78 protein-coding genes and 1 riboswitch (1 of these 79 only partly in view) are annotated in these 93,131 nt (G+C 65.6%); of the genes, 32 read left to right on the top strand and 46 right to left on the bottom strand.

Features of this window, described 5'->3' with window-relative positions; all coding sequences use genetic code 11:
- From DOM45_RS12840 to DOM45_RS12820, 5 genes are all read left to right on the top strand, one after another.
- The coding region (locus tag DOM45_RS12840) for a choline dehydrogenase (protein WP_110601098.1) at positions 1 to 1,405 on the top strand (1,405 nt) is incomplete at its 5' end.
- A gap of 302 nt (positions 1,406 to 1,707) precedes the next feature.
- Positions 1,708 to 2,964 carry an efflux RND transporter periplasmic adaptor subunit gene (locus DOM45_RS12835; protein ID WP_110601097.1) on the top strand — a complete coding sequence of 419 codons (1,257 nt, stop codon included), beginning with the start codon at positions 1,708 to 1,710 and terminating at the stop codon, positions 2,962 to 2,964.
- A complete protein-coding gene (locus tag DOM45_RS12830; protein ID WP_110601095.1) occupies positions 2,961 to 6,116 on the top strand; it encodes a multidrug efflux RND transporter permease subunit in 3,156 nt (1,051 codons plus the stop codon). Before DOM45_RS12835 ends, DOM45_RS12830 begins: the two co-directional genes overlap by 4 nt.
- Positions 6,113 to 9,217, top strand: coding sequence for an efflux RND transporter permease subunit (locus DOM45_RS12825; RefSeq protein ID WP_110601094.1), 3,105 nt, complete (start codon positions 6,113 to 6,115; stop codon positions 9,215 to 9,217). Before DOM45_RS12830 ends, DOM45_RS12825 begins: the two co-directional genes overlap by 4 nt.
- Positions 9,218 to 9,435: 218 nt before the next feature.
- The gene (locus DOM45_RS12820; RefSeq protein ID WP_110601093.1) at positions 9,436 to 11,904 is read left to right on the top strand and encodes an acyl-CoA dehydrogenase; all 2,469 of its coding nucleotides are present in this window, start codon (positions 9,436 to 9,438) and stop codon (positions 11,902 to 11,904) included.
- 82 nt (positions 11,905 to 11,986) lie between these two features.
- On the opposite strand, the gene DOM45_RS12815 is transcribed toward DOM45_RS12820, so the two are convergent.
- The 10 genes from DOM45_RS12815 to DOM45_RS12770 form a co-directional block, all read right to left on the bottom strand.
- Entirely contained in the window at positions 11,987 to 12,562 is a 576-nt protein-coding gene (locus tag DOM45_RS12815) for a septal ring lytic transglycosylase RlpA family protein (protein WP_240612388.1), read from the bottom strand.
- A 66-nt stretch (positions 12,563 to 12,628) separates the two neighbouring features.
- Complete coding sequence (locus DOM45_RS12810) at positions 12,629 to 14,425, bottom strand: SLC13 family permease (protein WP_110601089.1); 1,797 nt, start codon at positions 14,423 to 14,425, stop codon at positions 12,629 to 12,631.
- A 101-nt stretch (positions 14,426 to 14,526) separates the two neighbouring features.
- Complete coding sequence (locus DOM45_RS12805) at positions 14,527 to 15,504, bottom strand: NADPH:quinone reductase (RefSeq protein WP_110601087.1); 978 nt, start codon at positions 15,502 to 15,504, stop codon at positions 14,527 to 14,529.
- Positions 15,505 to 15,605: 101 nt separating this feature from the next.
- On the bottom strand, positions 15,606 to 16,181 hold the full coding sequence (locus DOM45_RS12800; RefSeq protein WP_240612387.1) for a hypothetical protein: 576 nt from the start codon (positions 16,179 to 16,181) through the stop codon (positions 15,606 to 15,608).
- A 139-nt stretch (positions 16,182 to 16,320) separates the two neighbouring features.
- The gene (locus DOM45_RS12795; protein ID WP_110601084.1) at positions 16,321 to 17,091 is read right to left on the bottom strand and encodes an IucA/IucC family C-terminal-domain containing protein; all 771 of its coding nucleotides are present in this window, start codon (positions 17,089 to 17,091) and stop codon (positions 16,321 to 16,323) included.
- The gene (locus tag DOM45_RS12790; RefSeq protein WP_110601083.1) at positions 17,088 to 17,876 is read right to left on the bottom strand and encodes an ABC transporter ATP-binding protein; all 789 of its coding nucleotides are present in this window, start codon (positions 17,874 to 17,876) and stop codon (positions 17,088 to 17,090) included. The genes DOM45_RS12795 and DOM45_RS12790 overlap by 4 nt, the downstream gene beginning before the upstream one ends.
- 3 nt (positions 17,877 to 17,879) lie before the next feature.
- Entirely contained in the window at positions 17,880 to 18,908 is a 1,029-nt protein-coding gene (locus tag DOM45_RS12785; protein WP_110601082.1) for a FecCD family ABC transporter permease, read from the bottom strand.
- The gene (locus DOM45_RS12780) at positions 18,901 to 19,926 is read right to left on the bottom strand and encodes a FecCD family ABC transporter permease (protein WP_110601080.1); all 1,026 of its coding nucleotides are present in this window, start codon (positions 19,924 to 19,926) and stop codon (positions 18,901 to 18,903) included. The genes DOM45_RS12785 and DOM45_RS12780 overlap by 8 nt, the downstream gene beginning before the upstream one ends.
- Complete coding sequence (locus DOM45_RS12775; protein WP_205909452.1) at positions 19,923 to 20,810, bottom strand: ABC transporter substrate-binding protein; 888 nt, start codon at positions 20,808 to 20,810, stop codon at positions 19,923 to 19,925. Before DOM45_RS12775 ends, DOM45_RS12780 begins: the two co-directional genes overlap by 4 nt.
- Before the next feature lie 78 nt (positions 20,811 to 20,888).
- On the bottom strand, positions 20,889 to 22,928 hold the full coding sequence (locus DOM45_RS12770; protein ID WP_240612386.1) for a TonB-dependent receptor: 2,040 nt from the start codon (positions 22,926 to 22,928) through the stop codon (positions 20,889 to 20,891).
- On the opposite strand from DOM45_RS12770, the gene DOM45_RS20325 reads away from it, so the two are divergent.
- The 9 genes from DOM45_RS20325 (at position 22,918) to DOM45_RS12730 (ending at position 32,724) form a co-directional block, all read left to right on the top strand.
- The gene (locus tag DOM45_RS20325; protein ID WP_240612385.1) at positions 22,918 to 23,169 is read left to right on the top strand and encodes a hypothetical protein; all 252 of its coding nucleotides are present in this window, start codon (positions 22,918 to 22,920) and stop codon (positions 23,167 to 23,169) included. The two genes, DOM45_RS12770 and DOM45_RS20325, sit on opposite strands and share 11 nt — an antisense overlap.
- 315 nt (positions 23,170 to 23,484) lie before the next feature.
- Entirely contained in the window at positions 23,485 to 24,285 is an 801-nt protein-coding gene (locus tag DOM45_RS12765; protein ID WP_110601074.1) for a glycerophosphodiester phosphodiesterase family protein, read from the top strand.
- Between the two features lie 84 nt (positions 24,286 to 24,369).
- A complete protein-coding gene (locus tag DOM45_RS12760; RefSeq protein ID WP_110601073.1) occupies positions 24,370 to 25,188 on the top strand; it encodes a motility protein A in 819 nt (272 codons plus the stop codon).
- Entirely contained in the window at positions 25,185 to 26,039 is an 855-nt protein-coding gene (locus DOM45_RS20320; RefSeq protein ID WP_240612384.1) for an OmpA/MotB family protein, read from the top strand. The genes DOM45_RS12760 and DOM45_RS20320 overlap by 4 nt, the downstream gene beginning before the upstream one ends.
- 105 nt (positions 26,040 to 26,144) lie before the next feature.
- Positions 26,145 to 26,408, top strand: a riboswitch (cobalamin riboswitch).
- A gap of 172 nt (positions 26,409 to 26,580) precedes the next feature.
- The gene (locus tag DOM45_RS12750; RefSeq protein WP_162302623.1) at positions 26,581 to 28,446 is read left to right on the top strand and encodes a TonB-dependent receptor domain-containing protein; all 1,866 of its coding nucleotides are present in this window, start codon (positions 26,581 to 26,583) and stop codon (positions 28,444 to 28,446) included.
- A gap of 139 nt (positions 28,447 to 28,585) precedes the next feature.
- Positions 28,586 to 29,653 carry a PA0069 family radical SAM protein gene (locus DOM45_RS12745; protein ID WP_110601070.1) on the top strand — a complete coding sequence of 356 codons (1,068 nt, stop codon included), beginning with the start codon at positions 28,586 to 28,588 and terminating at the stop codon, positions 29,651 to 29,653.
- Positions 29,654 to 29,885: 232 nt separating this feature from the next.
- Positions 29,886 to 30,671, top strand: coding sequence for a glycosyltransferase family 2 protein (locus DOM45_RS12740; RefSeq protein WP_110601068.1), 786 nt, complete (start codon positions 29,886 to 29,888; stop codon positions 30,669 to 30,671).
- A complete protein-coding gene (locus DOM45_RS12735) occupies positions 30,668 to 30,964 on the top strand; it encodes a lipid-A-disaccharide synthase N-terminal domain-containing protein (RefSeq protein WP_110601067.1) in 297 nt (98 codons plus the stop codon). The genes DOM45_RS12740 and DOM45_RS12735 overlap by 4 nt, the downstream gene beginning before the upstream one ends.
- Before the next feature lie 14 nt (positions 30,965 to 30,978).
- Complete coding sequence (locus tag DOM45_RS12730) at positions 30,979 to 32,724, top strand: ArnT family glycosyltransferase (RefSeq protein WP_110601065.1); 1,746 nt, start codon at positions 30,979 to 30,981, stop codon at positions 32,722 to 32,724.
- Positions 32,725 to 32,836: 112 nt separating this feature from the next.
- Here DOM45_RS12730 and DOM45_RS12725 read toward each other — a convergent pair whose 3' ends face one another.
- Both DOM45_RS12725 and DOM45_RS12720 read right to left on the bottom strand, forming a co-directional pair.
- The gene (locus tag DOM45_RS12725) at positions 32,837 to 34,237 is read right to left on the bottom strand and encodes an ATP-binding protein (protein ID WP_110601064.1); all 1,401 of its coding nucleotides are present in this window, start codon (positions 34,235 to 34,237) and stop codon (positions 32,837 to 32,839) included.
- Positions 34,234 to 34,896 carry a response regulator gene (locus DOM45_RS12720; protein WP_110601063.1) on the bottom strand — a complete coding sequence of 221 codons (663 nt, stop codon included), beginning with the start codon at positions 34,894 to 34,896 and terminating at the stop codon, positions 34,234 to 34,236. Before DOM45_RS12720 ends, DOM45_RS12725 begins: the two co-directional genes overlap by 4 nt.
- A 219-nt stretch (positions 34,897 to 35,115) precedes the next feature.
- Between DOM45_RS12720 and DOM45_RS12715 the strand changes: the two genes are divergently transcribed.
- The 4 genes from DOM45_RS12715 (at position 35,116) to cobO (ending at position 38,830) form a co-directional block, all read left to right on the top strand.
- The gene (locus tag DOM45_RS12715) at positions 35,116 to 36,738 is read left to right on the top strand and encodes an ArnT family glycosyltransferase (protein ID WP_157958418.1); all 1,623 of its coding nucleotides are present in this window, start codon (positions 35,116 to 35,118) and stop codon (positions 36,736 to 36,738) included.
- 58 nt (positions 36,739 to 36,796) lie between these two features.
- Positions 36,797 to 37,786: an SDR family NAD(P)-dependent oxidoreductase gene (locus DOM45_RS12710; RefSeq protein ID WP_110601059.1), complete on the top strand. Its 990-nt coding sequence runs from the start codon at positions 36,797 to 36,799 to the stop codon at positions 37,784 to 37,786.
- Between the two features lie 88 nt (positions 37,787 to 37,874).
- The gene (locus DOM45_RS12705) at positions 37,875 to 38,183 is read left to right on the top strand and encodes a winged helix-turn-helix domain-containing protein (RefSeq protein ID WP_110601057.1); all 309 of its coding nucleotides are present in this window, start codon (positions 37,875 to 37,877) and stop codon (positions 38,181 to 38,183) included.
- A 47-nt stretch (positions 38,184 to 38,230) separates the two neighbouring features.
- On the top strand, positions 38,231 to 38,830 hold the full coding sequence (gene cobO / locus DOM45_RS12700; protein WP_110601056.1) for a cob(I)yrinic acid a,c-diamide adenosyltransferase: 600 nt from the start codon (positions 38,231 to 38,233) through the stop codon (positions 38,828 to 38,830).
- Positions 38,831 to 38,908: 78 nt separating this feature from the next.
- Here the strand turns inward: cobO and DOM45_RS12695 are convergent, their stop codons facing one another.
- Entirely contained in the window at positions 38,909 to 39,823 is a 915-nt protein-coding gene (locus DOM45_RS12695) for a cobalamin-binding protein (RefSeq protein ID WP_157958417.1), read from the bottom strand.
- Positions 39,824 to 39,946: 123 nt separating this feature from the next.
- Between DOM45_RS12695 and DOM45_RS12690 the strand changes: the two genes are divergently transcribed.
- A complete protein-coding gene (locus DOM45_RS12690) occupies positions 39,947 to 40,759 on the top strand; it encodes an SIMPL domain-containing protein (protein ID WP_110601052.1) in 813 nt (270 codons plus the stop codon).
- Between the two features lie 48 nt (positions 40,760 to 40,807).
- On the opposite strand, the gene DOM45_RS12685 is transcribed toward DOM45_RS12690, so the two are convergent.
- Complete coding sequence (locus tag DOM45_RS12685; RefSeq protein WP_110601050.1) at positions 40,808 to 42,253, bottom strand: sodium-dependent transporter; 1,446 nt, start codon at positions 42,251 to 42,253, stop codon at positions 40,808 to 40,810.
- A 239-nt stretch (positions 42,254 to 42,492) separates the two neighbouring features.
- On the opposite strand from DOM45_RS12685, the gene DOM45_RS12680 reads away from it, so the two are divergent.
- Together DOM45_RS12680 and DOM45_RS12675 are read left to right on the top strand one after the other, a co-directional pair.
- The gene (locus DOM45_RS12680; protein WP_162302622.1) at positions 42,493 to 43,149 is read left to right on the top strand and encodes a potassium channel family protein; all 657 of its coding nucleotides are present in this window, start codon (positions 42,493 to 42,495) and stop codon (positions 43,147 to 43,149) included.
- A 76-nt stretch (positions 43,150 to 43,225) separates the two neighbouring features.
- Positions 43,226 to 44,593 carry a TrkH family potassium uptake protein gene (locus DOM45_RS12675; RefSeq protein WP_110601046.1) on the top strand — a complete coding sequence of 456 codons (1,368 nt, stop codon included), beginning with the start codon at positions 43,226 to 43,228 and terminating at the stop codon, positions 44,591 to 44,593.
- Positions 44,594 to 44,600: 7 nt separating this feature from the next.
- On the opposite strand, the gene DOM45_RS12670 is transcribed toward DOM45_RS12675, so the two are convergent.
- A complete protein-coding gene (locus DOM45_RS12670; protein WP_110601044.1) occupies positions 44,601 to 45,215 on the bottom strand; it encodes a LysE/ArgO family amino acid transporter in 615 nt (204 codons plus the stop codon).
- 103 nt (positions 45,216 to 45,318) lie between these two features.
- Here DOM45_RS12670 and DOM45_RS12665 point away from each other — a divergent pair, with 103 nt between their 5' ends.
- Positions 45,319 to 46,227, top strand: coding sequence for a LysR family transcriptional regulator ArgP (locus DOM45_RS12665; RefSeq protein ID WP_110601036.1), 909 nt, complete (start codon positions 45,319 to 45,321; stop codon positions 46,225 to 46,227).
- A gap of 163 nt (positions 46,228 to 46,390) precedes the next feature.
- Entirely contained in the window at positions 46,391 to 46,774 is a 384-nt protein-coding gene (locus DOM45_RS12660) for a hypothetical protein (protein ID WP_110601034.1), read from the top strand.
- A gap of 194 nt (positions 46,775 to 46,968) precedes the next feature.
- Here the strand turns inward: DOM45_RS12660 and DOM45_RS12655 are convergent, their stop codons facing one another.
- Positions 46,969 to 47,268, bottom strand: a complete 300-nt coding sequence (locus tag DOM45_RS12655) for an MTH1187 family thiamine-binding protein (RefSeq protein ID WP_110601032.1) — start codon at positions 47,266 to 47,268, stop codon at positions 46,969 to 46,971.
- A gap of 476 nt (positions 47,269 to 47,744) precedes the next feature.
- Here DOM45_RS12655 and cfa point away from each other — a divergent pair, with 476 nt between their 5' ends.
- Positions 47,745 to 48,896 carry a cyclopropane fatty acyl phospholipid synthase gene (cfa, locus tag DOM45_RS12650; RefSeq protein ID WP_110601030.1) on the top strand — a complete coding sequence of 384 codons (1,152 nt, stop codon included), beginning with the start codon at positions 47,745 to 47,747 and terminating at the stop codon, positions 48,894 to 48,896.
- 143 nt (positions 48,897 to 49,039) lie between these two features.
- Here the strand turns inward: cfa and DOM45_RS12645 are convergent, their stop codons facing one another.
- Genes DOM45_RS12645 through DOM45_RS12635 form a run of 3 tightly spaced genes read right to left on the bottom strand, consistent with a single transcriptional unit; the run spans position 49,040 to position 56,346 of the window.
- Complete coding sequence (locus DOM45_RS12645) at positions 49,040 to 53,956, bottom strand: coiled-coil domain-containing protein (RefSeq protein ID WP_110601028.1); 4,917 nt, start codon at positions 53,954 to 53,956, stop codon at positions 49,040 to 49,042.
- Complete coding sequence (locus tag DOM45_RS12640; RefSeq protein ID WP_240612383.1) at positions 53,953 to 54,894, bottom strand: hypothetical protein; 942 nt, start codon at positions 54,892 to 54,894, stop codon at positions 53,953 to 53,955. The genes DOM45_RS12645 and DOM45_RS12640 overlap by 4 nt, the downstream gene beginning before the upstream one ends.
- A gap of 3 nt (positions 54,895 to 54,897) precedes the next feature.
- Positions 54,898 to 56,346 carry a hypothetical protein gene (locus DOM45_RS12635; RefSeq protein WP_110601026.1) on the bottom strand — a complete coding sequence of 483 codons (1,449 nt, stop codon included), beginning with the start codon at positions 56,344 to 56,346 and terminating at the stop codon, positions 54,898 to 54,900.
- A gap of 146 nt (positions 56,347 to 56,492) precedes the next feature.
- On the opposite strand from DOM45_RS12635, the gene DOM45_RS12630 reads away from it, so the two are divergent.
- From DOM45_RS12630 to DOM45_RS12620, 3 genes are all read left to right on the top strand, one after another.
- Positions 56,493 to 57,479 (top strand): aldo/keto reductase, encoded by a 987-nt coding sequence (locus DOM45_RS12630; protein ID WP_110601024.1) that lies wholly within the window; start codon positions 56,493 to 56,495, stop codon positions 57,477 to 57,479.
- Positions 57,480 to 57,550: 71 nt separating this feature from the next.
- Positions 57,551 to 57,898: a 4a-hydroxytetrahydrobiopterin dehydratase gene (locus DOM45_RS12625; protein ID WP_110601023.1), complete on the top strand. Its 348-nt coding sequence runs from the start codon at positions 57,551 to 57,553 to the stop codon at positions 57,896 to 57,898.
- Positions 57,891 to 59,081, top strand: coding sequence for an amino acid aminotransferase (locus DOM45_RS12620; protein ID WP_110601022.1), 1,191 nt, complete (start codon positions 57,891 to 57,893; stop codon positions 59,079 to 59,081). The genes DOM45_RS12625 and DOM45_RS12620 overlap by 8 nt, the downstream gene beginning before the upstream one ends.
- Positions 59,082 to 59,172: 91 nt before the next feature.
- On the opposite strand, the gene DOM45_RS12615 is transcribed toward DOM45_RS12620, so the two are convergent.
- The gene (locus DOM45_RS12615; RefSeq protein ID WP_110601020.1) at positions 59,173 to 59,631 is read right to left on the bottom strand and encodes an EF-hand domain-containing protein; all 459 of its coding nucleotides are present in this window, start codon (positions 59,629 to 59,631) and stop codon (positions 59,173 to 59,175) included.
- A gap of 116 nt (positions 59,632 to 59,747) precedes the next feature.
- Complete coding sequence (dkgB, locus tag DOM45_RS12610) at positions 59,748 to 60,560, bottom strand: 2,5-didehydrogluconate reductase DkgB (protein WP_110601019.1); 813 nt, start codon at positions 60,558 to 60,560, stop codon at positions 59,748 to 59,750.
- Between the two features lie 137 nt (positions 60,561 to 60,697).
- Here dkgB and DOM45_RS12605 point away from each other — a divergent pair, with 137 nt between their 5' ends.
- Positions 60,698 to 61,840, top strand: coding sequence for an NAD(P)/FAD-dependent oxidoreductase (locus tag DOM45_RS12605; RefSeq protein ID WP_157958415.1), 1,143 nt, complete (start codon positions 60,698 to 60,700; stop codon positions 61,838 to 61,840).
- Positions 61,841 to 61,963: 123 nt separating this feature from the next.
- Here DOM45_RS12605 and DOM45_RS12600 read toward each other — a convergent pair whose 3' ends face one another.
- From DOM45_RS12600 to leuC, 18 genes are all read right to left on the bottom strand, one after another.
- Positions 61,964 to 62,551, bottom strand: coding sequence for a YceI family protein (locus DOM45_RS12600; RefSeq protein ID WP_110601017.1), 588 nt, complete (start codon positions 62,549 to 62,551; stop codon positions 61,964 to 61,966).
- A gap of 95 nt (positions 62,552 to 62,646) precedes the next feature.
- Positions 62,647 to 63,201, bottom strand: a complete 555-nt coding sequence (locus DOM45_RS12595) for a cytochrome b (protein ID WP_110601015.1) — start codon at positions 63,199 to 63,201, stop codon at positions 62,647 to 62,649.
- A 233-nt stretch (positions 63,202 to 63,434) separates the two neighbouring features.
- Positions 63,435 to 64,637, bottom strand: coding sequence for an O-succinylhomoserine sulfhydrylase (locus DOM45_RS12590; RefSeq protein ID WP_110601014.1), 1,203 nt, complete (start codon positions 64,635 to 64,637; stop codon positions 63,435 to 63,437).
- Positions 64,638 to 64,689: 52 nt separating this feature from the next.
- Positions 64,690 to 66,201, bottom strand: coding sequence for an amidophosphoribosyltransferase (purF, locus tag DOM45_RS12585; RefSeq protein ID WP_110601013.1), 1,512 nt, complete (start codon positions 66,199 to 66,201; stop codon positions 64,690 to 64,692).
- 174 nt (positions 66,202 to 66,375) lie between these two features.
- A complete protein-coding gene (locus tag DOM45_RS12580; RefSeq protein ID WP_110601011.1) occupies positions 66,376 to 66,987 on the bottom strand; it encodes a CvpA family protein in 612 nt (203 codons plus the stop codon).
- Positions 66,987 to 67,706: an SPOR domain-containing protein gene (locus DOM45_RS12575; RefSeq protein ID WP_110601009.1), complete on the bottom strand. Its 720-nt coding sequence runs from the start codon at positions 67,704 to 67,706 to the stop codon at positions 66,987 to 66,989. The genes DOM45_RS12580 and DOM45_RS12575 overlap by 1 nt, the downstream gene beginning before the upstream one ends.
- Before the next feature lie 61 nt (positions 67,707 to 67,767).
- Positions 67,768 to 69,051, bottom strand: coding sequence for a bifunctional folylpolyglutamate synthase/dihydrofolate synthase (locus DOM45_RS12570; RefSeq protein ID WP_110601007.1), 1,284 nt, complete (start codon positions 69,049 to 69,051; stop codon positions 67,768 to 67,770).
- Positions 69,052 to 69,066: 15 nt separating this feature from the next.
- A complete protein-coding gene (gene accD, locus DOM45_RS12565; protein ID WP_205909451.1) occupies positions 69,067 to 70,014 on the bottom strand; it encodes an acetyl-CoA carboxylase, carboxyltransferase subunit beta in 948 nt (315 codons plus the stop codon).
- A 96-nt stretch (positions 70,015 to 70,110) separates the two neighbouring features.
- Entirely contained in the window at positions 70,111 to 70,941 is an 831-nt protein-coding gene (gene trpA, locus DOM45_RS12560) for a tryptophan synthase subunit alpha (RefSeq protein ID WP_110601005.1), read from the bottom strand.
- Between the two features lie 11 nt (positions 70,942 to 70,952).
- The gene (gene trpB / locus DOM45_RS12555; RefSeq protein WP_167404621.1) at positions 70,953 to 72,167 is read right to left on the bottom strand and encodes a tryptophan synthase subunit beta; all 1,215 of its coding nucleotides are present in this window, start codon (positions 72,165 to 72,167) and stop codon (positions 70,953 to 70,955) included.
- A gap of 13 nt (positions 72,168 to 72,180) precedes the next feature.
- Positions 72,181 to 72,870, bottom strand: a complete 690-nt coding sequence (locus tag DOM45_RS12550) for a phosphoribosylanthranilate isomerase (RefSeq protein ID WP_110601002.1) — start codon at positions 72,868 to 72,870, stop codon at positions 72,181 to 72,183.
- Positions 72,867 to 73,844 (bottom strand): tRNA pseudouridine(38-40) synthase TruA, encoded by a 978-nt coding sequence (truA, locus tag DOM45_RS12545; protein WP_110601000.1) that lies wholly within the window; start codon positions 73,842 to 73,844, stop codon positions 72,867 to 72,869. Before truA ends, DOM45_RS12550 begins: the two co-directional genes overlap by 4 nt.
- Before the next feature lie 24 nt (positions 73,845 to 73,868).
- Positions 73,869 to 76,271 (bottom strand): FimV/HubP-related protein, encoded by a 2,403-nt coding sequence (locus DOM45_RS12540; protein WP_157958414.1) that lies wholly within the window; start codon positions 76,269 to 76,271, stop codon positions 73,869 to 73,871.
- A 156-nt stretch (positions 76,272 to 76,427) separates the two neighbouring features.
- Complete coding sequence (asd, locus tag DOM45_RS12535) at positions 76,428 to 77,543, bottom strand: aspartate-semialdehyde dehydrogenase (protein ID WP_110600996.1); 1,116 nt, start codon at positions 77,541 to 77,543, stop codon at positions 76,428 to 76,430.
- Positions 77,544 to 77,706: 163 nt separating this feature from the next.
- The gene (gene leuB / locus DOM45_RS12530; RefSeq protein WP_110600995.1) at positions 77,707 to 78,786 is read right to left on the bottom strand and encodes a 3-isopropylmalate dehydrogenase; all 1,080 of its coding nucleotides are present in this window, start codon (positions 78,784 to 78,786) and stop codon (positions 77,707 to 77,709) included.
- Positions 78,787 to 78,795: 9 nt separating this feature from the next.
- Positions 78,796 to 79,584, bottom strand: coding sequence for a class I SAM-dependent methyltransferase (locus tag DOM45_RS12525; protein ID WP_110600993.1), 789 nt, complete (start codon positions 79,582 to 79,584; stop codon positions 78,796 to 78,798).
- The gene (leuD, locus tag DOM45_RS12520; protein WP_110600991.1) at positions 79,574 to 80,218 is read right to left on the bottom strand and encodes a 3-isopropylmalate dehydratase small subunit; all 645 of its coding nucleotides are present in this window, start codon (positions 80,216 to 80,218) and stop codon (positions 79,574 to 79,576) included. The genes DOM45_RS12525 and leuD overlap by 11 nt, the downstream gene beginning before the upstream one ends.
- Positions 80,215 to 81,669, bottom strand: coding sequence for a 3-isopropylmalate dehydratase large subunit (gene leuC, locus DOM45_RS12515; protein WP_110600989.1), 1,455 nt, complete (start codon positions 81,667 to 81,669; stop codon positions 80,215 to 80,217). Before leuC ends, leuD begins: the two co-directional genes overlap by 4 nt.
- A gap of 196 nt (positions 81,670 to 81,865) precedes the next feature.
- On the opposite strand from leuC, the gene DOM45_RS12510 reads away from it, so the two are divergent.
- Positions 81,866 to 82,765, top strand: a complete 900-nt coding sequence (locus tag DOM45_RS12510) for a LysR family transcriptional regulator (protein WP_110600987.1) — start codon at positions 81,866 to 81,868, stop codon at positions 82,763 to 82,765.
- 115 nt (positions 82,766 to 82,880) lie between these two features.
- Positions 82,881 to 84,176, top strand: a complete 1,296-nt coding sequence (locus tag DOM45_RS12505; RefSeq protein ID WP_110600985.1) for a hypothetical protein — start codon at positions 82,881 to 82,883, stop codon at positions 84,174 to 84,176.
- A 38-nt stretch (positions 84,177 to 84,214) separates the two neighbouring features.
- Here the strand turns inward: DOM45_RS12505 and aroC are convergent, their stop codons facing one another.
- Both aroC and prmB read right to left on the bottom strand, forming a co-directional pair.
- Complete coding sequence (gene aroC, locus DOM45_RS12500; RefSeq protein WP_110600983.1) at positions 84,215 to 85,306, bottom strand: chorismate synthase; 1,092 nt, start codon at positions 85,304 to 85,306, stop codon at positions 84,215 to 84,217.
- A 33-nt stretch (positions 85,307 to 85,339) separates the two neighbouring features.
- A complete protein-coding gene (gene prmB, locus DOM45_RS12495; RefSeq protein WP_240612382.1) occupies positions 85,340 to 86,296 on the bottom strand; it encodes a 50S ribosomal protein L3 N(5)-glutamine methyltransferase in 957 nt (318 codons plus the stop codon).
- 187 nt (positions 86,297 to 86,483) lie between these two features.
- Here prmB and DOM45_RS12490 point away from each other — a divergent pair, with 187 nt between their 5' ends.
- Positions 86,484 to 87,056, top strand: coding sequence for a Smr/MutS family protein (locus DOM45_RS12490; protein WP_110600980.1), 573 nt, complete (start codon positions 86,484 to 86,486; stop codon positions 87,054 to 87,056).
- Positions 87,057 to 87,174: 118 nt separating this feature from the next.
- Here DOM45_RS12490 and DOM45_RS12485 read toward each other — a convergent pair whose 3' ends face one another.
- From DOM45_RS12485 to DOM45_RS12475, 3 genes are read right to left on the bottom strand one after another with little or no spacing between them, the layout of a single operon-like run.
- Positions 87,175 to 88,251, bottom strand: a complete 1,077-nt coding sequence (locus DOM45_RS12485) for a patatin-like phospholipase family protein (RefSeq protein WP_110600977.1) — start codon at positions 88,249 to 88,251, stop codon at positions 87,175 to 87,177.
- A complete protein-coding gene (locus DOM45_RS12480) occupies positions 88,248 to 89,129 on the bottom strand; it encodes an alpha/beta fold hydrolase (RefSeq protein ID WP_110600976.1) in 882 nt (293 codons plus the stop codon). The genes DOM45_RS12485 and DOM45_RS12480 overlap by 4 nt, the downstream gene beginning before the upstream one ends.
- Complete coding sequence (locus DOM45_RS12475) at positions 89,126 to 89,932, bottom strand: alpha/beta fold hydrolase (protein WP_110600974.1); 807 nt, start codon at positions 89,930 to 89,932, stop codon at positions 89,126 to 89,128. The genes DOM45_RS12480 and DOM45_RS12475 overlap by 4 nt, the downstream gene beginning before the upstream one ends.
- A gap of 227 nt (positions 89,933 to 90,159) precedes the next feature.
- Here DOM45_RS12475 and DOM45_RS12470 point away from each other — a divergent pair, with 227 nt between their 5' ends.
- Positions 90,160 to 91,107, top strand: a complete 948-nt coding sequence (locus DOM45_RS12470; protein ID WP_110600972.1) for an AEC family transporter — start codon at positions 90,160 to 90,162, stop codon at positions 91,105 to 91,107.
- A gap of 90 nt (positions 91,108 to 91,197) precedes the next feature.
- Here DOM45_RS12470 and DOM45_RS12465 read toward each other — a convergent pair whose 3' ends face one another.
- Together DOM45_RS12465 and DOM45_RS12460 are read right to left on the bottom strand one after the other, a co-directional pair.
- Positions 91,198 to 92,775: an aldehyde dehydrogenase (NADP(+)) gene (locus DOM45_RS12465; protein ID WP_110600970.1), complete on the bottom strand. Its 1,578-nt coding sequence runs from the start codon at positions 92,773 to 92,775 to the stop codon at positions 91,198 to 91,200.
- 125 nt (positions 92,776 to 92,900) lie between these two features.
- Positions 92,901 to 93,131 carry the end of a FadR/GntR family transcriptional regulator gene (locus tag DOM45_RS12460; RefSeq protein ID WP_240612381.1) on the bottom strand. It continues 549 nt past the right edge of the window, so only the last 231 of its 780 coding nucleotides appear in the window; the start codon falls outside the window, past its right edge; its stop codon occupies positions 92,901 to 92,903.

The following is a 93,131-nucleotide window of genomic DNA, read 5'->3' as shown; positions in this document are numbered from 1 at the left end:
CTACATCCGCGGCAACGCCCTGGACCTGGACAACTGGGCCAAGGAGCCGGGCCTGGAAGATTGGCGCTATCGCGACTGCCTGCCCTATTACCGCAAGGCGGAAAGCCGCGATATCGGCCCCAACGACTATCACGGTGGCGACGGACCGCTGAGCGTGGCGACGCCGAAACCCGACAACAACCCGCTCTACCAGGCGTTCATCGAGGCGGGTGTCGAGGCGGGCTACCCGCGCACCGAGGATCTCAACGGCTACCAGCAGGAGGGCTTCGGCCCGATGGACCGTTCGACGACGCCCAACGGCCGCCGCTCTTCCACCGCGCGCGGTTATCTGGACATCGCCAAGCAGCGCGAGAACCTGACCATCGTCACCCACGCGACCACGGACCGGATCCTGTTCGAGGATCAGCGGGCCGTCGGCGTCAACTACCTGCACGACCGTCTCAACAACAGCCAGCCGCACCAGGCCCTGGCCCGTCGCGAGGTGCTGCTGTGCGGTGGCGCGATCGCCTCGCCGCAGATCCTGCAGCGCTCCGGGGTCGGCAATCCGGAACTGCTGGAAAAGCTCGGCATTCCCGTCGTGCATCCGCTCAAGGGCGTCGGCGAGAACCTGCAGGACCACCTGGAGATGTACATCCAGTATGAGTGCAAGCAACCGGTCTCGCTCTATCCGGCACTCAAGTGGTACAACCAGCCCAAGATCGGCGCGGAGTGGATGTTCCTGGGCAGGGGCATCGGCGCCAGCAACCAGTTCGAGGCCGGCGGCTTCATCCGCAGCGACGACAGCGAGGCGTGGCCCAACCTGCAGTATCACTTCCTGCCGATCGCGATCAGCTACAACGGCAAGAGTGCGGTCCAGGCCCACGGTTTCCAGGCACACGTCGGCTCGATGCGCTCCGAGAGCCGTGGGCGGGTGCAGCTGCGCGACCGGAATCCGCGCAGCGCGCCCAGTATCCTGTTCAACTACATGGCCACCGAGCGCGACTGGGAGGAGTTTCGCGCCGCGATCCGCCTGACCCGCGAGATCATCGCGCAGCCGGCCATGGATGCCTACCGTGGCCGGGAGATTTCGCCGGGGCCGGATGTACAGTCGGACGAGGAGCTGGACGCCTTCGTCCGTCAGCATGCGGAAACGGCCTACCACCCCTGCGGCACCTGCCGCATGGGCAGCGACGACGACGCCGTGGTCGATGGCGAGGGTCGCGTTCACGGCATCGAGGGGCTGCGCGTGATCGATGCCTCGATCATGCCGCAGATCGTGACCGGCAATCTCAACGCCACCACCATCATGATCGCGGAGAAGCTCGCCGATCGCGTACGCGGGCGCGAGCCGCTGCCGGCCTCGGAGGCGCCCTACTACGTCGCCGATGGCGCGCCGGCTCGCCAGGCGCCCGCCAGAAGCGTGTGATGTCGCCCGAGCGCTTCCCGGTCGGCGGTTGGCGTTCGACGATCCAAGGCCAGTGTCGAGCGACGCTGGCTGCCTACCCTGCCTCTTCCCCTGGCCCGGCCCCGACGCCGGGCTTTTTTCGTCGACCCTGTTCATTGGTGCCATCATCGGCCTGGCGCCGCTAATTTATTTGCGCGCTAATTGCGCATTGTGCGAACAGTGTTCCGTTACACTGGGTTCGGCTTTAGGCTAGTCCGACCCCAAGCTCGTTCGAACCGTGTAGCGCGCACGTCACAAAGTCCGTACAAGGAACGTCTTTCGTCATGTCATCCTCCTCCACGTCGTCTCGCCCCCGCCGGCCGCTACGCTGGCTATGGTGGTTGCTGCTGATCCTCGTCGCGGCCAGCCTCGCCTACTACTTTGTCGGCAGGAACGACGCGCCCGAGGGTAACGACGGATCCCCTGGGCAGGCAGGCGCCGGCGGCATGCCCGCCACGGCCATCTCCGCCGTGGCCGCCAGCCGCGGGGACCTGCCGATCGAGCTGACGGCGCTGGGGACGGTGCGACCGCTCTCGAGCGTCGCCGTGCGGCCACGGGTGGAGGGCGAGCTGATTTCGGTCGACTTCGAGGAGGGCCAAACGGTCCAGAAAGGTCAGCGGATCGCCCAGATAGACCCGCGGGACTACCAGGCGCAACTGGATCAGACCAAGGGGCAACTGGCCCAGGATCAGGCCCAACTGGCCTCGGCAAAAGAAGATCTGGCCCGCTACGAGAAGCTGATCGAGACCAACTATGTCTCGCGCCAGGAGCTGGAGCAGCAGCGCCAGCTCGTGCGTCAGTACCAGGGCACGGTCGCCAGCGACCAGGCCAGCGTCAAGAGCGCCCAGGTCCAGCTCGACTATACCGACATCACCGCGCCGATCACCGGCGTGGCGGGGATTCGCAACGTGGACCCCGGCAATATCGTCCAGCTCGGCGACGACGAGCCGATCGTCACCATCACCCAGTTGGATCCGATCTCAGTGATCTTTTCGCTGCCCAGTCGCTACGTCGATATCGTCCGTGGCCGCCTGATCGCCGGCGACCACCCGGTAGTGAACGTGACCGATACCGATGGCGAGACCCACTCGGGCCAGTTGAGCAGCATCGACAGCAACGTCAACAGCGCCACCGGCACGATCCGCCTGCGCGCCATCCTCGACAACCCGACCGGCGGGCTCTATCCCAACGCCTACGTCGACGTCAGCCTGGTGTCGCAGATCCTCCGCGACCAGGTGATCGTCCCCGAACCGGCGGTGCAGACCGGCCAGGAGGGCAACTACGTCTACGTGGTCAAGGATGACGACACCGTGACCCGGCGCGACGTGACACTGGCCGCAACCCAGAACTCCCAGAGCGCGCTGTCGTCCGGCGTCGAAGCCGGAGAGCGGGTCGTGGTGGACGGCGTCGACAACCTGCGCGAGGGCGCCAAGGTTCGCGTGGTCAGCGATGCCCTGCCGGGCGAATCGAGCGACGAGGTGATGGACGCCGCCGGCGCAGATGGCGGGGTCGACGACGGTGGTGACGGCCGCGCCTCATGAACCCGTCTCGCCTGTTCATCCTGCGCCCGGTCGCCACCTCGCTGGTGATGCTGGCGATTCTGATCGCCGGCGCCATGGCCTACCGGTTGCTGACGATCTCGTCGCTGCCGGAGGTGGACTTCCCCACCATCCAGGTCACCACGCTCTACCCCGGCGCCGGGCCCGACGTGATGCTCTCCCACGTCACTTCCCCGCTGGAGGACCAGCTGGGCGAGATTTCGGGACTGGAGGACATGAGCTCGACCAGCACCGGCGGCGCCTCGCTGATCACGCTGCGTTTCTCGCTCGACTCCGACCTGGGCGTCGCCGAGCAGGAGGTCCAGGCGGCGCTGAGCCAGGCCGAGACACTGCTGCCCGACGACTTGCCCCGCCCCCCCAGCTACAGCAAGGTGAATCCGGCGGATACCCCGATCATGACCCTGGCGGTCAGCTCGGACACCTTGCCACTGACGAAGGTCTACGATCTGGTCGATACGCGCATGGCGCAGAAGATCGCCCAGATCACCGGCGTGGGCCAGGTCAAGCTGGCCGGCGGCCACCAGCCCGCCGTGCGCATCACCGTCGACTCGCGCCAGCTCGCCGCCTACGGCCTCGATCTCGCCGCCGTGCGCAGCGCCGTCGATGCCGCCAACGTCAACCGGGCCAAGGGCACGCTCTACGGGCCCTATCGCGCCTACAGCATCGATGCCAACGATCAACTGCTGTCGGCGGACGGTTACCGCGACCTGATCCTCAAGAACGACGAAGGTTCGGTGCTGCGGCTGTCGGACGTGGCCAGGGTCGAGGACGGTTCCGAGAACGCCTACCTCTCGGCCTGGGCCGATCGCGAGGGCGCGATCCTGATCGACGTGCTGCGCCAGCCCGGCGCCAACGTGGTCGGCGTGGCGGACAGCATCAAGCGGAGCCTGCCGGCGCTGGAGAAAACGCTGCCGGCCAATGTCGACGTCAGGATCCTCACCGATCGCACAACTACCATCCGCGCCGCGGTGGAGGACGTGCAGTTCGAACTGATGCTCGCCATCGGGCTGGTGGTGATGGTGACCTTCCTGTTCCTGCGCAACATCCCGGCCACACTGATTCCCAGCCTGGCGGTGCCACTGTCGCTGGTGGGCACCTTCGGCGCCATGTATCTGGCGGGATTCAGCCTCAACAACCTGACCCTGATGGCGCTGACCATCGCCACCGGCTTCGTCATCGACGACGCCATCGTGGTGCTGGAGAACATCACCCGCTACGTGGAGAAGGGCGAGAGACCGCTCGCCGCCGCGCTCAAGGGCTCGCGCCAGATCGCCTTTACCATCCTCTCGCTGACGGTCTCGCTGCTCGCCGTGCTGATACCGCTGGTGTTCATGAGTGGCGTGGTCGGTGTCCTGTTCCGCGAATTCGCGCTGACCCTGGCGATCTCGATCCTGATCTCCGCCTTCGTCTCGCTGACGCTGACGCCGATGCTCTGCGCGCGCTGGCTGAAGCCGCGTCCGGAAACCGCCGGCCGCAGCGGCGACGAGATGGACGACGAGGCCATGGTGCGCAGCCGGCAAGGCTTGTTCGGTCGCCTTACCCGCGGCTACGAACACGCGCTGAACTGGGTGCTCGGTCACCAGACGCTGACGCTGCTGGTGGCGGTCGCCACCCTGGGCGTCACCGCCCTGCTGTTCATCGCCACGCCCAAGGGGCTGTTCCCGGTGCAGGATACCGGGGTCATCCGCGGCATCACCACGGCGACCCAGTCCACCTCGTTCGACGCGATGTCGGCGCGCCAGCAGCGACTGGTCGACCGCCTGCTGAAGGATCCCGCCGTCGAGAGCGTCTCGTCCAGCGTCGGCATCGACGGCACCAATACCACGCTCAATAGCGGCCGCCTCTCGATCAATCTCAAGCCGTTGGACGAACGCGGCGACCTGGACAGCATCCTGGCGCGACTGCGCGACCAAAGCCGCGACATTCCCGGGCTGACCCTGTCACTGCAGCCGGTGCAGGACCTGACACTGGAAGATACGATCAGTCGCTACCCCTATCAGTTCGCCCTGACCCAGGGCGACCGCGCGGCGTTGAACGACGACGCCGCCAGGCTGCTCGCGGCCCTCGGACGCTCCCCCGCCATCGCCAGCGTCAGCAGCGACGTCCAGAACGAAGGACGCAAGCTCGAGGTGACCATCGACCGCGGCCGCGCCGGCCGGCTCGGGATCAGCGTCGCCGATATCGACGACGCGCTCTACGACGCCTTCGGCCAGCGCCTGATCTCGACCATCTTCACCCAGGCCAGCCAGTACCGGGTGGTGCTGGCCGCCAGCGCCACCGACGGCGAAGGCCCGCAGGCGCTGTCGCGCCTCTACGTGGCCAACGACGACGGCGAGCTGGTGCCGCTGTCGACCCTGGTGACCCTGACCGAACGCACCACCCCGCTCTCGCTGCAGCGCCAGAACCAGTTCCCCTCGGCGCTGATGTCGTTCGCCGTCGCCGACGGCCACTCGCTGTCGGAGGCCTTCGCGGCCATCGACCAGGCGGCGGCGGACACGCTCAGCGACCAGACCACGCTCACCTATCGCGGCTCGGCACTGGCCTACACCGACTCCACCGGCGACACCCTGTGGCTGATCCTGGCCGCCATCGTCACCATGTATATCGTGCTGGGGGTGCTCTACGAGAGCTACATCCACCCGCTGACGATCCTGTCGACGCTGCCCTCCGCCGCCATCGGCGCCTTGCTGGCGCTGCAGATCGGCGGTTACTCGCTCGGTCTGGTGGCGGTCATCGGTATCATCCTGCTGATCGGCATCGTCAAGAAGAACGCCATCATGATGATCGACTTCGCGCTGGAGGCGCAGCGCGAGCGCGGCATGTCGGCGGCGCAGGCGATCCATACCGCGGCGCTGCTGCGCTTCCGGCCGATCATGATGACCACCTTCGCCGCGCTGCTCGGCGCCATGCCGCTGATGTTCGCCAGCGGCTACGGCGCCGAGCTGCGCCAGCCGCTGGGTGTCACCATGGTCGGCGGGCTGCTGTTCAGCCAGTTGCTGACGCTGTTCACCACGCCGGTGATCTACCTGTTCTTCGACCGCCTCGCGGGACGCTTCGGCCGGGCCCAGCGCCATGACGACGAGCGCGATGCGCCGGGCCGTGATGAAGAGCGTCGTGACGGAGTGTCGCCGTGAGCCTGTCGGCGCCCTTCGTCCGCCGGCCCGTCGCCACCATCCTGCTGGCGCTGGCCATCGTGCTGCTGGGCTCGCTCGCCTACGAGCGGCTGCCGGTGGCACCGCTGCCCAACGTGTCGTTCCCGACCATCCTGGTATCGGCGAGCCTGAGCGGCGCCAATCCGGAAACCATGGCATCGACGGTGGCGACGCCGCTGGAGCGCTCGCTGGGGCGCATCCCCGGGATCACCCAGATGACCTCGTCGAGTTCCGACGGCTCCACCAGCGTGATCATCCAGTTCGATCTCGACAAGGACATCAACGTGGCCGCCCAGGAGGTCCAGGCCGCGATCAACGATGCCCAGCCGCTGCTCCCCAGCGCCATGACCAGCCGGCCGCACTACCGCAAGCTCAATCCGGCCTCGGCGCCGGTGATGATCCTGTCCCTGACCTCCGACACCCTCCCCACCAGCGAACTCTATCGCCTCGCCGACAGCAAGATCGCGCCACCCATCGCCCAGGTTCCCGGCGTCGGCGACGTCAACGTCGGCGGCAGCTCCTCCCCGGCGGTCAGGGTGTCGATCGATCCGCGCAAGCTCAACCACGCCGGTATCGCGCTGGATGCCGTGGCCGGGGCCCTGCGCGCGGCGACGACGCAGTCGCCCACCGGGTTCGTGCAGACCGTCGAGCACCGCTGGGAGGTCCAGACCGACTCCCAGCTGCTGAAGGCGAGCGACTACAGCCAGATCGTGATCGCCAAGGGCGACGACGGCTCGCTGATGCGACTCGGCGACGTCGCGAAGATCGTCGACGGGGTGGAAGATCGCTACAACGTCGGCTTCCAGAACGATCTCCCTGCCGTGCTGCTGGTGATCAGCAGTGCCAGCGGCGCCAATATCATCGATACCATCGCCGGCGTCAGGGAGCGTCTCGACGAGGTGCGCAGTCTGCTGCCGCAGAACGTCAACCTCAGCGTGCAGCTCGACCGGGCACCCGGTATCCAGGCATCGCTGCACGAGACGCAACTGACGTTGCTGCTGGCCGTCGTGCTGGTGGTACTGGTGGTATTTCTGTTCCTGCGCAATGCCCGCGCCACGATCATCCCCAGTGTCGCGATTCCGGTGTCGCTGATCGGCACCTTCGCGATGATGTGGGCGTTCGACTTCTCGCTGGATACCCTGTCGCTGATGGCGCTGATCGTCTCGATCGGCTTCCTGGTCGACGACGCCATCGTGGTGGTGGAGAACATCGCCCGACATATCGAGCAGGGCGTCAAGCCGTTCGAGGCTGCGCTGCTCGGCGCCAGGGAGGTCGGCTTCACGGTCACCGCGATGAGCGTGTCGCTGGTGACGGTGTTCATCCCGCTGCTGCTGCTGGGCGGCTTCATCGGGCGGATGTTCCACGAGTTCGCGGTGACACTGTCGCTGGCCATCGGGGTGTCGTTGCTGGTGTCACTGACGCTGACGCCGATGCTGTGCGCCCGCTGGCTGAAGCCGCATCCGGAACGCCAGCGTCAGCCCCGCTGGGAGCGCTCCCTGACCGCCATTGGCCACGCCTTCGTGCGCGGCTACGCCAGGACTCTGGACATCGCCCTGAAGCACCGCCGTCTGACACTGCTGTCACTGGTCGCCGTGATCGTGCTCAACGGTTATCTCTACACCGCCGTCGACAAGGGATTCATCCCGGATCAGGACACCGGACGCCTGCTCGGCACCATGCGCGGCGACCAGGCGCTGTCGTTCGACGCCGTCTCGGACAAGCTCGGCCAGGTACGCGAGCGGCTGCAGGCCGATCCCGCCGTCGCCAGCGTGCTGGGGTTCATGGGTAGCGGCGGCCCGGGCCGCGGCGGCTCCTCGGCGACGCTGTTCATCACCCTCAAGTCCGACCGCCAGGCTTCGACCCAGGCGATTGGCAATCGCCTGATGGCCAGTCTGCAGGGGCTGACCGGGGTCAGCACCTTCATGTTCCCGCTGCAGGATATCCGCATCGGCGGACGCTCCAGCAGCGCTTCCCAATACGAGATCACGCTCAAGAGCGACGACCTCGAGCTGCTGGGCGACTGGTCCAGGAAGATCCAGCAGGCGATGCAGCAGGTCGACGGCATCACCGGGGTCGACAGCGACAACCGCGGCGACGGCCTGGCCGCCAGGCTGGTCGTGGATCGGGACACCGCCTCGCGTCTCGGCGTGGACATGAGCACCATCGACACAGCCCTGGGCAACGCCTTCGCCCAGCGCAAGGTGGTGAGCCTCTACGACGCCGATGAGCAGCGCTACGTGGTGATGGAGGTGGAAGCCCCCTACCGCCAGGCTCCCGATGCCATCGGCGACCTCCATGTCAGCGCCAGCGATGGCGAGATGATCCCGATCTCGGCGTTCAGCCATGTCGAGCGCAGCACCACCCCGGTGACGGTCAACCACCAGGGCCAGTTCGCCGCCTCGACGGTCTCGTTCAACCTGGAGGAGGGCGTGTCACTGGGAGAAGCGACCGCGCGCATTCGCCAGGCCGTCGATGCGCTGCACCCGCCCACGGCCCTCCAGGTCGACTTCGAGGGCAGCGCCGGCACCTTCCAGAGCGGTATCGAAGCGATGCCGTGGCTGATCCTCGCTGCCCTGGTGACGGTCTATCTGGTACTGGGCATTCTCTACGAGAGCTACATCCACCCGTTGACCATCCTGTCGACGCTGCCCTCCGCCGGGGTCGGCGCGCTGCTGGCGCTGATGGCGCTGGACACGCCGTTCACCCTGATCGCGCTGATCGGCATCATCCTGCTGATCGGCGTGGTCAAGAAGAACGCGATCATGCTGGTGGACTTTGCCGTCGTCTGCGAACGCGACCAGGGCATGACGCCCCAGGAGGCGATTCGCCACGCCGCGCTGGTCCGCTTCCGGCCGATCATGATGACCACCCTCGCCGCGCTGCTCGGCGCCCTGCCGCTGCTGCTCGGCACCGACGAGAATGCCGGCCTGCGCGCGCCACTGGGGATCACCATCATCGGCGGACTGATCGTCAGCCAGATCCTGACGCTCTACACCACCCCGGTGGTCTATCTTTACCTCGACAGGCTTCATCGCCGACTGCGGCCAAGCCAGATCGGCTCGGAGCGTGCCAGCGAAGCGTGAGCCTCGGGCTTCGGGCTTCGGGGCGCCATCGAAGGGGCTCCGGCCCGCGAGCCCTTCTCGTAGCTCGTCTCGTGGCTCGTGGCTCGTGGCTCGTGGCTCGTGGCTCTAGCCCAAAGGATAAGCACGCCGGCCTAGTCAGCCGCCGTGCGATCCGCTAGTCTGAAAACCAAATTCAAACGCTCGTCTGAATTCTTCGTTTTCCCCTCTCGGAGTTCGTCATGATCACACTGCTGCTCATCGTCCTGGCCGTCATTGGCTGTCTGGTCGTCATGCGTCGCGAGGCCGGCGCACTCGCGGCACTGGCCGTACTCGCCGTGCTGGGTGTCGTCGGGCTGGCGCTGGGCGCCGGCGTCATCGGTACGCTGTTGCTGATCGCGGCGATCGGCGTCGCCGCCTGCGGCCTCAAGCCGATTCGTCGGCTGTGGCTGTCGCCGCGCCTGTTCGCGCTGTTCAAGAAGATCGCCCCGCGGGTCTCCGAAACCGAGCGGGTCGCCCTCGATGCCGGTACCGTCGCCTGGGACGGCGAGCTGTTCAGCGGCCGGCCCGACTGGCAGCGCCTGCTCGACTTCGACAATGCCGGGCTGAGCGAGGAGGAGCAGGCTTTCGTCGACCACCAGTGTTCCGTCGCCGCCGGCATGTGCAACGCCTGGGAGATCGCCCGCGAGCGCGCCGACATGCCCGAGGCGCTGTGGGAGTACCTGAAGAACGAACGCTTCTTCGGCATGATCATCCCGAAGGCCTACGGCGGCCTGGGATTCTCTGCCAAGGCGCAGTCCGCCGTGCTGCAGAAGCTCGCCTTCAACGAAACCCTGATGAGCACCGTCGGCGTGCCCAACTCGCTCGGCCCGGGCGAACTGCTGTTGAAATACGGTACCGAAGCGCAGAAGGATCACTACCTGCCGCGCCTCGCCGACGGCCGCGACATCCCCTGCTTCGCCTTGACCGGCCCCCGGGCCGGCAGTGACGCCACCTCGATCCCGGATGTCGGCATCGTCTGCCGCGGCATGCACGACGGCAAGGAGGTCCTGGGGCTGAAGCTGACCTTCGAGAAACGCTGGATCACCCTGGCGCCGATCGCCACCGTGGTCGGCCTGGCCTTCCGCATGTTCGACCCGGACAACCTGCTGGAGCGCGGCGAGAGCGACATCGGCATCAGCTGTGCACTGATCCCGCGTGACACCGAGGGCATGGAGATCGGCCGCCGCCATCATCCGATCGGCAGTCCGTTCATGAACGGGCCGATTCGTGGCAAGGAGGTGTTCATCCCCCTCGATTACCTGATCGGCGGGCTCGACATGGCCGGCCAGGGCTGGCGCATGCTGGTCGAGTGCCTCTCGGTGGGCCGCTGCATCACCCTGCCCTCCGGCGCTGCGGGGATCGGGCGCTATGCGGTGGGCTGGAGCGGCGGCTTCACCCGCATTCGCCGCCAGTTCAACATCGCCGTGGCGGACATGGAGGGAGTGCAGGAGCCACTGGCGCGTATCGCCGCCAAGGCCTACATCTCCCAGGCCGCAGTGGTGCAGACTGCCAATACCATCGATCACGGCGTCAAGCCGGCGGTGCCGTCGGCGATTCTCAAGAGCCAGTTGACCGAGTTCCAGCGCGACGTGCTGGCCGACGCCATGGATGTCCACGGCGGCCGCACGGTGACGCTGGGCCCGCGCAACTATCTCGGTATCGGCTACAGTGCCAACCCGGTCTCGATCACCGTCGAGGGCGCCAACATCATGACCCGCAACCTGATGATCTTCGGTCAGGGCGCGATCCGCTGCCATCCCTACGTTCTCGAGGAGCTGGCGGCCAAGGATGCCAACGATTTCGAGGCCTTCGATCGGCTGTTCTTCCGCCACATCGGGCTGATCTTCGGCAACGGCGCCCGCGCCTTCACCCAGGCCCTGGGTCTCGGCAAGCCGAACGTCCCGTTCGATGCCATTGCGGCGCCCTATGCCCAGGATGCCGCGCGACTCTCTTCCGCCTTCAGCCTGTGTGCCGACGCCGCCATGGCCAGCCTCGGCTCCAAGCTCAAGCAGCGCGAGATGATCTCGGCGCGTCTCGGCGACGTCCTCTCCAATCTCTACCTGCTGTCGATGGTGCTCAAGCAGTGGCACGAAACCGATCGCGTCGACAACGAGGCGGCACTGTTCCACTACAGCTGCCGGCTGTTGCTGAATCGTGCCGAGCAGGCGCTGGTCGACCTGTTCGACAATCTGCCCAACCGCGCCCTGGGCAACACGCTGTCGTTCGTCACCCAGCCGCTGGGGCGCCGCTGGCACAAGCCGCAGGATACGCTGACGCGCGAGATCGCCAGGGCGATCTCCACCGACAGTGCGCTGCGCCACAAGCTGACGAGCAATACCTGGGACAGCTGGGAGGAGGGTCAGAAGGAGAATGCGCTGGCGCGCTACAACGCCCTGCTGGCCAACGCCGAACGGGCCGAGACGATCTATCGCACGCTCAACAAGGCGCGGGTCAAGAAAGCGCTGCCCGAGGTCGCGCTGCATCCCGAGCAGTGGATCGATGCCGCCCACGAGACCGGTCTGCTCAACGACGAGGATGCCGCCTTCATGCGCGCCCACGAGGCGGAAGTCCTGGAGATGCTGACGGTGGACGATTTTGCCTTCGATGCCTTCGTCACGCGTCGGGAAACGAGAGAGACTTCAGGAATCGAGGACGAGGCCACCGCCTAGCGGCGCGGTCGGCGTGACCGGCAACACGAAGAAGCCCCCGTCCCAGGACGGGGGCTTCTTCGTCTGGTCGCCACCCTGGCGATTACTGCTCCAGGATCTGCAGCTGCACGTCGGCGGCACCGTCCTGGATCATGCCGAGCTGTTCGGCGGCCTTTCGCGAGAGGTCGATGATGCGGCCATCGACGAAGGGGCCGCGATCGTTGATACGCACCACTGTGCTTTCGCCGGAGTCCAGCGCGGTCACTTTCACCCGGGTGCCGAAGGGCAACGTCTTGTGGGCCGCCGTCATAGCCTGGCTGTCGTAGGGCTCGCCACTGGCCGTCAGCCGCCCTTCGAAGTAGGAGGCATAGAACGTCGCCTCGCCCAGCCGCTTTTTCCCCGTCGGTTGCGCCGAGCGAGCCTGCTCGTCACCAGAGACCGCGCCGGGGTCGTTGCCCACCGCCTTCTTCGACTTGGCACCGGATTTCGCGCCCGCCTTGGCGCTGGTCGCTGCCGACGCGGGCTGCCCGGATGAGGGGGAGTCCCACCCCGGCGGATGCGGGCTCGTTGCACAGCCCGCCAGCAGGATCGACATCAGCGCGGCAGCGAGAAGCCTCTTTCGGGACCGGGATCGGTTGGGCGACCCAGTCACGGCGTCGGCGGAATCGGTCGTCATCATTCGGATACCTGATGTCATCTGAACATGGCGTATTGCGGAATTCGACAATCATAATCGAAGATCGGCTCACGATAGTGGCCAAATGAGCAAAATCAAGGGAATTGCCGTTACCATGACGACCAGTGACAGCGGCAGCCCGAGCTTCCAGTAGTCCCGGAAGTGGTAACCGCCAGGGCCCATGACCAGCGTATTCGACTGGTGACCGATCGGCGTCAGGAAGGCGCACGACGCACTGACCGCCACCGCCATCAGGAACGGGTCGAGGGAGACCCCGAGGCCACTGGCGAGACTGGCGGCGATCGGTGCCATCAGCAGTGCCGCGGCGGCGTTGTTGATCACGTTGGAGAGCAGCAGCGTGATCGCGAACAGCGCCACCAGCGTGGCCAACGGCGGCCAGCCACTGCCCAGCGCCATCATTCCATCCGCGACCATCTGGGCGCCGCCGCTGGTTTCCAGCGCCGTTCCCACCGGCAACATCGCTGCCAGTAGCACGATCACCGGCCCCTCGATGGCGTCGTAGCCTTCACGCAGCGGCAGCACGCCCAGCGCCAGCGTGACCAGCGCCGCCAGCGCCAGCGCGATCGCCGCTGGCAGCAGGTCGAACATCATCGCCCCGATCGCGACCGCGAAGATCGCGACCGACAGCAGCAGTTGACGTGGACGCCCCAACGACAGCTTGCGGCTGGCCAGCGGCAAGCACCCCAGCGCCGCCAGGCTCTCGCTGAGCCCATTCTCATCACCCTGCAGCAGCAATACGTCTCCTGGCTGGAAACGCACCTCCCGCAGCCGTTGCTTCAGCCGTGTTCCGTCCCTCGATACCGCGACCAGGTGAAGCCCATGCTGATCGAGCAGTCGCAGTTGCGACACCGTTCGCCGCGTCATCATCGAATCGGTGCGCACCACGGCCTCGACCAGTTGCAGGTCTTCCGTATTCAGCTTGGGCGCTTCGGTGGCGTCGGATCCGTCGGCGTCCCGATCATGGGCACCGATGGTCAGCCCCGCCTTGTCCTCCAGCTGCTTGAGATCGTCGGGGTCCGCCTCGAGCAACACGATGTCGCCGGCCCGCAGGGTGCCGAAGAAACGGCTGCCGGAAAGCTGTTCGCCGTCCCGGACGACGCCAAGAACCGGTACCGGCTCGTCGCAGACCTCACGCAACTGGCGTAGCGTCCAGCCTGCCGCCTTGGACTCTTCCCCAACCGTCAGTTCGCTCAGGTAGGCCGAGGTCTCGAATAGCTCGTCGGCGGAGGCCTGCCCTTGCCGCCGCGGCGTCAGGCGCCAGCCCACCAACACCATGAACGCCAGGCCGGCCAGCGCGACGCCACCACCCACGGGGGCGAAATCGAACATTCGGAAGGCGCCCTCCCCCTGGCTGGCACGGAAGGCGCTGATGATGATGTTGGGCGGCGTGCCGATCAGCGTGATCAGTCCGCCCAGCAGCGAGCCGAAAGCCAGCGGCATCAACAGCAGCGACGGCGAGGTACCGTGCTCGCGGGCGACGCGAACCGCCACCGGTAGCAACAGCGCCAGCGCACCGACATTGTTCATGACGGCGGAGAGCAGGATGACCGTGGTGGTCAGCACCGCCAGCTGCCAGATCGGCTGGCTCCCCGCCTTGAGGGTCTTCTCCGCGATCCAGTCGACGACGCCGGAGTGCTCGAAACCGCGGCTGAGCACGAGTACCGCCGCCACCGTGATGATCGCCGGATGGCCGAAGCCCGAGAACGCCTCGTCCGCGGGAACGACCCCCAGCAGCACGCAGGCCAGCAGCGCGGCCATCGCCACCAGATCGTAGCGGAACCGACCCCAGACGAAGGCCGCCAGCGTCAACGCCAGTACGAGGAAGACCCAATATGCATCCTGCATCGACACACTCCTTGTGCGAACGAAGGCCACCCGGACCGAAAAAGCCGACGCCGCGTGATCGCGGCGTCGGCTTCGATATCATACGACAAAGCGCGCGGGCTTTACGGAATCAGAATCGTCGATCCCGTGGTCCGGCGGGACGCCAGCGCCTCCTGCGCCTTGCCGGCCTCGTCCAGCGTGAAGCGCTGGGCGATGTCGACCTTGACCTTGCCGCTTTCGAGCATGTCGAACAGGTCGAGACACATCTCCTCGAAGCGCTCGCGCGTGTCGGCGTAGCCATTGAGGCTAGGGCGGGTCAGATAGAGCGAGCCCTTCTGGTTGAGAATGCCCACGTTGACGCCGTCGACGGCGCCGGACGCGTTGCCGAAGCTGACCATCAGCCCCCGGGGCGCCAGGCAATCGAGCGAGGTCGTCCAGGTGTCCTTGCCGACGGAGTCGTACACCACCGGCACCATCGCACCGCCGGTCAGCTCGCGAACGCGTTCGACCACGTTCTCCTCGCGATAGTTGATCGTCGCCCAGGCGCCGTTCTTCTTCGCCAGCTCGGCCTTCTCGGCGGAACCGACCGTACCGATCACCTTGACGCCCAATGCCTTCGCCCACTGACAGGCGATCGAGCCGACGCCGCCCGCGGCAGCGTGGAAGAGGATGGTCTCGCCCCCTTCCAGCGGGAACGTTTGGCGCAGCAGATACTGGGTGGTCAGCCCCTTGAGCATGGCGGCCGCCGCGGTCTCGAAGGGAATGTCCTCCGGCAGCTGGACGACCTTGTCCGCCGGCAGCACGTGGTATTGCGAATAGGCGCCAAGGGGGCCCTGGGCATAGGCGACGCGATCTCCCACTTCGAGATGGGTCACGCCCTCGCCGACGGCGTCGACCACCCCGGCACCTTCTGTCCCCAGCCCGGACGGCATGGCCGGCGCCGGATAGAGCCCGGTGCGGAAATAGATGTCGATGAAGTTGAGACCGATGGCTTGGTTCTGGACTCTGACTTCTCCCGCCTTGGGTTCGGCCGGCTCGACCTCGACGGTCTCGAGGACTTCGGGGCCGCCGGTGCGGGCGAACTGAATGCGCTTGGCCATGACGTTTCCTTGTTGGGCTGGTGACTCTCGGTCTGTCATCCAAGCGCCATTCCCGGAGCGGGTCAAGTCGACGGACGAGGCCGCGTCAGGGTCGATCGATGTCAGGCGATGTTGGAATAGCGCTCCAGGGCCGCGACGAAGCGTGACTTGTAGGCCTCGAAGGTCTCGGGCTCCTGCTTGAAGGTGCGTACGATACCGTCGCCATTGAAGCGCACCACGCTGGGCAGCACACCGTTCACCGGCGCCGGATGGAGCGGGCCCAGACCGATACGCAGGCCACCCTCGCCGTCGATCCAGCGCTCGATGCCGCAGCGTCGGAAGAACGCCTCGCCCGCCTCGTCGGCGGCCGTCACGCGTAACGGGGCCTTCTCCGCCAGGGTCTTGACCAGATGGCGGCTGTGTCGGGTGTCGCCCTTGCCCTCCGGTGTCGACAGCATGTCCACCTCCATGGTCCCGCCGTCGACATCGGACGAGATCAGGGCCAGACACAGCACGCTGCCGTCATCCTCGGTCAGCGCGAACAGTCGCGCCGCCTCCTGCTCGAACAGCACGCCCTGGGTACCGGCGAAGATCACCAGCGGTGCCAGACCCGCCTCCTGGCCGTAGACGCTGGCACAGAGTTTGGCGAGACAGGCTTCGCGGGTCTCGGGATTCTTGACGTGAACGACCTTCATCATGCTTCTCCTGACTGGTTGCCTTGTGGCGCGCCGCCGGCGGCTCCGGGCCGGTGTAGTAAGCCGCGCAGCCTAGCATACTCTCCCCCAGCGGGCCCGCCGCGACTCCAGCCGAGATCCGCATCGGCGTTCATCCAGGCTTTCAAGGCTTGATCAGCGGGCACGCCCGACAGTATTCCCGTGGACAGGTGGCCTTGAAATAGAGACAGCAGGTCCGGCGGAAGCGAACCTCGTCGCCATCGCTCATAGCGGTATGGGCGTGGAAGAAGCGCGCCAGGGGATTGAAATCGAGTCCGAAAAGCGACGGCTCGGCGGTGAGCAGGAAATCGTAATCCGCCTCACGGCGCTCTCTCGCCCTGGCATTTCCGATGTCGCTCAGGCGGCGTTCGTAGAGCGAATAGATTCTGACCGCCAGGTTTTCCCACAGGATACGCTCCGGCACGCCCCCCGCTTCGCGGAGCGTGCGCCATAGCGGGGCGATCGTCTGTGCGAACAGCGTGTGCAGGATCTCCCGGCGGGCGCTATTGCGCCGCGAAGCCGCCAGCGCCTTGCTCTCCAGCGTCCATAGCGGCAACGACGACGTCCACACGCCCTGGTCGTGCGCATACTCGATGACGCAATTGGCGGCGGAGAGATCGAGCCCCCGATCGCAGATCGACAGGGCGTATAGCGGTGCACCGGTAAGCAGGAAGCCCAGGCGTTTCGACAGCAACGATGCCGTCGTGCGCCGTTCGGGGGAGCCGATCATCGGGCCCAGGTGGTCGAGCAGTTCGCGACAACGCCTGGGATCGAGAAAATCGGCGACGTCCATCGAGCGCGTGTCCGCCCGCTCGGCCGGCTTCAAGCGCAGCGTATCCGACAGATAGCGCCAGTGCGCGGGGTCGAAACCGTGGGTACGGGGCGCGTCGTTCATGCCTTTTGCCTGGCGAACGGAATGCACAGCGGCGTATGGAAATAGGGATCGTCGATCACTTGGCAATCGAGCTGGAAGATCGCCTTGACCCGCTCCCGCGTGATGACCTCCCGAGGCGTCCCCTGGGCCAGGATCGCGCCATCGCGCAGGGCGACGATATGATCGGCGTAGCGGCAAGCCAGGTTGAGATCGTGCAGCACCATGACGATCGTCTTGCTCGACTCGCGGTTGAGGCTGGCGAGCAACTCCAGTACCTCCATCTGATGGGCGAGGTCGAGAAAGGATGTCGGCTCGTCGAGCAGCATCAGGGGCGTATCCTGGGCCACCGCCATGGCGATCCAGGCACGCTGGCGCTGCCCCCCGGAGAGCGTGTCCACGCTGCGGTGGGCAGCCCCCAGCAGGTCGGTGCGTGACAGCGCCAGCTCTACCTGCCGCTCATCCTCTTCGGACCATTGGGCGCGCCAGCTCTGGTGCGGATGGCGTCCCAGGCTCACCAGTTGGCGGACCGTGATCCCTTCCGGGGCCACCGGGTGCTGCGGCAACAGCGATAGCGTTCGTGCCACGATCCGGGTTGGCTGGCGATGAATATTCTTGCCATCCAGCGCGACACCGCCCTGCCAAGGCATCAATAGTCGGGCCAGAGCTTTCAGCAACGTGCTCTTGCCGCAGCCATTGCTGCCCACCAGCACCGATATCTTGCTCTCAGGCAGATCCAGCGAGAGATGACGCAGAATGGCCTGACGCTGGTAGCCCAGCGTGAGATCGTTCGCGGAGAGCATCGCCATGGATCAACGCACCTGTCGGATCAGCAACATCAGAAAGAACGGCGCGCCAATGGCCGCCACGAAAATGCCCGCCGGTAGATCCAGCGGCAGAAATAGCGTCCGCCCCACCAGGTCCGCCAGCATGACCACGGTCGCGCCAGCGGCGATCGTCATCACGATCTGCGCCGCGCCCGGCACGGGCACCAGACGTCTGGCAAGGTGCGGTGCCATGAGACCCACGAACGCGATCGCCCCGCCCCAGGCCACGGCCAGTCCGGCAAGCACCGCCGCCAGCAGCGTGAGCGCACCCCGCATCCGCTGCACGCGTACCCCGATGCCGACCGCCAGGGCATCGTCGACCGCCGCCAGCAACGCGTACCGTACCAGCGGTGCCATCGCGACGAGCGCCAGGGCGAGACCGATCGAGAGGCGCTCGACCTCGGACCAGTTGCCGCCGTATACGCTCCCGGTCAGCCACACGTAGGCCGACAGCGTGGTTGAAAACGGACTGGAAACCAGCAGAAACGTGGTGGCCGCGGTCAGCAGTGCGGAGAGCCCGATTCCCATCAGCACCAGCCGTAACGGCGTCACACCCTGCTGCCAGGCCAGCCAGTACACGATGCCGACCGCCATCAAGGCGCCCCCGGCCGCCGCCAACGGAAGCCAGGCATGGCCCAGGTCGGCGGCCAATAGCGAGAAATAAGCCACGGCGGCGGCGCTGGCACCGCTGGTCACGCCCAGGGTATCCGGCGATGCCAAAGGGTTGCGCATGACCTGCTGCAGCAGCCAGCCGGAAAGCGCCAGCGCCCCGCCCACCAGCGCTGCCAGCAGGGTCCGCGGCAAACGCAGTTGCCAGACGATCAGTCCCGTGTCGCTGAGCGGCGCCGACAGGGCGGCCAGCAATTCACGCGGCGTCAACGGTATCTTGCCCAGCGACAGGCAGCCCGCCAGCGCCACACCCACCACCACCCAGGCCATCAACACGCGCCACCATGGACGCCATACGATAGCTCGCGAGAATCGGCCCAACCTCAGCGCCCGGATCTCAGCCATGGCGAACGCCCTGTCGTCTCACCAGCAGCATGAAAAACGGGGCACCGACCAGCGCGGTCATCACACCCAGCGGTACCTCACCGGGCGGGATCAACGTCCGCGCGGCGATATCGGCACACAGCAGCAGGACGGCGCCGATCAATGCGGCCAGCGGGAGCCAATGACGATGATCCGGCGTCGACAGACGCCGCGCCATGTGAGGCACGATCAGACCGACGAAGGCAATATTGCCCGCCATGCTGACCGAGGCCCCCGCCAGCAGCACGATCAGCGTGATCGATGCCAACTGCAGACGCCTCACGGATACCCCGGCGCCCACGGCGACTGCCTCCCCGGCCGCCAGCACGTTCCATTGGCGTAGCCAGGGCACGCAAGCCAGTAGCGCCACCAGCGCCAGTATCAGCATCGGCCAGGTGTCCGTGAGCGGCCGGCCGGCGACCGAGCCGGCAAGCCAGAAGAGCACCGAATCCAGGCCCTGCTGATCGACCACCAGAAGCGCCTGACTGAAGGCATGGAACAGCGCCGTCAATGCCGCGCCGGCCAGCAGCAGCCGCAGCGGCCCGGCAGTTGGACCTCGGCGCATGGCAAGGCTCCATACCAGCGCGACCGCCAGCGCCGCACCGACGAATGCTCCCAGGTTGGCCACCGCTGCCGACAAGCCACCTCCCATCGTGGCAAGGGCGACGACGACGAACAGCGCGCCGGCGTTGACCCCCAGCAGGCCGGGTGCGGCCAGGGGGTTGCGTGTCAACGTCTGCATGATGCCACCCGCCACCCCGAGGCTGGCTCCGACCACCGCGGCCAGCAAAGTCCGCGGCAGCCGTGTGGTACGAATCAGCAGATCATCGACATTGGTCGGCGACGGCGACCAGAGCGCGTGCCAGAGCTTGCCGAAGCCAAACCACTGCGGCCCGGCCATCAGGCTGACCGACATCACCAGCACGAGCGACAATACAAGTAGACCCGGCGCGACCCAGAACCGTGCGCGCGTCGATTCCAGACCGACATCGCCACTCATGTCCGCCCCCGCCGTTCCGCGTCCGTCAACCAGGCGTCGATGTCGTCGAGCATGGCGAAAACGCCCAGGATGCCTCCGGAAAGGCTCCAGTCGATGGCATCGATTTCCCAGACTTCGCCCTGACTCGGCGCGGCCATCCGCTGCCATAGCAGGTGGGCTCTCAATCGACGCTCGTGGTCCGCCACGGCGGCACCGCGACCGTGACGCATGACGAAGAACACGTCGGCATCCAGCGCCGGCAGGCCCTCGACGCCGCTCAGCTTGAGCGAGACGCCGGAAAGACCACGCTGCGCATCGTTCCAGCGAAAACCCAATGCGGCCAGAACCGATCCGCCGAAGCTCTCGGCGAGATAGCTGCGCACCTCATTGGCACGGATGTCGAGCAGGGACACCGTCACCGGCCAGCGCGCCCCGAAATGCTCGCGCAGGCGCCGACGCAACCACGACAGCCGTCGCGTGAGTCGGGTCGACAACGCCGCCGCGTTCGCCTGCCTGGACAGTGCCTCCCCCATCACCGTCAGCGTCTCCCGATAGCGGTAGATTTCATCGAACATCACCACCGGCGCCAATTGGGAGAGCAGCGGTTCGATGCGCTGGTGACGAAAGCGTGACGCCACGATCAGGTCGGGCCCGAGCAGCGCGATGTCCTCGAGACTCGGCTGAGTCTCGAGGCCAACCAGGGTGGTCTCCGACAGCGCCGAGCGCAGGTAAGGATAGATCGGCTTGTCGAGCCACGATTCGACGACCCCGACCGGTACCACCCCCAGCGCTACCGCCGTATCCGTAGCGCCCTGAAATAGCGTCACGATGCGTGGCGCGGAAGCGTCGCGCTTGTCGCCTGCGGAGAATGCCACACCAGGCGCCACCCCCAGGGCCAGTGCCATGACCAATAACTCACGCCGTGTCATCGGGCCCTTGCCTGCCACCGATCCCCAGGGCCAGGTCGCTTGCCGCGCCATTGATTAGAAGTCGACACTGTAGCCCACGGACAGCGTCCGTCCGCGCCCCGCGAAATAGCGATCGTTCATGTAGCCGGCATTGGGGCTATCGAGCGCGCTCTGGGAGTAGTAGGTGATGTACTGCTTGTCGAACAGGTTGGCGATGCCGACGTTCAGTTCGCCCACCGGCAATTGGTAACCGACGGCAGCGTCGACCAGGGTGTAGCCATCGAAATCACGATCCCAGCCGTTGCCGCTATCGTCGAAGTCCTTGTCGAAGGCGTGGTTGAGCTGCACGAAGGTCGTCCACAACGGCGACCACTGGGCCGACCAGCTGGCGACGAGACGATCGGGAGAGACGTTCAGGCCATCCAGCTTGGCATCCAGCGTGCCATTGTTGTCGCTGTCATAACGTCCCCGCATGTGGGAGTACGCCAACTTGCCGGAATGCGCCTCGTTGAACTGGTAGCCCACCGAAGCCTCGATGCCATCGATCCGTGTCTCTTCACGCTGCATGACAAAGGCGTCGCCCTGCGTCGCGATTCGCGAACCGAAGTCGGAAGACGAGACGTAGTAGCTCAACTCGGCGTTTAGCCGCCCGTCGTCGTAGCGCACGCCGGTCTCCACGTTATCGGTCACGATGGGCCGCAGGTTCGAGAAATTGTCGACCGACTGCCCAGGCGTGCTGATGCCACGCAACACGCGGCCCACGTCGGGAATCACGAAGCCCTCGGCGTAGTTCGCGAACAGACTCCAGTGCTGGACCGGACGCCATACCACCCCGGCGTTGTAGAGCGTCTCCTCGAAGTCGGGCGAACCGCCCTCGACCTCGACACCGTTATTCGCGGCGACGGTTCGGTAGCTGTCGATATCGAGCTTGGCATACTCGTAGCGCGCACCGGCCGAGAGCGTCAGCGAATCGATGGGACTGAAATCCACCTGCATGAATGGCGACAGATCGGTGTATTTCACCTTGGGCACATAGGTGCGATCCGTGCCCCACAGATACTGCTCGGTGTCATCACGCATGACATCAAAACCAAGCGTGAGCTTGATGCGGTCGTCCCAAAGGCCATCCTTGGTCAGCGACGTCTTGAGCCCGTATTTCTGCGTCTCCGCCATCGTCTGGTCGTAGAGCGTGCCCACCGGCGCGATGGCAGAATCCTGGAACGACCCCGAATCGGTGGCACCGAACAGCGACTCGTAATCCTGGTAGAAGCCCAGCACGTTCAAGTGCATTCCCGCCAGATCGTAGTCGTCCCAGGTGATGCCCGTGGTCCAGACCCTGTTGTACTGGCTGTGGCCCTCGGGGTCACCACGCTCCGAAGTGGTGGGCACCCCTGCTTCACGATCGCCCGCGACGCTGACGTAGTGGTTCTGCCCCTCGAGGCGATAGTGATTGACGCTCAACTGCAGCCGCCGGTCATCGTCGAACCAGTAGGCGACCTTGCCGAACACGTCGTAGGCGTCGGAGTCCATCAGATCGCCCTGGGTATTGTCGACGCCGATGGGATCGCCGTCCCCATCCACGTAGAGCCCCTGATCCTCATAGCTCAACGAAAAGAGATAATCGAGGGCGTCCTTGTTGCCACTGAAACCATAGTTGGTGCGATAGCTGGTGGTATCCCCGTCCAGCCCCGACGTCGGCGTGGTCACCTCGGCCTCGAAGTGCTGAGTGAACGCGCCCGGCTCGGGACGCTTGGTGATCAGGTTGATGACGCCACCGGCCGCACCCAGGCCATTGGTGGCGTTCGCCCCCTTGATGACCTCGATATGGTCGATCATCGAGAAGTCGATGGTGTGCAGCTCGCGCCCGGTGGGGCGCAACGGGTTGGACTGTGGGATGCCATCGATCATGACCAGCGGCGCCCGCCCGCGCAGCGTCTCGCCACTCCCGCTCATCTTCTGGCGCGGGGGCGAATAGTCCGGCAGCAGGTTGCTGAGCATCTCCGACGAGTCAGAGGTGATCCGCTGCTGCTGTTCGAGCTCCTCGCGCGTGATCACGCGAATCACCTGCGGCGAGTCCTGTCGCTCGGCACCGGAGCGCGTCGCCGTGATGACCATCGTTTCGTTCGAGACGTCCGCCGTGGTGGAAGCGGCATCGGCCGCCAAGACTTGCGCCGCCGCGCCCCACCCCGCCGATATCAGCAACGTTCCCAGTAATACCCTCTCGCCGTTCATCCGCATGATCCGCCTCTCGCCGATTTTCTCGTCGTTATTTTTCAACCTCGCCTCGCCCCGCGCCGACTGGCCGGGAGAGACTGGCGGCGCATTATTGCAAACAATATGCAAACGCAACAACTAACGATAAACATTCTCATATGAAAATCGATGGCGGGATCACGCAATCGTCATCTTGGTGCGCTATTTTTCCCGCCTGACGCCCCGGCACCGCTACGCTTGAACGTTTGCGGTGCTCATCCGACGGTTCAGCTTGACGACGGCCCCCGCGTAGCCGAAGGTCAACCCTTGGCACGGCGCCCCATGGCCGCGCCTGCATTTCCCCGGTGTGATCCGCAGCGCCTCGGTGCGCCAGCGCCGCGACAGGGGAACTCTCTATCACTGGAACATGGATTGTTGGCGAGTGCCGCAGACGGTAGTCGCCGGAGACCTCGACGCAATGACTCAGAGTGTGACCGCGCCAGCCAGCGACGCCCCCCGTTACATCGCGCATCGCGGCCTGTCCGCACGCGCCCCCGAAAATACCCTGGCGGCCGTGCAGGCGGCGTACGACGCCGGTTGCGAGTGGGTCGAGCTGGACGTCCAGCTGCTTGGCGACGGCACCCCCGTGATCTGGCACGACGCGGGGATCAAGCGCTGTTCCGATGGCCGTGGCAAGCTGGTGAAGCTGGATGCCGAGAGCGCCGCCAAGCTGGATGCCGGCAGTTGGTTCGGCGCGCAGTATCGGGGCGAGGCCATGGCGACCCTGGAAGCGATGCTGGCATTGATCACGCGACTCGGCCTGGGTCTCAATCTGGAACTCAAGGTCTGTCGCGGCCGCAACGCCATCGAGCTCGTGCAGGCCGCCCTGCCGCCGACGCTGGAAGCGCTGCCGGCGGAGAAACTGATCGTCTCCTCGTTCGATCGTCACGCCCTCACGGCGGCACGGGCACTGGAGTCCGATCCCGACCGGCTGCGCCTCGGCGTGCTCGACGACAAGGCTCCCAAGCGCTGGTGGCTGGAGACCGAGCGGCTCTCCGCCTACAGCCTGCACCTGGACTGGCGCAAGCTGAAGATCAAGCGGGCCCAGGAGATCGCCGACGAGGAGATCAAGCTGTTCTGCTACACCGCCAACGACCCGGTCACCTTCGAAAAGCTCTGGGACTGGGGCGTCGATGGCGTGATCAGCGATGATCCCACGCGTTTCGTCGTCCACGCGGGAGAGGCCGCCGCCCGCGCATCGGAGACAAAAAGCGCCTGATACACCCGCCAATTAGAACCTTTGACGGCGCCTTCCTGGGCATAAGATGTGCACCATGCCCGTTTTCCAGGTCGCGAGCCGTTCATGAACCCATCCACGCTCATCGGCATCATCGCCAGCGCACTGCTGCTGGCGACCGTCGTGCTATTCACCGCTCAGGCCCCGAGCAGCTTCTTCAACCTGCCGGGGCTCGCGATCGTGCTTACCGGCACGCTGGCGGCCAGCTTCATCAGCTACCCGCTTCGGGAGATGCAGCGGCTGTGCCGCCAGATCGCCGTCGTGTTTCGACGCGAGCCCCAGGCCAGCGAGCTGGAGAGCGACCTCGAGCAGTTGATCGAAATGTCGCGCCACTGGAGCCGTGGCAATATCCGCGCCATCGAAGGCGCACTGGAGAGCACCACCAACCCTTTCCTGCGGACCGGCATACAGATGGTGATCGCCAACACCCGGGAGGAGGAGATCCGTGAAATGCTGCGCTGGCGCATGGTGCGGGTGAAGGCCAAGGAGCGCACCGAGGCGCAGATCCTGCGCACCATGGCGGTCTATGCGCCGGCATTCGGGATGCTGGGCACGCTGGTCGGACTGATCAACATGCTCGAGGTGATCCAGGCCGGCGACCTGGCGGTGATCGGCCCACGCCTGGCGGTGGCACTGATGTCGACCTTCTACGGCATTCTGCTGGCCAACCTGTTGTTCAAGCCGATCGCGGTCAAGCTCGAACGCCGCACCGAGGCCCGGCTGATGGCCATGACGCTGCTTCTCGAAGGGATCATGATGGTCAGCAAGCGTCGTCTGCCGGCGTTCATCGAGGAGGCGCTGAACACCTACCGTGCCGAACATCGCGACGAGATGCGCGACGCGCGACGCCCGCAGCCCGCCGACGCCGCGGCCGAATCCGCATGAGCCTGGCCGCGATCTCCCCCGGCGGCCCCTTCTCCGACCTGCTGTTCGACGACGGCCCCTTCGACGACGCCGGCCGCAGCAGCGAGAGCGACTCTTGGCTGATGAGCTATCTCGACATGCTCATGCTGCTGATCACCTTCTTCGTGCTGATGCTGGCGCTCTACGGCGGCCAGCTCGTCGATCGCGACCTCGAGACGCCCGCGGTCACGGCCCTGCCGCTGCACGTGCCGGCGGTTCGCCCCCCGGCGCCTCTCCCCGCCGCGACCGTCGGCGAGTTCTATCGCCCGCCGCGACAGCTCGCCCCGGCGCCGCTGGCAAGTGATGTCGGCTTCTATTCGCCCGGCCCGGTCGCGGTCCCAGAAGAAAGGGTGGCCGAGGCACCGATGGTGTTCAGCGTGCCGCTGTTCGACCTGCCCGACGCCACGCCCACAGCCGCACTGCCGCAGATCGACGGCGTCGAGGTCACCGCGATTCCCCACGGATTCAACCTGCGGATCCAGGATCACCTGCTCTTCGACAGCAGCGCCGTGGGGCTCAGCGACAGCGGCCGACAACTGGTCGAACGGCTGATCCCGACACTGCAGGCTTTCAACGGCACCATCTCGGTCGAAGGCCATACCGACAGCGTCCCGATCTCGACCCCGCGCTTCCCCTCCAACTGGGAGCTCTCGGCGGCGCGAGCCTCGGCGGTGGTGCGCGTACTGCGGTTGGCCGGTATCGACGGCGACCGGCTACGGGCGATCGGCTACGCCTCGACCCACCCCCTGGCCAGCAACCACACCCCCACCGGTCGCGCCAGCAATCGCCGCGTGGAGCTGGTGCTTCAGGAATCGAACTCGCCGACGCCGTGACGACTCGCCCCGGGTCGCGGCGCCGCGAGCGCCGCCCCGCGCAGGAATGCCATCGGCCATCCCTGCCGATCCTGAATTCACTTGTGGGAAGGAAGCTGCGACAATCCGCCCCGTCGAGAGACGTGTGCACGGGAAGCGGGTGAGAACCCCGCACTGCCCCCGCAACGGTAATCGCGTTGGGAATGTTGCATTTCCCTGGATACCACCGGGATGCGCCATCGAGCCATCCAGCCACTGTGATCCACCGGATATCGATTCGAAAGCGTTCGTGTCAAGGGAACGTCCGGGGTCATGGGAAGGCGTGTGTATCGGATGACCCGAGGGTCACCCCGCGAGAGTCCGGAGACCGGCGCGTTTCTCTTCACTGGTTGATGCGGAGGGCTCATCCAGTGACGACCCCACCTGCCCGAGTGCACTGACGCCCGGGGCGGGCTTCGTCACGTCCGTCCTCCCATTGCGTTCTCGTCAGGATTCAGCACCATCGGCCTCGCCCCACCAGCGGCGGTAGTCGATGGCGCCACGCAGTTGGGGATCACATCACATGCGTTACAAGAAAAGCGCGGTTATCTCGAGCCTCGCGCTCACGGTGGCCATGGCCACGCTGCCGGCCCATGCCCAGCAGGTCTCGGCCCGACAGCAGCAGCTCGACGACGTCCAGGTCACCGCCAATCGCCTGCCGCAATCGCAGGCCGACGTGCTGGCCAGCACCACCATCATCGACCGCGCCGAGATCGAGCGCAGCCAGGCCGACAGCGTGGTCGAACTGCTGCAGGGTCGCGCCGGCATCGAAATCGCCCAGACCGGCGCGCCGGGCAGTCTCACCAGCCTGTTCATGCGCGGCAGCGAATCCGATCATAGCGTCGTGCTGGTCGATGGCGTTCGGATCAACTCGGCGACGAGCGGCGGTGCCAGCCTGGAGTTCCTGCCGCCGGAAGCGATCGACCGCATCGAAATCGTCCGCGGCCCACGAGCGGCGGCCTATGGCGCCGATGCCATCGGCGGCGTGATCCAGATATTCACCCGGCGCGGCGGCGATGGCACTCGAGGCGCGCTGAACCTGAGAGTCGGGGAGAACAGCACCAACAAGCAGAATCTGTTCGTCTCCACGGGAGACGACGACACCCGCCTTAACGCCACCCTGTTTCGCCGCGACGGCGACGGCTTCAACGCCACCGAGGCCGACACCAGCGGCGAGCGGGATGGCTTCGAACGCAGCGGTGGTCAATTGGGCCTCTCTCACCGTTTCAGCGATCGGGTCGACTTCAGCTTCAATGCCCTGCGCCAGAATTTCGACACCGATTATGATGACTGTTATCCCGCCAGCGCCCTGGGCGCGTCCCAGGACTGCCGGACCAAGGGCTACCTGCAGACCTTCGGCGGTCAGCTCGACGTTGCGCTCGACACCGACTGGGACATGATTCTCACCGCGGGTCATTTCGACGAGCAGCGGGAGGAGCGTTACGCCGGCGAGCGCAACAGCCGCACCGAGTCACACCGCAACGAGCTGGGATTGCAGCACCGCTTCACGCGGCAAAATGGCGTCGACGTGCTCGGGGTCGACTATCGCGAGGAGCGTCTCGATTACGACGATTACGCCTATGGTTCGCGATATCAAAAGGATAGCCGCGAGAACTATGGCCTCTACGCTATGGTCCAGCGTCAATATGGTCCCCACGAGGTGTCGGGCTCACTGCGCTACGACGATGATTCGCGGTTCGGCGACGAGACGACCGGTAATCTCGGCTATGCCTATCACCTGACCCGGTTCCAACGAATCGGCGTCAGCTACGGCACCGCCTTCAAGGCGCCCAATCTGATCGACCTCTACGGACCCTACGGCACCAACCCCGATCTCGACGCCGAGACCTCGAAGACACTGGAGGCCTTCTGGGCCCTGGACCGCGGCCCCTGGGACGCTCGGGTGTCCGTGTTCGAAAGCCGGATCGACGACCTGATCAGCTACGACCCGACGACCTATATTCCCTACAACGTCGATGAAGCGCGCATCCGGGGCGTCGAGTTGAGCGGCGGCTGGCAGCGCGGCGGTTTCGCCCTGCGCGCCAGCCTGACTCACCAGGATCCAGAGGATCGCGATACCGGCGACCGACTCAAGCGCCGCGCCAGGACATTTGGCCGGGTCGATGCCGACTACAGCCTCGCTGCCTGGTCCGTTGGCGCCACCCTGCGCGCCGCGGGCGACCGCCGCGACACCCAGTTCTCCTTTCCCTACGGCGACACCACCACGGCCGGCTACGGCGTGGTCGACCTGCGCACCGCCTGGCAGGTCACGCCGACCGTCGAACTGTTTGCCAAGCTGAAAAACGCCTTCGACAAGGATTATCAGCTGGTGGATGGCTACAACACCCAGGACCGCTATCTCGAAGGTGGCGTGAAGCTCAGCTTCTGACTGCCTTTCACATGCAGCGGCGCCGACTCCCCGGCGCCGCTTCCCTCTTCCCTCTTCCCTCTTCCCTCTTGAAACAGCTTCTCCCTCTTCGCGCCCGGTGATACTGTATATATAAACAGTCACCATAGGAGTCGCTGGCATGACGTCTCCCTCCAGGCCCATGAAAGGCCGCGGCGCGACCTACAACCCCGACAACCGTTTCCAGCCGACCCACAGCACACGTGAAGACGACGGCTGGTGGCAGGAGGAGCTGCCGCCGCGAATCGCTACCCAGGTCCAGTTCGAGGCGCCTCGCACGGCGCTCTCCTGGAATCAATCGCCGGATCTGGGGTTCGATCGCTCGCTCAACCCCTATCGCGGCTGCGAGCACGGCTGTATCTATTGCTACGCCCGGCCCAGCCACGCCTATTGGGATCTCTCTCCCGGCATCGATTTCGAGACCCGGCTGATCGCCAAGACCGGCATGGTGGACCGGCTGCGCGAGGAACTGTGCAAGCCCGGTTACGTCTGCCGCCCCATCAATCTCTCCGGCAACACCGACTGCTACCAGCCGATCGAGGCCCAACATGGGACGACGCGCTCGCTGCTGGAACTCCTGCTGACGTGTCGCCACCCGGTCACGCTGGTGACCAAGAGCGCGCTCGTTCTGCGCGACCGTGAACTGCTGGCCGAGATGGCGCGCCAGCGTCTGGTCAGGGTCTTCGTCAGTCTCACCTCGCTCGACAACGAGTTGAAACGCACCCTGGAGCCGCGTACCGCCTCTCCGGCGGCGCGCATCAAGGTCATCCGGGAGCTGCACCAGGCGGGAATACCGGTCGGCGTGCTGGTGGCGCCGGTCATTCCTGCCATCAACGATAGCGAGATCGAGACCCTCCTGGCCCGGGCCGCCGACGCCGGCGCCAGAACCGGCAACTGGACGCTGCTGCGCCTGCCGCGCGAGGTGTCGCCGCTGTTCGAGGCCTGGCTGGAACAGCACTACCCGGAGCGTGCGGGCAAGGTGATGAGCCTGGTCCGCCAGTCCCGCGGCGGCCACGCCAACGACAGTCGCTTCGGCCATCGCATGCGTGGCGAGGGCCTGTTCGTGGATATGATCGGTCAGCGCTTCCGCCGCGCGGCCAAGCGGTTGGGAATGGGTCAACGGGCGGACATGGGGCTCGAGACCACCCACTTCCGCGCGCCTCATGCCCAGCAGGACCTGTTCGGCTGATTCTCGGGAACCGGCCAACACCTGCCGACGACATTCCATGGTAGGAATGTCGTTGTCGCGATTGTCGCTTAAGCTTCCTTTAAGTCTGGCCCGCGACCATGGCGGCACGCCGCTCGCGCGCTCCGCGACACGATCAACCGAGCCAGACCGAACCGCCTGGGCCATACATTCGGAGAGGCGGGTTTCATCCATTGCCCAGGCCATCGGTCACCTCGCCAGGAAATTGCCATCCATGCATTCATCCCTTCGCTCTCCCCTGCTCTCGATCCTGATCCCGGCCAAGGACGAGGCCGGCAATCTGCCAGGCCTGCTCGATGAGATCGAGCGGGCACTGGCGGATATCGACCACGAAGTCATCGTGGTCGACGACGCCTCGACCGACGGCACCTGGGATCTGCTGGAACGACGGGCCGCGCGGGATCCCCGCCTGCGCCCGATGCGTCACGCCCGGAGTGCGGGGCAGAGCACCTCGGTCTGGCAGGCGGCCAGGGCCGCACGAGGTGTCTGGCTCGGCACGCTCGATGGCGACGGCCAGAACGACCCGGCCGATCTTCCCAGGCTATTCGAACGCGCCCGGCGTGGGGATGTCACACTGGTCGCAGGACACCGCACCAATCGCCGTGACGACTGGATCAAGCGCCTGTCCTCCAAGGTGGCCAATCGCGTGCGCTCGGCGCTGCTGAACGACGCCACGCCGGATACCGGTTGCGGGCTGAAGGTGGTGCACCGTGATGCCTTCGTGTCACTCCCCTACTTTGACCACATGCACCGCTTTCTGCCGGCGTTGATTCGCGCCCAAGGCGGCCAGTGCGTCTCCGTTCCGGTCAACCACCGCCCTCGGGGGACCGGGGCGTCACACTACGGGCTCAACAATCGCCTGTGGGTCGGGCTGGTGGATATGGTCGGCGTCATGTGGTTACGCCGCCGTAGCCGGTTGCCCGCGGCGTGCCTCGAGCTGACGGCCCAGGGTGACGCGGCCGATCACCGGCGCCCCGACGGTGAGGAGGCGACGTCATGAGCCAAGAGTGGATATGGGTGATCATCGGCTTTATCGGCCAGACCCTGTTTTCGGCCCGTTTCATCATTCAGTGGCTCGCCAGCGAGCGCGCCAGGCGCAGCATCATTCCCGTCGCATTCTGGTTCTTCAGCATCGGCGGCGGTGCCACCCTGCTGGCCTACGCGATCTACCGTCGCGACCCGGTGTTCATCGCCGGACAGGGTGCTGGCCTGGTCATCTACGTTCGCAATCTGATGCTGATCCGGCGGGAGAAGCACCAGGCTAGCGTCCCGGAAACCCCCTCGAATTCCTGAACGAGATCTCGCTCATGCGGCGCTTCCTGTCCGATCCCTCACAGGCCCACTATCGGCGTGCCTGGCTGCTGTTGCTGCTGTTCACCACCGTGCTGCTGGGCATCGGTATCGGCCTGCGGGACCCCTGGCCGGCCGACGAACCGCGTTTCGCCCTCAACGCGCTGGAGATGTTGCGCACCGGGCAGTTCTGGTTTCCGCATCGCGGCGGCGAGCTCTATCCCGACAAGCCGCCGGTATTCATGTGGGCATCCGCGCTGAGCATCTGGCTGACCGGCTCCGTGCGCTGGGGATTTTTGATCCCCACCACGCTCGCGGGTATCGGCACCCTGCTGCTGACGGTCGATCTGTGTCGCCGCCTGTACGGTCGCCGTATCGCACTGATGTCGGGGCTGGCGCTACTGAGCGCGTTCCAGTTCGTGCTGCAGGCCAAGACTGCGCAGATCGACATGATGTTGACCTTCTGTACCACGCTCGCCACCTATGGCCTGTTGCGCCACGCCCTGCTAGGCCCGGCCCGGCGCTGGTGGCTGGTGGGCTGGGCGGCGATGGGGCTGGGCATCATCACCAAGGGTGTCGGCATTCTGCCACTGACGCTGCTTCCGGCCTGGCTATGGATGGCCTACTCCAGCCGTTCTCGTGGACGAATCGCCCCCATCACGCTCAAGGCGGCGCTCCAGGGGGTGGCCGTCATGGTGGCCTGCATCGCGGCCTGGGCCGTGCCGATGATCGTGATGGCGACCTGGGGAGACGATCCCTCGCTGGCAGCCTACCGAGACAACATCCTGTTCAAGCAGACCGGCCAGAGGTATGCCGACTCCTGGACCCACCTCGAACCCTGGTATTACTACCTGGTCAACGTGCTGCCCTGGGCATGGATGCCATTGGTCCTGGCCTTTCCGTGGGCCCTCCCCGCCTGGTGGCGTCGGCTGCGGCGCTCCGACCCGCGAGTCCTGCTGCCGCTCAGTTCGGTGGTACTGATCGTGACCTTCTTTTCCCTCTCGCCCGGCAAGCGCGGCGTCTACATGCTGCCAACCTTGCCGTTGCTGGTATTGGCGATGGCACCGCTGCTGCCGGGGCTCGTCACCCGAAAGCGCCTTCAGTGGCTGGGTTTCGGCCTGTTGGCATTGCTGGGGGGGCTGCTGCTGGCCGCTGGCATTCTCGGCGCTGCCGGTCTGCCCGCGCTGACCAAGGTCGCCGAGCGTCACGCCGTGTTCCCATGGGCCTGGTGGATCGTGATCGGCGCCATCGCCGTGGGGCTGCTAGTCATCCTGCGGCCTCGCCGCGGACTCTGGGCACTGGCCAGTTGGCTGGTGGTGTTCTGGGTGAGCTGGTCGACCTGGGGCTACGCGCTGCAGGATCATGCGCGCTCGCCGCGTGACATGATGGCACAGGTGCGGTCGATCACTGGCGCCGACGCCTGGCTGGCCATGCCGGACTTCGACGAGGAATTCCTGCTCCAGTCCCGCCAGCCCAGCATCCAGTTCGGCGACCGCACCCCCGCCAGCGCCCAGTTCCGGCGGGCGTTCGCCTGGCTGCAGCAGGATCGAAGCCGCTGGATGTTCGCGATGCAGCGCCAAGCCGAGGATTACGACTGCATCGACCGGGACCAGATTCATGACCTGGGCATTCAGAACGGCGACGACTGGTGGCTGATCCCGGCAACCGCCGTCGATCGGTGCCAGGGCGACGCCAACGCAGCACCGCTGTTCGTGGCACCCACCACGCTGCCGGATCACACCGGCAGCGCGCCCAGGGTCTGACGACAACGGGTTTCTCGCCCCAGGGAGGGCTCCACTGGAGTCCGGGCACCTTGCGAGGCGTTGAATCTGGCGCCCCGAAACCGGGGCCAGACTCATGGCTCGAGGCAGGGACTCAGGCCACGGTGTCCAACCAGTCGAGCCGCACCCTCAGTCCGCCGTCGTCGCGGTTGGCGAGAGACAGGCTCAGGCGCTGGCGCTCGGCGATCTCGACGGCGATCGACAACCCCAGACCGCTGCCGCTGATGCGCTGGTCGGAGGCCCGCTGGAAGCGTTGGGTCACGGCTTCCAGCATCGATTCGGGGATTCCCGGCCCGGAGTCTTCGATGCTCAACCACGCTCGCTGGCCGTCGATCCCCACGGTCACGACGACCCGCCCTCCCGGCGGGGTGTAACGCAGCGCGTTGTCCATCAGGTTGCGGATCAGGATCCCCAGCTCGGTGGCATTGCCCATCACGGTGACGGGCTTGCCCTCGACGATTTCCAGCGCCTGCTGCTGCGACTCGGCCAGCGGCCATAGATCGGCAGCCAGATCCATGACCAGCGCCGGTAACGCGACCGGTTCGGGAGCCGGTCGTGGCTGGTCAATATCGAGCCGGGCCAGCAGCAGCAGCTGTTCGACCACTCGCTGCAACCGCTCGATGCCGTTGTAGGCCTTGTCCAGCGCACTGGGCTCACCGAAGCGGGCGTTGTCCAGATGAATCTTCATCGCGGCCAGTGGCGTGCGCAGCTCGTGGGCGGCATCGGCAGTGAAGCGGCGTTCGCGCTCCAGCGTCTGGGCGAGTCGATCGATGAAGTCATTGAGCGCGCCACGCAGGGTCTGCAACTCCCTTGGTACCGCCACCCGGATCGGGCTGAGGTCCTTTTCGTCCCGTGATCTGACTTGGCGCGATAGATGATCGATGGGCCCCAGGCCACGTCGGATCAGCCGCGCAATCAGCCAGATCAGAACAGGCAGCGCCAGCAGCAGCGGTATGAAATTGCCCAGCGCGACCTTGTTGGACAGCTCGTCCTGAAAAGACTCTCTCAAACCGACGCTGATCCAGCGACCACCATCCACCGGCATGCTGAAGACCCGCCACCGGTGACCCTCGTAGGTGACCCAGCGATGTCCGGTCTTGCGTGGCGGAGGGAATCCCTCGTCATTTTCGCCCCAGCGGGAACCCAGCAGGATGGGGTGAAGCTCGTCGTCCCAGAAGCCCACTGACAGCATCCGCTCCTCGTGATCGTAGAGCTTCGGGTCGGTATCCGGAGAGAGCTCCGCCTCGGCCTGGCCATACCAGTGGGCGAAATGGCCCGGCTGAGAGAGCTGCTCCGCGATGGCGGCATAGGCTTGCGGCTTGGTGTCGGTATCGACGAGCCCCGACACCACGCGCGCCTGCAGGCTCAACTGGGCGTCGAAGATCTCTTCCATCTCATGACGGGTGATCAGGTAGGCGGCGGTCACGGCCAGCGCCATGACCAGAAGCAGAACACCAGCGAGGGTGAAATTGAGATAGCGGCGAATCGATGTCATGCCACGCGGCTATCCAGGCGATAACCGATCCCTCTGACGGTGGTGATCAGGTGCTTGTCGAGCTTGCGCCGCAAGTGATGGACATGGACTTCGAGCGCGTTGGAGCCGACCTCCTCCCCCCAGCCATAGAGCAGGCTTTCCAGCTTGGGCCGGGACATCACCTTGTCGCTGTTTCTGGCCAGTTCCAGCAGCAACGCGAACTCACGGCGCCCGAGGGTGATCGTGTCGCCTCGCCAACTGACCACATGCTGCGACTCATCGATCGTCAACTGTCCAATCGAGAGCAGTTGGGTCGAACGCCCCTCGGCGCGACGGGTCACCACCCGCATCCGCGCCAGCAGCTCCTGCAGATCGAACGGCTTGAGGACGTAGTCGTCGGCGCCCGCATCCAACCCCTGGATGCGCTGCTCGACGGCGTCGCGTGCGGTCAGGATCAGGACCGGGATCGAATGCTGCCGACGCATCTCCTTCAATACCATCAACCCATCGACATCCGGCAGTCCCAGGTCGAGAATGACCAGCGAGAACGGTTCGACGCGCACCGCTTCCAGTGCGTCGCGACCTTTCAGCAGCCAATCGACGACGTAGCCCTCTCGGATCAGGGCAGTGCGGATGCCGTCACCCAGCAAGGGGTCATCTTCCACCAACAATACGCGCATTGCGGTTTCCGTCTTGGTTTACCCGTGGAGATCCGGGGGATCTCGCTCTTCTCCTCCATTGAGGCACACCTGGCTTAACGATTTCTTATCACATCCTGCCTCGATATTCCTGTGGATGGGCTACCCAGCCGGATGCCGACCGTCTTGCCTGCCGGATAATGTTTCGTTAAGCCAGCGGCGCCAAAGTGGCCTCTCGAAGCCACCTCGGGACGTCATCGCGTGATCAGCATCCAGAAATTTTCGCCCTTATCGTACACGCTACGGTTGCAGGCCAGGCATCGAGACGCCCTCGTCATCCTCGTGCTGTGGGCGATGTCGCTGGCCTGCGCGCTGTTCAGGCCGCTGATGCCGATCGACGAGACACGTTACGTCTCGGTGGCCTGGGAGATGTGGCACAACCACTCGTTCTGGCTGCCGCTCATGAATGGCGAAGCCTACGCCGACAAGCCTCCGCTGCTGTTCTGGCTGATCCAGTCGGGCTGGACGCTGTTCGGCGTCAATGACTGGTGGCCCAAGTCGATCTCGCCGCTGGCCTCACTGATCGCGATGATCCATCTCTATCGAATCGCACGCCGACTGGGTTACGCCGGTAGTCAGGCGCGTCTGGCCCCGATGGTGCTTGGCGCCATGCTGATGTGGAATCTCTACGCTGGCGCATTGATGTTCGACGTACTGCTGAGTGCCTGCCTGCTGGGCGCCATCTCGCCATTGATAGCGGGTCAGTTCACCTCACGCAAGGCCATCATCAGTGGCCTGTGGCTAGGCTTGGCGCTGCTGGCCAAGGGGCCGGCGGCCTTCGTGACGCTGGTGCCGATTCTGCTGTCGATTCCGCTCTGGCGCGCCTCGCCGTTGGGTGGGCCCGGCCGGCGGCGCCTGGCCTTCGCCTTGGTGCTCGGGATCTCGATGCTATTGGCCTGGGCGCTGTCCGCCGCCTGGCTGGGCGGTGCCGCTTACGCCAAGGACCTGCTCTGGGGTCAGAGTGTCGACCGCCTGCAGCACGCCATGGCCCATGCGCGCCCGGCGTGGTGGTACCTGCCGTGGCTGCCATTGCTGACCTTCCCGTGGTCGCTGTGGCCCGCCGGGTGGCCACGCCTCCCCCGGCAGCGCCATCAGCGACTGGCCTGGATCTGGCTGGCCGCACCGTTACTGGTCTTCTCGTTGATCAGCGGCAAGCAGATCCACTATCTGATGCCGCTGCTGCCTGCACTGGCGCTGCTGGTCATGGACCGCCTGGGTCAGGTCGCCCCGGACAAGCCATTTAGCCTACGGTCGGCGGCAGCGGCGATAATGCTGCTGGGCGTGGCGGCGCTCGGCCTGGCGGGGTTCGGCCGCGCCGAGGTCGTCGGCTCGATGATTTCGCCTTTCGGCGCACTAGTGCTGCTCGCGTTCGCCGCCATCGTATGGCGGCAACGCTGGCGAAGCAGCGCCCAGGCTACCCGCGGCCTCGCGCTGGGCACGGCTGTCGCCACGCTGATAACGGCTCAACTGGTGCTGGCCCCGCTCTGGAGCCACTACGACATCGGCGCGCCGAGCAGGCTGTTGGCCAGGCTCGAAGCCAGCGGTGTTCCCGTCGCCTTCAATGGCGACAACTATCAGGCCACCTTCCAGTTTGCCGGACGCCTGGAAAGGCCACTGGTTACGCTTTCCGGCAATCCCGCCGATCTCTGCCAGTTCGGGCAACAGTCTCCGACCGGCTGGATCGTGGGTCGAGAGCGCGACCTGGGCCCGCTGATCGCCCAGGATGGCGCCGCCCATGTGTTCGACTATCGTGGCGGAAAGCTGGACATCGTGCCTGTCATCGCGCTGTCATTTAGTCCCCGACGACCCGCTTGCGACTGGTAGAATTCGGTCGCGGCTCACCGGCCCGAGCGGTGAAGATTCTTTCAATACAGGAACCAGCATGAAAATTCTCGTCACCGGCGCGGCCGGATTCATCGGCTTTCACCTCGCCGACCGCCTCGCTCGCGAGGGCCACAGCGTCGTCGCGCTGGACAATCTCAACGACTACTACGCCGTGTCGCTCAAGCAAGCGCGCAGGGAACGATTGACGGGCATTCCCTTCCATCGCATGGATATCGCGGACCTCGAATCGCTGGAGACGCTTTTCGCGCGCGAACGCTTCACCCATGTCGTCAATCTCGCGGCGCAGGCCGGGGTACGCCACTCCGTGGAGCATCCCCACGAGTACGGCCGCAGCAATCTGACGGGATTTCTCAACCTGCTCGACGTGTGCAAGCGACACGACATCGAACATCTTCTCTACGCCTCCTCCAGCTCGGTCTACGGGCGCCAGAAGACGCTGCCCTTCCGGGAAACCGACCCGGTGGACCAGCCCGCGTCGATCTACGCCGCCACCAAGCGCGCCAACGAGATGATGGCCTACAGCTACGCCGACCTGCACCGGCTGCCCGCCACCGGGATGCGATTCTTCACGGTCTACGGCCCGTGGGGACGCCCGGACATGGCACCTTGCCTGTTCGCGTCGAGCCTGCTGCGGGGAGAGCCTATCGAGATCTTCAATCACGGTCGCATGGCGAGGGACTTTACCTATATCGACGACGTGGTCGAATGCATCGTGCGGCTGCTGCCTCATGCACCACATCCCGACGCTGACCGGCCCGCGCCACACGAAATCTACAACCTGGGCCGCGGCAAGCCGATCGCCCTGCTCGACTTCGTCGACACGCTTGAAAAGCGTCTGGGAGTCGACGCCACAAGACATTTCAAGCAGATGCAGCCGGGTGATGTCGAGCGAACCTGGGCGGATACTCACAAGCTGCGATCGGTCATCGACTACACCCCTCGAGTCTCCCTGGAGGAAGGAATCGACCAGTTCGTCACCTGGCTGCTCGACTACCGCGAGCTGATGCTGGATGCCATGGCCGCTTGATAGCCGTCACCACCGCAAGTCCGGTGGTCGTCGAACGGGAAGCGTTGGCGTAGCATCTGGCACAATTCCCCTAACGACGAGTCCAAGCATGCCGTTGAGCAAGACCCGAACCAGTTTCTATCGCCGCCTCTACGTCGCCCACCTGATCGATGCCGGCGTCGCAGCCAGCGTTCCGGCCATCGTCGAGCTCAGTGGCATGCCGCGCCGCACGGCCCAGGACACCCTGACAGCGCTCGCGGAACTCGATATCCGCTGCGAGTTCGAGCAGTCCCGCGGCGAACGCCATCAGATCGGCCGCTACGTGATCCGTGACTGGGGACCCATTTCCTCGACTTGGGTGAACGACCATGCCGAGCAGATCGCCAGTGCCCTGGGCTATCCGCTGCACAGGCCCTGAGTTCGCCACGGCCCTGCCCTCCCGACCATCAGCAACCGGAGTCGCCCATGAGCGATCGCCAGCAGCGTCATCAGCAAGCCATGCAGAAGCTCAAATCCCATGTCGACGAGAAGGTCGCCGCCGCTACCGAGCAGCGCGGCCTGCTGCTGGTCTTCACCGGCAACGGCAAGGGCAAGACCACGGCGGCGTGGGGCACGGTGACCCGAGCGCTGGGCTACGGCTACCGTGTCGGCGTGATCCAGTTCATCAAGGGGCTGTGGGAGTGCGGCGAGCGCGAGCGGTTGGTCGAGGATCCCCATCTCGAGGTCCACGTCATGGCCACGGGCTTCACCTGGGATACCCAGAACCGCGACAGCGACACCGCCGCCTGCCTCGAGGTCTGGCGGGAAGCCGAGCGCTTGCTCGCCGACCCCGAGGTCTACCTGGTGGTGCTCGACGAGATCACCTACATGCTCAAGTTCGGCTATCTCGACATCGATACGGTCAAGCGCGCCATCGCCGATCGCCCGCCGGAGCAGAGCGTCATCGTCACCGGGCGCAACGCCCATCGCGAGCTGGTCGAGATGGCGGACACGGTCACCGACATGCACGACACCAAGCACGCCTTCGATGCGGGGGTGCAGGCGCGCCGCGGCATCGACTACTGAGAAAAGCGATCTGCGTTGGCATGGCCGTTTTGCCTTGTCTTGCCTGCCTCGCCCACGTTGTTCCAAGGCTTGTCGAGACTATCGACCGCGATCTCCGCCCAGAGCTCTGCACACCTCTCGCACCGCCTGGATCATGCGCGGCCCGGGGCGGCTGATCGTATCCGGGTCCAAGGTGTACAACGCGTCGTTGCGCACCGCCGGCAGCTCGTCACGGCCGGCCCAGAACGCTTTCCAGCGGTCGTCGGCACCGGCTGCCAGGATGATCTCCGGCTGCGCTTCGAGCAGCGATTCCCAGCCAATCTGCGGCACCAGCACCGAAGCCTCTTCGAACAGCGGCACGCCACCGCAGTGACGAATGACCTGAGTTACGATCTGCCCGCCGGCCAGCGTGGTCAATGGCGACTGCCCCAACTGATAGAAGACCCGCGGTACCGGCGACAACGTCTGTGAACTGCGTCTCAGCCCGTCCTCGAACCGCGAGGCGGCCTGTTCTCCGGCAGCGTCGTGTCCCGTCAGTCGACCGATATCGCGCAGATCGCCGGCGATCTGTCCGAGGCGCCGCGGTTCGCTGCGGTAAACGGGGATGCCCAGCCGATCCAGTTGCTCGATCAGCGATGCCGGGGTGCCACTGCCCCAGACCAGCACCAGATCCGGCTGCTTGGCGACGATCGCTTCGAGGGGAATGCCACGGTAGCTGCCGACCCGGCCGATCTCTCTCGCCGCCGATGGATAGTCGCTGCCCTCGATGACGCCGACCAGTTGGCCGCCGGCGCCGACGGCATAACTCATCTCCACCAGATGCGGCGCCAGCGCCACGATGCGCTGGGCGGGCCGGGCCAGCGCGACGGTACGCCCGCTGTCGTCCTCGACGCTGATGAGGTCTCTCGCCGCCAGCGCGTGCAGCGGCAAAAACAGCGCGCCGATGGCGGCGAGCGCTGGCCACCACCGGAAGCACGACATCACGGCATGCCGCAATGGGGAAAGAGAGCGCATCATCGGTTCTACGAGTTGGGCTGAAGGTGTCGGCGAGCATAGCATGGGAACCGAATGACGCCGGAGGCGTCTATGCAGCGCCCACATCTTGCACGACATCCGTTTTTCGATAGAGGAAGTTCCATGTCTCGAGACGCTCTGTTCAATCGTTCGGCCCACACTTCATCCCGCCGGAGTCGCCTGGCCCGTCACCTGGGCCTGGGGCTCGCCGGGATGGTGGCGACCGTGGCATTGGCCACACCGGCGCTCGCCGACAAGACGCCACACCAGCTCCATGTCCAGGCCAACGCCACGATCGATGTCGCCCCGGATCAGGCAACGCTGAATGCGCGATTGTGGGAGCTGACGCCGGCCCAGGTTCAGGGAGAGGAGTCCTCGGGCGACAGTGACGCCATCAAGACAGCGCGTGATCGGCTGGAGAGCCGCACCGGTGAGTTGATCCGTACCCTGGAGAATGCCGGCATCGACAGCCAGCAGATCCGTGCCGGCTCCCTCAGCGTGCGCCCGGACATCGTCCAGACCGGCAGTCGGGGTGACGACGGCCCGCCGCCGAAGGTGCGTACCCGGATCGAGCGGTCGGTGTCGTTGACGCTGAACGACCTCGACCGGCTGCCACGGGTGCTCGATGCCCTGACCACCGCTGGCGTCGACTCCCTCGACGGTGTCAGCTACGGTCTGCAGGACAGCGACGCGGCCGACGACCGTGCCCTCAAGCAAGCGCTGGAGCGCGCGCGCCAGAAGGCCGAGATGATGGCCGACACCCTGAATGTCGACCTGGGCGACGTCGTCAATATCGAGGAGACCACGGCGCCCCGCTATCAGCCGCAGATGATGATGCGCGCCGCCGAGGCCGACAGCGCCAGCTCGGCCGAATATCGCAGCGGCGAGATCAGTATCGACGCCGGCGTCAGCGTGACCTGGGAAATCGACGACTGAGACGATGTCGGGCGGGCCGCAAGGCCCGCCCATGGCGTGACACCAGGCTCACGCCCGACGTGTCAGGCGAGCGAGGGCGACCTCCGCCAGCACCGCCAGCACCAGCACCATTGCCAGCCAACGCCAGTCGAAACCTGAGTTCGGCACCCCCAGGGCATCCAGGAACACCATCACGATCGCCACCGGACAGACGTAGCGGACGGTGAACCGCCACAGGGCGTAGAGGGCCGATGGCAGCCCCAACTCCTCCTCGAGGCTCTCTCGACGTAGCACGAAGCCGGCCAGCAGCGCCGTTCCCAGGCCGCCCAGCGGCATCAGGAAGCGCGAGGTCAGGAAATCCAGCCAGTCGAAGAAGTGGCGTCCCGCCAGCTTCCAGTCCGCTCCGACATTGAATGACAGCATCGCCAGCGTGCTCACGATCCACAGCAGGATGCCGACGCCCCAGGCCGCCCTGACCCGCGACAGGCCATGACTTTCGTTCAGCCACGCGACCGTGGCTTCGATCATCGAGATGGCGGAGGTCAGCGCGGCCACGGTCAGCATCAAAAAGAAGATCGTCTCGATCACCCCGCCCAGCGGCATCTGCTGGAATGCCAACGGCAGACTCATGAAAATGAGACCGGGACCGGAAGCCGGGTCCATGCCGTTGGCGAAGATCACGGGAAAGATCGCCAACCCTGCCATCAGTGCCACCAGCGTGTCGCAGAGAGCGACCACCAGCGTGGTGCGGCCGATGGATTGATCCGCCGGCAGGTAGGCGCCGTAGGTGAGAATCGCGCCGGAGGCCAGCGACAGGGTGAAGAAGGCGTGCCCCATTGCCGCCAGAATGGCCTGCCCGGTGAGCTTGCCGGGGTCGAAGGCGAACAGGAACTGTACGCCGGCACCGAAGCTGCCGGAGAACACCGCGTACACGATCATCACCACCAGCATGACCACCAGGCCAGGCATCATCCAGCGTACGCTGCGCTCGATGCCCGCCTGGACACCCAGCCCGACGATCGCCATTGTCGCCACGGTAACGAGCGTACTCCAGAAGCCGAGATTCCACGGGTTGGCGTTGTTGGCACCGAAGATGGCCGCCATGCCCTCGACGCTATCGGCCGTCAGGCCGCCGCTGAGCGACTTCCACAGATAGGAGACGGCCCAGCCGGCAACCACGACGTAGAACGACAGGATCATGAAACCGCACAGCATCGCCATCCAGCCAAGTCCCGACCACAGCCCGCTGCGTCCGGACTCCCGCACCACCCGCCGGATCGCATCCACCGGACTGCCCCGGCCTCTGCGCCCCAGCGCGATCTCGGTCATCATCACCGGCACGCCGATGGCCGCGATGCAGACCAGGTAGACCATGACGAAGGCGCCGCCACCGTATTCGCCGGTCATGTACGGGAATTTCCAGATATTGCCCAGGCCCACGGACGAGCCAGTCGCCGCCAGGACGAAGCCCCAGCGTCCCAGCCACAGGTTCTTGGGTCGTGCGATTGCGGTCATGCTTCCTCTTTCGTTCCAGTGGACGGCCTGAATGGGCCAGCCCGTATCGAAGCCGGGTACGGCGCAAGGAGTCGCCCGATGGCGGACGATGCGGCGGAGGATTGTAGCGTCGGCGCGGGACATGCGCGACCGGGTCGTGATTGTTAGGATGCCGGGGCTTGTGCAAAGCTTGGCCCACAGCGATGATCCCGCCCACTCGCCGGTCGGCATTACCGGCATCGATCGACAAGGAGATTCCGATGTCCCGGCACTTCGCCATTCTGGGGTTGGGCTACTTCGGCAGCACCGTTGCACGCGAACTCAAACGTCATCAGAACCAGGTGCTCGGGGTCGACGCCGACGAGACGCGGGTCGATGCGCTGTCGGACACGCTCGATCATGCGGTGATCGCCGACCTCACCGACGAGAAGGCGCTCGGCGAGCTCTCGCTGGATGCCTACGATGTCGTGGTGATCGATGTCGACGACAATGTCGAGGCCAGCGTCACCTGCACGCTCCACGTCAAGGAGCTGGGCGCCAAGGAGATCTGGGCCAAGGCGCACTCCGATGCCCACTACAAGTTGCTCAAGCGGCTGGGCGCCGATCGGGTCGTCTACCCGGAGTACGACGTCGGCGTGCGGGTCGCGGAGAGCCTCAACTATCATGCCATGGTCGATTTCATCCGGCTGGGCGAGCGCCAGTTCATCGTCGAGATCGAGACCACCGACCGCCTGGTAGAGAACTGCGCCAGCGTCGCCAACCTGTCGATCGATCCCGAGGCGCTGTTTCTGGTCGCCATCAAGCGGGGCGAAGAGGTGATTCGCAATCCGGATGACGACACGCCACTCCGCTCCGGCGACAGCCTGATCCTGATGGGCGACCTGCAAGCGCTGCGCGAAATCGGCAAACAGATATGAGCTGGTTGTCATCCGCCGACCGAGACGGTCTCGAGGCGCTCGCCAATTGCCCCAACAGGGATGCTGGAGCTCGCACGTGAGACGTTGGCAACGACTCAAGCAGCCCTTCCGCCGCGCCCCGCACGGCGGTGTGATCAGGCTATCGCCGCCGGAAATACTGCTGCTCGGGTTCGCCCTGCTTTGCGCCGCTGGCGCCTTGCTGCTGTGGCTTCCCGGCAGTGCGACGCGCCCCCTGGCCTGGCACGAGGCCCTGTTCACGGCGACTTCCGCGGTCACCGTCACCGGTCTCAGCGTGATCGACGTGGGCAAGGACCTGACATTCATCGGCCAACTGGTGGTCCTGGTCCTGATCCAGGTCGGCGGCCTGGGCTTCATGACCTTTGCCGCGCTGACGGTGCTGCTGCTGGGCACGCGGCTACCGCTGAGCCAGCAGAACCTCGTCCGCGAGGCGCTGGGGGAGATCGCCTTCAGCGACATCCGCGACCTGGTCAAGCTGGTGATCGCCTTCGCCTTCATCACCGAGACCATCGGCACGCTGCTGCTGGCCTGCCACTGGGTGCCGGAACAGGGGCTGGCGATGGGCCTGTGGCACAGCCTCTTCCACGCCGTCTCGGCGTTCAACAACGCCGGCTTCTCGACCTTTTCCGACAGCCTGATCCAGGAGGTCGGCAACCCGCTCGTCAATGCCACGGTGACGTTGATGTTCATCGTCGGCGGCTTGGGTTTCGTGGTCGTCAGCGATCTCTATCGTCATCGTCGCTGGTCGCGCCTGGCGATGCAGACCAAGGTCGTCCTGCTGGCCACGTTCTGGCTCAACGTGATCGCCACCGCGATCCTGCTCGGCCTGGAGTGGTCCAACCCGGGCACCCTGGGCGGCCTGGAAGATGGCTTCGCCAAGCTGCAGGCAGCCTGGTTCCAGGCCGTCACCCCGCGTACGGCCGGCTTCAACACCTTGGAGATCGGCGCGTTGACCGACGCCTCGACACTGTTGGTGATGGTGCTGATGTTCATCGGTGCCGGCTCCAGTTCCACCGCCAGCGGCATCAAGATCACCACCTTCGTGGTATTGCTGCTGACGGCCCGCGCGTTCTACCGCAATACCGAACACCCGACGGCCTTCGGCCGTTCGATCCCCCAGGAGACGGTGATCAAGGCGATCACGGTGGCGCTGGCCGGGGTGCTGCTGGTAGTGCTGACGCTGTTCGGGCTCACCATCACCGACGGCGAGCAGTCGTTTCTCGACCTGGCGTTCGAGACCGTATCTGCCTTCGGCACCGTGGGACTCTCCCGGGGCATCACCAGCGATCTTTCGCTGCCGGGACAGTTCCTGCTGGGGCTGACCATGCTGCTGGGGCGTGTGGGTCCGCTCTCCGTGGGCTATTTCCTGGCGACACGGCAGGCAAGGGGCGTGCGCTACGCCAGGGGCGAAATTCAGATTGGCTAGCCACTGTTCACAGCGTGCGAGTCGCGAGCTGCCAGGCGACCACCAGCATGATTGTGCCGACGGCGATATCGATGCCCTGCCACCATCGCGGGTCCTGAAGTCTTGGCGACAGCCAATGGGCCATTCCGACCAGGCCGAAGAACCAGACCAGCGACGCCAGCGAGGCTCCGGCCACGAACCCGGCCGGACTCGGCTGCTGGCCACCGATGATGCCCAGCATCACCACCGTGTCCAGATAGACGTGGGGATTGAGCAGCGTGACCGCCAGGGTCGCCAGGATCACCGGCCTCGCCGGCGTCGCGGAGAGGTCGTTCGCGGTCGCTGCCACCTCCAGGTGCCGAGGGCGCATTGCACGACGGCACGCTATCGCCGCCTGCCACACGAGCCAGCCGACGCCACCCCACCGAGCCAGTTGCAGCGCGGTAGCGCTCGAGGCGATCAGCGGTGCGAGGCCCGCCACCCCAGCGGCTACCAGCGCCAGGTCGCAACAGGCGCAGATCCCGGCCACCAGCCAGCCGTGTTCGCGACGCAGACCCTGCCTCAGGACGAACGCATTCTGCGCCCCGATGGCCACGATCAGCGTGAAGCCGACCAGCAAACCCTGGATGACGGAGGTGATCATGACGGTGTCTCATGTGACGGCGTGAAGGCACGGGGATTCGCATCATGCGGCGACATCGTCTATTAATAAAAATGAATCAGCTAATGAGGCATTAGAAAACTTGATGCTGGATTACAAACTCCTTGAAGCTCTCTCCGCCATCGTCGATCAAGGCGGCTTCGATCGTGGCGCTCAACAGCTCAATCTGACCCAGTCGGCAGTCTCCCAACGAATCAAGCTGCTGGAAGCGCGTCTGGGCCAGCCGGTGGTCGTCCGCACCCCGCGCCTGCTGCCGACCCCGCTGGGCCAGCGACTTCTCAATCACGCCCAGCAGGTGCGGCTGCTGGAGCATGATCTGCTGGACCGGATCCCGGCGCTGGGAGAGGGAACGCAGCGGCTCAGGCTGGCGATCAACGCCGACAGTCTCGCAACCTGGTGGGCGCCGACCCTCGGCGATTTCTGCCATCGTCGCGGCGTGCTGCTGGACCTGGTGGTGGACGATCAGGAGGTAGCGCTGCGCCGCATGCGCGATGGCGAGGTGGCCGGCTGCATCTGTGCTACCGCGCGACCGGTCCAGGGTGCACGGTCGCGCGCCCTCGGCGCCATGCGCTACCGCGTCATGGCCAGCCCCGGATTCGCCGAGCGTCATTTCGCGGAGGGCATCTCCCAGCAGGCGCTGGAGCGGGCGCCAGCGATTCTCTACGGACCAGAGGATCGTCTGCATCAGCGCTACCTCGACCTGCACGGGTTCAAGGATCCGTTTCCGCACCACCTCTGCCCATCGTCGGAAGGCGTGTTGCACATGGCTCTCGCCGGTATCGGCTATGCCATGATCCCCGAGTGCCAGGGCAGCGATTGGCTATCGAGTGGTGATCTGGTCGATCTCGACCCGCAGCGCCCGTTGGATGTGCCGCTCTACTGGCACTTCTGGCGTCACGGCGGCGAGCTGCTCGATGCCCTGACCGCGCACCTGCTGTCTGCCGGCGATACGTGGCTGAGAGCACCGGAAGCGACGCCGACTGCCTCGGCCTGATCGGCAACACGTCGCACAAAGGCGACATTTTCCCGGCCGTAGAAAGACTTACGTCATTCACGGGCTTGCGAATGGCAGCCCAGATTCTACACTAGAATGATAACCCGGCACCGCCGGGCATCATGGCGGGCCGATGGAACACCGTGACACAAGGAGCAGTGACATGAGCAAGACGACGATGGCAACGACACCGATCTGGATGGTATTGGCCGGCCTGCTTACGCTGGGCACTCTCGCGGGTTGCGCCAGCGACAGCAGCTCGGTCGAGAAAGAGGCGACTCGCTATGTCGTGACCGGACTGGGCGACGATCAGGACGAGGCGATGAGCAATGCCAAGGAGCGCGCCCTGGAGCAGTGTGAGGCGCAGGACTACGACAAGTTCGTGATCGTGAAACAGCAGACGATGGGGCCCGGCGAGGACTCGAGCAAGGCCGCCAGCACCAATCAGCAACTCGAGGGTGCGACGGTAGACGAGGATACCGAACTCCAGGCCGCTACCCAGGAAGGCGATGGCTACAAGGTGACCTGGACCATTCGCTGCGGCTGATCCCCTCTCGCCGGCCATTACGGCCGGCGACTACCCTCCAGGCCTTGATCACCCGTCGACGCGGCCAAGGCTCCATCCGAAAAACCGCCAGCGAGGGAGAGACCGGGCCGTCCTGAACGTTGTTCGGTGAGCCGGTTCGGACGCGACATGGTCGAGCTTAGGCGCTCTTCAGACGTTGTTAATGTCGGACAGCGTCAGCGGCGCAGGGCCTCGACACTTTCGACCTTGTCATCCATGCGTTGCTCGCGATCCGTCCGCGTCCCCATCTTCAACGTCGTGGTGATACGTGGCGCTCCCATCGCATGAACCCCTTCGTGGCATGCCTTGATCACAGCCATCACCTCGTCCCATGGCCCCTCGATGTTGGTGCCGTAGGCGTGCATCCGGTGATGGAGACCGGACGCCTCGATGATTCGCTGGCATTCCGCCACATGGGTCGACACCGAGACCCCGACCCCCAGCGGCACGACGCATAGATCGACGATGACGTGCATGACTTCGCTCCTCTGATCGATTTTTCCGTTGCGCGGTACTGTGCCGTTCGCATCCCGGCCCCGCCCGGTGGGTGGATTCGACCGGGGCCGATCCAGTGTATCGATGCAACGGATCCTCTGTAAAAAGCACAATCCGGTCTGGACTATCGTGACAATAGCGCTAGGCTTATTGACGGCAAAGACGTTAGCACGCAATGTAAATATGGCTAATACCATCAGGCTGGGCTGTGTCTGGAATGTCGGCGAACACGGCGGCTTCGGATACCGCATGGCCAGTAGGGAACAGGGACCATGGCGCACCACGCCTCCGCCGCCATAGCTTGATCCTTCGGGCCGTTTCAAGCGAGTGGAAAATGACCGAAAAAACGCGTCAGCGCGGTCGAATCCGCAAGTCAAATGGTTATTTTTCGTCGTTCGAACGAAACGATGTTTTCAGGCGGCCGGGGTACGCATTGCGCCCCTTGCTAGGAAACAATATGACCAGTAATACGCCTATCGCCCCCGTCGCGTTGCCCGATACCCGCGCCCGCCAGACCCTCGCAAGAATGCTCGAGGGCTCCGGCGTCACCCTCAATGGCAATCAACCCTGGGATATCCGCGTCCACCATCCCGATCTCTTCTCGAGAGTCATCCGCCAGGGATCCATCGGCTTCGGCGAAGCCTACATGGATGGCTGGTGGGAGTGTGATCGCATCGACGAGATGATTCATCGCCTGCTGCGTCACGGGCTCGGCAGCATTGCGCATACCACCGCCGAGCGCATCGTCTACAAACTGCAGTCGAGCCTGATGAACCTGCAGAGCAAGGCAAGGGCCTATATCGTCGGCAAGGAGCACTACGACTTCGGCAACGATCTTTTCACTCGCATGCTGGACGAGACGCTCTGCTACTCCTGCGGCTACTGGAAGGAAGCCCGAACACTGCACGAGGCACAAATCGCCAAGCTCGATCTCGCCTGCCGCAAGCTCGATCTCGAGCCTGGCATGCAAGTGCTCGACATCGGCTGCGGCTGGGCCAGCTTCGCCGAGCACGCCGCCCGCCAGTACGGCGTCGAAGTCACCGGCATCACCATCTCCGAGGAGCAGGCAAAGCTGGGCCGTGAACGCTGCGCCGGGCTGCCGGTGGAGATACTGCTCGAGGATTATCGCGAGCTCAGCGGCGAATTCGACCGTATCGTGTCGATCGGCATGTTCGAACACGTCGGTCAGCGCAACTACGCCACCTACTTCGATACCGTCAAACGGCTGTTGAAGCCCGGTGGCCTATTCGTGTTGCACACGATCGGCTCCAACACTAACGATGTCAGCGTCGACCCCTGGATCAACAAGTACATCTTCCCCAACGGCATCTTGCCCTCGGTCCAGCAGGTCGCCGACGCCAGCGAAGGCAAGTTGGTGATGGAAGACTGGCAGAACTTCGGCGCCGACTACGACACCACGCTGATGGCATGGCAGGAGAACCTGCTCGCCCACTGGCACGAGATCGCCGGCAACTACGGGGAGCGGGTCAAGCGGATGTTCCTCTACTATCTCGGCTCCTGCGCCGGCGCCTTCCGGGCGCGGGATCTCCAGCTATGGCAGGTGGTCTACTCCAACGGTCGCGGCGGACGTTACGACTCGCCGCGCTGATCCGGACCACGAGCGACGAAGAGTGTTGAAGGCTGAAACTCACGTGAGAGAAAAAGGGCCTGCCACAGCGGCAGGCCCTTTTTTTTACCTTACTTCATCGCCGCGAGTGTCATGAGACTGGGCCATTTTCCGGGCCTTGCCGATCACTCCACCGGAGCCGGGGTCACGTGGATACCGAACAGGCTGGCTTCGCCGCTACCCCGACCGGTCTCCTCGGGAGCCACTGCCTGCCCCTCGCGCACGATGACGTGACCGCCCTGCCCCTGCTGGCCGCCAATCACGCTGCCGACCAGATAGGTGGGGAAGATGCTCGGATCGTTCTCGTAGTTGGGGTTGTGGATCAGGCCGATCATCTGGAAACGCCCTCGGGTGTTGCGCAACGACTCCAGCGAATCCTGGATCAGGCGGCGGTGGGAGAGCTTGGAGAACAGGCCATCGAGCAGGATGACACTCTCGCGGCTGGCACGGGCCCGCCGCTTGTGGCTGCCGGGCAGTTCGCGCAGCTCGCGCTCGATGGCGAATTCGGAGAGCTTCACCAGCCACATCAGCGAGACCGCCTCGCGCTGGCCTTCCGACATGTCCTCATTGAGCGAGAACAGCCGGCCGTGGGGACGGATCGCATCGTGCTTGAGGCGGATGGTGACGTCGCAGAACAGCCCGCGGTAGATGCGCCGGCGGATCTGGCGGGTCAGTTCGTCGTCGCGGCCACCCTTGGCCTGCGCGCCATCGCCGACCTGCTCGAGGCGCCGCCGCTGGACCGCGAGATGGGCGTCGATGTCCGCCAGCAACTGCTGGATCAGCTCCCGCACCGACTCGTCGGCGATCAGGTCGGCCTTGACCTCGAAGTAAGCGCCGCCACCGCTGGAGCGTTTCGCGACACGCTTGAGAATCTCCAGATTGCCGGCCGCGTCGATGATGATCGAACTCAGGCGCTCGACCAGGGTGTCCTCGATCTGCTCCCGGGAGGCGTGCAACCGGGCCACACGCTGGCGATGCTCATCCAGTTGCCCTCCCAACTGACGGTGCAGGCCGCGCAGCGACTCCAGCGCCGCGTGGCTGACGCCCTCCAGCGTATCCAGTCGCGCGCGCTCGGTTTCGTTGAACAGTCGACTGGCACTGGCCGACTCCAGCGACAAGGCCAGCGCCTTCTCCCGGGCCGTCACATCGCGGGCCTGGCGCTCCCGGTTGCGGGCACGCTCGCCAAGGTTGAGCCCGCCCAGCCCTTCCAGCAGGGTCTGCTGACAGGTCTCCAAGGCCTCGAGGTCGAACGCGGCGGCATCCGTCTTCTCGCCGGGATCGTCCAGTGCCGATGCCAGCCACTGGCACCACTCGTCCATGGCCGCGTCGAGCCGTGGCGCATCGACACCCACCGCCGGCCAGCGAGCCGTGGCGTCCGCAGCGGCACGTTCCAGCCAGCCCTCGGGCAGTTGACGCAAGACCTCCAGCCACGCCACCGCCAGCTGATCCACCACCATCAGCGCCTGCTGGTGACGGGCCACGCGGGTTTCCACCACGCCCTGCTCGCGGCCATTGGTCTTGCGCCGCTCCCGGGCCTCCTTGAGCGACTGCTTGAGGCGGCCGATATCGCGTTCCAGGGTGCGATTGCCCCCCTGGTCGTCGCGGACATCCAGGAATGCCCGGATCCGCGCGAAATCGAAGTCGGCTCGTCGGCTGGCCTGGGCCAGGGCGGCCGCCAGCGCCGTTTCCCGCGTCTCGGCATCGCGCATGAAGCCCGGTCCCTCCTCGGCGACGAACGCTGCCAGGCGGCGCAGACGTTCACGCTCTCCGTCGGCGAACAGATGACGCAACTGCTCGCGACACTCGTCGCGACGGGCGTTCAACTCTTCACTCTGCAGCGCGATTTCGGCGAACCGTTCCTCGTGCTCGGTCAGGGTTTCGGTCAGCGCCGCCAGGCTGGCATCGATCTCCTCCAGTCGCTCGACACCGCCGGCCGCGGCGAACCGCTCCGCCGCCAGCCAGAGCTCACCGTGGGTCTCCAGCTCCCTGGCGGCCTGCTCGCGCTGCGGACTCAGCGTCTCGATACGAGCCGCGGCGGTCTCGCTCTCCTCGACGGCCGCTTCCAGCGCGGGCTCGCCGCCCTCCTCGAGAAAGCGCTGGAAGTCGTCGATCGATTTCATCGCCGCCTCGCTCAAGCGCGGCTCGAGCGCCTGCCGTTCGCTCTCCGCCCGCTCGCGCTGCTCCTCCAGCGCCGCCAGTTGCACTTCGACATCCTGGCTGACCGCTTCGTCGGCCTGAAGCGCCAGATGAAAACGCTCGCCGTGGGGGTCGAGTCGCTGGACCTCGGCTTCCAACGCCAGCCGGCGTTCACGGTCGACCGCGAGACGCTGCTGGGTCTCCTCCCGCAGCGCGGTCAGATAAGCGGGATCGAGCGCGGCCTTGACCGCCAGCGTTTCCACACCTTGCACCGCCCCCAGCGGCAACTCGCCACGTGCCAGCGTTGCCTGCAGGCGACCGGCCTCAAGCACCGGAACGCCGCAGCCGGCATCGACCAGACACTGCGACGCTTCGCGGGCGTTGTCCTCGCCTTCGACCACCGGCGCGAACAGCTGGCCGGCAGCCTGGGCCAGCCAGTCGCGGCGCTGGCCATCTTCCGCCTCGATAGCGGCCAGCACCTCGTGGAGGGGGCGAAAGGCGATCTCCCGGGCATCGAGACACGCCCGGGCTTCGGCCTCGGAAGCGAGCCGGGCCAGGGGGTCGCCGCTCAAGCTTTCGAGATACTGCTCGCGCGCGTCGATGGCGGCAGCCAGCGTCTCCTGCTCTCGCAGCAGGCGGGGATAGCGCGCCTTGGCATCCTTGAGCCAGGCCGACGGCGCCTGTTCGCTGAGTTCCCGGAAGTCTTGCAGCGCCTGCTGCAGAGTCCCGAGTTGCTGGACCTGCTGGTCGAGTCGATACAGCCCATCCTGCGCTTCCCGTGACTGGCGATAGAGGGTGTCCCGCAGATGCACCGGCGAGGCCTCGCCATGCCAGTGACGATAACGCTCGGCGGCGTCCCTGAGCGGCGCCAGCCGTTCGAGACGCGCCTGGGCATCGCTTTGGGCCCGACGGCTCTCGGCCAGCGCCTGCTCGTGTGCTGCCAGCGCATTCTTGCGCTCGCTCCAGAACCCCACCGCCGAATGCTCGGGCCAGAGTTCGGCGAAGGTCTGCCAGGCCTGCCGGCCGGAGGCCAGCGGCGCCAGCTCCCCTTCCAGGCGCTGGCGCTGCTCGCGTCGCACCTGCAGCGCTTCGCGAACCGTCTCGCGCTGGCTATCCAGTGAGTTTGCCTGCGCGTCCCAATCGTCGAGCTGCGCTTCCAGCTGCTCCTGCTGCGCTTCCTTGGTCGCCAGCAGTTCGTCAGGTGAGGTATCGGGGTGCTCGGCAAGGAACGCTTCGTACCACTGCGCCGGCTGCTTCAGCTCGCCAATCCGCCCCAGGTGGTCGGCATGCGCCTTGCGCGCCTCGGCCAACCTCGCCTGCGCGCTCTCGCGGGTGGCTTCCGGCGTTTCCAGTTCGGCCTCGGTGAAGAGCCCCTCGGCCAGCGCCTGGGTGTAGACGCTCTGATTGTCGATGAAGTCGCGCTGGCGCGATTCCAACTGCTCGCGCTCCTGCTCCAGCCGCTCCATCTCCTCGTCGAACTGCTCGGCATCGAGGCGCAGCGAACGGCGATATTCGCGGTCGGCGATCACCTCTTCGCGGAAACGGTTGCCATCCATCGACTCGAACGCCTCGGCGGCGTCATCGAGCAGGCCGAGAGCACGATAGCGCGAGGCGTCGTCATTGAAGGCGTGGCTGTCCGCCAGCCAGGCCCGCGCCTGGTCGAACGAGACATGGCCGATGTCGCGGGCCGTGGTCCAGGCCGCCTGCGGCAGGTGGATCAGACGACGATGCGTGTCGACTCGCGCGCCGCGCTCGGAGAGCGCCAGCCGCACGTTGCGCTCGGCCTGACGCGACAGCTTGGCCAGCAGCCAGGTGGAGACCCGCGGCCGTTCGGTATCGCCGGCCACCCAGGCAAACCCAACCGCGTTGTCGGCCGCCTCCTTGGCGGGCGCTGCCTGTTCGACGCTGCCGCTGCCTCCCGGCAGGCCCGGCAGCGGCGCCAGCGCCTGCCCGCCCAGCAGTCGCTCGGCCTCGAGCAGCGAAGCATCGAGCTCGGTCAACTGGCGACGCGCCTCGAGCAGACCCTCGCCCTCTTCGTTCAAGGTGGCCAGCCGCTCGACCTTGTCGCTGGCGCGCTGCTGATCGCTCTCGGCTTCCGCCAGCCGATGGCGAAGTTCGGTGATCCGGGTGCCGGAGTTGAGGATTACATCCTCGATCAGCTCCTCTTCCTCGTCGGTCTCGCCGCGAGTCGCCCCGGAGAGAATTTGTGGCGCCAGCACTTCGTAGAAGAACGCCTGATCGGCCTTCTCGCCGGCCCGCGGCTTGATCGCGTTGAAGATCTGGCTCTTGTCGGCACCGCCCTCCTTCTGGAACGCCGCCATCTGCGCCAGTTCACGGCGCGAGATATGCGCTCCCACCGCTTCCAGCCACTCCTCGCGGTTGTGGGCTCGGGTCACTCCCTGCGCGCGCATCGTGCTCTGGAAGTCGGCATTGGCGTAGAGCGCCAGCTTGCCATCGCGGGTGATGTGATGCACCGGCACGTCGGCCAGCCTGCCCGGATAGTGGTAGAACACCAGCCCGCTGCCGTCGCTGTAGCCGTACATGCCGAACACGAAGGTCTCGCCGGCGACTTCCTCGCCGGCCACGGCAAGCATGTCGTCCTGCTGGCTGGCGCTGTCCTGGGCGCGAAACTCGACGCGCAGGTGCGTCCAGCTGCGACCCTCGCCGTTGACCTTCGACGGCGAACACTTGCGCCGGGTCCGGGTCAGGAGCTGGCGATCGCGGGAGAGCATGCCGATCAGGGCCTCGGCCATGGTGGTCTTGCCGAAGCCGTTCTCCATGCTGATCGCGCTCGACTGTCCGCGCAGGTCCAGCAGCAGGTGGCGCATCTTGGCTTCCCAGGGCGAAGCGATGTCACCGTGCTTGTTGAGCAGGTTGGCGATCTCGATACGGTTGATGACACTCACCGGCGATTCTCCTCGGCGTTCTCGGTCGTCGAGCCATTCGCGTCTTCCGTCGGCTGGTCGAACATGTCGGCGGCGCGTATCTCGGACTCTTCGCCGCCGTCGACGTCGGCATCCCGAGAGCCCTCGTCCGCATCCTGCGCCGGCGCCTCGTCGGCGAGTTCCTGCCCGGCACCTTCAAAGGGCCGGTCCGAGGACTCGGTGGAGGTCAGTTCGATCAGGTGGGTCAGGTGGTTGACCCCGATCTGCTCGGCCTCCAGCGCGCCCAGCAGGGTCTGCTGCCAGACATCCTCGTCGGCGGCTTCGCGGACCGCCTCGAGATGGCCGGCACGCACCAGCAGATCGATGAACGCCTTGACCCGGCGAGGGATGTCCTCGCCGCGCTCGTCGAGCAGCACCCGGCTGTTCTCCGGTGCCCGATCGCCCAGGCCGCGCAGCGTCTCCAGTTGATCGCGCACCAGTTCGACCAGCTCGCGGGTGACGAACGTGGCCTCCTGATAGCGGCTGACGTCGGAGAGCGCGCGGTTCAGCCGGGTGTAGATCAGGGTGTGCAGCAACAGCCACAGCTGCAGGTACCACAATGCCAGCTCGGCCCGGCTCTCCTGGCGCAGCTTGAGCGCCTCGAATACCGCTTCACGGGTGTAGAGCGGCGGCTGCTCGAGCTCGGGATCCGGTAGCAGCGCGAAGAAACGCGATCCCGGCGCGATGCCCGGATAGTCGCCGGACTCGAACGCCTTGAGCCGCAGCCCCTGGCCGGCAAGAAAGTCCCGCAGCGCCTCGCGCTCGTTCTCCTGGGCATCGTCGATCAGGGCACAGACGTCGCGCTCGGAGAGCTGGCCCTCGCGCGCGGCGCGGCGCTTGCGACCGCCGCTGGGGACTCGTTCCGCGGTTCGGTAGCGCAACAGATAGGCAACGACTTCACCCATTTCCATCATGTTCATCAGTCAGACTTCCTGTTCTTTCGTTGGCGCCGGTCGCAGGCGAAGCGAGGGCGTCACCGCGCCCTCGATGCGGCGGCCGTCGGGCAGCGCGATCGCGAATGGGGTGTCGTCGATACCGACGCTCAGCTGGTCGTCGAGCAGTTGGGTATCGACGAAGGTATTGAGCAGCTGCGGCAGGCAGTCCAGGGTTTCGGCGTGCGCCGAGTCCGACCCCGCCTCGAAGTGGTGCCAGCCCTCGCTGAGGGCGTCCGGCAGCGACAGCGGCGACTGGCGCAGACGCCGGCGCAGGGCCGGGCCACGCGCCTTGAGATAGCGCGCCAGCAGCGGATCGGCGCTGGGTCTGTCACTGGCCTCGTCGAAGACCAGCGCCGCCCCGCTGCGCTCGGCGCGACGGGTTTCCACCAGCGGCAGCAACGTCTCCACCCGTGGCATCGCCACCTGCGTGCCGAGCGGCATCATCCGCGCGACCACCGCATCCTGCAGACGCTCGGGGGGCGGCGAGAGCAGCAACTGGTGCGCCACCCCAGCGAAGTCGATCACGCCCATCGACTGGATCCGCCCCTCGGCGATATCCGACAGCAGCTCGGAGAGTCGCCGGGAGAGATTCTCGATGGCGTTCAACACACGGCCGATGGTGGCGGAGAGCATGCGCAGGTCCCACTCCTCCTCCTGGCGCTCGGCCCAGGCCTCGAAATGGGCGGTCAGGGTCGGCGTCGAGAGCTGCGAACGCGCGCTGAGCAGCGTGCTCTGAATGGTGCTCAACGCATTGTGGTAGTGACGCTCGTTGTCCAGCAGCGCGGCCAGCTTGCCCTCGTGAGTCGGGTTCTCGCGAACCCGCCGCAGCTCCTGGGTCAGCGCGCGGATCGCCATCAGGATCTGCTGAGTGATGTCGGGCACGCGGGCGTAGTCCCCACGCGAGAGCGCAGCGATGACCTTGGCGGCGTCATACTCCGAATAGAGCAGGTCCTCGACCTGGCTGGCCAGGGTGACTGCCTGGCGACCGCTGGGGGTCAATCGCACCTGGCCGGTCTGGCCCTGCTTCTCGATCAACGCCGTGCGCTTGGTGCTGCGGCCGCTGCGCGTTCCCGGTGAGGTTTCGCCTTCATCGGTCCCGCTGTCGGCGGCATCCGGCTGCCACTCCCGATAGTGGATCTCGCTGGGGGTCGCCAGCAGGTTGATGACGAAGCTCAGGTCGTCCGCGGGCAGCTCGGGATAATCCCCCCGCAGGTGGGCCAGGCAGCGACGCTGGGTGACGAAGGCGCTGTTGGTGGCGAAGTCCACCTCGAGCAGGTAGTCCAGCAGCAGGCAGCCCAGGTCGAGCCAGTAGCCGTCGCGAAGGCCGCGACGCTGCTCCTGGGAGACCTGAACGAAGGGCGAGCCCGGTTCGTGGGCGCTGTCGTGTAGATCCAGCAGCCGCGTCGTCGCGACCAGCAGCTTGTTCCAGGCGGTCATGTCGACTCCAGACGGGGAACAACGAGAGAAAGCGCAGCATTATGCCAAGGATGGACTGTCGGGTCATGGCGATCCGCGTAACGAAGTCGCCATTGACTGCTATGGTGAGAAGTCCCCTTCATCCACGCTTCACCGGGAGTTCTCGCATGGAATACCGTCGTCTCGGCCGCACTGGCCTCAAGGTCTCCCCCCTCTGTCTCGGTACCATGACCTACGGCACGCCGCAGTGGCGCGACTGGGTGCTGGACGAAGCCGAGAGCCGCCCTTTCATCCAGCAGGCACTGGCTGCCGGCATCAACTTCTTCGATACCGCCGACATGTACTCCGACGGCGAGTCGGAGCGAGTCGTCGGCAAGGCGCTCAACGATTTCGCCCGGCGCGAGGAGGTGGTCGTGGCGACCAAGGTCTACAACCCCACCGGCAACAAGTCGCCCAATGAACGCGGCTTGTCGCGCAAGCACATTCACCACGCCATCGACGCCTCGCTCGAGCGTCTGGGGATGGATTACGTCGATCTCTATCAGACCCATCGCTGGGACTATGACACGCCCATCGAGGAGACCATGGAAGCGCTCCACGAAGTGGTCAAGGCAGGCAAGGCGCGCTATATCGGCGCCTCCAGCATGCACGCCTGGCAGTTCGCCAAGGCCCAGCACGTCGCCGAACGCAACGGCTGGACCCAGTTCGCCACCATGCAGCCGATGGTCAACCTGATCTACCGCGAGGAGGAGCGCGAGATGATTCCCCAGTGCCTGGATCAGGGTGTGGGCGTGATTCCATGGAGCCCGCTGGCCCGCGGCATTCTCGCCGGCAGCAAGCCGGTGGGCAGCGAAGGCAGTACCACGCGCGCCAGGAGCGACGAGCAGATGCGCAACTGGAAGCTGGGGCTCGAGCGTGACGCCCCGGTCATCGAGGCGCTGCAAGGGCTCGCCGAGTCGCGCAACGTCTCACCTGCACAGATCGCGCTGGCCTGGCTGCTGCAGAAACCCGGGATCACCGCTCCCATCGTCGGCGCCAGCAAGGCACCTCATCTGGATCAGGCCCTGGGTGCGCTGGAGATCACCCTGACAGCGGAGGAGGTCGAGAAACTGGAAGCACCCTACGTGCCGCATGAGGTCGTCGGGTTCGCCTGACGTCCGGCGGCGGCGTTCCGCGCCATGCCAAAGCCGCATGGCGCTTGTCATTCATGCCGGGAGATCGAGCCATGCCGACCCTCGCCGAACAGCACTGCAGCGCCTGTCACCGGGACGCAGCGCCGCTGACGCCGGAGCAGATCGACCACCTGCTTCCGGCCCTGCCCAAGTGGCAGATCGTGGAACGCGATGGCATCATGCAGTTGCAGCGAAGCTTCACGTTCCGCAATTTCGCGCAGGCCCTGGATTTCACCAACCGCGTGGGCGAACTCGCCGAGTCGCAAGGCCATCACCCGGCGATCACCACCGAATGGGGCCAGGTCACCGTGACCTGGTGGACCCACAAGATCCGCGGCCTGCATCGCAACGATTTCATCATGGCCGCCAGAACCGACGAGGTAGTGCACGCTAATGTTTGAGAAGATCGAGCGCGTCCCGGGAGATGCCATCCTCGGGCTGATCGAAGCGTACAATCAGGATGCCAATCCGCAGAAGGTCGATCTCGGCGTCGGCGTCTACCGGGATCCCAACGGCAACACGCCGATCATGCGCGCCGTGAAACAGGCCGAGGCTCGCCTGCTGGAGAGCGAGACGACCAAGAGCTACATCGGCTCCCATGGCGATCCGCGTTACGGCAAGGCTGTCCTGCCACTGGTGCTGGGTCCGGATTCGCCGGTCCTGGCCGCCAACCGGGCCAGCGCCACCCAGTCACCCGGCGGCACCGGCGCCCTGCGCCTGGCGGCGGATTTCATCCGCACCCAGTTGCCGGGCAAGAGCGTGTGGCTATCCAATCCGACCTGGCCCAACCACATCGGCATCTTCGAGGGCGCCGAGATCCCGATCCAGCGCTACCCCTATGTCGACGAGAACAACCGTCTCGACTTCGACGGCATGCTGGCTGCCCTCAAGCAGATCCCCCAGGGTGACGTGGTGCTGCTCCATGCCTGCTGCCACAACCCGTCCGGTTTCGACCTCAACCAGGCGCAGTGGCGCCAGGTCCTGGACGTCGTCCAGGAGCGCGGGTTGCTGCCGCTGGTCGACTTCGCCTACCAGGGTTTCGGTGACGGCCTGGAGATCGATGCCTTCGGCGTCCGCCTGCTGGCCGAGAATCTCGAGGAGATGCTGATCACCAGCTCCTGCTCGAAGAACTTCGGCCTCTACCGCGAGCGTACCGGCTGCCTGATCGTGATCGCCAAGACCGCCGAGCAGATGGAGAACGTACGTTCCCAGATGGCGATCGTCGCGCGCGAGAACTACTCGACGCCGCCCTCCCATGGCGCAGCCATCGTGGTCGACATTCTCGAGTCCGAAGAGTTGACCCAGCTCTGGAAAAGCGAACTGACCGAGATGTGCGACCGCATCAATACCCTGCGTCGCGACCTGGTCGATTCGCTCAAGCCCTATGGCCTCGACCAGCGCTTTGCCCACGTGGCAGAGCAACGCGGCATGTTCTCCTATACCGGGCTCTCCACCGAGCAGGTCAAGCGGCTGCGCGACGAGTTCAGCATCTACATGGTGGGCTCCGGCCGCGCCAACGTCGCCGGTTTCACCAGCGAGAACCTGCCCTACGTGGCCAAGGCGATCGCTGCCGTCGTCGACTGAACCCGGCATCGTTCACCCGGCTCGACGAAAAAAATCCCGGCTCAGGCCGGGATTTTTCTTTCTGGGATGGTCACGCCACGGCGTCACGATGTCATTCGGGTAACGTATCGGCACCCATCGCCTGCTCGAAGCGCTCCCGAGTCACGCCGCCGGCTTCCGGATCATTGAGCTGCTGGAACAGGGCCTGCTGCTTGGCGCTGACCGCCTCGTCCTCGTCGATCACGCCATCACCATCCACATCCAGTTGATCGAAGCTCAAGGCGTTGGGGCGCTGGTCGACTGGAGTCTGGGCGCCACCATCGGTGAAACCGGCGTTCTCCCGCCCGACACCGCCGGATTTCTCGATCGACTCGTGGTCGACCTGGGAGGCATTGGCCGGCGCCTGCGGCGCTTCATCGCTTGCCGCGGCATTCGGCGCCGAATCCTGCGTCGTCGTACCATCCTGGGCCCAGACCGGTAACGCCAGCATGGCTGCCAGAACGCCCACGCCCAGACCCAGGCCAGGGCGCAGGCCGGAACACCCTCGCTTCGCCATCATCCATGTACGCATCGCTTGTCCTCTTGAAACGGTAACGCTTTGACCCGCGAGCGCGATAAAGATTCGATGGCGGCAAAGCTTCGTCTCACGGCAACTGGCGTGAGGCCACTCGCGCTCGCCGCCCGGTTTCATTCGTCCCATTGCGGCGCGAACGATGGATTGGCCTGCCGGTCGCCCCGATCGAGATCGTCGATCTGGGCGATCTCGTCGTCGCTGAGTCGAAGCTTCATCGCCTCGAGATTGGATTTCTGATTGGCCGGGTTGGTCGAGGACGGAATCACGATGATATCGCGTGCCGCGATCCAGGCCAGGGCGACCTGCGCCGGAGAGGCATCGTGGGCGTTGGCGATCCGTTCGAGCACCGGGTCCTTCATCACCTTGCCCACCGCCAGCGGCATGTAGGCCGTGACATCGAGCCCTTTGGCCTGACAGTGCTCGACCAGCTTGCGGTTGGCGAGGAACGGGTGCACCTCGATCTGGTTGGTGACGATGTTCTCGCCACCCGGCAAGCCGAGCGCCTGGTCGATCTGGGCGACGGTGAAGTTGGAAACCCCGATGTGCCTGGTCAGGCCGCGCGCCCGGGCCGCATCCAGGGCGGCGATATAATCCGCCATCGGCACCTCGTCACCGGGCGAAGGCCAATGGATCAGGATCAGATCGAGCTGCTCGAGACCGAAGTTCTCGAGGCTCTGCTCGACGGCCCGGGTCAGCGCCTCCGGCTCCAGCTTGTCCCACCAGATCTTGGTGGTCACGAACAGCTCGTCGCGCGCAACGCCGCTCTGGCGGATCGCCTTGCCCACCGCCGCCTCGTTCTCGTACATCTGGGCGCTGTCGAGATGGCGATAGCCGAGTTCGAGTGCGGAGGTCACCGAATCGATCACCGCCTGCTCCTTGAGACGATACGTTCCCAGACCGGGTTGCGGCAGTAGATGACGTGTCACGATGCTTTCTCCTTGATCGGAAAGGTCAGATGAAATCGAAGCGTGGCTAGAAGGAGACTGTGGGTGAAAACGACATCTTCAAGCCCTGCTCCCAGCCCATGCTAGACTGAATGCTGATTTTCCGCCCGGATCGAGGCATGCCAAATACCCAGCCGCGCGCTACCGACCCTCCGCCCGAGGGCCGGCATTTGATACTCGTCGGCAACGGCGACGCCCATCTCCACGTTGCTGCTCATGCAGAGCGGCTCATACGACACGGTGTCCGAGTGACGCTGGTCACCCGGCAGGATTTCGCATTCTCGGATTGGTTCGGCGGCATGCTGGGCGGCGAATGGCAGCGCGACGACGTTCGTCTTCCTGCCGACCGCATCGCCGTTCACGGCGGCGTACATGTTGGCGCCGACGTGGTCCAGGTCGATCGACACCAGCGCCGACTCACGCTCACCGACGGGCGCGAGCTCGATTACGACTGGCTATCGCTCGACCTGCCACCGGTCGTGGATGAGCACGCCATCCCCGGTTTCTATACCGCGCAGGGCGTTTTCACGGTTTCCGCCGACGATCTGTGGCAATTGCGCCAACGACTGGAAAGCCAACTCGCCGGCGCCGCGGCCAGACTGCCACGAGTCGCACTCCTCGGCGGCGGGCCGAATGGCGTCGAGCTTGCCGCCAATCTGCTGGCACTCGGCGAACGCTATGGACGGCGACTGCCGGTGACGCTGATCGCCAACGACCGGAAGTTGCTTCCCGGCGCCTGCCAGCGCGCCAATCGCTGGCTGACGCAGCGCCTGCATCGTCGCGGGCTGCAACTGGAGCTGGTCGCGAAGGCAACCCGCTACCACCGGGGTCAGTTGATCCTGGACGATGGCAGCGGTGTCGACGCCGATCTACTCGTCGTGACCGATCACCTGAAACCCTCGCCCACGCTCGAGATGTTCGGTCTGACCCGGGACGAGAACGACGCCATCGATGTCGACGCGAAACTGCGTAGCCGACAAGATCCGAACCTGTTTCTCGCCAGGGAGAAGCCCGCCGGTCGCAGCGCGAGGCTGACCACGCGCGAGCGCAACGCGCTGCTGCTGGCCTCGCTGGAAGAGGCTGCCGGCGGAGAATCCCGGGCCCTGCACCACGGCCACAACGAGCACTGGAAGGCGCTCAACCTGGGCGATCTTCGTGACATCGCCTGGCGCGGCCCGCTCTGGTGCCGCGGCCGCTGGGTTCGGCGCTGGAAGCACCGACGCGACCGGCGCGAGGTCGCGCACTATCTGGGCGAGCGCTGATCTCTGCCACGGCGGGCCAGACGACGCTTCCCGCACCGATACCCCATGACGCAAGATCCCGGCACATGGCCGGGATCCCGTACTGGGAGGTCGTCGGCGGACGCCCTCCCTGCCCGAAACGTCTTACTGACGAATACCCTCGAGCACGATATAGAGTTCGACGCTGTGCATCGGCTCCGGGAACTGGCTCATGTCGATATCGAAATCGGCCAGATCCAGTGTCGTGGAAGCTTCGAAGCCCTGCCGATAGCCGCCCCACGGGTCGTCGCCGCCACCGATGTGATCGACCTCGAAGGTGACCGGCTTGGTCACGCCATGAAGGGTGAGGTCGCCGGTCATTTCGGCTTCCTCGCCATCATCGTCGACGTCGAAGCTGGTGGACTGGAACGTGGCCTGGGGGAACTCGCCCGCGTTGAGGAAGTCACCGCTCAGGATGTGCTTGTTACGCTCGGCGTGATTGGTTTCCAGGCTGTCGACGTCAACGGTGACGTTGACGCTGGAGTCGTCCGGGGACTCGGGATCGTAGCTGAATCCGCCGTCGAACGACTTGAAGTTGCCCAGAATGTACGAGTAGCCGAGGTGGCTGATCTTGAACTGGATGAAGGCGTGCTGGCCCTCGGTGTCGATCTTGTAGTCGGCTGCCTGGGCCTGGGCCAGCGGCATGGCCGACGCGGCGGCGATCAGCGTGGCGAGTGCGGTCTTCTTCAACATCGTCTTGCTCCTCGAAGCGTTTGCGTTCGTATTGTCGAGCGATTCGGCCAGGGCGACCGGCTCGTAAGTCGGTCGCCCTGGCCGGGAAAACGTGATCAGCGCTGCCTGGCCGCGCGGGGCGTCAGCATCCGAACCAGCGTATCCTGGCGATCCAGCCAGTGATGCTTGCATGCCGCCAGACCGTGGCCGACGGCCAGAACGACCAGCGCCCAAGCCGCGTACCAGTGCACGTCGCCCGCCAGCACGGCCTGATTCGGCAGACCCGACACCAGCGCCGGCATGGTGAACCAGCCGAACACGCTGATGCCATCGCCTTCCGCCGTGGAAATCAGGTAACCGGAGATCATCACGACGAACATCAGCGCATAGATCAGGCCATGGCCGATGTGCGCCGCACGTCGTTCAAGCCGCGTGCCATGGGCGACCGGCGTCGGCTGCAGCACTCTCCAGATCACCCTCAGGACACTCACCAGCAGTACCAGGATGCCTATCGACTTGTGCCACCACGGTGCCAGGTGATACCAGTGATCGTAGTAACCCAGACCGGTCATCCACCAGCCCAGGGCGAACAGACCGAAAATCGCCAGCGCGCTCGCCCAGTGAATGGCGATGCTGACCCAGCCCCAACCCGATCGCGTATTACCCCACACGGCGTATCTCCCCTTCGTTCCGATTCAGCATACTGCCTGACGATCAGGACGCTAGAGCGGGATCCGTAAAACGATTGATGACGAACGGGAAACAATGGCGTCGCAGCGTCTACCGGTAGGATCTGGGACGTGCGGCAACGGCGAAACCTGCTCTGGACGGAGCGGGCGTTCAGGAGAAAAGAAAAAAGCTCCGACGAGAATGCCGGAGCTTATCGAAACGGCCGACGGAGCGGCTAGAGCAATTTCAGGCCCCGTTCGAGATCGGCCTTGAGATCGTCGAGCGTCTCCAGCCCGACGGCGATGCGAATCAGGCCGTCACGGATGCCGGCGGAAGCGCGCTGCTCGTCGCTGAGACGGCCGTGGGTGGTGGTACCGGGGTGGGTGATGGTGGTCTTGACGTCCCCCAGGTTGCCGGTGATCGACATCAACCGGGTGTTGTCGATCACCGTCCATGCCGCCTCCTGGCCGCCCTTCACCTCGAGCCCCATCACGGCGCCGAACCCCCGCTGCTGCTGCCTGGCCAGTGAATGCTGCGCATGGCTCTCGAGTCCGCTGTAGTGGACACGCTCGATGGCGGGCTGCGACTCCAGCCACTCGGCGAACGCCAGCGCGTTGCGGCTATGGGCCTCCATCCGCAGGCTCAGCGTCTCCAGCCCCTTGAGGAAGATCCAGGCGTTGAACGGGCTCATGCACGGGCCGCAGGTACGAACGACGCCGTAGAGCTGCTCGAGCTCCTGGTCACGCCCCACGACCGCCCCGCCGATCGCGCGGCCCTGACCGTCGAGATACTTGGTCGCCGAGTGAATGACCAGGTCCGCGCCCAGATCCAGCGGCCGCTGCAGCGCCGGGGTGAGGAAGCAGTTGTCGATCGCAAGCCAGGCGCCGTGGCGGTGGGCCAGCTCGGCCAACGCCGCGATGTCGACCAGCTCGTTGAGCGGATTCGACGGCGTCTCCGCGAAGAGCAGCTTGGTCCGGGGCGTGATCGCCGCTTCCCACTGCGCCAGGTCGTTGAGCTCGACATAGCGCGGCACCACGCCGAATTTGGCGAGGTACTTGTCGAACAAAGCAATGGTCGAGCCGAATACCGAGCGCGAGACGATGACTTCGTCGCCCGCTTCCAGCAGCGCCAACACAGTGGAGAGGATCGCGGCCATGCCGGAGCTGGTGGCGACGCAGCGCTCGCCACCCTCGAGCGCCGCCAGCCGCCGTTCGAAGGTGCGCACCGTGGGATTGGTGAAGCGAGAGTAGACGTTGCCCGGCTCCTCGCCCTTGAACTTGCGCGCCGCCTCCGCAGCGCTGCCGTAGACGAAGCTCGAGGTCGGGAAGATCGGCTCGCCGTGCTCCTGCTCGTGGGTACGCTCGTGCCCCGCGCGGATCGCCAGCGTCTCCAGACCCAGGGTCTCCAACCCCGGCGTGAGGTCGTCGTCAAAACTCATCCTGCAGCTCCTGAAAGCAGGACCCGATGAGCGGATCATCGGGTCGGAAGATTCAATCGTCTTCGATATCGTTGTGCAGGTCGACCACGGCATTGAGGCTCTCGCGCTGCTTGGCGGCATCGTTGCGCGAAGCCTCCAGCGCGGCGAAATAGGCCTCGTCGACATCGCCGGTCACGTAACTGCCGTCGAAGACGGAACAATCGAAATCGTCCAGCGCTGGATTGACCTCACGGCAGGCGGCCTTGAGGTCCTCCAGGTCCTGGTAGATCAGCTTGTCGGCGCCGATCAGTTCGCTGACCTCGGCATCGGTGCGACCGTGGGCGACCAGCTCGGTGGCCACCGGCATGTCGATGCCGTAGACGTTGGGATAGCGCACCGCCGGTGCGGCGGAAGCGAAGTAGACCTTGTTGGCGCCAGCGTCCCGCGCCATCTGGATGATCTGCTTGCAGGTCGTGCCACGCACGATGGAGTCGTCCACCAGCAGCACGTTCTTGCCCTCGAACTCGCTGGCGATGGCATTGAGCTTCTGGCGAACCGATTTCTTGCGCTGGGTCTGGCCCGGCATGATGAAGGTCCGCCCGATGTAGCGGTTCTTCATGAAACCTTCACGGAAGGTCACCCCGATGTGCTGGGCCAGTTCCAGCGCCGTGGTCCGGGAGGTATCCGGAATCGGGATCACCACATCGATATCGTGATCCGGCCACTCGCGCTGGATGCGATCGCCCAGCTTGCGACCCATCTGCATCCGGGTGCCGTAGACGTAGGCACCGTCGAGCATCGAGTCGGGGCGCGCCAGGTAGACGTGCTCGAAGATGCAGGGTGTCAGCCGCGGCTTGTCGGCGCACTGTTGCGTATGGATATTCTTGTCCATGTCGACGAAGATCGCTTCGCCCGGTGCCAGGTCGCGCACCAGTTCGAAGCCGGCGACATCGAGCGCCACCGACTCGGAGGCGATCATCACCTCCTGGCCCTCGGCGGTCTGGCGCGTGCCGTAGACCACCGGCCGGATGCCATGGGGGTCGCGGAACGCCACCAGGCCGAAGCCATTGATGATCGCGACCGCCGCGTAACCGCCACTGCAGCGGCGATGGACGCGACGCAGCGCGTCGAAGATGTCCTCCGGCGTCAGGTAGAGCCCCTGCTTGCCCAACTCATGGGCGAACACGTTGAGCAGCACCTCGGAATCGGAGCTGGTATTGATGTGACGCAGGTCGGAAGAGAACAGCTCCTGCTTGAGCTGATCGGAGTTGGTCAGGTTGCCGTTGTGGGCCAAGGTGATGCCGTAGGGCGAGTTGACGTAGAACGGCTGGGACTCGGCCTCGCTCGCCGAACCCGCGGTCGGATAGCGCACATGACCGATCCCCAGGTGGCCCTGCAGACGCTTCATGTGGCGCGTATGAAAGACATCGCGAACCAGCCCGTTGTTCTTGCGCAGCAGAAAGCGACCTTCATCCCAGGTCATCATGCCGGCGGCGTCCTGTCCGCGGTGCTGCAAAACCGTCAATGCGTCATAGATCAACTGATTGACCGCTTCATTGGCCATGAGGCCTACGATACCGCACATGCCGACTTACCTCGCTTGGTCGCACCCACTCGGGAAACAGTGCACGAATGCCAGCGTGGATGAATCGCGCCGTGACGCGATCCCCGGAATCATCGCCCAGGTCCCATGCGTCAGGGGCCTGCGCTGCGGATATCCGGCACTTCATCCTGCTCGCCTATTCGTTCATCGCTTCCTTCAGGGCGCTGGTTTTTCGGTCGGACCGGGGATCGGAATCGTCACACCCCGCCCGTTCTGACTGGATGAAGAATTGTCGCTTTGCGGTAATGTCATCGGCAGTTGCCGCATGGCATCCTCCGCAGCCGTCGTATCGACGTCCCAGCTCTGCAGCTGAACCAGTGCCCACTCGCGCAGGGATTCGAACGATGGCCTCAACTGCGCCTGCTGCCACGCCTGCAACTGCGCCAGCGGTGTCAGCCCGATGACGACCGTGACGATCACCAGGATCGCGGCTCCCCGGGCCAGACCGAAGACCGCTCCGGCCAGACGATTGAAGAAGCCCATGCCGACCCACTCTACCGCCGCATTGAGCAGCCGGATGACGAAGCCGCAGATCATCACCACCACGAAGATGATCAGCACGAAACCGAGTACCAGCCGTGCGTCGGGGTGGGAGATGTACGGTGCCAGCAGATCGGCGATCGGTTTGGCGAATACCCGTGCCGCCAGCAACGCCACGATCCAGGCGCCGAGTCCCAGCGCCTCCCGTACCAGGCCACGCATGAAACCTGCCAGCATCGATATCGTCAATACCAGCAGGAAGGCATAGTCGAGCCAGGTCAATGTCATCAGCTACCCGGCTTGCGGATCAGCAGCCCCTGGATATTGGCGGCCTGCTTGAGCTCGGCGCGAGCTTTTTCACCGGCGTCCGACGACGAGAACGGCCCCACGTAGACCGTGGTCAGATTGTTGTCCCGGGGCTGGGAGTATGCCGCGAAGCCCTGCTCCTTGAGCTTGGCCGCCAGTCGCGTGGCGTTGTCGGACTGACCGAAGCTGCCGACCTGGACCACCCAGCTGCCATCGCTGCTCGCCGGGGTGCGTTCGGGCGTCGACGCCTGCGGCGGCGAGGAGGGCTGGCTGACAGCGGGCTTGGCCGGTTCCGGTTCCGGCTCCGGTTCGGGCTGACGGGAAGCCGACTGTGGCTGCTCGGACTGGGCGATATCGGCAATCGGATCATCGCCGCTGGTGGTGGATGATCCGCCGCCAGCGCCGTTCTGGCCGAACGAGTCGTCACTGCCCGTCCCCAGCTGACCGCGGGTATCCGGCTCGGGGACGGCAGTATCGCCACCGTTGGTGCCATTCTGAGTAGCGACCGACGCCGGCGGCTGCGGCGACTCGATGATGCGCTGACGTGTCTCGCCTCCGTCGATCGGCTGTTCGATCACCATGACCGGCCCTGGTTCCTGCTGGCGCGGTTCGGGATCGTCGAACAGCATCGGCAGAAAAATGGCCCCCAGCGCGACGAGAATGACCGCGCCGCTGATACGTTCACGCCATCCATACTTCATAGGACCTGGACCTCCTTAGACATGCTTCGACAGCCGCTCGATCATCCTGTGATCGAATTCACTACGCCTCGTCATTCAGCCGGGTCTGGAGCGCCTCGAGCGCGCCGGCCACGGTCAGAAACGAACCGCATACTAACACTTCTTCATCGGGCGCAAGACGAGGCGCCAGCCAGGCGACAGCCGCCGCCGGCGACGAGGCCGCCGCCAACGTCTCTCCGCCCTGCGAGGCAACGACCGTGGCAAGCTCCTCACCGGAGCGGCCGCGCTCACCCGGCAAGCCCACCGGCAGCCACACGTCGACGACCGGTGCCAGCGCCTCGATCAGCGCCTCGGCGTCCTTGTCCCTGAGCACGCCGAGCAGTCCGATACGGCGTGCCGGTCGGGGGCGCCGGGCCAGCCGAGAGCCCACGTAACGGGCCGCATGCGGGTTGTGCGCCACGTCGAAGCACCAGTTCCCCAGCCACTGCAGCCGACCCGCCAGCGCCACGTTCGACATCGCCTGGCGAGATTCGGCCTCTCGTGGCGGCACACCGCACAGGCTCAGGGCCTCGAGCGCGACGGCGGCATTGTCCAGCGGCAACCCCGGGTCGGGCAAGCTATCGAGACGATAGCGATCACCCACCTCCGACCGGCCCTGCCAGGACCAGCCACCATCGCCGGCCTCGGCGTGATCGAAATCGCGGCCCAGCCAATGATCGGCGACGGCCAGCGCCTGGATCCGCCGAGACACGCTCACCGGCAGTTCACGACTACCCAGCACCGCGGGTCGCCCCTGCCTGAGGATGCCGGCTTTCTCGAAGCCGATGCCCTCGAGATCGGTGCCGAGAAAATCCGCATGATCCTGGGCGATGGTGGTGATGATCGCGACGTCGCTGTCGACCACGTTGACCGCGTCCAGGCGACCGCCCAGGCCCACCTCCAGAATGGCCAGCTCGGGGCGGACGTCGGCGATCGTCACCAGTGCCGCCAGGGTTCCCGCTTCAAAATAGGTCAGGCTGACGGGATCGCCGGCCAGGCGCGCCGCCTCGACGCGCTCGAACCCGGCAACCAGGAGTTCGTCCCCGGCCGCACGACCGTCGAAGCAGAGCCGCTCGTTGTAGCGCAGGAGGTGAGGCGAGGTATAACTGGCCGTCGTCAAACCGTGGGCTCGAGCCAGCCGCTCCAGCATCGCCACCGTGGAACCTTTGCCATTGGTACCGGCAACGGTCACCACACGGTGCGCGATCGGGTCCTGCGTCAGACCGAGCCGCTCGGCCACGACGGCCACCCGCTCCAGTCCCATATCGATGGCGACCGGATGCTGGCGCTCGAGACGCGCCAGCCAGTCGTCGAGGGTGGCACTCATGGCTCGACAGGTTCCTTAACGCGAGGCTCGGGAAGCGTCCGGCTCTTCCGGTAGTGGAGAGAAATCCTCGACCGCTTCGGACGTTTCGTCCGCCGCCACGCCGACGACCGGCTGATGCGTCAGCTTGCGCAGCACGCTGCCCAGTCGCTCGCGAAGCTCCGGTCGCGACACGATCATGTCGACGGTGCCGTGCTCGAGCAGGAACTCGCTGCGCTGGAAGCCTTCAGGCAGGGTCTCGCGTACTGTCTGCTCGATAACGCGCGGGCCGGCGAAGCCGATCAGGGCATTGGGTTCTGCCACGTTGAGGTCACCCAGCATCGCCAGCGACGCCGACACACCGCCGAAGACGGGGTCGGTGAGCACCGAAATATAGGGCACGCCGGCCAGCTTGAGCTTCTCGAGCGCGGCCGACGTCTTGGCCATCTGCATCAGCGAGAACAGGGCTTCCTGCATGCGCGCGCCACCGGAGGCGGCAAAGCAGACCAGCGGGACCCGCTCTTCGAGGGCCAGCGTCGCCGCACGCACGAACTTCTCGCCGACGATCGCCCCCATGGAGCCGCCCATGAACGAGAATTCGAACGCCACCGCCACCACCGGCAGGCCATCGAGCGTCCCGCGCATGGCGATCAGCGCATCGTTCTCGTCGGTCGACTTCTGGGCCGACGCCAGCCGATCCTTGTACTTCTTGGAGTCGCGGAACTTGAGCCGGTCGCTCGGTTGAAGATCGCCGGCGATCTCCTCGCGCCCTTCCGCGTCGAGAAACCAGTTGAGCCGCTTGCGCGCGGTCAGCCGCAGGTGATGCTGGCACTTGGGGCAGACGTTCTGGTGCTTCTCCAGTTCGGGAAGGTAGAGCACCGATTCACAGTTCGGGCACTTGCGCCACAGGCCGTCCGGCACGCTAGCGCGGCGGTCATTGCGCTGGGTGCGGCTCATCGACGGAACGATCTTGTCTAGCCAGCTCATGTCAGGAAAGCTTCCCTATTTGCCAAAACAGAAAGTGTTGAAAACAGCCATACGAGAAACGGAAACGCTGGATGATATCAAATCGTCGCCCCGGCCTCAGCCGGCCACGTCACGGTCGAGCGCTTCCCGCATCTCGCCGAGGATCGACTTCAGCGCCGCGGGGATGGAGGCCGGGTCGTCGGCACGCTCGGCGATACGACCGACCAGGGCGCTGCCGACGATGACGCCGTCGGCCACCCGGCCGATCGCCGCCGCCGTCTCGCCATCACGGATGCCGAAGCCGACGCACAGCGGCAGCTCGGTCACGCGCCGGAGCTTGCTCAGCTGCTCGCCGACGGCATCGGCGTCGAGCGTTGCCGCACCGGTCACGCCCTTGAGCGAAACGTAATAGAGATAGCCTTCGCCGTGGCGGCAGATCTCCCTGGCTCGCGCCTCGGAGGTCGTCGGTGCGAGCAGGAAGATCGACTGCAGGCCGTGGGCCGCGAACAGCGCGGCATTGTCGCCGGCTTCCTCCGGCGGCATATCGACCACCAGAACCCCGTCGACACCGGACGCTTCCGCCTGGCGCGTGAAGACGTCATATCCCATCCGCTCGATGGGGTTGAGATACCCCATCAGCACCACCGGCGTTTCGCTGTCCCGCTGGCGAAATTCGGCCACCATTTCCAGCACGTGGTGTAGCCGGGTACCGTGCACCAGCGCCCGCTCGCACGCCTTCTGGATCACCGGCCCGTCCGCCATCGGATCGGAGAACGGCACCCCGAGCTCAAGGACGTCGGCGCCCGCTTCCACGCAGGCATGCATGAAATCGACCGTGTGCGCCGGTGCCGGATCACCGGCAGTGATGTAAGGGATCAGCGCGGTCCGGCCCTGGGCCTTGAGCGCCGCGAAGCGTCGGTCGATACGGTTGGATGCGGTTCGATTCATGTCGACCCCAGTCAAAATTCGATGCCGTCGAGCTTGGCGACGGTGTGGATGTCCTTGTCACCGCGCCCGGAGAGGTTGACGACGATATGCTGGTCCGGCGACATCTCCCCCGCCAGCTTCTTGGCGTGGGCCAGCGCGTGAGCGGATTCCAGCGCGGGCATGATGCCCTCGACGAGCGTCAGTTCGCGAAACGCCGCCAGCACCTCGTCGTCGTCCGCCGCCACGTAGCGCACCCGGCCGACATCCTTCCACAGCGCATGCTCGGGGCCGACACCGGGATAATCCAGGCCGGCGGAGATCGACTGGGTGTCGGCGACCTGTCCGCCCTCGTCGGACATCAGGTAGGTCCGGTTACCGTGGAGCACGCCCCGCGGCGCGTTGGCCGTCAGCGGCGCGGCGTGACGACCGGTGGCAACGCCTTCACCACCGGCTTCGACGCCGTACATGATGACGTCGTCGTCCTCGACGAACGGGTAGAACAGGCCCATGGCGTTGGAACCGCCGCCCACGCACGCCACCAGCGCATCGGGCAGCCGCCCGATCTGCTCGAGGGACTGACGACGCGCCTCGCGCCCGACGATGGCGCTGAAGTCGCGGACCAGCATCGGATAAGGATGCGGACCGGCCACGGTGCCGATGATGTAGAAGGTGTCGTCGACATTGGTGACCCAGTCGCGCAGCGCTTCGTTCATCGCATCCTTGAGCGTCCGCGAGCCGGACTCCACCGGCACCACCGTGGCGCCCAGCAGATGCATGCGATAGACGTTGAGCTTCTGACGCTCGACATCCTCGGCGCCCATGTAGATCTCGCACTTCAGGCCCAGGCGCGCGGCGACCGTCGCGGTGGCAACGCCATGCTGCCCGGCACCGGTCTCCGCGATCACCCGGGGTTTGCCGGACTTCTTGGCCAGCAGCGCCTGACCGATGGTGTTGTTCACCTTGTGCGCGCCGGTATGGTTCAGATCCTCGCGCTTGAGCCAGATCTGCGCCCCGCCGATCTCCCGCGACCAGCGTTCGGCGTGGTAGAGCGGGGATGGCCGACCGACATAGTGTGTCAGGTCACGGTCGAACTCCGCCTGGAACTCGGGATCGTCCTTGAGACCGGCATAGATGGTCTCGAGCTCCTCCAGCGCGAAGCTCAGGGTCTCGGATACGAAACGGCCGCCGTATGGACCGAAGTGGCCGCGAGCGTCCGGCAGTTGCGTCAGGTCGTGGAATCGGCTCACGAAGGGACCCTCATCAGTTGGCGGTGGATGATTTGGTGGTGAACGGCGCAGCGGACGACTCCGCGGACAGTGCGGCGGTCGTCGCCTGCACCTGCGCGCAGAAAGCCCGGATCCGCAGCGGATCCTTGATGCCCTTGCCCGACTCGACGCCGCCGGAAACATCGACCGCATAGGGTCGCACCTGCATGACGGCGGCGGCGACATTGTCGGGGGTCAGGCCACCGGCGAGGATCACGGGTTTGGCCAGCGAGTCGGGGATGCGCTGCCAGTCGAAGGTCTCTCCCGTGCCGCCGGGGACACCCGGGCGAAACGCATCGAGAAGCAGCGCACCGGCTCCCGAGTAGGTCTCGGCCGCCGCTCCGAGATCGATCTCGTCGCGCATTCGGATCGCCTTGATCCAGGGCTTGCCGAACCGAGCGCAGAAATCGGCAGGCTCGTCGCCATGGAACTGTAGCAGGTCGAGATAGGGTAGACACGCCTCGACATCGGTAACGCCCGGGTCGACGAACAGGCCCACCCGGGTCACGAACGGCGACACCGTGGCACTCAACGTCGCGAGTCTGTCGGCATCGATGGCGCGAGCGCTGCCCGCCCACATCACGAAACCCAGGGCGTCGGCCCCGCAAGCGATGGCGACCCGAATGTCCTCGGTTCGGGTCAGACCGCAGATCTTGATTCTGACCGGATCGATCTCCGTACTCATGGCGAGACCTCCTCTCCGGCTTCTGTCGTGGCCTGGGGATGCTGGTCGACCACCCGGCCCTGATCGTCGATCCACTTCGGCCATACCCGACGCCGGCGCATCAGCGGTGTATCCGGGATCATGTCCCGCTCGCCGGTCCAGTCACCGAGAAACGCCATCAGGTTCGGCCCGACCGGCTCCTCGGGCAACGCGAAGCGTTCGTCGAAGCGCACGTCGACGAAGTGCAGCCCGCAGGCGGGAGCGGTGACGTTACCCAGCTTGCGATCCCTCAGCGCCAGGAGCCTGGCGGGATAGGTTTCATCCTCGTCTCCCCGCCCGACCGCCACCAGCACGCCAGCGATGTTGCGGATCATGTGATGCAGGAAGGCGTTGGCCTGCACATCGATCATGACCAGCGGCCCCAGGCGGCGTACCTCGATGAAATGGAGGTGGCGCACCGGCACCTTCGACTGGCAGCCGGCGGCCCGGTAGCTGGAGAAGTCGTGTTCGCCGACCAAAGCTTGAGCGGCGCGATGCATGCGCTCGGCATCCAGCGGCTCCCGGCACCATGTCACGTTGTTCCGTTCCATGACCGGGCGCGTCGGCTGATTGAGAATGAGGTAGCGATAGCGGCGGGCCAGCGCCGAGAAGCGGGCATGAAAGTCGTCGGCGACCGGCTTGAGCCAGCGCACCGCGATATCCCGCGGCAACTGCGCGTTGGCGCCGAACAGCCAGGCTTTCTGAGTACGCGGGACCGGCGCATCGAAGTGAACGATCTGGCGCGTGGCGTGGACGCCACTGTCGGTGCGCCCACTGCAGAGCACGCGCACTGGCGCGGCGGCGATCTTGGTCAACGCCGCCTCGAGCGCGCCCTGCACCGATGGAGCCTGGCGCAAGCGTTGCCAGCCGCAGTAGTGCGTGCCGTCGTACTCGACGCCAAGGGCCAGACGGCCCGTCAGCGGCTGGTTGTCGTCCTGCCGGGAGAAAAACGCCATCGAAACCTGTGCAGCCGAAAGTCGTTAGGGGCGCCCATTATCCCGATGCGACGACCGGAATTCCACCTCCTCGACGTCCCGATCGGCGGGAACTTCGCGTCGACGGCTAATAGCCTCCTCGGAGATCCTCGACACGACGCCAGCACCATCGGCATGCCTTGGCGCCGCACTCGCGGCGTCATCGATCCTGATGCCGAATTCGCCGTCGTCGAACGACTCCGCATCCGTCGGCTCGAGCCTGCCTCCGCGCTCCGGCCCGGCCACGATTTCCAGGGAATGCTCCGTGGGCTCCAGGGAATGCTCCGTGGGCTCCAGCGACCGTTCCATGGGCTCCAGCGAGAGGGCCGAGAAGTCGACGACGGGTCTGGCCTCAGAGGAGGCCGGCGTGGTTTTCTCTGACGGTTCCGTCGCCAGCTCCAGCGTCGGCGCTTCGTACTCGATGCGGGCAACGAGCGGTGACCTTTCCGAAGCTTCGACAGCCGCGCTCAGGTCATCCTCGAACAGCGCTGCCAAGGCGTCGCGCCCCGTCCCCGCTTCCTCGACGTCCCCCTGTGGGGACCGACGGGGAGCGGCATCGAGATCGAAACGCGCGTCTTCGCTTCGGGACGAGGCCGCCTGGAAAGACGCAATGCCGTCGATTCCCCTCGAGGCCGGGATCTCGGGGGCAGCGTGCGGGACCTGGGACTCGAACAGCGCATCGACGTCGTCCACGTTCGCCTGCCACCCTGCTTCACCATCACTCGTGATGCCGTCGCCTGTCGCCTCCTGCCAGCTCTCCTCGACGTGGCGGACGCGGTATTCGTCGACCAGGGTCTGGCCTGCTCGTCGCTGTTGTGGCGTGGCATCCTCGCCAAAGCCGGATAGCGCCAGCTCCAGCGCATCCATATCCCGGAGCTCCCCCAGCGCTCTCAGCAGGCCCAGCCGAAGCTGGGCATCCTCCCGCTCTGCGAGGTGCTGGCGCAGCCAATCACGAGCCTCGGCGTAGCGACCGTAGGCCATGTAGATATCGGCCTGGCTGATCGAGGCGGAGTCGAGATCCAGGTCGGGACCCGCCGCGCGCCGAAGCGGGGATGTCCTCGCGGCGCTGTTTGCACCGGCTTCCGTCGCCCCTTTCGGGGAGGGATCGTCGGCGACCGGAGGCGCCTCGCCCTTGGCTCGACGCCGCCGCTGAAAGCCCCACAGCGCCAGCAGCACCACCACCAATCCGCCACCGACCCAGTCCAGGTGATCCAGCAGCGACCCTCCCGCCGAAGTCATCGGCGTCGACGCGCGAGCGACGCTCGGGGCAGACACCGCCAAGGTCGCTGCCCCGGCATCGGAGACGCTCCTGCCCGCGGCCACCGGCGCGACCGCTGCCGCCGCCGGATCGCTCGCGACATCGGCCTCCCCGGCGGGAGTCTGGCCCGCGAGGGAACGTTCGGGAGCGGGATCGTCATCGCGCACCGTTGCTGCCGACTGAACGCCGACCGCGGGCACCGCCGCGAGGGTCTCCAGCAGTTCGTCGCGCTCGGCGCTCAAGGCATCGATGGTGGTCCGTTGCCGTTCGGATTCGGCGGTCAACTCGGCCAGACGCTGCTCCAGCGAGGCGAGCTGCGAGGTCGGTGCGCTGCCAGCTCGATCGGACGCTTGCTGCCACCCTGGGGCATCGACGACCGGGCGTCTCTCACGGGCCTGTCCCGCCAGCGTCCGCAACCGAGCCACGGCATCTTCACGGGACAATCCGGTCACGGCGTCGACCGCAGGGACCTGCAGATCGGCCCCGGCCCGCAGCCGGCCGATATCGCCATCGATGAATGCCGCGGGGTTGGCCTGAAAGAGACTCACCATCAACGCCTGGCGACTGATCCCGGCGCGAGGCAGTAGCGAGGCCGCCAGGCCCGACAGCGAGTCACCCGGCTGCACAGGCAGATGGGCAGGCCAGGCCCCGGGCGCAGCTGTCACTGCCCGCACCGGAGGTGGTGCCGGTGCGGGCGATGTCGACGCTGGCCGTGACTCCGCCGAGGCATCGCCGTCCAGCAGCGGCTTCGAACTGGCATAGTCGACGGGATCGAACAGTAACGACACGTCCCGTTGCCACTGCCCCTCCGGCCAGGTCACCACCAGCAACAGATCGAGGTAAGGTTCCCGCACCCGATTCGGGCTCTCGAGCACCAGCGTCAACCCGCCGTCCTGACGCACGACCCTAGTCGACACGGTGTCGACCAGGGCAGTCCGGGTCAGCCCCGCCTGGCGATAGGCCGCGGCGTCGGCTACGACGACCGAGATTCGCGATGCATCCAGCCCTTTCGCATCGCTCAGGGGCAGTACCACATGCAGCGGACGATTGAGCGGCGACACCTGCTGCGGATCGCCAACGCCGAGTGCATGGGCAGCCGAAGCCAGTGCCAGACAGAGTCCGCAGGCCATCATTGTGAGCCATTGCCGCATGGTGTCCTCGCCAACGCGTTGGAGTGAATCTCGAATCACTCATCGGCACAGGCTCACTAAACTTTATCTTTCCGTTAACAATCGGATAACAAAAGCCCCGCCAACGAACGTTGACGGGGCTCGACCTCGCAGCGATACCGCAAACGCGGACTGCCTTCAGGCTTGCTCGCGCAGAATCTTCAGCATGCGCTTGAGTGGTTCGGCTGCGCCCCACAGTAGCTGGTCGCCGACGCTAAATGCGGTCAAGTACTCGCCCCCCATGGCCAGCTTGCGCAGTCGACCCACCGGAACGGTGAGCGTGCCGCTGACAGCCGCCGGCGTCAGTTGCGCCAGCGTGGCCTCCTTCTCGTTGGGGATGACCTTGACCCAGTCGTTGTGCTTGGCCAGGCGATCCTCGATCTCGTCGATCGGCACGTCCTGCTTGAGCTTGATGGTGAACGCCTGACTGTGGGAGCGCATCGCGCCGATCCGCACGCAGAGACCGTCGATGGGAATCGGATTGTTGCCGGTGGCGAGAATCTTGTTGGTTTCGACGCCCCCCTTCCACTCTTCCTTGCTCTGACCGTTCTCCATCGCCTTGTCGATCCACGGCAGCAGGCTGCCGGCCAGCGGCGCGCCGAAGTTATCGATCGGGAATTCGCCCCCGCGCATCGCGGCAGTGACATCGCGGTCGATGTCGAGGATGGCGCTGGAGGGCGTGGCGAGATCACGAGCCACGGCCGACTGCAGTGCGCCCATCTGCGACAGCAACTCGCGCATGTGCTTGGCGCCGGACCCCGAGGCCGCCTGATAGGTCATGGAAGTCATCCACTCGACCATGCCGGCTTCGAACAGCCCCCCGAGGCCCATCAGCATCAGGCTGACGGTACAGTTGCCGCCGACGAAGGTTCTGGCACCCTTGGCGAGCTGGGCATCGATCACGTGTCGATTGACCGGATCGAGCACGATGGACGACTCCTCCGCCATGCGCAGGGTGCTGGCCGCATCGATCCAGTAGCCTTTCCAGCCGGCCTGGCGCAGCGGCTGATAGACCGCGCCGGTGTAGTCGCCCCCCTGACAGGTGACGATCACGTCCATCGCCTTGAGCGACTCAATGTCGTTGGCATCTTTCAACGCCGGCACGTCTATGCCGATATCGGGCCCGGCCTGACCTGCCTGCGAGGTGGAAAAGAAGACGGGCTCGAGCCCGGCGAAATCGTTGTCATCCAGCATGCGCTGCATCAGAACGGAACCGACCATACCGCGCCAGCCGACGAATCCGACTTTCAACATAGATTGGTTACCCCGAAGCTGTTGGAAAAGTGGCGTCTGCGTGGCCACGCGGGCCACCGGACACTTTTCATGATCATGAATGCGACACGACGACTCATTCGAGTCGTCGTATCATGTCGATCTTGAAGGCACATTATAGCGCATTGGCGCCCGCTATCCGCGCTCAGGCGTCGGCGAAAGCCGCCAGTACCGCATCCCCCATCTCGCTGGTGGAAACCTGACGCGTGCCCGGATAGGCGATATCGGCGGTTCGCAGGCCCTGATCGAGAACGCTGCCGACCGCCCGCTCGATGCGCTCGGCCAGGGCCGGCTCCCCCAGCGAATAGCGCAGCATCATCGCCACCGACAGGATCGTCGCCAGCGGGTTGGCCAGGCCCTGGCCGGCGATGTCCGGTGCGCTGCCGTGGCATGGCTCGTACATGCCCTGCTGATGCTCGTTGAGCGACGCCGACGGCAGCATGCCGATGGAGCCGGTCAGCATCGCCGCGGCATCCGACAGGATATCGCCGAACATGTTGCCGGTGACCACCACGTCGAACTGCTTGGGCGCGCGCACCAGCTGCATGGCGGCGTTGTCGACGTACATGTGCGACAGCTCGACGTCCGGATACTCGGGTGCCAGCCGGTTCATCACCTCGCGCCACAGGATGGTGACTTCGAGCACGTTGGCCTTGTCCACCGAGCAGAGTTTCTTGCTACGCTTCTGCGCCATCTCGAAGGCGACCCGACCGATCCGCTCGATCTCGGACTCCGAGTAGACGTAGGTGTTGAACCCGACCCGCTCGCCGTCACGCTCCTCGATGCCCCGCGGCTGGCCGAAGTAGATCCCTCCGGTGAGCTCGCGCACGATCATGATATCGAGCCCGGAGACCACTTCCGGTTTCAGCGTCGACGCCTCGGCCAGCTGCGGATAGAGCAGCGCCGGTCGCAGGTTGCCGAACAGGTTGAGATGCTTGCGCAGCCCCAGCAGCCCCTTCTCGGGACGCTTGCTCAGATCTTCCAGCGTGTCCCATTTCGGGCCGCCGACGGCGCCGAGCAGGATCGCGTCCGCCGCCTTGGCCTTGGCCAAAGTGGCCTCGGGCAGCGGGTGCCCTTCGGCGTCGTAGCCGGCACCGCCGACCAGCGCCTCTTCCAGCTCGGCATTCAGCCCGGCTTCGCGGCAGGCATTCAGAATCTTGACCGCCTCGGCGGTGATTTCCGGGCCGATGCCGTCACCGGGAAGAACCAGAATCTTCTTGCTCATGCATTGTCCTCAAACGTGTTCCTTGGTCGCCCACAACACCAGCATGTCGGTCGTGAAGGAGCCATCCTCACCGATCTCGAAGGCGTCTCGCACTTCCTGGCCGACCTGACTCTGCAGGTGGCGGATCGCATCGCGCATGACGTCAGGCGTGCGCATGCGCGCGATCCATGTCTCGAAATCCAGCCGTAGTCGCTGGCGCGAACTGGCGATCACCGCCAGCCCCGCCTCGCCCACCATCTTCGCCCATTCGCTGGGCGCGTAATCCCGCACATGACTGGTATCGCGCAGCATCTCGACCGTCTGCAGGAAGCTGTCGAACAGCGGCTGCTCGGAGGCGGCGACGTCGATGAACGCCGCCAGGCCACCCGGTTTCAGGACCCGCCTCGCTTCCCGCAGCGCCAGCCCCACGTCGCGCCAGTGGTGGGCGGAGAAACGGCTGCACACCACGTCGAAACTGTCAGCGGCGAACGGCAGCGACTCGGCGACCCCCTGTACCGTGCAGATATTGCCGAAGCCACGCTCGCCGGCCGCCTCACTGACCACCGCGAGCATCCGCGGCGACAGGTCGTAGGCGACAACCTCGGACGCCAGATCGGCCAGCTGGAAACTGACATGGCCGGCGCCGCAGCCCAGATCCAGCACCCGGGGTGCATCGATCTCGCCGACCCGCGCGCGAAGCTGGGCGAACTCCTGGCCCTGGGCATGCACGCTGCTGCTCAGATAGGCCGCCGCCCGGGCGCCGAACTGGCGCTCGACGACGGCGCCATGATCGGCGCTGCCGGGGGCCTCAGGCTTCACGAAACAGCCACGGACGCGCGGCGCGGTGACCGCGCTCGAAATCGTGGATCGCGCCGGACTGCTCGAGGGTCAGGCCGATATCGTCGAGCCCCTCGATCAGGCAGTGCTTGCGGAAGGCATCGACCTCGAACGGGATCGCCTCGCCATCCGGCGTGGTGACCGTCTGCCTTTCGAGATCGATATCCAGACGGTAGCCTTCGGTCGCCTCGGTCTCCAGGAACAGCCTGTCGACCGTCTCCTCGTCCAGGGTGATCAACAGGATGCCGTTCTTGAACGAGTTGTTATAGAAGATATCGGCGAAGCTCGGCGCGATCACCACACGGAAACCGAAATCGTCCAGCGCCCAGGGCGCGTGCTCTCGCGAACTGCCGCAGCCGAAATTGCGCCGGGCCAGCAATACCTGCGCATCGCGGTAGCGCGACTGGTTGAGCACGAAGTCCGGATTGAGCGGCCGACTCGACGCATCCTGGCCGGGATAGCCTTCGTCGAGGTAGCGCAGCTCGTCGAACAGGTTGGGACCGAAGCCGGTGCGCTTGATCGACTTCAGGAACTGCTTGGGAATGATCAGGTCGGTATCGACGTTGGCCCGATCGAGCGGCGCGACCAGACCCTGCAGGCGTTCGAACTTCTTCATGCGCTCATCTCCCGTGCATTGCCCCGGTCATAGTCGTACTCGCGGACATCGACGAAATGGCCTTCGATGGCAGCGGCCGCCGCCATCGCCGGGCTGACCAGATGGGTCCGGCCGCCATAGCCCTGGCGCCCCTCGAAGTTGCGGTTGGAGGTCGAGGCGCAGCGCTCGCCGGCGCCCAGCTTGTCGGCATTCATCGCCAGACACATCGAGCAGCCCGGCTCGCGCCACTCGAAGCCGGCCTCGACGAAAATCTTGTCGAGTCCTTCCGCTTCGGCCAGGCGCTTCACCAGGCCGGAGCCCGGTACCACCATGGCCAACTGGATGTTATCGGCGACCTTGCGCCCTTTCGCCACCTTGGCGGCCTCGCGCAGATCCTCGATCCGCGAGTTGGTGCAGGAGCCGATGAACACCTTATCGAGCTGGATATCGGTGATCTTCTGCCCGGCGCTGAGTCCCATGTACTCCAGCGCGCGGGTCATGCCCTGAGTGACGGTCTCGTCGGCGGCGCCGGCCGGATCAGGCACCTCCGCGGAGACGTTGACGACCATCTCCGGGCTGGTTCCCCAGGTCACCTGCGGCTCGATCTCGGCAGCGTCGAGTTCGACGATCTTGTCGAAATGCGCGCCATCGTCCGAGACCAGATCACGCCAGGCCTCGACGGCCGCCGGCCACTGCTCGGCCGAGGGCGCATAGGGCCGACCTTTCAGGTAATCGATGGTGTGGTCGTCCACCGCCACCAGGCCAACGCGGGCACCGGCTTCGATCGCCATGTTGCAGATCGTCATGCGACCTTCCATGGAGAGCTCACGAATCGCGCTGCCGGCGAACTCGATGGCATAACCGGTGCCACCGGCGGTACCGATACGGCCGATGATCGCCAGCACGATATCCTTGGCGGTGACGCCGAGCCCCAGCTTGCCCTCGACCCGCACCTGCATGTTCTTCATCTTCTGCGCGATCAGGCACTGCGTCGCCAGCACGTGCTCCACCTCGGAGGTGCCGATACCGTGGGAGAGCGCGGCGAAGGCGCCGTGGGTCGCGGTGTGGGAGTCGCCACAGACCACGGTCATGCCCGGCAGCGTGGCGCCCTGCTCGGGCCCGACCACGTGGACGATGCCCTGGCGCTCATCGTTGATGCGAAACTCCTCGATGTCGAAGCTCTCGCAGTTGGCATCCAGGGTTTCGACCTGAATCCGCGAGACATCGTCGAGTATCCCGGCATTGCCGGCGCTACGCTCCTTGAGCGTGGTCGGCACGTTGTGATCGGGAGTCGCCAGATTGGCATCGCGGCGCCACGGCTTGCGACCGGCCAGCCGCAGCCCTTCGAACGCCTGGGGCGAGGTGACTTCGTGCAGCAGGTGACGATCGATGTAGATCAGCGCGGAACCGTCATCGCGCTGAGTCACCAGGTGCTGGGCCCACAACTTGTCGTAGAGCGTCTGGCTTGCCATTGGGGTTATCTCCTCCGTCACGCTGTCTGTCGCAGCTTGAGTGACGTGATGCCTGCGAATCGCAGCGCTTCGCTTCAGCGCTGCAACTGATTGAAGCGTCAAGATACGGCCAGAGCATGCATAAAATCAATTCATCTTGATTATGCTTTGCATTCCATAACAGAATTCACGAAATCATCATCAGGAACCCCGCGCCATGGACACGCAGAGCCTGCAGGCCTTCATCGCGGTCGCCGACACGGCCTCGTTCTCGCTGGCCGGAGAGCAGTTGCACCTCACCCAGCCGGCGATCAGCAAACGCATCGCCGCACTGGAGTATCAGACCGGGGCCAAACTGTTCGATCGCATCAATCGTCGGGTCAGCCTGACCGAAGCCGGACGGCTGCTACTGCCACGCGCTCGTCAGATCCTGCAGCTGGTCGAGGACAGCCGCCGCACCTTGAGCAACCTGAGCGGCAGCGTCGAGGGCAACCTGACGCTGGCGACCAGCCACCATGTCGGCCTTCACCGGCTACCGCCGGTGCTCAAGGCCTTCACCCAGCGCTATCCCGATGTCGATCTGGACCTGCGCTTCCTCGACTCCGAGCAGGCCTATCATGGCGTGATCGCCGGTGAGATCGAACTGGCCGTGGTGACGCTCTCACCCCAACCCTACCCGCAGGTGGAGTCGGTGCCGGTGTGGATCGATCAGCTGCGATTCCTCGCCGCGCCCGACCACCCACTGACCGCGAGGGACTCGCTCTCGCTCGCCGATCTCGTCGATTATCCCGCGGTCCTGCCCGGCCCTCTCACCTTTACCCGCGATATCGTGATCAACTCCTTCACCCGGGCGGCACTCTCCATCGACGTGGCGCTGTCCACCAACTATCTCGAAACGCTCAAGATGATGGCGAGCATCGGCCTGGGCTGGAGCGTGCTGCCGGAAAGCCTGATCGACGACGACATCGCGGTGCTGCCGGTGGATCACCCGCCGATCGTGCGTCGCCTCGGCTACCTGGTTCACCGCGAACGCACGCTCTCCAACGCCGGTCGCGCGATGATCGCCGAACTCGAGACGATCAGGGCGGCCGAAGCCTCCCGAAGCGGCTACGCTTAGCCTCGTCGCAGGCCCTGTTGCAAGGCCACGCCCGATCGGTTCGGGTTCGAAGTGGAGTCATTCGAGACGCCCTCGTTCGAGAGGCGCCAATCCAGAAAGTGAGGAGTTGTCGCGCATGGCGCAGGACCATGGGGATGGATCGCAGGAATCGACGACACGGGAGGCGCGTTGCGAGGATGTATTGCGCCTGGGCCTGGTCCCGGCACCGGAGCTGCCGGAGCGGGTCGCCGGCCTGATCACCGACGAGCTGTCCGAACTGCTCGAGCGTCACACCGATGATCGTCATCGGTGGCGGGTGGAGTGCGTCACCGACGCACTGATCGGGGCCGAGGATTCGACGGACAACGTCATCGATCAGGCAGAGCGGATCAAGCGTGACCACGGCTGGCACTACGTGGTCTGCATTACCGACCTGCCGCTCTTCCGCGATGACCGCCTGACACTGGCGGAAGCCAGCGAGAATCTGGGCGTGGCGATCATCTCGCAGCCCGCGCTGGGCATTTCGCCGCTCAGGCGGCGGCTAAGGGAAGCGATCCTGCATCTGGTCAACGAGATGCATCACGGCAGCGATGGGGAAGAGCGCGAGCGTCAGCAGCAGCATCTCGAGCAGGGGCGAGAGGCCCGTGAACGGAGCGGGATTCGCAATCGCAATTCACGCGAGCTGATGGGTTGGCGGCTCTCCGAGCGACTGGTCCCAATCCAGAGGATCACGCCTTCCGATGAGCACGAGAAGCATGTCGATGTGCGCTTCGTCAGCGCCGCCAAGTGGCGGGGGTACGCCAAACTGCTCGGCGGCATGGTGCGGGCCAATCGCCCCTGGACCATCCTGCCCGCCTTCCGCCGCGTCATCGCGGTGGCCTTCGCCACTGGCGCCTACGGCCTGATTTTTCCCTCGCTGTGGAAACTCAGCGCCGCCTACGAGCTCTACCGTTTCGTGATTCTGATGATCGCCGCCATGGCAGCGATGGTGACCTGGCTGATACTCGATCACGGCCTGTGGGAACCCAGGCGATACAGCGGATCGAACCGCCTGACGGGCTTCTACAATCTGACCACGGTGCTAACGCTGACAGCGGGCGTTGCCTGCTATTACGTCATCCTGTTCGCCCTGTTTCTGGCGGCGGTGATCCTGTTCGTCCCTGCCAACCTGCTGGAGACGACGGTTGGCCAATCGATCAACTGGCTCAACTTCCCTGCCCTGGCCTGGCTCGCCGCCTCGGTGGCCACCGTCGCCGGCGCCCTGGGGTCGAGCCTGGAGAGCGACGAAACGATCCGCAGCGCGACCTACGGCTATCGCCAGCAGCTTCGCCAGCGCAAGGTCAAGGAGCGCCAAGCAGCGGACGAGGAAGCGAAGACCCAGGGAGAACGGCAAGAGAGGAGCGAGAAGGACGACGCCGACCCGCGCTCCTGAGCACACCACGCGTCACCGGGCGCGCCAGCCCGGATGCGTCAGCGCTGGCCGAGGCGTGGCGTATCGATGCGGACGTCGCCGTTCTGCCCCCGGTGGCGCAGCAGGTGATCGATCAGCGTCAGCGCCATCATCGCCTCGGCGATCGGTGTGGCGCGGATGCCGACGCAGGGGTCGTGACGGCCCTTGGTGACCACCTCCACCGGCTCGCCGTGCACGTCGATGGAACGCCCCGGCCGGGTGATGCTGGAGGTCGGCTTCAGCGCCAGATGCGCGACGATCGGCTGGCCGCTGGAGATCCCACCGAGAATGCCACCGGCATGATTGGAGAGAAAGCCTTCGGGCGTCATCTCGTCGCGGTGTTCGCTGCCCCGTTGCGCCACGACACCGAAGCCATCGCCGATCTCGACGCCCTTCACCGCATTGATGCCCATCAGGGCGTGGGCGAGGTCGGCATCCAGACGGTCGAAGACCGGCTCGCCCAGCCCCACCGGTACACCCTCGGCAACCACGGTGATTCTCGCGCCGACCGAATCCTGGTCACGGCGCAGCTGATCCATGTAGGCCTCGAGCTCCGGGAGCCTGTCCGGATCGGGACAGAAGAACGGGTTGTCGTCCACCCCCTCCCAGCTCTTGAAGTCGAGCTCGATCGGCCCGAGCTGGCTCATGTAGCCGCGCACCCGGATGCCCTGTTGCGCCAGCCAGGCCTTGGCGATGGCGCCGGCGGCCACCCGCATCGCGGTCTCGCGAGCGCTGGAGCGTCCGCCACCCCGATAGTCGCGGATGCCGTACTTGTGATGGTAGGTGTAGTCGGCGTGCGCCGGCCGGAATTGCTCCGCGATCTTGGAGTAGTCCTTGGAGCGCTGGTCGGTGTTCTCGATCAACAGCCCGATCGGCGTGCCGGTGGTCCTGCCCTCGAACACCCCGGAGAGGATCTTCACCTGGTCGGGCTCCCGGCGCTGGGTAGTATGACGCGAGGAGCCGGGGCGACGGCGGTCCAGATCGACCTGAAGGTCCGCTTCGCCGATCTCGAGTCCCGGCGGACAGCCATCGACGATGGCGCCCAGCGCGGGGCCGTGACTCTCACCGAAAGTGGTGACGGTGAACAGTTTGCCGAAGGTGTTGCCGGACATGCGCGATCCTCAGAAAAGGGTAAAAGCTCGCAATCAGCGCGCTTGGGAAGCGGCGAAAACATCCGCGTAGGTATCGAGATCCTCGGCACTGAGTGCGAAAACGCCTTCGCCCCCGCGCTCGAACTCGAGCCAGAGAAACGGCACCGTCGGAAAGGCCGCCTCGAGGTGGTGCTGAGAATTGCCGACCTCGACGATCAGCATACCGCCGTCGTTCAGATAGGCCCGCGCCTCGCGCAGGATGCGTCGCACGATGTCGAGACCGTCTCGACCGGCGCCCAGCGCCAGGTCGGGTTCGTGGCGATACTCCGCCGGCATCGCTGCCAGATCGCGACTGTCGACATAGGGCGGGTTGCTGACGATCAGGTCGTAGCGCTGCCCGGCGACGCCCTCGAACAGGTCGGAGGCCACGGCACGCACGCGCCGGCCGACGTCGTGGCGCACGATATTGGCCTTGGCCACGTCGAGCGCGTCGACGCTGATATCGACCAGGTCCACCTCGCAGGTCGGCAGGTGAAGCGCGGTGGCGATGCCCATGCAGCCGGAGCCGGTACAGAGATCGAGGACGCGAGCCGGGGGCCTGTCGTCGAACCAGGCCGAGAACCCCTGTTCGATCAGCTCCGCCGTCGGCGAACGTGGAATCAGCACTCGTTCGTCGACCTCGAACGGGAAGCCGGCGAAAAACGCCTCGCCGATCAGGTAAGGCAGCGGCTGGCGCGTCTCGATGCGAGTCCTGACCAGTGCCACGATGCGTTCGCGTTCGACGCCCAGAAGCCGCGAATCGAGCACCGCCGGGTCGACGTCCCAAGGCAGATGCAGCGCCCCCAGCACCAGCGCCACCGCTTCGTCCCAGGCGCTGTCGGTGCCGTGGCCGAAATGGAGGCGGTGGGCGTGGAATTCGCTGGTTGCCCAACGCAGGCAGTCCCGCACGCTGAACAGATCGGCGACGATGGCATCGTCGGCTAGCGTCAGGGTCGACGGCAAACGGGGCATGGACGGGACTCGCATCAGGCTGAAAAACGGACGACGATTGTACCCTCAAGGGTGGCGGGTTCACAGCCGGGCTGATTCATCGCCTACCGCTCCCCGCAGACAAGCCATGAAGCCTGGAATCGTTTACCCTTTGCGCCGCGCGACGATTCCAGCCGACACGACGATGGCAAGCGGAGGTTCCACGGTCATGACTTCAGGCGACGATGACGATCAAAATGCGTTCCGCGACGCGCTGAAAGCGGCCGGCGTCAGGCGGCTCAGCGTCAATCGCGCCGCCGTCGGCAAGCCGCGCCGCAACGACATCAACGCCGATATCCGCCGTGAAGCCGCCGAACAGGCTCCGCCGGTGGTGCAGTCCCAGCTCTCCGACGGTGGCGTCGAGGCCGTCACACCGCACCAGCGGCTGGAATTCGCGATCCCCGACCTCCCCCCGCGCACCTTTGCCAAACTCAAGCGGGGCCATATCGCCTGGGAAGGCGGACTCGACCTCCACGGCCACACCCTCGACGAGGCGCGCCTCGAACTCGAATCGTTCATCGACGACGCCATCGCCAACCGGGTCCGCTGCGTGCTGGTGGTCCATGGCAAGGCCCGTGGCTATCGCGGCAGCGGCGCGGACTACCCGGTGATCAAGAGCCACGTCAATGCCTGGCTCAAGAACTGGTCGCGAGTGATCGCTTTCTGCTCCGCCAGCGAGATCGACGGCGGCACCGGCGCGCTCTATGTCCTGCTGCGCACCCGGGCCGATTCAAGCCGCTGAATCGTCACCTGGGACGCCCAGGGAGCGCGCGGCGAAACAGAGACCTGGATCGAGATTGGGCTCGAGGAAGGGCGAACTCGCGCGACGCACGACTCACCCAGGCGGCCCTGCCGTGTCTTCAACCGTGCCGCTTGGGCGACGACAGCGGCAGCGGCAACCGCCCCTGGGGGTCGCCGCTACTGGAAGGATGGCGGCGGCCGTCGACTGGCTCACCGGCCACCATGGTCCGGTCACGCTGGCGCTCATGGCGATCCAGGGCCTGGGCGGTGAGATAGCGCCCCAGCTCGATCAGCGCCTCCGCCCGATGGAACTCGTAGGCTCCGCAGACGCTCTTGGGCACGTCGATCAGGATATCGGGTGGATAACCGGCGACCTTGTACTTGGCCAGCGCGGCCTGGGTGATATCGAACGAGGCCAGCATCATGTCCAGCTTGCTCCAGGCGCGCTCGGTCTGGCTCGACCAACTGACGTTCTCGGAGGCTTCCTCCTCGTCGCTGAACGAGGAGACCATGCCCTGGACCCGCGTACGCACGTTCTTCAGCCAGCCGCTGAAGCTCTTGCCCTCGGCCTCGCGCTCGATCTCGCGGGCGTGTTCCTGGGCTGCCTGGTCGGCCGGCAGCAACTCCTCCAGCGTCACCGGCCGCGGCGTCTGGGCGGTGGCGTTGACCGCCAGCACCAGATCCGCGTCGACCGACACCGTGGGGATGATCGGGAGCGGGTTCAGCAGCCCGCCGTCGACCAGGACGTGGCCGTTTTCCTGGACCGGGGTGATGATTCCCGGTACCGCGATCGAGGCACGGATCGCCCGCAGCAGCGGCCCGCTCTGGAACCACACTTCGCGCTGCCGCCCCAGGTCCGTCGCCACGGCGGTGAACGGCATCGGCAGATCCTCGATGCGGATGTCGCCGACCAGTGACTCCAGCTTGGTCATCACCTTGCCGGCGCGCATCGCGCCCATGGCGCTCCAGGTGATGTCGACCAGTCGCAGCACATCGAAATAGTCGAGCTTACAGACCCAGTCGCGATAGGCATCGAGCTGGCCGGCGGCATGGATGCCACCGATCAGGGCCCCCATCGAGCAACCGGAGATCGAGGCGATCTCGTAGCCTCGTGCCTCGAGTTCCTCGATCACGCCGATATGCGCATAGCCCCGCGCACCACCACTGCCCAATACCAACGAGACTCGAGGTTTCATGACACGCACTCCCCGACGGTCGATTGATGCCAGCGTACGATTTCGTCCGTCACCTGCGCCACTCTGATTCGTTCCAGATGCAGATGATGACCGCCGGAGACGATGCGTCGTTCGAGCCTGGCGAGCCGACGACAGGCATCGCCGAGGTGCGGCCGCTGGGTCAACACCCCGCCCGTGGCCTGTAACAGCAATACCGGTGCCCGAATCGCGGCGACCGTCTCAAGCATCTGGTCCGGCGTCCAACGCAGCAGCGATGGCCAGGTCAAGCGCCGGTCGGTGCGCCAGCGATAGCGCCCATCCTGCGCTCTCGCCAGGTTCCGCTCGACGATGGGCCGCGCGGTATCCGCATCGATCGGGGTGACTCCGCCCCGAACCCGCGCGGCGACGGCGTCTTCCACGCTGGGATAGCCGCCAGTATCGCCGCGCGACCGAGCGCGTGCCCCCAGCGCCGCCTGCAGCTGTGCCACCGTTTCGGCCGGTTCGTTGGTGGTCGAGGCGAGCCCGTCGATCAGCACCAGCCGCTCCACTCGCGCCGGCATCGCCGCGGCGAGCAGGCTGGCGACCCCCGCACCCATCGAGTGGCCGACCAGCGTCGCGGCGCGTAGATTCAACCCATCCAGCGCCTCGAGCACGTCGGGGACGTAGCCCCACAGCGGGTAGTCGGCGCGCTCGCCGCGATGCGGCGAATGACCATGCCCCGGCAAGTCCAGCGCCACCAGACGGATGCCCAGCTCGTTGACCAGCGCCGGCGCCAGGCGAGCGAAGGACGCGGCATTGTCTAGCCAGCCATGCAGGGCCACCCAGGTCGGCGCGGTTTCGTCGCCCCAGCTCAATGCCGCCAGTCGCCCTTCTCCCAATACCGTTTCTGTCGGTCTCACGCGCTCTCTCCCAACATCTCGCCAACGGCCCTGACGATCGCCTCGCGAGTGGCTTCCGGTTGTTCGAACGGGAACATGTGCCCCCCGGGTACGCAGCGAAGTCGAATGCCCAACCGCTCGAGCGAGCGTCGCCGAACGGGCGTCAGCAGGTCGGACTGCTCACCGGCGATCACCGTCAGCGGCACGGTGAGCTTGCGCAGCACCGACGTCAGATGATCGGGCAGGTGGCGAAACACGGCCGCTTCGGTTCGGGGCGCATATCGCAAACTGGCGGCGCCGCTGTCATCGTCGATCGTGGTAGCCCCGGTGACGTAGTCGCTCATGGCAGTCTCGGTGAAGCGCTGAAACAGCGAGCGGCGACGCAGTGCCGCCGCCATGGCGTCGCGGCTGGGCCAGGTCTCGCGGCGTTTCAGCGTCTTGCCCGCCGGCGTCACCCGGTCGACGAACCCTGTCAGCTTGGCGGCCTTCAACATCCAGGCGTCGCGCCCGAGCAGCAGCGGAGGATCCAGCGCCACCACGGCCCGGAAACGTTGTGGCGCCTTGGCCGCAGCCATGATCGACAACACCCCGCCCATGGAGTGACCCACGGCCACGACCGGCGCTGCCAGCGGCTCGATTGCGGCGAGATACTCCTCGCGAAGCGCCAGCCAGTTGCGTCCGACCGGATAGCGAGGGTCGTGAGCCAGACGATCCAACGGATGCAGTGCGAAACGCTCTGACAACGGCGACAGCAGCGTCCGATAACTGGCGCCAGTGAAGCCGTTGGCGTGGGCGAAGACCAGTGGATAAGGCAGCATCGACATCCAAATTCCCTTAGACTATCGGCTATACATTTTTACCGCTTCATCTTGCCGACGTTATCGTCGACACGCTCGTCGAACGCGCGTTCGAAGCGTTTGCCAAAAAGGATTGTACTGTGTCTCGCAAAGGATCCCATCGCGATACGCGTTTGCGTAACCGATTATTCTGGGCCCTGCTGATCGCCGCGCTAATCGTCGGCTTCTGGCTGGTACGCGGCGGAGAGTGAACGATGGGGCTGCTGGCCGCCTTTACCCACACGCTGGAGATCACCCTCCCCGTCTTCCTGATGGTCTTCTTGGGCCTCGGACTCAAGCGCATCGGCTGGATCGACGCCCATTTCATCACCACGGCGTCGATGCTGGTGTTCAAGGTCACCATGCCGGCGCTGCTGTTCCTCAGCATTGTCAAAGCCGACCTGAACCGTGCGCTGCAACCGGAGCTGATCGGCTACTTCATCGGCTATACCGTGGTCAGCTTCTTCCTCGCCTGGGCCTGGGCGGTCTGGCGACATCCGCGGATAGAGCGCGGCATCTTCACCCAGGGGGCGTTCCGGGCCAACAACGGTATCGTCGGACTGGCGCTGGCCGCCGGCCAATACGGTGACTACGGTCTCTCCGTCGGTGGCGTGCTGGCCGGTGCTGTCATCGTCATCTACAACGTCTTTTCGGTCTTCATCCTGTCGTTCTACAGCGACCAGATCGCCACCGACTTCCGCAGCCTGGCCAAGAACCTGGCCAAAAACCCCCTGATCCTGAGCGTGGTCTTCGCCATTCCGGTGGCGCTGTCGGGCATCGAGCTGCCCGGCTGGGCCATGACCTCAGGCGGCTATCTTGCCGGCATGTCGCTGCCGTTGGGATTGATCTGCATCGGCGGCACGCTATCGGTCAGCGCGTTCAAGCGCAGCAGCAGCATCGCTCTCGATGCCAGCCTGTGGAAGCTGGTCTGGGTTCCACTGCTCGGGATTGCCGGGGCACTTGCCATGGGCATCCGGGGGCCCGCCCTGGGGATCCTGTTCCTTTACCTGGGCTGCCCCGGGGCGGCGGCCAGCTTCGTCATGGCCAAGGCGTTCAAGGCCAACGACAAGCTGGCCGCCAACATCATCGTCATCACCACCTTCGCCTCCATGTTCAGCTTGAGCCTGGGGCTCTTCCTGCTGAAGTGGCTGGCGCTGATATAGCCGGCCACCGCGTTCCTCGAAAAAAATGGGCCGCTCTCTCGAGCGGCCCATTTCACTGGCGTGCCAGGGATCGGCACCCTGGCCGGGGTCTCAGCCCTCGCGCTCCCCGTCCAGCAGCCGGCGCAGCTTCAACGGATTGTCCTCGCGAACGGCTTCCGGCAACAGCGCATCCGGCAGGTCCTGGTAGCAGACCGGCCGCAGGAAGCGGAAGATCGCCGCCGTGCCAACGGAAGTGGAACGCGCATCGGAGGTGGCCGGGAACGGGCCGCCGTGGACCATGGCGTGACACACCTCGACGCCGGTCGGCCAGCCGTTGGCCATGATGCGACCGGCCTTGCGCTCCAGGATCGGCAACAGCGCCCTGGCGGCTTCGAGATCGCCATCGTCCATCTGCAGGGTTGCCGTGAGCTGTCCTTCCAGCGCCTCGGCCACGCGCTTGACCTCGGCGGCGTCACGGCACGCGACGACCAGCGAGGAGGCCCCGAATATCTCGGCCTGAAGCGATTCGTCGGCGATCACGTCTTCCCCAGCGGCCATGAACAGTCCGCTCTGGCACTGGTTGGGGCCGTCGCCCTGCTGGCCCCGCGCGACTTCTTTCACCTTGGCGCTCGCGGCCAGGACACTGACGCCATGCTCGTAGGCATCGTGGATGCCCGGGGTCAGCATCGTCTGGGCGGCGCTCGCCTCAACGGCTTGCGCGGCAGCGTCGAGGAAGGCATCGAGATCCGGGCCCTCGATCGCGATCACCAGCCCCGGGTTGGTGCAGAACTGCCCGGCCCCCATGTTGAGAGAGCCCACGAACGCCTCGCCCAGCGCCTTGCCCCGCGCCTTGAGCGCCGCCGGCATCAGGAAAACCGGATTGATGCTGCTCATCTCGGCGTAGAAAGGAATCGGCTCCGGACGACGCTGGGCGATATCCAGCAGCGCCAGTCCGCCCTTGCGCGACCCGGTGAAGCCGCCGGCCTTGATCCGTGGATCGGCGACCAGAGCCTGGCCGACCTCGAAGCTGGCGTCGTGCAGCATCGAGAAGACCCCTTCCGGCAGCCCGCACTGCTTCACGGCCGCTTGCACCGCGCGGCCGACCAGTTCACAGGTGCCTGGATGCGCCGGGTGTGCTTTCACCACCACGGGACAGCCCGCGGCCAGCGCCGAGGCGGTATCGCCGCCGGCCACGGAGAACGCCAGCGGAAAATTGCTGGCGCCGAAGACGGCCACCGGCCCCAGGGCGATGTGGCGCTGACGCAGATCGACCCGCGGCATCGGCTGCCGATCCGGCAGGGCCGGGTCGACCCGCACGTCCAGCCATTCGCCGGCCCGTACGGTCTTGGCGAACAGCCGGAGCTGGCCGCAAGTGCGCCCTCGCTCGCCCTGGATACGCGCCTGCGGCAGGCCGGATTCGGCCACCGCACGCTCGATCAGGTCATCGCCGATCGCTTCGATCTCGTCGGCAATCGTCTCGAGGAAGCTGGCGCGTGTCTCGAGCGAGGATTCACGGTAGGTATCGAAGGCCGACCAGGCCAGCTCGCAGGCTCGCGAAACGTCCTCCGCCGTTCCCCCTGGGAACTCGGTCGGCAGCCGCTCTCCGGTCGCCGGATTGATCGCCACGATGGGGTCGCGGCTACCTTTGACGGTTTGCTGCCCGATCAATAATTCGCCAGTCAGATTCACGTTACCTCCTGGATAGCGCTTGAATGTGCGGACGCCAATGCAACGCCGCCACCCTCCTGGCGAGGGCGATAGGCGCGGATGGACTGCAGTTGGCCAGCCCGGACACCGGTCCGGGCCGGTGGGCGTCACGCTTGGGAATGATCCTGATACGCGGCGTAATTATCGTACGCCCGCTGAAGATGACGATGCATGGCATTGCGCGCGGCTTCGGCCTCGCCCGAGACGATGGCCTGCAGGACCTCGGCGTGCTCACGCGCAACCCTTTCAAGATAGTAAGATACGGCTTCCGGGTCGAGTTCCACGGACAGGAGTTTGGTGCGAGGGATGGCGCCCTCGTGGAGCTGGTCGTACAGCGA

Source organism: Salinicola lusitanus (assembly GCF_003206045.1).
Classification (GTDB): Bacteria; Pseudomonadota; Gammaproteobacteria; order Pseudomonadales; family Halomonadaceae; genus Salinicola; species Salinicola lusitanus.
The sequence above is the reverse complement of the archived record's forward strand: the minus strand, read 5'-3'. Positions and strand labels throughout refer to the sequence as shown.

Excerpts from the sequence above, each read along its gene's own strand:
- DOM45_RS12835 (WP_110601097.1), top strand. The coding sequence starts at position 1,708 with ATGTCATCCTCCTCCACGTCGTCTCGCCCCCGCCGGCCGCTACGCTGG.
- DOM45_RS12830 (WP_110601095.1), top strand. The coding sequence starts at position 2,961 with ATGAACCCGTCTCGCCTGTTCATCCTGCGCCCGGTCGCCACCTCGCTG.
- DOM45_RS12820 (WP_110601093.1), top strand. The coding sequence starts at position 9,436 with ATGATCACACTGCTGCTCATCGTCCTGGCCGTCATTGGCTGTCTGGTC.
- DOM45_RS12815 (WP_240612388.1), bottom strand. The coding sequence starts at position 12,562 with ATGATGACGACCGATTCCGCCGACGCCGTGACTGGGTCGCCCAACCGA.
- DOM45_RS12810 (WP_110601089.1), bottom strand. The coding sequence starts at position 14,425 with ATGCAGGATGCATATTGGGTCTTCCTCGTACTGGCGTTGACGCTGGCG.
- DOM45_RS12805 (WP_110601087.1), bottom strand. The coding sequence starts at position 15,504 with ATGGCCAAGCGCATTCAGTTCGCCCGCACCGGCGGCCCCGAAGTCCTC.
- DOM45_RS12800 (WP_240612387.1), bottom strand. The coding sequence starts at position 16,181 with ATGATGAAGGTCGTTCACGTCAAGAATCCCGAGACCCGCGAAGCCTGT.
- DOM45_RS12795 (WP_110601084.1), bottom strand. The coding sequence starts at position 17,091 with ATGAACGACGCGCCCCGTACCCACGGTTTCGACCCCGCGCACTGGCGC.
- DOM45_RS12790 (WP_110601083.1), bottom strand. The coding sequence starts at position 17,876 with ATGGCGATGCTCTCCGCGAACGATCTCACGCTGGGCTACCAGCGTCAG.
- DOM45_RS12785 (WP_110601082.1), bottom strand. The coding sequence starts at position 18,908 with ATGGCTGAGATCCGGGCGCTGAGGTTGGGCCGATTCTCGCGAGCTATC.
- DOM45_RS12780 (WP_110601080.1), bottom strand. The coding sequence starts at position 19,926 with ATGAGTGGCGATGTCGGTCTGGAATCGACGCGCGCACGGTTCTGGGTC.
- DOM45_RS12775 (WP_205909452.1), bottom strand. The coding sequence starts at position 20,810 with ATGGCACTGGCCCTGGGGGTGGCGCCTGGTGTGGCATTCTCCGCAGGC.
- DOM45_RS12770 (WP_240612386.1), bottom strand. The coding sequence starts at position 22,928 with ATGGTCATCACGGCGACGCGCTCCGGTGCCGAGCGACAGGACTCGCCG.
- DOM45_RS12765 (WP_110601074.1), top strand. The coding sequence starts at position 23,485 with ATGACTCAGAGTGTGACCGCGCCAGCCAGCGACGCCCCCCGTTACATC.
- DOM45_RS12760 (WP_110601073.1), top strand. The coding sequence starts at position 24,370 with ATGAACCCATCCACGCTCATCGGCATCATCGCCAGCGCACTGCTGCTG.
- DOM45_RS20320 (WP_240612384.1), top strand. The coding sequence starts at position 25,185 with ATGAGCCTGGCCGCGATCTCCCCCGGCGGCCCCTTCTCCGACCTGCTG.
- DOM45_RS12750 (WP_162302623.1), top strand. The coding sequence starts at position 26,581 with ATGCGTTACAAGAAAAGCGCGGTTATCTCGAGCCTCGCGCTCACGGTG.
- DOM45_RS12745 (WP_110601070.1), top strand. The coding sequence starts at position 28,586 with ATGACGTCTCCCTCCAGGCCCATGAAAGGCCGCGGCGCGACCTACAAC.
- DOM45_RS12740 (WP_110601068.1), top strand. The coding sequence starts at position 29,886 with ATGCATTCATCCCTTCGCTCTCCCCTGCTCTCGATCCTGATCCCGGCC.
- DOM45_RS12735 (WP_110601067.1), top strand. The coding sequence starts at position 30,668 with ATGAGCCAAGAGTGGATATGGGTGATCATCGGCTTTATCGGCCAGACC.
- DOM45_RS12730 (WP_110601065.1), top strand. The coding sequence starts at position 30,979 with ATGCGGCGCTTCCTGTCCGATCCCTCACAGGCCCACTATCGGCGTGCC.
- DOM45_RS12725 (WP_110601064.1), bottom strand. The coding sequence starts at position 34,237 with ATGACATCGATTCGCCGCTATCTCAATTTCACCCTCGCTGGTGTTCTG.
- DOM45_RS12720 (WP_110601063.1), bottom strand. The coding sequence starts at position 34,896 with ATGCGCGTATTGTTGGTGGAAGATGACCCCTTGCTGGGTGACGGCATC.
- DOM45_RS12710 (WP_110601059.1), top strand. The coding sequence starts at position 36,797 with ATGAAAATTCTCGTCACCGGCGCGGCCGGATTCATCGGCTTTCACCTC.
- DOM45_RS12705 (WP_110601057.1), top strand. The coding sequence starts at position 37,875 with ATGCCGTTGAGCAAGACCCGAACCAGTTTCTATCGCCGCCTCTACGTC.
- cobO (WP_110601056.1), top strand. The coding sequence starts at position 38,231 with ATGAGCGATCGCCAGCAGCGTCATCAGCAAGCCATGCAGAAGCTCAAA.
- DOM45_RS12695 (WP_157958417.1), bottom strand. The coding sequence starts at position 39,823 with ATGCGCTCTCTTTCCCCATTGCGGCATGCCGTGATGTCGTGCTTCCGG.
- DOM45_RS12690 (WP_110601052.1), top strand. The coding sequence starts at position 39,947 with ATGTCTCGAGACGCTCTGTTCAATCGTTCGGCCCACACTTCATCCCGC.
- DOM45_RS12685 (WP_110601050.1), bottom strand. The coding sequence starts at position 42,253 with ATGACCGCAATCGCACGACCCAAGAACCTGTGGCTGGGACGCTGGGGC.
- DOM45_RS12680 (WP_162302622.1), top strand. The coding sequence starts at position 42,493 with ATGTCCCGGCACTTCGCCATTCTGGGGTTGGGCTACTTCGGCAGCACC.
- DOM45_RS12670 (WP_110601044.1), bottom strand. The coding sequence starts at position 45,215 with ATGATCACCTCCGTCATCCAGGGTTTGCTGGTCGGCTTCACGCTGATC.
- DOM45_RS12665 (WP_110601036.1), top strand. The coding sequence starts at position 45,319 with ATGCTGGATTACAAACTCCTTGAAGCTCTCTCCGCCATCGTCGATCAA.
- DOM45_RS12660 (WP_110601034.1), top strand. The coding sequence starts at position 46,391 with ATGAGCAAGACGACGATGGCAACGACACCGATCTGGATGGTATTGGCC.
- DOM45_RS12655 (WP_110601032.1), bottom strand. The coding sequence starts at position 47,268 with ATGCACGTCATCGTCGATCTATGCGTCGTGCCGCTGGGGGTCGGGGTC.
- cfa (WP_110601030.1), top strand. The coding sequence starts at position 47,745 with ATGACCAGTAATACGCCTATCGCCCCCGTCGCGTTGCCCGATACCCGC.
- DOM45_RS12640 (WP_240612383.1), bottom strand. The coding sequence starts at position 54,894 with ATGAACATGATGGAAATGGGTGAAGTCGTTGCCTATCTGTTGCGCTAC.
- DOM45_RS12635 (WP_110601026.1), bottom strand. The coding sequence starts at position 56,346 with ATGACCGCCTGGAACAAGCTGCTGGTCGCGACGACGCGGCTGCTGGAT.
- DOM45_RS12630 (WP_110601024.1), top strand. The coding sequence starts at position 56,493 with ATGGAATACCGTCGTCTCGGCCGCACTGGCCTCAAGGTCTCCCCCCTC.
- DOM45_RS12625 (WP_110601023.1), top strand. The coding sequence starts at position 57,551 with ATGCCGACCCTCGCCGAACAGCACTGCAGCGCCTGTCACCGGGACGCA.
- DOM45_RS12620 (WP_110601022.1), top strand. The coding sequence starts at position 57,891 with ATGTTTGAGAAGATCGAGCGCGTCCCGGGAGATGCCATCCTCGGGCTG.
- DOM45_RS12615 (WP_110601020.1), bottom strand. The coding sequence starts at position 59,631 with ATGCGTACATGGATGATGGCGAAGCGAGGGTGTTCCGGCCTGCGCCCT.
- DOM45_RS12605 (WP_157958415.1), top strand. The coding sequence starts at position 60,698 with ATGCCAAATACCCAGCCGCGCGCTACCGACCCTCCGCCCGAGGGCCGG.
- DOM45_RS12600 (WP_110601017.1), bottom strand. The coding sequence starts at position 62,551 with ATGTTGAAGAAGACCGCACTCGCCACGCTGATCGCCGCCGCGTCGGCC.
- DOM45_RS12590 (WP_110601014.1), bottom strand. The coding sequence starts at position 64,637 with ATGAGTTTTGACGACGACCTCACGCCGGGGTTGGAGACCCTGGGTCTG.
- purF (WP_110601013.1), bottom strand. The coding sequence starts at position 66,201 with ATGTGCGGTATCGTAGGCCTCATGGCCAATGAAGCGGTCAATCAGTTG.
- DOM45_RS12580 (WP_110601011.1), bottom strand. The coding sequence starts at position 66,987 with ATGACATTGACCTGGCTCGACTATGCCTTCCTGCTGGTATTGACGATA.
- DOM45_RS12575 (WP_110601009.1), bottom strand. The coding sequence starts at position 67,706 with ATGAAGTATGGATGGCGTGAACGTATCAGCGGCGCGGTCATTCTCGTC.
- DOM45_RS12570 (WP_110601007.1), bottom strand. The coding sequence starts at position 69,051 with ATGAGTGCCACCCTCGACGACTGGCTGGCGCGTCTCGAGCGCCAGCAT.
- accD (WP_205909451.1), bottom strand. The coding sequence starts at position 70,014 with ATGAGCTGGCTAGACAAGATCGTTCCGTCGATGAGCCGCACCCAGCGC.
- trpA (WP_110601005.1), bottom strand. The coding sequence starts at position 70,941 with ATGAATCGAACCGCATCCAACCGTATCGACCGACGCTTCGCGGCGCTC.
- DOM45_RS12550 (WP_110601002.1), bottom strand. The coding sequence starts at position 72,870 with ATGAGTACGGAGATCGATCCGGTCAGAATCAAGATCTGCGGTCTGACC.
- truA (WP_110601000.1), bottom strand. The coding sequence starts at position 73,844 with ATGGCGTTTTTCTCCCGGCAGGACGACAACCAGCCGCTGACGGGCCGT.
- DOM45_RS12540 (WP_157958414.1), bottom strand. The coding sequence starts at position 76,271 with ATGCGGCAATGGCTCACAATGATGGCCTGCGGACTCTGTCTGGCACTG.
- asd (WP_110600996.1), bottom strand. The coding sequence starts at position 77,543 with ATGTTGAAAGTCGGATTCGTCGGCTGGCGCGGTATGGTCGGTTCCGTT.
- leuB (WP_110600995.1), bottom strand. The coding sequence starts at position 78,786 with ATGAGCAAGAAGATTCTGGTTCTTCCCGGTGACGGCATCGGCCCGGAA.
- leuD (WP_110600991.1), bottom strand. The coding sequence starts at position 80,218 with ATGAAGAAGTTCGAACGCCTGCAGGGTCTGGTCGCGCCGCTCGATCGG.
- leuC (WP_110600989.1), bottom strand. The coding sequence starts at position 81,669 with ATGGCAAGCCAGACGCTCTACGACAAGTTGTGGGCCCAGCACCTGGTG.
- DOM45_RS12510 (WP_110600987.1), top strand. The coding sequence starts at position 81,866 with ATGGACACGCAGAGCCTGCAGGCCTTCATCGCGGTCGCCGACACGGCC.
- DOM45_RS12505 (WP_110600985.1), top strand. The coding sequence starts at position 82,881 with ATGGCGCAGGACCATGGGGATGGATCGCAGGAATCGACGACACGGGAG.
- aroC (WP_110600983.1), bottom strand. The coding sequence starts at position 85,306 with ATGTCCGGCAACACCTTCGGCAAACTGTTCACCGTCACCACTTTCGGT.
- prmB (WP_240612382.1), bottom strand. The coding sequence starts at position 86,296 with ATGCCCCGTTTGCCGTCGACCCTGACGCTAGCCGACGATGCCATCGTC.
- DOM45_RS12490 (WP_110600980.1), top strand. The coding sequence starts at position 86,484 with ATGACTTCAGGCGACGATGACGATCAAAATGCGTTCCGCGACGCGCTG.
- DOM45_RS12485 (WP_110600977.1), bottom strand. The coding sequence starts at position 88,251 with ATGAAACCTCGAGTCTCGTTGGTATTGGGCAGTGGTGGTGCGCGGGGC.
- DOM45_RS12475 (WP_110600974.1), bottom strand. The coding sequence starts at position 89,932 with ATGTCGATGCTGCCTTATCCACTGGTCTTCGCCCACGCCAACGGCTTC.
- DOM45_RS12470 (WP_110600972.1), top strand. The coding sequence starts at position 90,160 with ATGGGGCTGCTGGCCGCCTTTACCCACACGCTGGAGATCACCCTCCCC.